This is a genomic window from Aneurinibacillus thermoaerophilus (assembly GCF_019603355.1).
GTDB classification, from domain to species: Bacteria; Bacillota; Bacilli; order Aneurinibacillales; family Aneurinibacillaceae; genus Aneurinibacillus; species Aneurinibacillus thermoaerophilus.
Window position 1 is genome coordinate 1430177 of sequence record NZ_CP080764.1, and the last position, 115343, is coordinate 1545519.

A 115343-nucleotide genomic window follows, 5' to 3' on the forward strand; every position below is an offset into this window, starting at 1 on the left:
CAAGCGGTAAGCCTAATGCAGTCGTACCGGCGGTTTGTTCCCTCCGGTGGAGCATTATATCCAAACGAATTATACGTGTATTTGAATCTGGAAGATTTGCCTGCCGGGGTGTACCATTATGATGTGGCACACCACCGCTTGGTGTTGTTGCGAGAAGGCGATTTTGATTCATATCTAGCCCGGGCTCTTGGCAATCGCTGTGACATGTCTGCTTGTTTTGGTACTGTTTTTGTGTCGACGATGTTTTGGAAAAATTTCTTTAAATACAATAACTTTGCCTATCGTCTGCAAGGACTGGATGCTGGCGTGCTGATCGGGCAGCTGCTGGAAGTGGCAAAACGGTTTGGCTTCGCATCGGGAGTATACTTCCAATTTCTTGATCGGGCCATCAACCATCTGCTTGGGCTATCTGAACAGGAGGAGAGTGTATATGCGGTTATTCCACTGTCGATGGAGCCGGCGATCACTTGGTTTTCTAATAGGAATAGCATAGACGGGATTGTCTCTGCCACCGAATTGTGCCGAGAGTTGACAGCGGTTCAGCATGATCACTATGTCAGGTCACGAAGGATCACGGAGTATCCGATGCTGATCAAGATGAACGAAGCGTCCCTGATGGAATCATCGCGAATGTTTCGGCAGATCGAGGGGAAGAAGAACGTTATTTGTGAGGGCCAGGCGGTGGCGCTGCCCCATGTGAAGCGGTTGTCGTATGATCTGGCGTCGGTCTGCCGAAAGCGATATTCACCGGATATAGATTTTGTTTTGGGCAAGGTAAGTCAACCGCAGTTAGCCGCTCTGCTGCAAGAGGCGGTGGCTTCCTTTTCGTATCGAAATGATTTGGATGGAGTACATGAGGGACTTAAGTCCCGTGTCTCACTGTATGGTTGTTTGTATAGCGTTGAAGGTATTTCGGATGGTGCATATTATTATGACAGTGCTGCCCATGCGCTACAGCGGGTACGTCTCGGAGATCATCGGTTCTGGCTACAGCACGGAATGGCTGCGGACAATGTAAATCTGTTTCAAGTACCGCTCTGCCTACACGTGGCAGGAGACAAGGATCACCTCAAAACGGTACTGGGATACAGAGGATATCGTATCCAACAAATGGAAGCGGGCATGCTCGTGCAGCGATTACTGTTGGCGGCGTCCGCCATTGGGATGGGAGGACACCCGCTCCTCGGATTTGATGCGAATTTGTGTGATGAGATCTACAAGATGGATTCACAAGGAAAAACCAGCCTGATTCAAATTCCGGTCGGTCCCTATCGTCATCGTCCCAGGTTGGCGGGAAGTTTGCATGGCTAAGGGAGGCAAGAGTGAGATGTTGGAATCAAAAAAATAACGATAAATATTATTTTCCTATCATTGTTTATATAATTAAGAAGGATAGAGGTTTATGTAATGAACAACATTCAAAGTGAACAGGATATAATTGAATTAATTAAAAACGACCAATTGATGATGGAGATTCTTACCCTTGTTAAGGATTTACGTTTGCCTGACTGTTGGGTTTGTGCAGGATTTATCCGTTCAAAAGTTTGGGACGTTCTGCATGGATTTAAAGTAGCGACTCCATTAGAAGATGTTGATGTCGTTTATTTCGATTCAAAGAACATAGATAGTAGTACAGAAAAGAAATTTGAAGAAAAACTTAGGCATATGAATCCGAATATTAATTGGTCAGTAAAGAACCAGGCAAGGATGAATATAAGAAATAACGACAGCCCTTATAAATCTTCAGAAGACGCTATTTCTAAATTTCCAGAAACAGCAACAGCGGTTGGTGTTCAATTAGACAGTGAAAATAATGTTATTTTGACTTGTCCATGTGGCATAGAAGACCTTATTAACTTGATTGTTAGACCTACTGAACATTTTATTCGAAACGCTGATACTAAAGCTGAGATTTATGAAGAACGATTACAAAAAAAGAACTGGCAAGAGAAATGGTATAAGTTAAATATCATTCACATGCTTTAGTTACATAATGAAAGATGGTGTTGAAAAACTCTATTTCAGCGATTATTAGTTTTGCAACACCATCTAAAGAATTTGCAACCTTATATCAAGTTTTGCGTATAAAGAAGACGAAGACAATGGTAACCATAACGTTTTACTGTATGGTTTAATTATATTTTCACTGGGGTGAAATGGTTCTGAATAAGGTAGAAACAAAAGAGTATTTGATGCAAGAGCTAAAACAAGTGGAGACGTGGGAAAATGAGCAGAAGGATTTGTGGTTCTGGGAAAAGTTAGGTCGACTTCCTTTTGTTCTTTTGGATAAGATTACCCCAAAGTTGATTCGGGACAAAATTGGACAGGCCATTGATGAAGTGGGAAGTTATATTCAAACAGGTGGGCAATATTTAATTAGCGAAAAGCAAACGCTGGAGCGATTGCAAACATTCGCTTCACAGGATTTCGATGCTCTTTTAACAATTTCGGGTGTAGCTCATTATCCGTTAGAGGTTATGGACAAGGCTGCCGAGGAGATTGGCAAATCGCGTACGAACATGGCGATAGTACAGGGAGCTACCACGGGAATTGGCGGTCTGTTTACCCTGGCAATTGATATCCCGGCTTTGCTTGGCCTTTCGCTGAAAGTGTTACAGGAGATCGCCATTTGCTATGGCTATGACCCGAAAGAGAAACAAGAACGCATTTTTATCATTAAGTGTATGCAGTTTGTTTCCTCAGATATTGTAGGAAAGAAGGCCATCATTGAAGAGTTAGGTGCGTTTGGTCAAGAAGGAAAGGACAGAGAAGTTATTGCTCAGCTTCAGGGATGGCAAGAAACGGCCATGAATTATATTGATAATTTTGGCTGGAAAAAACTTTTTCAATTGATTCCAATCGTTGGCGTAGTGTTTGGCGCTTATATCAACAAGAGTACGGTTGAAGAAGTCGCGGAAGCCGGAAGAATGCTGTATCGAAAGCGGCGAATTGTAGAGAAGCTTAAACAGGTTACAGAAAATTCTGTCTTATAAAACGCGATTTCATTTGAATAATTTTTTACGAAAAATAAGGAAAAAGGGAAGGCCCGAAGTTTTTGCTAGAAACGGCATACTCGGGTCTGTTTTTATGAGAGAGGATATCTGTCGTGGAAGGTATATGTGCCTAAATTTAAATAAAGGTTCTTCACAGTTTCTTCACACCTGTTCTTTATATTTATAAACAAGTGAAGAGAAACAATAGAAAGGGAAGAGGCAAAATGAAAAAGACATTACTTTTTGCTGGTATTGCCACAGGTGCCTTTCTTCTGACCGCCTGCGGCCAGATGGAGAAAAACTCAGCAACCGAGCCACCAGTGAAAGCAGAGAATAAAGAAACGAAACAATCAGCAACCCAAATTGCAAATCAGGCGAATCGGGTGATTGTAGATTTAGTAGCAAAAGAGTCGCGACAAGAAATGAAGCCGGGGATTACATTGCCGGTTTGGACATACGGAGGGAAGGTTCCAGGTCAGGAAATTCGGGTAAAGCAGGGGCAAGAAGTAGTCGTTAACTTGAAAAATGAGTTGTCCGAAAATGTAACCATTCACTGGCATGGCTATCCGGTACCTTTTGAAATGGATGGTGTGCCGGGGATGTCGCAAAATTCCATTAAACCTGGAGAGTCCTTTACGTACAAGTTTACGGCAACTGTTCCGGGAACGTATTGGTATCATTCTCATAAAAATAGCGCAGAACAGGTGGATAGAGGATTGTATGGTGCGTTTATTGTAGAAAAGAAAGATGAACTGAAGACGGATAAAGATTATACGCTGATTCTTGATGAATGGGAAACAGCAGCGGCAAACCAAAAAAGTTCTAAACAAGGAATGGACCATTCTAACATGAATATAGACAGTATGTCCGGTCAAAATAATAGCAATGGCAACAATCAATGGATGCATGGAATGGATCATTCGAAAATGGGTACTATGAATATGTCCGATAACATGAAAAACAGCAAGGGCCAATCCATGCATATGATGGATCACATGGCTTCTTATGACTTATTTACAGTTAATGGAAAGTCTAGTTCGTTTATTGAACCGTTGGTCGCAAAAACAGGAGAAGTGGTGCGGCTACGTTTTATTAATGCCGGATACCAGCTTCGTTTGATGGATTTCGGTAATGTTCCATATCGAATCGTAACAACCGATGGACAAGATATTCAACAGCCTCTAGAAGTGAAAGGTAAGTTGCTCCCAATTGGACCAGGTGAGAGATATGATGTGGTACTGACTATTCCATCTTCCAGCTTTGAAATTTTAGATTGTACCAAGCGTCCGGCAGCAAAAGATGTAAAAATCATGGTACAAAATCAAGATAACAAGAGCGTTGCGCAAACCGGCAAGGTAACAACGGAGCTGCTTGATATTACAACGTACGGTAAAGCGACAGCTAAAACAGAGCGAAGAAAATATGATAAAGAATTTAAAATGGTTTTTGAGGATGTTATGGATCATAGCTCTGATATGGGAATGAAATATACAATCAATGGCAAGTCTTTCCCGGATACGGAAAAATTAATTGTGAAAAAAGGCGAATATGTGAAAGTGACGTATGAAAATAAAGGGCAAGCGAACCATCCAATGCATTTGCATGGCCACTTCGTCAGAGTGCTGTCCAAGAACGGGAAACCGGTAAGCGGCTCGCCGCTGATAAAAGATACGTTAAACGTCAAACCTGGTGAGACGTATGAAGTAGAATTTGTGGCTGACAATCCGGGGAATTGGATGTTTCATTGCCACGACCTGCACCATGCAAGCACGGGCATGATGACAACGGTTGAGTATGAAGGATATAAGAATCCTGTAAAAGTAGATCGTAACGATCTGTCAGAATAAGCTGATGGTAGCGAAGGAGATGTCGGTGTCTCCTTCGTTCTTTGTTTATATTTTTTAGGTTAAGATAGCTAAAAGGCTGTATGGAGTCTTTGGCGGAAGGAAAAAGTTCAATTGAGCATGCCATTCATATTGCCGGAGAGCGGTTTGCTAAAGGTGAGATTTCGGAAAAAGAATATGAACGAATTCTGAACAGGCTCAGAGAGGATGAGAAGTAGGATGAAAGAAGAAAAAGTTATTTTAATTGTTGACGACGAACAACCGATGCGTCGGCTTCTCTCGCTGTATTTACGCCAATCAGGCTATGCGACTCACGAAGTATCCTCAGGAGAAGAGGCGCTAGCTGCCGTTCGGAGCAATAGATACGGGCTTATTCTGCTTGATATCATGATGCCCGGTATGTCAGGGTGGGAGGTGTGCGAAAGCGTGAGGGAAATCTCGAATGTTCCTGTTATTATGTTGACCGCGCGAGATGAAACGAGAGATAAAGTGAAAGGGTTGGGTTTAGGTGCAGATGACTATATTACAAAGCCTTTTGAAAAAGAAGAATTGTTAGCAAGAGTACAGGCTTTGTTACGGCGAAGTGAAAGATATCATCCTGAAGATGGGAATTATCGAAATAAAAACCTGCTGATTCATGGTGGTATTACGTTGGACAGTGAAAAGCGTGAAGTATGGTATAACCAACAAATGCTTTCATTAACCAGAAAAGAGTACGAATTACTCTACATATTGATGAAACACCCGGGTCAAGTATTTAGCAGGGAACATTTACTTGCTCTCATATGGACAAATCAAGATGTCGAGGATTATCGTACAGTAGATACTCATGTGAAAAATTTGCGGGAGAAGTTGCGGGCAGCGGGAGCGCCTGCCCATGATATTATCAAAACAGTATGGGGAATCGGGTACAAAGCGCAATGAACATGCAAGCACTAGTACAATTTATTCGTAATCGTGTATCAATTAAGCTTGGCCTTTTATTATTGTTTGTTTTTTTGCTTATTCTTTTTTCGTTGGGCAACATTTTATATTCTCTTTTCCTAACTTTCTATCTTTCGCATGTAAATGAGGAATTAGTACAACGTGCGAACAGTCATGCGAATGTATTAAGCGATCATTTCGAACCAACCACAATTCAGCATGTTGTTCGTATGGAGAAGGGTTCAAGAAACATGGTTGTCATTCTTGATCAAAAAAAACAGGTTATCGCCAGCTCAAGTCCAATTACTTCTTTGCATCGGGAGTATCTTAAGGCCAGTGAAAATAAGCAAGAAGGAGAAACATCGATAGAAAAAGATTGGAATACAAAACCTTTTCTTGTTTCTTATTCACCTGTTTTACAGAATAGGGAAGTGGCTGGAACTGTTGTTATGTTTAGTCCCACAGCGCCGATTCGTGAAGCAGTCAATATTTTGCAGCAAATGCTAGTGATTAGCGGCATCATTACCGTTTTTGTCGTTGCGGGAATTTTATTTATCATTTCTCGTATGCTCGTTCGTCCCCTCTTGGAAATGAAAAAAGCAACAGGTGAAATTGCGCAGGGGAACTATGCTACCAGATTGCCTGTTAGAGGTGGTGATGAAGTCGCACAATTGGCTGCATCCATTAATCATATGTCAGATCGCGTTCGCTTTTATCAAAAGCAGCGTAATGAGTTTTTAGCGGATGTTAGCCATGAATTGCGCACTCCGCTTACATATCTTAAAGGGTATTCGGAAATCCTGGCTCATTCACAACGAGAGGGAGAGAATGCCGAATATGCAAAAATTATTTATGAACAAAGCAACCGATTGCAGCGGCTTGTCCAAGATTTATTCGATTTGGCACGGATGGAACAAGGTGATTTTTCCTTCCGCATGGAGCGTTTCTCGCTTGAAGATGCAGTTACAGACGCTTTGTCATTAGTCGAAGTTTCCGTAGAGGAGAAGGGGCTTCGACTTGAGTACCGACCTTTCAGCACTTCTTTGTATGTAGAAGGAGATAGGCAGCGAATCGGTCAAGTCTTGCTGAATGTATTAGAAAACGCACGAAGATATACACCTTCGGGAGGTATCATTTTTGTTAGAATGAAGTGTAATGAACATTACGGAATTGTAGAGATTGAAGATACTGGGCCTGGTATTCCAGAAGAAGATATACCGTATATAATGGAAAGATTATACAGGGTGGAAAAATCTCGTTCTCAAGTGACAGGTGGAGCCGGTTTGGGACTAGCTATCAGTAAAGAAATTATCGAAAAGCATAAAGGAACATTGCAGGTTAAAAGCGTCGAAGGAGAAGGCACGACCTTTGTTATTAAGCTACCATTGTATAATTGACACTCCACACGGTTTCTAAGCCATCACATGAAGGGATTACCGAGCAACACCGTCCTTCATCCCACGATGAAAACCGCAGGAAAAGAGAAGAGCGACAAAATAGGGGCCAAACCAAGCTCTTTTTTCCTTTTCCCGGCAACGTTTCAGACAAAACGGGATACGGTATCAACTGTCTCCCTCACTGAATGGCCCAGATGTTTTTCTGCCGCGTTCTGTCTGAAGCAGAGAGTGGCATTTTTTTGGTTGCCACGAGGAAAAGACGAGGTGCAAGGTTTGGCCCTTATTTTGGCTCGAACGATTATCTTCTTTTCGTGCGTATTTGTTCAAGACTTTTAAATTCATACCCTTTTTTTCGTACGTCATCGATAATTTTTTCCAGAGCTTCTGCATTATCCTTAGAAACCGAATGAAGCAAAATGACCGCACCCGGATGAAGTTGAGCCATGAAATTATCGTATGCGTATTTCCAGCCCCTTTGCGCCTTGGTATCCCAATCTTTATAGGCAAGAGACCAAAAGACATTTGTGTACCCGAGCTGTTTGCTTACTGCCAGCGTCCGTTCGCTAAAAATCCCTCTCGGCGGACGCAAAAAGGAAACCTCTTTTTGTCCGGTCATTCGGATTACCTCTTCTTTTACTTTTTCCAGTTCTTCTTTCATCCTGCTGTTTGAAATTTTGGTCATATCCGGATGACTCCAGGAATGATTCCCGATGATATGCCCTTCCTTCACCATTCGTTGTAATAATTCGGGCTGGCTTTTGACATAATGTCCAGTAACAAAAAAAGTCGCCGGGACTTTTTTCTCCTTCAGCGTATCTAAAATTTGCGCTGTGTAGCCATTCTCATAACCATTGTCAAAGGTGAGGTAAAGCTCTTTTTTGGTCGTATCCCCCAAAAAGATAGCTTCATGCTTTGCCAAAAGTTCCTTAAACCCCTCTTCGTCAATGGAGGGAAGCTGACCGTTTTTACTTTTTTTAAAGCCGAAGTGATACGGAGTATCCTGATAACTTCCTGTTGCATAAAGCGGTAATAAGGAAACGAACAGGACGAAAACAGTAAGGATGGTTAAACGCTTCATTGATGCACTCACTCCTCGGTATGCGTAGCTTTTTATAAAGATATTTTCCCAACAAGACGGAAACATTATGTACATTTGTTTGGAAACCTTTTGCAACTCGTATCATTTCTTCATTTTTCTCTGTAGTCACTCATGATATTCTTTTCTACGCTTCAGCCGTGCGGAGTGTCAATTTCTTGTAGCTAGGTGTAAAGCAATAAGGCCGGAAATGTGGGGAGCAGCCATTGAAGTTCCATCTAGTGTCTTGAATTGCTTACCGAGCCAGGTAGAAAGAAGATTGGCGCCCCCCGCCATTACCGACCGATGCTACCATGATAATTCCTTTTTAACCGACGAGATGTTCATGAATTGGATTGGATTCGTTTGTTTCAACTTCATCATCATCAAATATTGCTTTTGGCAGGCTAGTATACGTTCCCCAATAGTAAGAGATTAAAGAAAGTGTGGCAACGAAAATGATATCCCAAGGATGTTTAAGGACACCGATACCTCCGAATAATCCGAGATAGGAAGCAATCATCATCGTTGCGTAATAAAATACGAGCCACCATGAGGATTTTATTTGTTGTGTGAAACTTACTTTCTCAGTAGGAACCCATTTTTTAAAGAATAAATAAACGATAAACATAACGATTTGAGAACCGAGTAACCAGGAAATCGTTTTCCAACCAGACCAGTATACGATTAATGAAGCAATAATAAATGAAAGTGGACATAAAATAGCCATTCCTTTTAATCGAAATGGACGGGGCAGATCCGGTGCGTTGTGTCGGAAAGCTGCCGCAGAGATTGGAGCAAATGCATAGCTTAATACTAACGCCGCTGAAACAACACTGATTAAAGACTCCCATGACGGAAAGGGAAGAGTCCAGAAGACTGATAAAATAAATGATAACCAAACAGCAGGACGAGGAATTCCTGATTTTTGTTCGACTTTTGTAAATACTTTGAATAATGTTCCGCTACGGGCCCATCCATATACAACACGTGGAGTTGTAGACATATAGATATTACCCGTTCCACTCGGGGAGATGATCGCATCAGAAACGATAAAAAATACGAGCCAATTTAGTCCAAGAACCGCAGCAATATCTTTAAATGGGAGACTAAACTGTTTGTCAATTCCTGCCCATCCATTTTCCAGCATATTCGTTGGTATGCTTCCGAGAAATGCTACCTGTAAGAGAACATATACAATTGTGGACAGAACGACGGACAATATTAAGGCGATTGGAATCGTTCGCTGCGGATTTTTAGCTTCACTTGCAACCGAAACAATGGGTGTTAACCCTAGATATGCAAAAATAACCCCACCTACAGAAATAGCAGATTCTATTCCGAATATTCCGGATGGTGCAAATCCACCTACAGAAAAATTAGCTGGTTTTAAGTGAGATAATAAAACAATGATAGTTATCGTTGGTACGAAGAATTTAAAAATGGTTATAATTGTGTTCGACTGAGCAAAAGTACGTATACTCCAATAATTCAAGATGAAAAAAAGACAAAGTAAACAAAATTGAAATAACCATCCAGATAACGTTGGCAGCGTAGATTCTTCTTGAGTTAAGCTTGGCCACCATGCGGTAGCATATTGGCGAGCTGCTTCTACCTCAATGGCAATAAGACTTGAATAAGCAATTAATGTTATAGAGCCAAGGAGATATCCCATAAGTGGACCATGGGAATAAACAGGATAACGAACGACACCTCCTGCACGTGGGACGGAAGCGCCGAGTTCACAGTAAACGAATCCTAATAGCAGAACGGCTATACCTCCCATAACCCATGATAATATACCAGCTGGTCCTGCAATGGCAGAAACGTGGCTAGCAGCAAAGAGCCACCCTGAACCAAATATAGCTCCAAATCCTATCCAAGTAAGATCAGACAGTGAAAGTTCTCTCTTAAACTTCCCTTGATTTGACATGTAACCTCACCCCTCTGTTTAATAAACATAGTTACTATCGTTGTGATTGTTTTTCATCAGCTGGATGGAATGTTTAAATCCAGCTGATGTGGAAAAGTAGATAGATTGGCAGGAATGGTAAAAAGGATTAATGATTGATTGGCATAGGTGGTATGAGTAAAAATCCTTCCTTTAGCGGGTCATCTTCGTTGTAGATGAATGTATGCATCCCTGTTATCCAAGCTGAGCCAGTAATTTCAGGTATGACTGCTTCAAATTCTTTTACTTTTGTAATATCGACTATCTTCGCTTTGAAAAGGCTTCCAATAATGCTTTCATGAACAAAGAGCTCGTTCTTTTTGATTTCGTTTCGTGCATACAATGTAGCAAGTTTTGCCGAGGTACCTGTTCCGCAAGGAGAGCGATCAATTCCTCCCGGCGGTACAACGACTGTATTTTTGCAATGTGCTTCTTCCTTGGTAGGATCCGTATAGAACTCAATATGTGTTAATCCTTTAATAAACGAGTGCTCGGGGTGGACGACGTCAGTTATTTGATTGATTGTGTCGCGAATTTTAACAGCGGTATCGATAATTTTTGCAGCATTGCTTGCTACAAGTTCTAATCCAATTTTTCGTGCATCGACAATACCATAAAAATTTCCTCCATAGGCGATATCGCAGTAAACCTCTCCAATGTTTTCTACATTAACATGTATGCTTTTTAACAGAAAAGATGGGATATTATGGAATGTTACTTCTTTCGCTTGACCATGTTCTACTTTAATCTTGACTTTTACCAGACCAGCTGGCGTATCTAAACTTAGATCGGTATAAGGTTCCTTAACTGGTATCAGACCAGCTTCAACTAGTGCTGTACAAAAACCAATGGTATCATGCCCGCACATCGGCAAATAGCCGCCTGTTTCGATATAGATTACACCTACATCCGCTTTAGGATGGCAGGGTTCCATAAGCAAAGCACCTGACATTACGTCATGCCCCCTTGGTTCAAACATAAGGAACTTTCGAATCCAATCATATTCTTCTTTCATGTGCAGCATTTTCTCAGCCATTGTTTTTCCTTCTAATTTTGGAAGACCACTAATAACTGTTCTTGTAGGATTTCCTCCGGTATGAGTATCAATAGTATGGAAGATTTTTTGGAATTTCATGAATGTACAACTCCTTTGACTTTAAAGCGATCGTATCTTAATGGTTCGATAGGAATTGTTGTATGTGATTTCTCTTTGATTAGTTCATCAATTAGTTTTCCCGTAATAGCGGCTAAACTGATTCCATCGCCTTCATGGCCAGCAGCAATATAAAATCCAGGAACCTCGTCAACGTGAGAAATAATAGGTAGATGATCGTTTGTCCATGGGCGCAGACCAGCATACGTTCGAATGACTAACATGTCCGCCATTTTAGGATAGAACCGAATGGCACGGCGTGCTATGCATTTAATAACATCAATATTTACAGTTGTATTCATTCCCACAAATTCTCTACTACTTCCAATCAAAAAATTTTGGCTCTCTGTTGGTTCAAATACTAAAGCCACGCCATATTTTTCAGTTGGCGGATCTACTTTTCTTTGGCCTCCAAACTTAGATATAAGATAACCGAATTCCATAACTTTTCTAAGGCCAACAGGTTGTTGCCTTGATGCAACAATAATATGACCTTTTCTGGGTTTAATTGGAATAGGAATGTCGAGCATCTTTCCAATCATGGGAGCCCATATCCCAGCAGCATTCACGACTTTTTTTGCTGTAAATAATTCGCTGGATGTTTCGATTTTAAAATCCCCCGTAGTTGATTTTTTAATGGAATGAACCTCAGTATGGGTGTAAATGTTAGCTCCCTTTTTCTTTGCTCCCTCTGCTAATGCAAATGAAAACAGGTAAGGGTTAACGGTTGAATCTGTTTCGCATTCCAGCCCTCCTAATAAATCATCAGCAAAAAAAGGGGATTCCTGTCTAATATCACTGCGATCTAACATTTTAAAGGGAAGCCCCGCTTCTTTTTGGCGTGCTACCCATTTTTCTGCAGCAATCATTTCCTCTTCAGTTTCACATACTAAAATACTGCCCGGTGCCCTATATTCAAAGTGATGTTCCAATTCTTTGCTTAATTCATTCACTAATTTCTGACTAGCTAGAGACATTTGACTATCGAATCCCGGGTCTTTATCGATCGCTAGTATGTTTCCATCACATCTGGACGATGTTCCGCTTGCTAATTCGTTTTTTTCTAATACCGCCACACTCATTCCTGATTTCGATACATAATAAGCGATAGCACTTCCAATAATCCCTCCTCCTATAATGATTACGTCAAAGTTTTTTTTCAATATGTTCCCTCCTTTCCGATGTTTCTAGTAATATTTTAGTAAGCAATAATCATGCCAATAACAAACGCTTTTAATTGATTCTGAATTGACAAAATATTTTTACATGAATAATATAATTATGTAAAATTTTTTAGAATGTGTAAAAAATATTATACGTTATGTAGGAGGGATACACATGAATTTTAAATTTCCTAGTTTAAAGGAAATCACGAATAAACACGTTATTGTTTTTAAATCTGAAACTGAAATTTCAAGGTCTTTTAATGCTGATGCAGCTTTTCTTATAGATAAGGATATCTTTTATATCACTGATTTTGAGCCTTTAAAGTTATCGAAGAGCAGGATGGTGGATTGTGATACACCCATTGAAGAGGTGATAAAGTATGTGAAAAAATACCGGTATTTATTAGTGAAAAATAAAGAGGGAGAACCGATTGGTTTTGTTGATTCTGTAATCATGTGTGAGTGTTTATTAAATTCGTATAAGTACTTGCATGCTTTTTTTGAAACGGTACTAGAAACGATGGATGCGTCGTGTACGGTGATCGATAAAAATGAAATAGTATGTGCCTGGACAGAAGAAGCGGAGAAAATTTTTTCTGTTTCGAGGAAAGATATCATCGGTAAGCCTATTACAGATTTCTTTGAACCTAATATGCTAGAAATATTAAAAACGTTAAAGCAAGGAAGAAAACTTCATCGTCATCGACATCAACCAAGGCCTGATTTGTTTGTGCTGATTAATTCCAATCCTGTTTATTTAGAGGGAAAGATAATAGGTGCAGTAGTATCTGAAACAGATATTACAAGTCAAGTACGTCTAAACCAGGAATTATTTAATATTTCCGCGGAGGTTCATCGGTTAGAGCAGGAGGTTGCGAGGTTAAGACCTTCAAAGGATTCATTTAGCCTTATAAAAGGGAGAAGTAGAACCATTCGAAAAACGATTGAAATGGCGAAAAAGATTAGTTCAGCTAAATCAACTGTTTTGATATTAGGGGAAAGCGGCGTTGGAAAGGAGTTATTCTCCAAAGCAATTCACGATGCTCGTGAAGCACCAGACGCCCCATTTATCCCTATAAATTGTGGAGCCATTCCAGCATCCTTGTTTGAAAGTGAGCTATTTGGTTATGAAAAGGGGGCTTTTTCAGGGGCAGATCAAAGAGGAAAAAAGGGGAAAATAGAATTAGCAAAAGGCGGAACCTTATTTTTAGATGAAATTGGTGAAATGCCTATCGAAATGCAAGTTAAGCTTTTACGCGTGTTGCAGGAAAAGAAATTCTATCGAATAGGTGGGACAAAGGAAATAGATGCAGATTTCAGAGTCATTGCTGCTACAAATAAAAACCTGGAGGAGATGATTAAAGAAGGAAAATTTAGAGAAGATTTGTTTTATCGTTTAAACGTTATAAGTATTCATATTCCGCCTTTGAGGGAAAGAAAAGAAGACATCATTGAACTGATTCATTATTTTTTGTATGAGTTCTCCATTAGATATAACAGGCCCATTCATGGTATCTCCCAAGATGTAATGAATGAATTATTCAACTATAGCTGGCCTGGGAATATACGTGAACTTAGAAATGTTATTGAACGTTTAGTAGTGCTTGCGACAGACGGAATTATAAAAAAAGACGATTTGCCTTTTGTACATCAAGTTGATACTCGCAGTACAAATATTGATAACTTGTTTGAAGTTCCCCATGCTGATACTGATAAAATTTTATCGCTGAAAGAAGAATTAGAGATTTGTGAGAAAAAAATTATTGAACGGGTGCTCCAAATGGAAAATGGAAATAAGCAAGCGTGCGCGAAGAGGCTGGGTGTTACGCGAGCGACATTATACAATCGAATGAAGAAACTTGGCATTACACTGTAATTCTCCTCGTTTGTTGGCATGTTTTTTGCTCGTTATGTAAATAGAAAAACCTATAACCATTGAATGAGGAGGAAAGACATGAAGACCTCAACAGATTTTATTGTATGTCGATGTGAGGAAGTAACTTATCAAAGTATAGTTGAAACAATAAAAAAATATAAATGCTCATCAAGAGAATTAAAATTGAGAACCCGTGCAGGTATGGGATTTTGCGGGGGAAGAACATGTCGCTATTTTATCGATAGGATTGTTGCTGATTATGGAGAAAATGCGGTCACTCACAATATGCCACTGAAATATCAGGCTCCGGTAAGACCTGTTACATTTGGACTGTTAGGTGATTTAAAATGAACAATCGTATTATTGATCACCCAGTTTTAGGTGAAATGAAGATCGGCAAGAAAGTGCCATTTCATTTCAATGGTCAGTATTATGAGGCATACGAAGGAGAAACGATTGCAGCTGCGCTTTTGGCCAACAATATTCGGACGTTGCGTGTGCATGAAGAAAGTGGTACAGCTAGAGGGATTTATTGTAATATTGGGCATTGCTTTGAGTGCCGAGTGACTGTAAATGGTTGTCATCATGTAAGGGCTTGCATAACTATAGTGGAAGAAAACATGGATATTCATAGCGGAAAAACACAACCAACTCCAATTAAAGATTTATTTAAAGGAGAAAATAACGTATGAGTGAATTAGTCATTATTGGAGCTGGGCCGGCAGGACTGGCTGCGTCAATTGCTGCAAGGGAATGTGGTCTTAAGGTAACATTAATTGATGAATTTATAAAACCCGGGGGAAGATTATTAGGGCAGCTATATCAGGAAAGGGATGGAACATGGTGGAACGGTATTAAAGAAACGGATAAATTAGTTGCTCAAGCAGAAAAGCTCGGAGTAGAAATTACATGTGGGATTTCTGTTTATCATTTGAATAAACATGAACACGGGTGGCTTGTTCACACCAATCATGGAAGTATGCAAGCCCCATATGTTTTGCTAGCAACAGGTGCAGCAGAATATCATGTCCCAATGCCAGGATGGACTTTGCCTGGAGTCATGTCAGTAGGAGCCGCACAAGTAATGACGAATGTTCATCGTGTAAAAGTCGGAAAGAAGGGAATGATTATTGGAGCGAATATTCTTTCCTTTGCGATTATGCATGAATTGCAACTTGCTGATCTTAATATTGCGTGTATGGTGTTACCACCAAAGAATGAGATATCAAAGAGCGCTGCAAAGCCAATGGAAGTCATGAAGAGTTTATTGAGAGCATCCCACTTAGCTCCATCACCTATATTAAGATTCGGAAGTCGCTTACTGATAAATGAATCATTGTGTAAGCTAGCCCTTCGTTTTCTTCCGAAAAAAGGAATGAGTGTATGGGGAATACCGATTCATTTACGGAAGGCAGCTATTGAAATAGTCGGCAATCAGCAAGTAGAAGGAGTAAAAGTAGTTGATATTACGATGGATGGAGAACCCATCAAGGGAACGGAAGAAATAGTACAGGTGGATTTTGTTTGCATATCTGGTGGATTATATCCATTAGCTGAATTGGCTGCAGTAGCGGGATGTCCATTTCACTATATTCCTGAACTTGGAGGACATATCCCACAACATAATGAACGAATGGAAACACCTCTAAAAGGCCTTTATGTTGCAGGGAATATTACAGGAATCGAGGGAGCCAAAGTTGCAATAGCACAGGGATTTGTAGCTGGTTATTCGATAGCAGAGCACACCGGGGCATCGAGAGAAACTGCAAAACGTAAATTGGAAGAAGCAATGAAAAACGTAAAAGACATTCGTGAAAAAGCAATCATCCAGTTCTATCCTAATGTCAAAGAAAATAGAGACAAATTGTACGGTGCATATCAATGTATTTAGTTGAAAAAATGGATGACATCACATGATGAGTTTTGTGAGTCATCCATTATTTTATTGTAATTAAAAATCACCCAATGATGTAATGTCACTGGGTGATTTATATATACGTTTAAAAATGATATTTAATGGCGCAAGTTTTGATTTGGGAGTAAAAATCAAGCGCTGATTGACCTTGCTCTCTTGAATGAGAACTGGATTGTTTCATTCCGCCGAATGGTGCTTGATATTCCACACCAGCTGTTTCTTGGTTTACTCTTACCATTCCAGCTTCCGCTTCTTCTAGGAAACGATGAGCTTTTGATAAATCAGTGGTAAAAATAGAAGCGCTTAATCCATACACAGTTTCGTTGCACAACTGAATCGCTTCATCGTAGTTTTTAGCTACTAGCACCGTTGTTACGGGACCGAATATTTCTTCTTGTACTAACTTATGTTGTGTATCTACTCCTGCCACTACCAATGGTTGAATAAAATAACCTTCATTATCACTTTCGATCGATCCTTGTGCGATAATTTCTGCTTCCTCCTCAGCCATTTTTACGTAAGAAGAGACCGTTTCATATTGATGTTTAGATGCAACAGGGCCGAGATATGAATCTGGAAGCAACGGATCTTTAGCTTTTAATAAAGATACTGCTTCATTGAATGATTTCATAAAGATCGGATAAACACTTTCCTCAACAATGATACGGCTGGTTGCTGTACATTTTTGTCCGGCTGAACGGAAGGCACCACTTAATATCATAGGAATCGTTTTTTCGATATTGGCATCATGAAGGATAACAGCAGCATTTTTACCGCCCATTTCTGTCTGATATTTAATGTTTCGTTTAGCACAAATGGAAGCGACTTGCTTTCCAATCGTGGATGAACCGGTAAAACTAACAGCGTGAATATCTGTAGTTTCGAGAAGGGTGTTTCCCACTTCTTTTCCTTTTCCAACGATAAGATTTAAAACTCCGCTTGGAAGGTTTGCCTGCTGGAATATCTCTGTTAACTTAATAGCAGATAGTGTAGCATTCTCCGCTGGTTTCCATATCACTGAATTTCCACAAATAAGTGCAGGGGCGATTTTCCAAATAGGAATAGCTACTGGAAAGTTCCATGGTGTAATAATTCCCACTACTCCTAACGGAACACGTTTTGAAAATTGTATAACATGTTTATCGCTTGAAGGGATTATATCGCCATTTGAGCGTGTACCTTCTGCGGCATAATAACGCAACAAGTGAATGCCACGTACGACCTCACCTCGCATTTCACCAATTGGTTTTCCCATTTCCCTACTTGCGAGTACTGCTAGTTCTTCAAGGCTATTTTCTAATGCCTCTGCCATCTTGTATAGATAATTCCCTCGCTCAATTCCTGTCATCTTAGACCATATTTTGAATCCTTCTTTTGCTGACTTTTCCGCTTCAAGTAAATGTTTGGCGGAAGAATAGCAAAGGATGCCAACTTCTTCTTGGAGGTTCGAAGGGCTATATACGATCGTTTCCTTTCCGTCAATAGATACCCATTCTCCACCTATAAAGTTTTTGGATTCAATTAATGATTTTGTTTTCATAACCGTACCTCCCGCTCAATGTTTGTATGCATTCCTATTGTTATTTACGACAATTTTAATTTTTTAGAAATCGGAAAGGATAAGGAAGACTCCTTACCCTTTCTCTTACAATTAATGTTTAATTTTTTCTACTGCTCTCTCAAAGTCTCTCCTTACATTTTCATATTCTTCTTGATGTAAAGGAAGTCTAGGTGGGCGTGCAGGACCAACGGGTTGTTCAGCTAACTCCATCATATACTTAATGTATTGAACCAATTGGGGACTAGCGTCATAATGAAATAGAGGAAGAAGACGACGATAAAGTTTCAATGCTTCGTCTATTTTTCCATTTTTGGCTAAATTGAATAATTGAACTCCCTCTTTAGGTAATGCGTTAGGAACACCGGCAATCCACCCTGTTGCTCCTATCATTGGACCTTCTAACGATAAATCATCGACGCCTACCATGACTTCCAAATCTGTTCTATCTAGAATATCATGCATGCGACGGATATCACCTGAAAACTCTTTTACAGCAACCACATTTTCAAATTTGGCAATCTCTTCGAGCAAATCAGGGGTTAAATCTGTTGGGTAATCTCTAGGATTGTTATAAGCAACAATAGGCATACCGACTTTATTAATAGCTTCATAATGGGCGATAATCTCGTTTCGTAAAGGTTTATAGTTAATAGGTGGAAGCACCATAACACCTTCAGCTCCAGAGTCTTTTGCATATTCAACCCATTTTATGACTTGTTGCGTAGATGGAGCAGCGGAACCAACAACAACCGGTACACGTCCCCGAGAAGCTTCAATGACAGTTTGTACTACTTTTGCTCTTTCTTCAGGAGTAAACGTAGCATATTCACCGAGTGATCCTGTAGGAACCAGTCCTTGTACGCCTTCTTGTATGAGCCAATCACATAGCTCATACAATTTTTTATAATCGACTTCAAAATCAGTAGTAAATGGAGTGACAAGAGCAACATAAACTCCTTCAAATCTTGCCATTTGAAATTCCCCTTTCCATTTAATTTTTTATTCATTATCTTGTTATCGCAAAATCCATACCAATGTTTTTTGATAATTATGTAAATTTTTTTATACATAATGCGTTTTTGTATGTATAAAAAAGTTTACAATGTATAAAATTTTATAAGTTGGCTGTTACCACATATTCTGAGGAAACACCCGAGCCAACCAAAACCATTCCCAAAGCGATTTTTCTCATTGCTCTAGTAGATGGAGTTATTTTCGGCTCTTACTTCACACAACCTGTCTTTCCTGATGTGTCTTTCTTTAAAAATCCCGATGCGACTGTGTCGGAAATTGCCTTGTTCGCTGGTAGAAAGGTATTTCAGCGCAAAATGAGCAAGTGCCAGAAAGTATGGGTAACAATGCGACCATTATCCGGATCGAGCCACCTGCAGTTATTTTGTACGAGCAAATTGATATCGTTCTTAACGCGATTGAGAAAAGTCTCGGTATGATAGCTCAAGAAAAAGTAACGTTTTGTCAATAAAGTGAAAATCCCCGAATTCGGGGATTTTCAGTTTGTAGACAAAGTCTAACTTCGTTGTCGATGAGTGTACTATCATGAATGCTATCGAAATTCCTTTATTCTAAATTAAGAACAAAAGCGATAGTGTTCTCCGTATGGTTCATAGTAATGCTACTACCAAGGCAAATACTGATGACCTTTCTACTCAGGATATTTATTCTTGCTGCTCACGATGCCATTGCTGTCCATGATGCCACTGCTGTCCATGATGCCACTGCTGTCCAGGGTGCCATTGCTGTCCAGGATGCCATTGCTGTCCAGGATGCCATTGCTGTCCAGGATGCCATTGCTGTCCAGGATGCCATTGCTGTCCAGGATGCCACTGCTGTCCAGGGTGCCACTGCTGTCCAGGGTGCCATTGCTGTCCATGATGCCACTGCTGTCCAGGGTGCCATTGCTGTCCATGATGCCATTGCTGTCCAGGGTGCCATTGCTGTCCATGATGCCACTGCTGTCCATGATGCCATTGCTGCTGTCTATCTTCAGTCATATTCTTCCCTCCAAGGTATTAGTCTATTTCCTGTATTTAAGATATGTGGTCTGAAAGGAAGAGTGAGAAGAATAAAAGCCCAAAATGCAGTCTCGGAAATTTGGATATGACTTCATATTCGTGAAGAGTGAGAAGAATAAAAGCCCAAAATATCCCCCGTTTGTACCTGTTAAATGAATTGGAAAAATTTGTTTCTATAACCGAGATTATAGGACATAGCAAAGCGAAAGAAATTCACATTTTTGCTACTAACCGGATATCAATAATGAGTCTAGCAGAGCCAAAAGAAAAGAGAGAGAACTAAAATAAAACCATAAAAATATTATGTATACTAAAAGTGCGGATATCCATTTTTGGAGTTGAGTCCATATAATTGTGTAAAAACAGTCTCTTTAAAATTAAGAGAGCCATTTCAAATACCCTCGGTTAGAATGAAGTTGACCAGAAAACATTCCAGGAGAGGGGATTTTGAAAATGGCTCAATACCAGATTACTGTAGATTCGCAGCTTTTGCAGCAACTTTTTCTCGGAAATTCGCAGGATTCGGGGGTGGCCAAGCTGCTGGAATCGGTATTGAATCAGGTGTTGCAAGCCCAGGCTACGGAACAACTGTCTGCGGAACCGTACGAACGTACAGATGAACGCCAAGGTTATCGAAACGGTACATATCCTCATCAACTGACGACGCGGGTGGGAACGATCACCCTTCGGGTGCCACGGATTCGAAATGGAAAGTTCTCGACAGAAATGTTTGCCCGCTATCAGCGAAGTGAACAAGCCTTGGTTTTAGCCCTCATGGAGATGGTGGTGAATGGGGTATCAACTCGAAAAATTGCCCAAATCACGGAGGAACTGTGTGGAACCGAGTTCTCTAAGTCAACTGTTTCCGAACTGTGTATTCGAACCCATTTTCAAGGGGTGACGTGGCAACGGTGTCAGACTCATTTTATGCGAAATATCCTCGATGCCACGCCCAAGCAGCTGCAAGAGGAGTTGTATCCCCGTGTTCGTGCGATTTTGGATGCTCCTGATCTTGAGACCGCACGGTTGTTGTTGCAACAAACGGTGGAAACGTATGAGGCCAAAGCTTCAAAGGCGATTTCCGTTTTAGAGAATGGTTTTGATGATGCCACAGCCGTTCTTCTACTCCCTGAAAAGTACCGCAAACGACTTCGGACAACAAATGGCATGGAGCGACTCAACGAAGAAATTCGCCGACGGGAGTGTCATTCGCATTTTTCCTAACCGTGAATCTGTTATTCGCCTGATCGGGGCTTTGCTTATGGAGATAGACGAAAAATGGGCAAGCGGCAAAAAATATCTCGATATGGCAGAGTATTTGGAATGGCGAGAAACTCAGGCAACAAAAGCGATGTCTAAAGTGACTCGCATTGGCTAATTTATTTCTCTAACCGAGGGGAATTTACACACAAATCTGGACTTGATCAACATATGTCTGTGAATCATGCAACCGACAATTAGTAGGGACTACAACACATCTCTTAACAATGAACGTGGAGGATTAGAAATCCTGGATTTTGCATAAAACACAGTACCCTCGGACAGAGGGAAAAGAAACGCCTGTGAAGATCGTTGGTTGCGAGGTCGATGAAACAGGAATCCACGGGGCTTGCCCAGTGTGAGATTACCAACCAAGAAAATGAACCTAATAAAAGGATTGAATTTATTGCCTTTTGCTTTGAGGGGGAATACGGTTTGAGCCTTAGTGTAAGCCTGATAATGGTGAAGTGTGACATTCGCCCAATGATTCCGAACTGTTTGCCATTTTATTGGGTTACTCATAATGAACAAGAGGCAACATGGGATGAGTTTCAGTTTGTGAGAAGAATCTCACATTCAAAGCTGTCGCCCATTATATGAACTGGACAGTGATCTACGATCCGGAAATGGTTCTGTTTGCTTCCGATGAGGAAAGTGCGTACATTTCTGAGAGTTACGATGTATGTTCAATAATTATCCAGGGCACATCTGGTACGTATGACTTTCATAACTGCTCAGAATGGACAAAGACTCGTAACTTTTTATCAGTTGATGGTGCGATTGTAGAGGACATGGGAGAATGTCTAACTGTGGAAAATTACATCACCCCTGTGACCTTTCCGAGGAGGCACTATTATCTATATTGCAGGGACTGGGAGTTGATTTTGATAAGCTCATACGGGAGCAGAGATTCATCCTCAAGGAGATGGCCTAACTGCACATAGATGATCAAGCACCCGTAAACTCTAACCGTCACCTGTTCAAGAAAAATAAAGTATTAGCCCCCCTTTAAGGAAGGAGAAGGGGGGCTAAAGAAAAAGGTGTGGAACGCGGATTGTTTCTGCATTTTTTTTACAAAAATCCGATTATTTATACAATTACCCAAGAAAAGTGTCGAAATAAAATTATTTTCAAACCATCTATATATTGGTATATTTTGTAGTAGATCGAAAAACAAGGAAATTAATTAGTATTTTGTGTCGTTGTCATGATTTTTGTGTTAGTGGTAGTAGAGTATTCTTCGGCTATTTTTATTGGGGAAGCGCTGACTCATTTATGCATGTTATTCGTTTTTGTATCAGGAAGAATTGTAACAAAAAGTACGACCCAAGACCCTTTCTATTGGAGGGATCTAACGTGGTCTAGGTGTAAACGAAGAAGATCATTGAGTAATTCTTAGTTTCTTCATTGGTGGTAAAGTCGTATATTCAGCGTACGTTGGCTCATACCATTTTGTTTCATTCAAACAAATAGCTTCTTATTACCACTCATGCAGCACGTTAGTAGTGTCGGAAGAGCTGAATTAAAAAGTCATCATTACGGTCGCACACAATTAATCGATTCTTGTCGTACCCGTATCTAAAAGGAGCGCTGATAACAATAATATTTATTGCTTTTAATGTTTTCTGTACAAGTTCATAAAAGTTCTGCAGATCTTCCTTCATGATGAGCAGGTAGGGCTACTGTCACACAAAAATCCATATTTAGTAAAATGTAAGGATATATTACATATTTGTATTTCTCCATATTGTATGTTTCGAACTAATTAACATAAGTCATTCAATATTTAGAGTCTTAATATCTAGTATTTGTCAAGGCCGGCTATAACTTCCCCAAAATCGCCGTTTTAAAATTCCCCAGAAGGGCTCCTCACGAACCCTTCTGTTTTCGTGATGCAGCCTTCTTTTCCCGTAATCTGTAGCTTTCACCTTTCATGTTAAAGATACGAGAATGATGCAGAAGTCGATCCAACATCGCTGTCGCAATAACTGGATCTCCCAATACTTCTCCCCATTCACCAAATGACTTGTTGGAGGTCATGATGATAGAACCACGTTCATAGCGGCGAGAGATGACTTGAAAAAGATAGTGGGCACTTCCGTGCTCTAGATGCATATAACCCATCTCATCCACAATGAGTAAACTTGGCTTTACGAATGTGCGAAGCTTTTTCTCCAACTTTCCTTCTTGGTCCGCTTTTCGTAACTGGGAGATTAGCTCCTGTGCTGTAATGAAATATACCTTATGCCCTTGTCCAATTGCCTCAAGAGCGATGGAAACGGCAAGATGTGTTTTCCCAATGCCGGGAGGACCAAGAAAGATGAGGTTCTCTTTGTGTTTCAAGAATGAAAGGGTCATCAATTCTCGAATACGCCGTTCATCTACAGAAGTCTGCACAGAGAAGTCAAACTCGTCCAACGTTTTGCGAAACGGTAGTTTCGCCAACTTGAGTAACGTTTCCGTTGTACGTTGATGCTTCTGCGCAATTTCTGCTTCTAGAAGGCTGAATAAAAACGCAGAGTATGGTACATTATTCTTGGCAGCTTGTTCTGCTGCTTCCGACCACATATCGCATATGGTCGGTAAATTTAATCTTTGACAGTACTCTTCGATTTTCTCCATCATGACATCTCACCTCCGGTGAGCTCGTCATATTCAGAAAGCGAACGAGTATGTACCTCAAAATGAGAAGCGGGTTGAGAGCGGCCAACTCCAATGTCCTGTTTCTCATTTTGCTTTTGCGGAAGGAAAATCACGTTCTCGTGAAGCTGTTTGCACGAGATGCGCACTCCTTGATAGTAGGCTGTCACTTGTCCATCTAGGGACTCTTTGACCAGTATCTCTTTTTGTGAGTACTCTGGATCCACAATCCATTTCACGCCACGATAGGAGAACGTCCCGTCGAAATGCGTCTTGCGATAGGAACGATAACTTGTGTCATAGTCCGCTTTCTGGAGAATCGGCTGAAGCTTTTCTTCTGCCCAACGCTCTTGCGGAGAAACCCCTGTCGTATCGTTTTTCTTGCGGTTTCCAACGCGATCCAGCCATCGAAGAAGCTGTTGGTTCAGATCCTCTACCGAATCGTAAGATGTCCCTACATAGAATGAATTTATAATGTACTGAATGGCTCGCTCTACTTTGCCCTTTGTTTGAGCCCTGTAGGGCTTACAAGCCTTCGGAGTGAAGGAGTAGTAAGAGGCAAACTCCGCAAATCGTTCATTCCACTTCACCACACCTTGTTCCCGTCCATCTGTCACAGTCTTCATGTTGTCAAACAAGATATGTTGCGGAACACCGCCAAAATACTTGAAACTATGAATGAGACACTGCATCAAGTGCTCCTGGTCTTGAGACGTTGTCACTTCTGCATACTTCATTCTGGAGTATCCTAATACGGCAACGAACATTGTCAGCTTGACTGGTTCGCCATGTAGGATCACGGTGCCAATTTCTTTCCAGTCTACCTGCATCTGTTCTCCAGGCAACGTTTCATACCGTACGGTATACTTCGCTCTATGCGTATCCCGAAAGGGCTTGATGTAGTCTTTCAGGATCGTTCTTCCCCCTGTATAACCAAGGCTCTGGATTTCTCCATACAGTTTCTCGCTGTTAAACACACCATCTTCTATCATGCGTTTATGCAAGTAGTCTTTATAGCGGTCTAGTTTACTTCCTCGGCTCGTTCGTTTCTTTTTCAAAGGCGGGGAGTTTTCCCCAAGATACTTACGAACTGTTTTTCGATCAATCCCCAACTGCCGGGCAATGTCAGAGATAGACATTCCTTTCCGGTATAACTCCTTGATCATAAAAAATTCCCCTCTCGTAATCATGAACCATAGCTCCTCTCAGATGTCTATGGTTCTTATTGTAGGTTGGGGAATTTTATTCCGGCTATATTGGGGATTTTATCATCGGCTTTAACAGTATTTTAAGGATTTGATCAAATATGTTAGGAACGAGCGGCATTCAATACGATATGAAAATACCCATGGTTGAAATTTTTCAAACAGTTGAAGGGGAGGGAACTAGAGCAGGATTCCCCACGACATTTGTAAGAGTATTTAATTGTAATCTTAGATGTACCTGGTGTGACACAAAGTATAGTTATGCACCTTACAAACCTGAATTTACAGCTACGATAGGAGAAATCGTAGAGCAAGTTAAAAGATTTCCGAATAAACATATTTGTTTAACGGGTGGAGAACCTCTGATACATGGGGAAAGATCGTTGATGCTTTTAAAAGCATTAGCGGAGATCGATTATATAGAGGATATTCACATTGAGACAAATGGCGCGATTAACATTAGTGAGGTTTGTAGATTTCGAGAAAGTCACCCAAATTTCAAGAAGAAGATACGCTTCATCTTAGATTACAAACTACCAAGTAGTGGTGAAATGAAAAAGATGATTTTAGAAAACTTTGATTATTCGCAAGATAATGACGAGGTTAAATTTGTAATTAGCGATTCTAATGATTTTGAGGTGGCTACAAGGATTTTAAAGAAGTTGTATAAAAAAGGAACAGTTCTATTTAGCCCTGTATGGGAAACTATGCCACCTGATAAATTGGTAAATCTCGTGTTATCAAATCAATTGGTAAATGTTAAGGTTAGTCTTCAACTACACAAAATTATTTGGGACCCTAATAAAAGAGGGGTATAGGAGGTATGAAAATGAAGAAAGCAGTTGTTATATTAAGCGGTGGGTTGGATAGTGCAACCTGTATGGGAATTGCAAAAGATGAAGGGTACGAATTGTATCCAATTACTTTCCATTACGGTCAAAGACATTCACGTGAGGTTGAAAGTGCTATTAAAATGTCTGAATATTATGATACAAGGAGTCATAAAGTAATTAATTTAGATTGGTTAAGGCAAATAGGGGGAAGTTCCTTGACAGATATAAGCTTGGATGTTCCAACTTCAGGGTTAACAGACGAAATTCCAAATACTTATGTCCCTGCACGTAATTTGATTTTCATAGCATTGGCAACAGCATATGCGGAAGTAATTTCAGCATCAGCTTTATTTCTCGGTGTCAATTCATTAGATTACAGCGGTTATCCGGATTGTCGTCCAGAATTTATTCAATCGATGTCAAAAACAATCAATCTAGCGACCAAAAATGGAGTAACTGGAATGAATATCAAAATAGAAACTCCATTAATTAATATGACAAAAGCTGAGATTATCAAAAAAGGACTTGAGTTGGGCGTTCCTTACCATCTAACAACATCTTGTTATCAAGGTAAAGAACTAGCTTGTGCGAGATGTGATAGCTGTCGTTTACGTATTAAAGGATTCCAAGAAAATAAGATCATAGATCCCATTGACTATGAAAAATCTATTGTTTGGAATTAAAGGAGAAATTTCATGAAACAAAAATACCATCTCGTTAAACATTTCTGGATTGCTTGTGCACATCGTGTACCAAATGCTGGTAAGTGTGATAGAATTCACGGACATAATTATAAAGTTACTTTTTGTATCGAAGGATCAAAGTTAGATGATAAAGGAATGTTAATAGATTTTCGTGATGTTAAGCACTCGATTGAGGATAAATACGATCATTATTTATTAAATGATTTCCCAGAATTCGATGTTGACCAAGGTGGATCTGCACCGTCTACTGAAAAAGTTGCAGAAGTATTTTATTCAATCATAAAAGATCTCTGTTTAATGAAAATAAATCAACCCAAAGTAAAGTGGGTTGAAGTACAGGAAACCAATGAAGTCTTTGTAAGATACAGCGAGGAGTTGGAAAATTAAAATGAACCACACAGTACTCAATGTAGATTTAGAAGAAAATATTAAATTAATTCTTCAATACATTGGAGAAATTCCAGAAAGAGAGGGCTTAATTGAAACTCCTAAAAGAGTCATAAAGATGTATGATGAAATTTTTAAAGGTTATAAAGAAGATCCTAGTTCGTATTTGCGAAAAACGTTTAAAGAGGATCACAGGGAGTTAGTATTGGTAAAAGATATTTCATTTTACTCTCATTGTGAGCATCACATGGTACCTTTTTTTGGGGTTGCTCATATTGCCTACATACCTAACGGTTTTGTGGTTGGATTAAGTAAAATTGCAAGGATGCTGGAAGCTTATGACAGGAGGCTTCAATTACAAGAAAGGTTAACATTTCAAGTTGCTAAAACCATGTTTGAGGTGCTTAATCCTTTAGGAGTTATGGTAGTGATAGAAGCAGAACATTTTTGTATGACTATAAGAGGAGTTCAGAAACCAGGTGCAAAAAACGTAACAACGGAGACTCTTGGTATTTTTACTGAAGATAATGAGTTAGTTCATAAGGTCTTAGACCTTATAAAAACTAAATAATGTTTTATGAAAAGGAGTGATTAAATTGCGAGATATTCACACTGAAACAGAAATCACGCTATTGGGAAATCAAAACGTCGAATATCCAAGTAATTATTGCCCTGATTTGTTGGAGAGTTTTGAAAATCTTCACCCAGATGTTGACTATTTCGTCAAATTTAACTGTCCAGAATTCACCAGTCTTTGCCCAATAACTAAGCAACCAGTCTTTGCCCAATAACTAAGCAACCAGACTTTGCAACGATTCATATTAGTTATGTACCAGATAAAAGGCTAGTAGAAAGTAAGTCTTTAAAGTTGTATTTATTTAGTTTTCGAAATCATGGGGACTTTCATGAAGATTGTGTTAATAAAATAATGAAAGATCTCATTAATCTGTTGGAACCAAAATATATTGAAGTCTGGGGTAAATTCCTTCCTCGTGGCGGGATAAGTATTGACCCTTATGTAAACTGGGGTAAAGAAGGTACTCGTTGGAAACAAGTAGCGGAACATAGACTGTTTAATCATGATTTAAATCCAGAAAAAATTACAAATCGATAAATTAACGGAGGTTGAGTTCGATGAATGTAAACACTGTATCTAATGCCTATCTTATACTTGAAAACGAAATTGCAAAAATGTTTGATGAACAAGTCATAAATGGACCTTTCTATTCTGCATTTAGTCAACGTAAACTGACCGATGAACAGATTGCAAAGTTTAGTATTCAATATGGTCATCACAGATGTTATTTCCATCAACTATTGGGTGCAACAATAGCATGTGCTCCTCCATGCGATAAATGGTGGGCACCAATTGTTGAAAATTTATATGATGAATGCGGCAGGGGTGTAGCAGGTATGGGTCATGGTGAACTCTATAATACTTATTTGAAGAGTGTGATCCCTGATGTTGAGTTAACCGCATTTGGTACACCTGCTATACCAGCTGAGGATTTTATTTTTGAATACAACCGTTTGGCTTTAGACTTTTATAAGAATGCAACTTACCTTGAAGCCTTCGGATATATGGGGCCAGGTAACGAATTATTAACCATTCCCATGTATAAAAGTATTTTAATAGGTCTTGAAGAAAGAGGATATGACTTAAATTTCTGGAAGATCCATATTGAGGAAGTCGAAGAAGAGCATTATGGTTCTATTAGAAATCTTTTAAGTTCTTATGAAGATGAAGAAAGTTTGAAACAAATTGAAAATGGCGCAAAAACTTCTATAGAACATATGAAATGGTTCTATAACGAATTCTATGACTATCTGTTTCTAAAATAGTTTCAACTGTTTTTTTAGGCTAAATTCAAGTAAAGTACATTAATTAAATTACCAGGTAGAAGGAGCTAATCATGACATATCTCGTTCTTAGTTATGCTCATCAAGCGGAGATGCCATACCATGAATGGCTTCCGGAGATAAAAGACCAACTCATTCTATTTGTGAATGGTGAAATTTCAAATTCGTTTAATCGACAACAATATTCATCAATTTTTTCTTTTAAAAATTATAGCAATAATGGGAATGTCGAAAGAGAAGCTATTCTTTTAAACGAGAGACACCATATCAAGCGAATACTGGCTCTTGACGAATTGGATTTGATTCGAGCGGCACAGCTTCGTGAACTCTTTGGTATTGAGGGACAGAGTGTAGAGAGCGCCGTTACTTATCGAGATAAATTAATTATGAAACAGTATATGAGAAAAAAAGGAATACCTGTTCCGGATTTTAGGTTAATAAATTCACCGCTCGACTTATTGTCATTTGTCAAGGAACATAACTATCCCGTTATCGTAAAACCTCGTGATCTTGTCGCTTCAATCGGAGTTTCAATAATCCGTGATTCTACTGAATTAGAGGAATGGCTTACACATCATTTTCGACCTAATATGTTGGCTGAGAAATATATTGAGGGAAAATTATATCACATTGATGGATTGGTAAACGATGGAGAAATAAAACTTTGTTGGCCATCCACTTACCACACACTTAATCGATATTGGTTAGATACCGACTTTCATTCGAGTCATATGTTGGAGCAAGAAAACCCAGTTTTTCAACGATTGGTAAATCTCACAAGTAAGGTTATTGGATTGATGCCTTCTCCAAAGACGTTTACTTTCCATTTAGAAGTATTTGAAAAGCCAAATGGCGAATTGCTCATCTGTGAAATAGCAAGTCGTACCGGATGGGCACGTGTTAATAAGACAATTGAATACACTTTAGGAGTAAATTTAAATTGCTCTGTTTTACGTCTACAATGTGACCTTCCTGCTAATACACAACCGTCTTTACGTAAGCTTGGAGGGTGGATCTTATGTAAACCTCAAGCTGGTGAATTGGTATATGTTCCATCTGAAGTACCTTTTGATTTTGTAGTTGAGTACCAAGTCACAGGAAAGCCTGGAATGGTTTACAACGGAGCTAAAAGCTGTGTTGATTCCATTGCCAACATGATTGTTATGGCGAATACAGAAGTAGAGTTACGTGACAATATAAGTAAAGCCCAGCAGTGGTTTGTTGAAAATACAAAATGGAGGTACCTAGATGAGATCTAACACAAATCATGGGCTGCCTGTTATTAAAACAACAATTCCTGGGCCCAAATCGCAACAACTCCTTAGCAAACTTCGGGAATTAGAAGCACCCAACTTGACAAATACAGATAATGAAATAACGATTGTTTGGGAAAGAACAACAGGCGCGAACATAATTGATGTAGATGGAAATCAATACATTGACATGGCTGCCGGTTTGAATGTTGCAAACATCGGACATACTCATCCCGCTGTTCAGGCTGCTGTTAGCAAGCAGATTGAGGAAATGTTGCAAGGAATGGGTGATTTCCATGCAAACATAAGAAAAATCGAGTTTATGGAATTTATTCAAAAAATTATACCTATTCCAAATGCTAAAATGATCGTGTCGGTTAATGGATCGGATGCAGTTGACAGTGCCCTAAAAACCGCAAATCTAGCAACAGGAAAGAGTGGTTATATTGCGTTTTATGGAGCGTATCACGGGATGGGGGCAAAAAGTATTGAAGTAACAGCACGTCATCATTTCCGAAGACCTTTTAAAAATGAAACAAAGAAATCGACTGCATTTGCACCCTATCCTTACTGTTATCGGTGTCCTTATGGTGAACAAGTTGATACCTGCAAGCTTACTTGTTTAAAAACAGTTCAGGATATGATTGAAAATACTGCCTCAGGAGTAGAAGATGTGGCGGCCGTTATTATTGAACCAATTCAGGGACGAGGAGGAGTGGTAGTTGCTTCACAGAAGTTTCTTCAAGGTTTGCGTGAAATCTGTGATCGTAACAATGTGTTATTAATTTTTGATGAGATACTAACAGGCTTCGGACGTACAGGTAAGATGTTCTCCTTCCTTCATAGCGGAGTGATACCAGACATTATGACCATCGGGAAAGGGCTTTCTTCTGGTTATCCAATATCCGTTTGTGCAGCTAAACAGGAAGTAATGGACAAAGCGTGGGGACAGTATAATGGAGAGCCCATTCATACTAGTACGTTCCAAGGAAACCCGTTGGGATCAGTAATTGCCATGGCATCCATAAAAGAGTTGCTAAATTCAAACTTAGTTGAAAAGAGTCACTATGATGGATTGTATCTACAAAAGGAGTTAAGAAATCGAATCGGTGCTCACCCTAATGTCGGTGATATACGTGGAAATGGCTTGATGGTAGGGATTGAGCTAGTCAAGGATCGAGATACCAAAGAAGCAGCACCAGAACTCTGCTGGGAAATTATACGCAGGGCTATGAAAAAGGGTGTACTTCTATTGAATGGTGGTCACCAAGTCAATGTATTGTGCTTAACTCCTCCACTTTGCATTACGAATGAGCAGTTAAATTTTGTTATTAATACACTTGAGACGATACTCAATGAATTGAAAGTCGAGCTTTATCAACAAAATTAGGAGGCTCTTTATGGATTTTGTTTTTTTTAGCAAGAGACCTTTTGCTTGGGCTGAAAACAAACTTGTTGAGGAAATATCAAAGCTAGGATACAAGGCAGAGGTCTGGGATTGGGATCAAGTTGAAGTAGTAGCAGCTCCTTTCGAATTTTTTTATCAAGGAATTAAGAGAGAACTTCCTAAGGTGGCTATGTTTGAATCAAGAATTCGTTCAAGATATACATTAGGAGATCGGTTATATCTGTTTGATGCACTTGAATTACTAGAACAGCAAGGAATGACAATTTTAAACTCACCACAGGCGGTACGAAAAGCGAGTAACAAGGTATATGCGGCAAACGTACTTCAACGGGCCGGCATCCGTGTTCCTTCAACACGGATGGTCAGTTCGGTAGACCAAGTCGGTAGTTGTTTAAAAGAGTGGAAAGATATTATCCTTAAACCCCTTTCCGGACATGCATCGATTGATATCAAGCGCTTAATTTTAAACGAATTTCGGTACGGGGATGAAATTGCTGATGTTTTAAGTATTTTTCAAGAGATTGAGGTATGGCATCTTATCCAAAACTATAAAGTTCTATGCGCACAGCAATATGTTTCTAATCCTGGATATGACCTACGCATTAATGTAGTTGGAGACAAAGTAGTTTCCATTTGGGCCCTCGATTGTTTTCCAAATACTTGGCGAACTAAGGATATAAATGAAGGTAAGAAATTACGGAAATATGAATTAACAAAAGAACTAGAAGATATTGCATTAAGTGCGGTTAGTGCGTTAGGTCTCGATTATGCTCCAATTGATTTGATTGAGGGACCTGATGGGCCTATAATCATTGAAGTTAATTCTGCTCTGTCAATCTGGCCAGGGCATGAAAAAAGTGGATTCACCATCGATCCAGAGGGTAGTGTGAAATATTATGTTCAAATGATTGAGGATCGGATTAAATCATGAACACGCTTGTTATCGTAGCACCTCCTGTTTACCAAAAATACGTTAACGCAGCTGCACTTTTATGTCCTGAAATAATCTGGATTGGACCTGACGTAATCGAATTAGATAATAAGCGAGAAAATGTTATTTGTTTTGAAGCTAATGCCCGTGTATATGAGGAATTACATCAGGTTTTCAGACAGGTAATTGAACAATATCCAGTTGAACAGATCGAAACGCCCTATGAGTTTTATATAGAAAATGTGGCTTACCTTCGTGAAGTATTCCAGATTCCTGGATCAACGGTTGCTCAAATTGTTCCCACTCGTTACAAAGACGTAATGAAAGACTGCTTTGTACAACATGATGTACCATGCGCCAAACACAAGAAAATTAGCAACCTTGTCGATCTTACGGAGTTTGTTCAATTACATGGGTATCCGATGATTTTCAAACCTTTAAATAATGCTGGCTCTCGAAATGTCTTTCGGATAACCTCAGAAGAAGAAGCGGTTGAAAAAGCAAAATATTTTCTCGATGTTTTAGAAGAGCCATTCCTTGCTGAAGAGTTTATTGATATCCAGCAAGAAGGAAGCTATGACGTAGTAATCGTTGGAGGAAAGGTTGTTTTTGGAACCATTTCTGTTTACGAACCACTTGTTTTGGAAACAGCTGCTCGCCCGGGAGGTCAACGGATCTATATTCGTCATGACTTGCCAAAGGAATTGGATCAGGCGATCAGAATATATGGTCAAAAAGCAATTGAGGCCCTGAACATTACCCACTCTTTCGCTCATATTGAGTACATGATTGATCGCAAAGGACGCTTATTAATTGGAGAAGTGGGAGCGCGTATACCCGGTGCTCAAATTCCCTTACTAATGGGATTATCACAGGGTATATCTATGGAACAAGTATGGGCTGAACATCTTATCTACCGAAGCTGTCAGCATGAATTGAACAGAACATGGCATACTGGAATTCTTTTTATAAATGCTGAAACAGATCAACCGATCCAAAAATTAGAAAACCTCGATCTGATATTACAACTTTACGGTGAGGCTATCGTATACCAGCAGTTACCTTCTATTGGTCAATTACCAAAATTGCACAGACTCAATATGGATGACACTGACGCGTTTATAATAGTAAAAGATAGAAGTTCTAAACGAGTAAAGGAAATCTTAGATGATATTTCTCAGTTATTAAAAATAACTTAAAAAAATTTTTGTTAAAATTCCAGCCGTAATATTTTCAAGTATCAAATAATGACAAGTTGAATGGGAGTTCGTAATAGAAAGATTTTGTGACAAACATCGCAAAGTAAGGGGACTACACAAGAGAAAATACCATGGAATTAATTTGAATGTATTCTTGTCAATACTTTAGAATCAAAAAGCCTATTGGGGAGCGAGTGTCCGTTCGCCCCCTATCATTTTCTATCCGGATCCATATGATTCCAAAAATGGTGGTTTTGACATTGTTAAGTTGTTTCATGAATATTTATGATTTTTATATTGATTTTACAAACAAAAACTGACTGCTAAGTTTAGGATTCCGCATCGCTTATTTTAGAGAAGCAGTTGCTAAATTAACTTGAGAAAGGAATGTAGCAAAGTTGAAACCTCGTTCACTCTTCACCAATCCAACCTTCTTAGCTCTTTGGATTGGCCAGGCAGTTTCTGAATTAGGAGGGGCTTTAGGGGCGTTTTGTAACTCCCTAATTCTATATAATCTCACGGGCTCGAAAATAGAGATGGGTACGCTCTGGCTTATTTACTTTATTCCTTCACTCCTGATACAACTTGTAATTGGACCTTTTATAGATATCTGGAGTAGGAAAAAAATTATGGTTTTCTCTCAGTTGTCTCGTGGCCTTGTGTTTTTGGTTCCGATTTTCATGTTGTTATTCGACGAGATCCATGTTTGGAATCTCTTTGTTGTTCAATTTGTTCTCGGAATTATTCAACCTCTTTATGTGCCAGCAAGTTTAGCAATCTCACCTACCCTATTTAAAAAAAATGAATTAACTAATGTAAATGCATATATAGATGGTACCGTACGACTAATGAGTATTCTTGCACCAACTCTAGGTGGTATCATCTCCGTTGTGATCGGTGTTACAAATACACTCTATATCGTTTGTTTATGCTTTTTATTGAGTGCTACTTCTTTACTTTGGGTGCATGAGAAAAGTTCGGAAAACATACAAGTGAGATTAGCCTGGTTTAAAGAGTTAAAAGGCGGTATTTCCTATTTTCTCAATCAAAAGCATCTAGTTTGGCTAGGATTTTTTGCAGCATTCATTCAATTTGCTGTAGGCGTTACGATGGTTTTGAATGTTCCTTTTGTTACGGATGATTTAGCCGGGAGCTCTTTCGAATTAGGATTATTTCTGTCCGGTTTTCCAGCAGGGTATCTAGTAGGTAGTTTCTTTGTTCCGCGTATAAAAATATCAGAAAATAGACGCCGCTTTATGTTGGGAGCTATTGCTATTGGTGGACTTTCTTTTGTTCTACTTAGTTTTGTTTATGAAATATGGCAAGCTGTTGTACTTGAGATTATTGCTGGAATGTCAACTCCATTTTTTAACGTACATAGTACAAGCATATATCAGCGCAGTGTTCCGAATGAGATGCTTGGGAAGGTTTTTTCAGTTCGATTATTAATAATCCGAAGTGTAATGCCATTAGGAGTATATTTTGGAGGGCATTTTTCTGAGGGATATAGTGTTCGATTAAGTTACTTATCAATTGGCTGCTTGGTGTTTATTGCTGCCGTTATCGGCATTCTTCTCCCATATTTCAAATTTCTTGAGGAAGATACAGTAAACACTACTCTAGATGAAAAATTCGGTTGAATCATGAATTATTCGAAGATGTTGTCCTTAAAATTAATCTCTAAGCTAAGAGGACAATTCGGGATTTAAAAATCCTGTTAATACCTAACATCTGTTCTATAACAATCGCTTTTTAGCGTTCTTCGAGATGGAAAGATGTATTTTCAATTACAAAGAAAGTTTTTTATAGAATAGACGTGTCACTTTAATTTTAAATTTATACTCATAAAAAAGTTTTAGTAGAAATTAATTCACTTATAAAATATTTAGGCAGGTGAATACCATGGATGTTAAAGTTCTTAATACTTCTGCTAATGAGCAAAAGCTTTGGAAACAACTTGCTCGTTTAAAAGAAATCTCTCCTTCTTTGGCTAATTGTGTAGATCTAGAACGAATCAAACGAGTTGCGACAGATATCCACTTTTATGCAGAGAACAATTCCGATTTTGAATCTCAAAAGGAAGGAGGACGTGGAGATGTGTATCGATTAGCGCAGCGTATCCCGGTTGTACGAGCGATTGGTATTCTTAATTTATTTCGTTTAGTTGCTTCAGAAGAAAACCTTGAGAATTTATTACCCAACGATCTTATACTGGATGCTCTTGGTGGGGATGGTGTTTTAGTAAGAGCTTTAAAGCAATTACTTCCTGAATCGTCTATCCCTAATATATTGACGAGCGATTTGTCTGAAGAAATGATAAGAGGTGCAGTAGAGTACGGGATTCCTGCATTATGGCAACCAGCTCAACAATTACTTTTAAAGGACAGAAGCATGGATGGTGTTATTTTAGCATATGGTACGCATCATATTCCTAGAGCCCAGCGATTGATAGTTTGCAAGGAAGGGTTCCGAGTATTAAAGTATGGTGGACGTTTTGTTCTTCATGATTTTGAAGAAGGTTCTCCAGTAGCAAGATGGTTTAAAGAGATAGTTGACCGATATTCTTACACTGGACACGATGTACCGCATTTTACTAGGGAAGAGATTGCAAGTTATCTTATTGAAGCTGAATTTAGATCAGTTAATGTCCACTATGTTTATGACCCATTCATAATAAGCGGTAAATCTGAACCCGAGTTACGAAAAAATCTATCGAGATATCTTATGGAAATGTATGGGCTTTATCGCCTAAAAGAGCAAATGAATGAGGAAAATGCCCTAAATTTTATCTACGAACGAGCTAAAGAAATTTTTCAATATGATTACGAAAAGGTAGGACTTGATAAAGATTTTGGGGTTTCTAAAATTGCAGTATACGAACAGTCTGGAAAATTGAAAATAGAAATGCCGCGTTTAGCGATTGTTGGGGTTGGAATAAAACTATCTACTTAGATTTACTTCTTTAATATTTATGCTTTCTGTTATTTGTAGACAATTTTTAAATAGTGAAGGTAAGAATAAACTTTTTAGTAACGAGAATTGTGATGACAAGACATCAAGGACAGCCTCACCTGTATTGGTTGACTATCTTACGAGCCTCTACTTGGTTGGAACTTGCATAAATTGTGTTATCAATAAATAGCAGAGGATTTAAAGTGATTGTATAATTTTGGAAGATATTAAAGTGTAGGGGATTAAATATTAACTATGGTATCTTGAGATGAGTTATTAAAAAAACTTCAAATGGAGGATCCCCCATGAATATCTATGAAATTGTAGACATGTTACGTGAGTGTGAGAGTAATAAGTACAAGACAATAAATCTAGTACCGAGTGAAAATGAAGCAACTACGCTTTCTAGGTTGCCACTCCTGTTAGATCTTTATAATCGCTATTTTTTTAATGACAAACAAAAATGGAACGAGTGGTTTTTTCGAGGAGCTCAAGAGGTTCATCGACTTGAAACAGAAGTAGCAATCCCATTATTGCAGGAACTAGGAAAAGCACAGTATGTAAATCTTCGTCCTCTATCCGGTTTAAATTGCGGCTTAATTGTATTGAAAGCACTAGGTGGTGGCATTGGAGCAAATATTTTAACTGTCTCGCCAGAACAAGGTGGGCACTTTGCAACTAAAGATCTTGCGGAAAGTCTAGGCTTAAAAGTGAATTTTATGACTGGACCGGATGAACACAGTATTGACTTTGATTTATTAAAAACTCAATTACTGGAAAGAGATGTCCATCTTGTATATGTGGATCAATCAAACTGCCTCTTTCCAATTGATCTAGAAAAACTCGTGCAGTCAGTAAAGGAGACATCTCCCAAAACAATCATTCATGTCGATGTAAGCCATTGGCTTGGTTTGATTTTTGGTAATGTAATGAAAAACCCCCTAGTACTGGGGATTGACTCTTTCGGAGGGTCTACTCATAAAACTTTTCCAGGTCCTCAAAAGGCAGTATTTTTTACAAATAATTTAGAAATTGAGCAAAAGTTCAAAGAGGTTCAATCTTATATAGTAAGTAGCCATCATTTTGGAGCTGTAGCAAGTTTAGCTATCTCTTTGCTAGAATTTAAAAATTGTGGTGGTTTTGATTACGCACACCGAATTGTAGGTAACGCAAAGACTTTGGCTAATGAGTTATATCATCTTGGATACGATGTTAAGGGAAAAGAACGTGGTTACACTATCGGACATCAAATATGGCTGAGTACTGATAATACTGGCATTTCTTCTTATGAGGCTAGTGAAAGACTTTACAAAGTTGGGATACGAGTAAATGTATATAATTCCCTTCCAAGCTTCCGTGGTAAATTAGCTTTACGACTTGGAGTTAACGAAATAACGCGTCATGGTGCACATGCTGAAGATATGGTTGAACTAGCTTCTGTTATGGATGATGCAATTCGTGAGCGATTATCTGTTAGCGAGTTACAAAGAAGAGTGAAAAATATTCGTACAAGGTATATAAATAGCTACGGATATTCAATGGATGACAGAAAGTTGCGTGAATTATGTATACAAACGTTTTTATCAAGTATAGAAGGAGTCAATTGTGCCGAACATTCAACGTGGTGAAATCCTCCACATGACGTTCTTATAAAGCCCAATAATTGTTTTTTGAGTAATTACCCCTTATCTTGTTAAGCTGGTATCAGAAGAACAGAGGGGGGGATTTTTTTCTAAGGCAGTCAAATTGACATGCAGGATTTTCCTTTCCTCGAGGATTTTTTTGTCACCTATTGATACCGGAGAAAACCTCTTATTTCCGATCAGAAATCCAAGTGTGCCCACATTGTCATACGAAACTGAACCGAATTCACATCGCATGGAAAAAGAAAATCTATACCCTATCCGCTGGAGAAAGAGCTGACACTAGTCGCTGTTTACCTGCCTGACGGCAAAACGTTGACAAGTACCGTGAGATCCAATCGAAAGCCCAAAAATCTGATGTTGGCATTGGGTCGATCGAAAACTATGCCCAAGAAGATGGTTTCCATGCTGAAGTTGTGAAGAAAAACGAGCCGGGATCGGGTAAAAGTACGACATCGACACCTAAACCGAAACTGCAGCTACAACCACAACAAACAAATCGAGCAGACGGTTGAGCAGAACATGAACGATGTTTTCTATCCGAACTGTAGTAAAGTGCAGCACCATCGTATAGAGGGGAGCCCGGATAGGGCGGAAGCGATCCGGTACCGGGCGTTGGATCGCGAGGTGATGGGATGAGGAGTTTGCGGAGGTTTACGGTAGGGAACGTAAATCGGACCAAGATCATATCGGCTACTTCCGGGGGAGCAAGCATGCCGGCGACGAGAAAGAGTGGGTGGACGAGCGGCAGCGCTAAGCCAATGCCGGATAAACGGGGCAAGTGGCAGCCGGATTGAGATTGAACGGAAAAACCGTTCTGACGCCGTTTCCCGGATATACTGGAGGCTGAGGACGGGATCGCTCCCTCTAAAATGGCTTGATCGCGTCTGAGCCGCAGCGGTTAATTATTAACAGGTTCGCGGCGCAGGCGGCAGCTGGTTATTTGAATGAACGGTTTGGGGAGAGAGCCTTGTCTATACACGTAAGGTTCTTCAACGCGAAGAACATGTATATGCGTGGAGAAAGGATTCAAGAAGGACGAGAGTGTCCAGACATGGGCACTCTTCTTTTATGTTTTTGTAAGGAAAACGTAGTACTATTTGGTTACTGTTTCGGTTCACCTGACTGTAACTCGTCGGTGCCGATGTTTGGCTGTAGGGGTAAGAATTGCACAAAAAAATATTGGCGATATCAAATTACCAATCAAGATGACTCGATTCATATCTTCTCCTTTCAGCCGATTTCTCATCCCATGCTACTGATATGCCCGGACGCAGGACAAAATAAAAAAAGACTTCCTAATCTTAGAGGTTGAAAAATCTTGGTTTCCTGTGCCTAATGAAATACTCATGACAGGCTGTATTTACTTACAAATTCCTTCAGGGTCAAAAGCTCAATCTTTTGGATGAGTCATTTCCCCTCTTCATCTGTGACGTACTCATGGAGTTTTGTCAAACTTCGGTCATTGGATATGACTACTTTTGCACCTCCGCATATCACATATTCGATGAACATAGCATCGTCTGAGTCAAAAACACCATGAGAGCTAACAACGGGTTCAATCTCTTCGGTTCTAAGTAAATGAAAGGCTGCAAACCCGATTATACGAAAACCAGGAAGGACGATAGGTATACATGACAGAGGTTGTGGCGGACGGTGTTTGTTTCCTTGAAAAAGCAGAGGATACTCGTACGGGCAAGCAGCAACCAAGCCATTGCCCCTAGAGATCCATTTGCCGATCCGTTTACTTGCTCAAGAAAACTGATCGATATTACAACTGACAATTTGCCGTTCTAGTGAATTGGTCATCGCAGAGAAAGGAGATTCCATGAATAACTATCTGGACTGAAGGTTCCATCTTTACCTAAATCCGGTAAAGAATACGTTTCACTGCTTTCGCTGCCAGGAAAAAGGGGGCGTGGCCAAATTCATCGGTCTTCTGGAGGGAAAAGGCGAACAACAAGTGATCGATGAATACAAGGCCAAAACACGAAGCCGCCCGAAGGAAAAAGCGGAAGAAAAAGACATGGGAAGATCATCCTGCGATGAAGCTTTCCGCACACCAATGGAAACTGATGGGCTTTCTCGGGAAGATCGACGGGAAAATGTTTCACACCAACCCGAATTATGCACGCGCGGTTCTTCAGTGGGCATGGCGGGAGTGGCAACTATTCACGTCTGAGAAATCGAAGGAAGCGTTCCATGTCCTTCTGATTGGCAAATACCTGGCGAATGAAAAAGCAGCGGAGGATTTCGTCAGGAAAACCGAGAAAGATACCGGCATTGAAAGTCTTTGGGAGCGCGCCGTGAAGATGCATCAGCTCCCCAAGGATTTGTGGGCGGAATGGGCCAAACGAGCTGATGTCATCGTTCGCGAACTTGTAGAAGCAATTCGGAACGAAGAGAAAGCGGCGGATTTGGAAGGGACCATTCAGCGAGAGTTGCAAAAGATGAAGGAGAGAACGGCGTGACCTGGAAATGGAGTTATATCCGACTCTTCAAATATGACACCTGCCCCCACGCGTACTATTTCCGGCATGAATGCGACGTCCCCCCCAGCCGCGGGGAGCGCCCCATGTACTGCGATAGCTGTAATTGTAGTGGAGAGGCACAGGAAATGCGCTGCCTGTCAGATTCAGTCGCTGATGATGCTGGAAAAGAGCTGCCAGCTCTGAAATAATTTCCACGTTTTTTTCGCGTGAATAGTAATGCCAGAGTCCGATCCGAATATCATCTTCAGTATAGCCGAATCCACTGAGGTAGCTGGCCATCGTATATACGACGTCTAAATCGTTTGCTGCATCGGCTTTGCCGACTCTGTTCCCGTCTTTGCCTATTCCGCCAAAAAAAGCAATGCTTGATGGATTAGTGTCTTCAGAATTGGGGTTTAGCAATCCGTTCCATATCTCCGGCGCAAATACAATACCGGTTTTATGCGACGAAGTATGGGAAAAGGATGTGTCTGCTTTTTTCTTTGAATTTTTGTGGATGTTCCGCTCATATTGATCAATAGCCGCCATAAAGTATCATGGAATTCCGGTGATGGCCTGCATATGTTCAAACAACAATTGTCTTTCCCGGGCTGATGCTTCTGTCTCCGATGCTCCGGGAGACGCAGCCTGGACGGAGAAAGGGGGGCAGAGAAGGCTCAGGATAAGGATGAGAAACAGTACTTTGTATGATATGGCATCCTCCCGTCATAAATAGTCTTGGCTTTAGTGTGTGTAGCGAAGCAGATTTTATAATAACACTCAGTGTCAGGGGACAGGTGGGTTCTTTACTCCGGGCAAGATGTGGGTCACATCAGAGCGGCGTTATGACTCCGCTTTTCCTCTTACGAATACCTGGGCTACGCTGTGCATGATCCCAAGCTAATCTTTACGAAGCTTACAAACCTTCACTTTCGGTCACCGCAAGCTGTACCGTAAGGTACAGCCTTACCCATCTTCTCCTAGCAGTATTCCGGATGATGCACTCATCCTCTGTTTCCGCATTTCCCTTATGCAACCAACCCCTCCATTGCTAGAGACGCTGTTTCGGGCAGAGATAGCCTTTGCGACTAGGCTAGCAGCATACCAGCAAATGAGACCGGTGTTGCACTGTATATAAGAAAGCGACTTGCTTGTCGCACCATAACGGAGATTATAGAACACAAAAAAGCAGCTACCTGGACAAAACCCGATCAGCTGTTTTAATTTACATTTACATTAGTTAGGATCTGCATAAGGACAGCCCGTTTGGAAAAGGAACGGCTGCTTTTGCTTATACCGCAGCTCTAAAACTTATCATTCAATAATGCCTAAGTACAGCAAATCGGTCTCATGAATTTGTTTCGTTACAGGCAAGTTACTCTGTTTTTGAAATTGAGTCACGGCTTGTTCTGTACTCCGATCAAAAATGCCGTGACATGTACCATGATAAAAGCCGGCAGCCCGAAGATGATTCTGGACAAGTTGAACTAGCGTGCCACGCGAACCGCGTACCAGGACGTGATAGGTCAAATCTTTATGACCGGTAATCGGCCCTTCTACGATCACTATTGTTCCGACCGGCACCTTTTCATACAGTTCCTCGATATCCCGATTTCGCATACGAAAACAGCCATGGCTTACATTTTGACCGATCAGATGAGGTTTGTTCGTGCCATGTATTCCATATTTTCCTCATGGTACGTTTAATCCGAGCCAGCAGCTTCCAAACCCGCCGCCCCATCCCGTACTCTTTGAAACAATACGAAAGGTCCCTACGGGGGAAGGTGTATCTCGGGTACCGGGAGCCACTTTGAACATCTTGATTGCTTTCCCCCCTTCAAGAAGCTGAAGATCCTGGTGCCACAGGTTGATACGGATTTCGTAAGAGGCTTTCTGTTCATTTGAAGAATAAGCGGTTAGGGTACATAGAATGAGAACAAAAACAGAAACAACAATCCAGATGATTCCCAGTTTTATAAATTTATGCAAAAAAACTCTTAACATTTTCATAAAACCTACCTCTTTTCATGCTGAAATCACATGCATGCTACCCGATTGTTTTCGTCGATAATTAAATTTTTTTCAATAAAGGCGTGAATAAAGCCGAGCATTCCATGCAGTGAACGGTTTTTTTCTTATCGTTTTCCCATCATGCGTGCTGTATTCGTACTAAAATCGTTAAACTCCCATCTTAAACTAATCGGTTCCTGTCGCCTATCATAGCCAGGAATTAATTTTGTTTGTCATAAGGCCATTTTTTTGACTCTTCTTAATAAACAACATTTCTGATGGCCAGGGCAAAGGGCTACTGCTTTTCTTATCGTATAAGAAAGTATATGTTGCTTTAAAGTGGAAAAGTGGGACCGGAAGGTCCCTTTCTTTTTGGATTCATTGTAAGATGAAGGTATGGAGACAAATATTTTGAAACGTATTTTTTTTGATGAGCGTCAACACTGGAAGCGATTTGTTGAAAAGTATGGAAATCGTATACGTCCAAATGTGATTAAAGAAATTGAAAAATTTCGTACATGTGGTACATCTGAGAATGGCTTTAAACTCTTTGTATGTGAAGGGTGTCATCATGTTCGGAAAATGACTTTTCGTTGCAAGGGAAGATTTTGTACAAGTTGCTCCAATGGGGAAACCGAGGAGTGGGGACGCTTATTGGCAGAAGATATGTTTCAAGTATGTCATCGACATGTTATTTTTACGATAGATGAAGGATTACGGAATATCTTTTTACAGCATCGTGAGATGCTAAAACCTTTCATGGATGAAGCAGTTAAACTGGTGCAGGGCTGGTTTAAAAAGAAGTTTAGAGTAACACCTGGTATTATTGCTGGCTTACATACGTTTGGTTCCCGCCTTAATTTTAATCCCCATGTGCATATGCTCGTTACCATGAGAGGTATGAAAGAAAATGGAGAATGGAAGGTATATAATTATATTCCGTTTTCCATGTTGAGAAAGCAGTGGCAAGTGGTTGTCTTAAAACTTATTCGCCGTACAGTAAGTGAGATAGAAAAGAAAAAGATTCAACCTTTGCTACAAAAAGCGTATTCGGCAAATGCCGAGGGTTTTTATGTATATGCTCCTAAACAGAAAGGAAATGTAAAGGAGCAGTTGAAGTATATCGGACGTTATATTCGTCGTCCTGCGATTGCTTTACATCGTATTGAGGAGTATGACGGCGAATTTGTTACCTTTCGGTATTATGACAAAAAAGAGCAGAAAGAAAAGCGGGAAACGATTTCTGTTGAGGAGTTTATTTCCCGTTTAATTCGTCATATTCCAGATGAACAGTTTAAGGTTATCCGTCATTACGGTGTATATTCCCGGAAACTAAAAGCAATGTGCAAGAGACTTGTATCTGTATGGCAAAAAGAAGTACGAAAATGGATTGTAAATGTGCGAAAGATTCTCCGAAGGAGAACATGGAGAGAGCGGATTAAAGAAGGAACAGGGAAAGATCCAATGATATGCCCTCGATGCCAATGTTATTATGAATACAAGGGAGAAGTATGGCTGCATGGCGGCGAATTAAAAGTAAGATACGCTGTCGATGACATGGCAAGGAGATATCTAACGAGGGAGATTGAACATGGCAAAGTCAAAGAAGAAAAAACACAAGAAGCAAGGCGTAATCACCGTATCTCGATTTCTTCGAGCGAAAAACAAGGTCAATTACGTCTGTTTGGTGTGCAATGAAACAGAAGGAATTCCGTATGATACGGTCCGCTCTTTTGATGCGATGGATGATGGGGACCTTACGGTCCCTCCCCAGTTTAGTTGTGAAAAGTGTGGGGGGGAAATGTACCCTGAATATTACGAGGGAGTACATGGTCAAATTTATAGGCTTGAAGATGTTAAGAAGTAAAAAGGACCGGGCGCATGCCCGGTTTTTCTCATTAACGTAAGCGAAATTATTGAAAATAGATAATCAATCATGGCGAAAATTTTTAATTTTTATAACGGATAATCTATAATGAAAGTTTTTGAAATGATATTTTATTCTACACTTATGATTACTTAATTACATTAGGCACCAGACTTTTTAGCATGTTCAAGTTATCTTGCTTTCTTTTTATCGTTTCATCGCGGAGTTCTATACCATTTTCAGGGATAGGATCAGGGAAGAAGGACTGAAGATCATCTATATTTAAATTAAGCTTGGAATTCTTATTAAATCATCACAATGTAAAAATTGTTTCTCCTATTGCGGTTTATTATTCTTCTGACGACAGTGAAAATGATGTAAATATTGAAGTTGCAGTGCCTGTTATGGGTAATCTGCCTGAATCAGAAAGAATCAAGATCAGGAAATTAAAAGCGGTCAAGAGGATGGCTTGTGTTATCCATAAAGGTAATAATGATAAATTAGCTGATGCTTACACGGCTATTCAGAAGTGGATGGAAATGAACGGATATGAAATTGCAGGACCTAGTAGAGAAGTACACCTTGAGGGATACTGGTCAACGTCTAATGAAGATAAACACGTTACTGAAATCCAAATTCCTGTTGTAAAATCATAATACTAAGCGTAATATTTATTTTTAATACGTCCGATAATACGTAAAATGTAAAACTAAAGCAGCTGATCCGGTTCATCCAGATCAACTGTTTTGCTGTGTCCGATAACTTGGTTTATGTAAGAAGAGCGTTTTGCAAATCGCTCGATAGTAGTAATTCTTACAATTAAATGAAAAATTTTGATAAGATTATATTTAGAAAAAATGTTGTTGAAAGGATAATAAAGATGCTGATTGGGGAAATTAAAGAAATTATTCGCCATCCCGTGAAGTCATTTCGGGGGGAAAGCGTACGGAAGACAACGATCCAGCCTTATGGGTTGTATGGGGATCGCAGTCATGCTTTTTTGGATGGAACGAGACCCGGCCAATTTTTGACAGCCACGCAGCTTCCGGCGATGATTGGCTATCAGGCGGAATTTATCGGGCAAGAGAGTCTGGAGAAGTTTCCACAGGTTAAGATTACATCGCCCAGCGGAAAAACGTATTTTTGGGGAGATGAAGCATTAACGAAAGAATTGGAGGAGAAGTCAGGCAGAAGCATTTCAACGATACAGTATTCTCCAGACCATATTCCATTGGGAGCGATTGAAGAAGAGAATGTTTTGCTTGCTACGGACGCTTCGCTTGCCAAACTTGAGGAATTATGGGGAGATAAAGTGGATCACAGACGTTTTCGACCTAATATTCTTATCGCCATGTACGAAAATATTCCATTTGCAGAAGACCATTGGTTCGGGAAGCGAATGATGATGGGGGAAGCGGAGCTGGAAATAAAGCGGCATTGTGAACGGTGCATGATGATCACGATTAACCCCGATACGTGCGCGTTTGATCCTTCTCTGTTAAAAACGGTAGTTCGGGAGCGGAACAATTATTTCGGAGTCTACGCTTCTGTGATTAAGACGGGTGAAATCAAGGTCGGAGATAAGATTTATTTATGGCAATCATATTAGCAGTAGAGTCAGGAACGATATGAATAGCGGATGGAGCATAGAGAACATCGAGAAATAAGTAGACAGATGCATTTTGTATATCAATATCGTTATATATGCTGGAAAGGGTGAATGTAGGAAAGTGAGAATGTCGAAAGTTTTGTTTGGTTTTATGCTTTTGTTAATTGTATGGGGGGGAATCGGGTGTGGCCAGAATAGCACGCCAGAGGAAAGGCAGAAGCCGGTACCAGTAGAGGTTTCGCTTACGATTATGCCCGAAAGCGTGAAAGAAAAACAACCGGTGAAGATTTCCGCTCGAATCACGCAGAAGCAACGACCGGTCAATGATGCGGAAGATGTTAAATTTGAAATCGGACAAGAAAATCAAGAAAAGAAACAGATGATTGCCGCCAAGAAAACGGGAGACGGGGTCTACTCGATTACATATACGTTTGATAAAGCAGGACAATACTACATTATGTATCATGTCAATGCTGGAGGCATGCACAATATGAATAAAGTGCCGGTGAATGTACAACCGATGTCCGGTGCTGTACAGCGCTAATCAAACTAAATGTATAGTTTTTCAACAATTGAAATAAGTGAATGCATGAATATAAAAAAGTCTTTAAAGGAGCGGGGGTTTAGCCTCTTTCTTTCCTTCAAAAGACTTTTTTTGTTTTTAGGGCCATGAAATGTATGAATACCCACTCATAAGTTGCCCATCGAAGCCCGTTGTTTGTAGCAAATGGCTCATTCGTGTAGCGCAATGCGAGTACAATGACAGAAGAAAATAAGGATACAAAAGAAGAGATCAACCACAGCCAGGGAGTCGCGCTTTTCTTTCGTATCCGCTGCGAACGACCTACAGCTTGGTGTTATTATCTATTATGTGGGTAAGTCCTGTGCTTGTAAATATTTATTAAATATTTGTTCCTTTGACATCAGAAGGAACTTAGGAACTGGATTTTTTTGTCTAAAAACTCCTTTTTTATCCGGATGGCATAAAATAAACATTGGCTTCATATATAATTGCTTCATATTTCGATAATAGCGGTTTTGAATATCCTTTACCTCGAATCCTAGGCGACTTACCCCGCGGGATAGCATGGTAATGCCAATGATGCCTTTAATGTTGTCTCTCTGTGGGTGTTTAAAAATAAAATGGGCCAGCTCGGGCAGCGAGGATTGCACACGATGATAAACATACAGGGCTCGTTTTGTGTCGTTTAGAATGTTTTTCATCTCGTCCATAAGCAAACAATTATGGAGATGTATTTTCAGAAGAAGATCGTTGGGACATATACGTGTTCCATCCGAAAGAGTGAGATGTTGCCCGTGATAACGAATAAGCTTGACGCGGAAAATGTTTTTTTCTTTTCTGTTTACATATTCTAATTGAGAACACGAAAAATAAAATTTGTCTATAAATGACCAGAGTTGAATCCACGTTCCCAATGCAGATGCCTCCTTTCATGCTGGTGTAACAGATGATGAGACAATTTTTTTCTTATTAATGCGTAGCAACGAGAGTAAGTATGCATCACAATTTTTTCCCAATGAATATAAAGGAGTCTGATACTAAGCATGAAAAAAGTTCTTTTTTTTCCATTATTGCAACTTCCTTCAGGTCACCATCAAGTCGCCGATGCCCTTATGCGCTCATTGGAAAAAAGAGCGGAGGGAATCTCGTGCCGAAAAATCGATTTTTTGTGGTATGCGAACAGACACTTAGAAAAAATAGTGACCGGTATATATATGAGGTGGATTTATTACGCGCCGCAGACGTATAAATGGACGTATCAGCATTGCGCCTGTTCGGCAAGCGGCATAAAAAATTACCAATTAGCATGGTATGAAAGACTATTTCAGGACAAAATGGAACAATTGCTTCGTGAAGAAAAACCGGATTTGTTGGTTTGTACCCATGCTTTTCCTTCTTTTTTAATAAGCAGGCTGAAAGAACAGGGGAAAATCTTTACGCCTGCCATTAATGTGTATACTGACTTTTTTATTAACGAAATTTGGGGACGTCGAGGAATTGACTTCCATTTTGTCCCTGCTAGTTCACTAAAGAACGAACTCATGGGAAAGTACAATATACCTGAGGAACGAATTCACATAACCGGTATTCCAGTAGATGAGCAGTTTCACACGACCGATAGGAAATTTCCTGTATCTCCGCCTTACAAAATATTGATATCAGGAGGAAGTAACGGACTGGGCGACATTCTTTCTCTATTGCAAAAAATGAAGCATGCTACCGAGTTTCGCTATTTTATTCTTTGTGGCCATAATAAAGAGCTTTTCCATGAGATTGCTTCTTGGAAAATGGAACATATTCAACCGCTTTCCTTTATTTCATCGAGAAAGCAGATGAATGATTGGTACGAACAAGTGGACGCTATCATTACCAAGCCAGGAGGCGTAACGATAAGCGAAGCTTTGTGGAAGAAACTTCCCATCTTCGTCCATTCCGTTTTGCCCGGTCAGGAAGAAGTGAACCTGCATTACCTGGAATCACAAAAATTGGTATACAGACTTTTATCCCATTCGCCGTATGAAACACAAATACTAAACGTTTTGCAGAACGAAGAAGAACGAAGCAATTGGATGAAAATAATTGAACGCTATCATCAAGATAAGGAAGGAATGGCCTGGGAGAAAATAAAGGAACTAGTGGAATAAAAAGAAGTCCCCAAACGATTCACACGTTTAGAGACTTTTAGCTGGCACGTGTTATTTTTTCGCTTTCTTTTCCTTTAAGCGTATGGAGCGTAATTTCCGGACGGCAACCTGTACGAATATTCACCCCGGTTTGCCCTAATCCTTCGCTGATGTAGTAAGGTTTCCCGTTTCGGTAATGCAGGCCCTTGATAATCTTCATTCTAGCCAACTTCCCCATTTTTACCAAGTGGTAAGGTTTCGGCCAGTGGATTTGGCCGCCATGGAAATGGCCGGAGAGAAGGTAATCGTAAGGCACATCATCCATATGAAGCACGACATTCGGATCATGGGTTAATACAAGATTGATGCCTGTTTTAACCCCTTCATACGATTTGGCAATGTTGCTTCGACGGGTGCTGAAATCATCAATGCCGATGATGTTAAGCACAGTATCACCCAGTTGTAGGACTCTGTTTTCATTCTGCAGAACAATGCAACCATGGCTCTCCAGCGTTTTGCGGAAGAGTTCAAGATGGTGCTTGTGCAGCAGATAGTCATGGTTGCCAAAGACAACGTAAATGCCGAGAGGCGCATTGAGTTGTTTCAGCACCTTAATGTATTCCATGAACGGCTGGATATTTTTCTGACGCTCAAGCTGATCCCCGGTCAGGGCAATAAGATCTATATTTAAATCTTTTACTTTTTCATACAGAGTTTGAGGTGTGATCGAAAGATTTTCAAGATGCATGTCGGAAAGGTGCAGAATATTTATTTCTTTATTCTGCGGCAAGTCCAGTGGAATCTCTACTTTTTGCACTTGTACATCGAATGTGTTGCGGTATGCACGGCGGATTCCAAAAAACAAGCCTAGTAAGAGGATAAAGGTAATGATAAGCATGATAATCCTCCTTTCTCGTTTTTCAATCACGTAATTTATATAATAAAGGGAATCGACCCGAATGAAAATGATGAAATATTGGATAAAGACCCTATAGCTAGCATTGAACATGAGGAACGAGCGGCCGCTTGAAAGAATTTTCAAGCGGGCTTTGTCGATTTTATTGTTGAAATTGTTTGATGTTTTTGAATGGAAGGGATAAACTATTTTTAGAAGCGAACCCCCCTTTTTTCCATCATACATAGGAAAGGATGAGAGAGATGTATAAAGAATTAAATCCGCCAAGCCGTATTTTAATGGGGCCGGGGCCGAGCGATGTTCATCCGCGCGTACTGAAGGCGATGGCAATGCCGCTTGTCGGTCATTTGGACCCGTCTTTTCTACAAATTATGAACGAAACGATGGAGCTAATCAGAATGGTTTTTGAAACAAAGAATGAGCTTACGCTCTCGATGTCGGGCACTGGTAGCGCTGGGATGGAGACGGTGTTTGTAAATATACTGGAGCCGGGCGATAAGGTTATCATCGGTGTCAATGGCCTTTTTGGCGAGCGGATGACGGATGTAGCGGAACGTTGTGGTGCTGAAGTCATCAGAGTGGAGGCACCGTGGGGCGAGATCATCCAGCCAGAGCAAATAAAAGCAGCGCTTGAAAAGCATGCTGGTGTTAAGGCAGTAGCGGTCGTGCATGCCGAGACATCGACCGGCGCCCTTCAGCCATTGTTCGAAATTTCGCGACTTGTGCACGAACACGATGCCCTCTTTATTGTGGACGCGGTAACGTCGCTCGGTGGAATCAAAGTGGGGATAGATGAAAACGAAGTAGACGCGTGCTACAGCGGAACGCAAAAATGCTTAAGCGCGCCGCCGGGCCTTTCACCGGTAACGTTCAGCAAACGGGCGCAGGAAGCGCTGGCGAAACGTACGTCCAAGGTGCAAAGCTGGTATCTTGATCTATCCATGCTTCAAAATTACTGGGGACAGGAGCGTTTCTACCATCATACAGCTCCGATTAGCATGAATTACGCCCTGCGCGAAGCGCTGCGTTTGGTAGCGGAGGAAGGGCTGGAACAGACGTGGGAGCGACATTGGAAATTCGGGAAGGCGCTTCAGGCCGGTTTAGAAGCGATGGGATTGTCGTTGCATGTGGCAGAAGAATACCGCTTGCCGCAGCTTACGTCTGTGCGCATCCCGGAAGGTATTGATGAAGCGGCAGTGCGTAAGCAGTTGCTGGAACAGTTCGGCATTGAGATTGGCGGCGGATTGGGAGCACTCAAAGGAAAAGTATGGCGCATCGGTTTGATGGGCTATTCTTGTCAGCCGCGCAATGTTCTTCTCTTCCTATCGGCACTTGCACAAGTGTTGGAGCAGCACGGGTACAAAACCAGTTCGAACGAAAGTTGTGCGGCCATGCTCGAAACGATATACGGCTGAGAACAAACCTCCGCTATGTTGGCGGAGGTTTGTTTTTTTATTAGCCAGCATTTCGCTTTCGTTCATGCTTACTGTACGGAATGCACATCGGCGTTCCGTAAATTGGGTCTTTAATAATGCGGCAGTCAAGATTAAAGACCGCCCGTACCAAATCTTCCGTCATCACCGACTCAGGAGCACCCTCGGCGTATACGGTCTGGTTTTGCACTGCGACGATATGGTCAGCATACCGGCAGGCAAGGTTTAAATCGTGAAGCACCATAACAACTGTCCGTTTTTCGTTCCGGTTTAATTCAGCAAGAATATCAAGCACTTCTAGTTGGTGCGTCATATCAAGATATGTGGTCGGCTCGTCAAGCAGCAGTGTATGCGTTCCTTGAGCAAGCACCATCGCGATCCATGCCCGCTGACGCTGGCCGCCGGAAAGGGAATCTACCGGCTGTTCGGCGAGCTCGCTCATTTGTGTTGCATCTAACGCCCAGGTTACCATTTTTTCGTCTTCTTCTGACCACTGGCGCAGCCAGCTTTGGTACGGATATCGGCCTTGTTTCACCAATTGCAGGACAGTGAGTCCTTCGGGAGCTGCCGTTGATTGCGGCAAAATGGCAAGACGCCGTGCTACTTCCTTTGTGGATAAACGGGAAATGCTGTGGCCGTCCAGCAATACAGACCCGGATTTCGGTTTCAATAAGCGCGCCAGAGAGCGGAGCAGGGTGGATTTTCCACAGCCGTTGCTTCCGATAAATACCGTCACTTTTCCTTCTGGTATCGTCATGTTTAATTCATTAATAATAATCCGTTCCCCGTATGCGAGCGTCAGATTTTCCGTTTCCAGCGTTTTCATTATCATACCATCCCCTTTTTCAGTGATTCCGGTATTTATAAAGCAAATATATGAAAAACGGAGTGCCGATGGCCGATGTAAAAATACCGACCGGCAAATCGAGCGGCGAGAATGCGGTACGGGCGATTAAATCGGCGCCTGTAACCATGAACGCTCCCACCGATGCAGCCACAGGAAGCAGCCCGCCGAAAGAAGAGCCGACCAGTTTACGGGCAATATGCGGGGCAAGTAGCGCGACAAATCCGATCGCCCCACCGATGGCGATCGCCGCGCCTGCCAGCGTCGCACAAACGGCCAGCAGGATGAAGCGGTCTCGCTCTAGCCTTTGTCCTACTCCGGTGGCAATGTCGTCGCCAAGCTGCTGTACGTTCACGCTTCTGCTCAAGAAGAAAGCGCACGGAATGAGAACGATCGCCCATGGCAAAAGGCTAAGCACATCTTTCCAGTTTGAGCCATACACGCTTCCCGCAAGCCAGACCATTGCTTCACTTGTCAAATAGATCGGACTAATGACAAGTAACAGCTTAGTGCAAGCGGCCATCGCCGCCTGAATGCCGACACCGATGAGTACCAGCCGGAACGGACTGATACCTTTGCGCCAAGCCAGCATATAAATCAAAAGCGTCATGACTATCGCGCCCACCATTGCGGAGAGCGGAAGCCATGCGATGCTTGCTGTTGGAAACAGAATAATAAAACTAACCGCTGTAACGGAAGCGCCGCCCGTAATCCCCACCAAGTCAGGGGAGGCCAGCGGATTGCGTACAATACCTTGGAGGATAGCCCCGGAAACGGCGAGGCAAGCTCCAACCAGAACCGACGCTAATGCTCGTGGTAGACGAAACGTTTGAATAATAAGCGCATGTTCGCTCGAACCAATGCCCAACAGCGTTTTTACCACATCAGCAGGTGGAATGAAAAAATCTCCCATGCCAACGCTTAGAAGGAGCACCACAAGCGTAAGCAGGAAAAATAAAAGACTAAAGAAAAGTGAGCGCTTGTCAAGCAAAAAAGAAACAGGAAACTTTTGACCACGGATAGGAACATAATTTTTCATACGCGAACCCCCTTTCGGGCCACATAAATGAAGAATGGCACGCCCAGGAGAGCTGTAATGACTCCGATGGGAAGTTCTTTAGGTATGGCAACGAACCGTGCCAGAATATCCGCAATCAGCAGCAAAATCGCGCCCAACTGCGCGCTGTACAGCACCATCCAGCGCGTATCGATTCCGACGAGAAAGCGGGCGATGTGTGGAATAATCAGGCCGACAAAACTGATAGGCCCGGCTGCGGCAATGGAACTTCCAGCCAGCATGACAAGCAGAATTCCCATTATAGCCTTAACGAGCGCTGTCCGCTGTCCGACCCCTTTTGCCACATCTTCGCCGAGCATGAGTGTATTGATAGGTTTCGCGATAAGCAGCGAACCGATGATTGCTACTATCATATACGGCAACACGGAAACAAGCACATCGAGTTTGCGCCCGGCTACCGAACCTTCCAACCAGAACAGCACTTCTTCGATTGCCGATTCTCGAAATAGTAGAACGCCTTGCGTAAGCGAAGAACAGAGTGCGTATATAGCGGCGCCTGCGAGGGTCAATTTCAGGGGCGTAGCGCCGTCCCGGCCGAGAGATCCAAGAAAATATACGAACAGTCCGCTTGCCGCGGCTCCAAAAAAGCCGACCCATGTAAGAGAGGCAAGCGTACTGAAAGAAAAGAATGCCACAGCGATTACAATAAACAAAGAAGCGCCGGCGTTAATGCCGAGAATTCCCACGTCTGCGAGCGGATTACGCGTCAAAGCTTGGATTAGCACCCCGGAGATGCCAAGGCAAGTGCCAACCGCCAGCGCGATAAAGGCGCGGGGAACTCGCACTTCCTTAATTACAATATGTTCGTTTGTTCCATTAAAATGGGTATAGGCATCGACCACCGTTTTCCAATTTGTATCGATCACTCCAAACACAATGCTTGTATACATAGCCATGACTATGCAGACAAACCCGATGATTAGCCCGAAAATTTTTAGTGGGGGAGTTGTTAGTATTCCTTTCATGTTGCCATCCTACTTTCCTTCCGATTGCATAGAGCCAGGAAAACTTGCAAAGCTGTGCACCGCCCGCAGCGACGCAAAGCGTCCGTTTTTGCTACATCAGCAGCAAAAGGACAAGCGGGTACAGCACGCGAGTTTTTCTATCTGCGATAAAGTTTACGAAGATTCTATATCTATGTCAATGATTTTGAAATTCATTATCAAAATTAATGATTGACACAGAAAGAGAAAATGGATATGATTATAGCCGTTAATGATAATCATTTTCATAAATCTTGTACAACGCGGTAGAGAAAGAGGGAGTTGTTGGTGAGCATGTTTAAGGGAAAAAGGAAGGGCTTTTCATTCATTCTCTTGCTCGTTTTCATGCTGGTAGTTGCCGGCTGTGGCGGACAGCAAACCGCTTCAGAGAAAACGGATGAGGCGGGCAAAAAACAAAACACGCGCACGGTAAAACACGCGATGGGAGAAACGCAAGTTCCGGAGAAGCCGGAAAGGGTTGTTGTGTTGACGAATGAAGGAACGGAAGCTGTGCTTGCGCTCGGTATGAAACCGGTGGGCGCGGTGAAGTCTTGGACAGGTGATCCATTCTACAAACATATTGCAAAAGAAATGGAAGGCGTGACTGTGCTCGGCGAAGAAAAGCAGCCGAACTTGGAGAAAATCGCGGCGCTGAAGCCGGATATTATTCTCGGAAACAAGATGCGTCACGAAAAAATTTATCAACAATTATCCGCGATTGCACCTACCGTATTTTCGGAAACGTTGCGCGGAGAGTGGAAGGACAACTTTAAGCTATACGCGGATGCGTTGAACAAAAAAGCGGAAGGCGATAAAGTATTAGCGGATTGGGAGAAGCGCATTGCCGATTTCAAACAAAAAGCGGGCGATAAATTATCGACCAAGGTTTCCCTGGTTCGTTTCATGCCGGGAAAAATCCGTATCTACTATAAGGACACGTTTGCTGGAATTATCTTGCAGGAACTGGGTGTTGCCCGTCCAGCTTCCCAGGATAAAGATGCTTTTGCAGATGATGTAACGAAAGAACGCATCCCGGACATGGACGGGGATATCATGTTCTACTACACGTATGAGACAGGGAACGGAGAAGCTTCAAAAGCCGAAAAAGAATGGACAAACGATCCGCTGTGGAAAAATTTGAGCGTTGTGAAAAAACACAAAGCGTACAAAGTGGACGACGTCATTTGGAATACAGCTGGAGGCGTAAAAGCAGCCAACTTAATGCTGGATGATTTGGAAAAATATTTTGGTATAAAATAAAAAATAGAAAAGTCCTTTGAAGTCGCTTGACTTTAAAGGACTTTTTTGTTTTTTCTCCATATCGGGCCTAATAAGGATTGTGATGTTCGCTGGATAGGAACGGCTCATGTACGAGGCTATACGTTTTTTCTTTTCTTCCTTCCTCCCCCTTTTCAACAGGCTTGGCAAAATTAATATATGCCATGAGAAAAGCAACGATGATAGCAACAATGGCCCACCACATATATGTCACCTCGCTTCTTCCTTTCTTATTTATCAGTTTACTGTCATTTTAAAATAAAATGAATAAAAACTCAGTCTGTGCCTCCTGCTCTTTTTCTTTATCTGCTGCATACATTGTGTTGAATAGGTTCGTAGCATAGGAAAAGGAGGAGGTTTTCTTGCCCAAAACATTAATATTGACTAAGCCGATCATTGCGGTGACCGGCAGTGCGGGGAAAACGACGACGAAAGAAATGATCGCGTCCGTATTGAGACGCAGGTGGCGTATTTTTGCGTCATACCGCAGCTTTAACCAGCATACGTGTTCCGCGCGCAACGCGAAGCGCATTCGCCCGTTTCACCGGGCGGCCGTTTTGGAGTTTGGCATGGGCGCACGCGGCCAAATCAAAAAACATTGCAAGTTTATTCAACCAAATATGGGAGTGATTACGAATGTGGGCACGGCGCATATCGGGAATGTGGGCGGTAACGTGGAGGGGATTGCGAAAGCGAAATCGGAATTAATTAAGCATATGAAGCAGACCGGCTACCTGGTACTCAATGCGGACGACCCGAATTCAAAGCTGCTGGAGACAGAGGGGTTCCAGGGGACGATTGTGAGGATAGGCATAAAGAATGAAGCCGATTTTCGGGCGAAAAATGTTGGCTATGAAACTGATGGAATGAGCTTTGACGTTTTGCTGGACGGCCAGGTGCATACGTTTTATATTCCGATTTACGGTGAGCACAACGTATACAACGCGCTGAATGCGATTGCTATTGCAAGTCGTCTCGGTTTTACACCCGAGGAGATGAAAACGGGCCTCCGTTATTATAAGCGGACGCCACGAAGGTTAAATATTTTTCGTTATACGGGCAACATTACGCTCATTGACGACTCGTGCAGCGCAAATCCAAATGCCGTCCGGGCGGCCCTTGATGTGCTGAAAAAAGTAAGCGGAGAGACGAAAGTTGCCGTATTGGGTACGATGCTCGCGATGGGGAAATATTCGACGAAAGCGCATATGGAGGTTGGGCGCTATGTTGCCAGCACAGGCGTGGATTATTTGTATACGTACGGAAAAAGAGCACGCCATATTGCTTTGGCCGCGATTCAGGCCGGGTTCTCCAAAGAGCGGGTGAAAATGTTCGAGTCTGAACAATTGCTGCGCAAAAGCATTGTTGCCTGCCTTAAACCGAACACAACGATTCTTATCAAAGCTTCCCACAAGATCGGCTTGGAGAAAACGGTTGATTATATTAAGAAACAGGCCCGGCTTAAGGGGTTGAAGCAACTGTCATGGAAAGGTCGTTGAAAGACGCGTTTTTCCTTACTGCCAAAGCCGCCTGCCTGTTGGACGCGAGAACAGGTCGGATCTTGTTGCAGAAAAATGCCTATGAATCGCTTCCACCTGCCAGCATGACAAAAATGATGACGGCGTTGCTTGTGCTGGAAGAGGTGAAGAAAGGCCGCATTTCTTTGAAGGATCAGGTGAAGATTAGCCGCAGGGCAGCCAGTATGCGAGGCTCTTCCATGCGTTTATGTGCCGGAGAGAAGATGGCGGTGCGGATGCTGTTGGCAGGGCTTATGGTCGCTTCAGGCAATGATGCGGCAGTGGCGCTTGCAGAATATACGTTCGGAAGCGTGCCGGCGTTTGTCAGGCGGATGAACGAGCGGGCGGCGGAGCTTGGCCTTGAAAACACCTATTTTGTTAATCCACATGGGTTGTCCGCTTCCGGGCATTGTGCAAGCGCTTATGATATGTGTCTGATTGCGCGGGAGCTGGTGCAATATGAAGAAATTTTTCGCTACACATCCCGCAAGCGTATTGTGGTGAGAAGGAAGAACAAAGGCAACATTTTGTTGCGTAATACCAATACGCTGGTTGGCGCTTATCCCGGGGTTGACGGGCTGAAAACAGGATACACACCAAGGGCGAAATATTGTTTGTGCGCAACGTTCGTATCCGGAGGAAAACGGTATATCGCTGTCGTCATGGGTCTTTTAACAAAACGCAAACGAAACGAAGAAGCTGCCCGTTTGCTTGCGTATGCGGCTGCCATTGTTTCCGCTTAATAAACCCAGATGTTTTGCGGACAGATGCTGTATTATTGCAAAAAGTTAATGAAAAGCACAGAAAGAAGAGACGGATTCGTCAATGATCTGAGCAGGCATACGTCCGCAAGTTCTTTCATACGTTTAATCGCGCAGCGTAAAACCCATGCCGTACTTCCGCATCCGGTATTGCAAGCTTTGTCGGCTGATTCCGAGTTCTTTGGCGGCGCGGGAAATGTTATTGTTGTTTTTTTGGATAACGGCACGGATATATTTTTTTTCGAAGGCCGCAAGTTGGCTTTTCAAATCTGACGGCACATCAGGAAAGATGTTGTGCGGATGGTCTGCCGGTTTTGGCGCCAGCGGATGCGTGGACATATGCTCACCCGGCTCTGGACGGGCCGTATCTTCGCGCGTGATATGCAATAATTTGCGCCGGATGTGGTGCGGCAGATGCTCCATTGTAATTTCGTGTTCATCCGTAATAAAATTCATCGTTCCTTCGATGGCGTGTTCAAGCTCACGTACATTGCCCGGCCAACCGTACTCCTGAAACGCCTGCAAAACTTCCGGATGGACGCGCTCGACGTTCATATCGAACAAACGGTTGTATTTCTGGATAAAATGGCGCGTTAAAATTTCAATGTCTTGTTTTCGGTCGCGTAGCGGCGGAATGAACAGCGTTACGACGCCAAGGCGGTAATATAAGTCTTTGCGTAGGCGATTCCCTGCGATCGCATCGATCGGATCTTCATTCATTGTGGCGATAATGCGCACATCAATTTCCGTATCTTTTGTGTCGCCGATCCGGCGGATTTTTTTCTCTTGCAGTGCGCGTAGAAGCTTCGCCTGCAAAGGAGGGCTCATTGAGTTGATTTCATCAAGCAAAATGGTTCCGCCTCGCGCCTGTTCGAACAACCCGGGCCGTTCAATGGCGCCTGTGAACGCACCGCGCCTCGTACCGAACAGAAGGCCTTCGATAAGATGCTCCGGCAGGGCGGCGCAGTTTTGCGAAATAAACGGGCCAGATGCGCGGGCGCTGTCGTTATGCAAGCTTTGGGCGAACAGTTCTTTCCCGGTTCCTGTTTCACCGACGATAAGTACCGATGAAGAAGTGCGCGCCGCGCGTCGGGCCACCTCGATGACTTCTTGAATGGCCTCGCTTTCCCCGATGATGTTTTCGAAAACATAACGCGTATCTTTCTCTTTCAAGAAGTTCTCTCGCAGCATATGCTCTACGCGGGTAATGTCGTTAGCTACTTCAAGCGCGGCGATAGTACGTCCGTTTTCGGTAATAGGAAATGTATTGTTAATAGTCGTAATTTGTTTACCTTTAGCGTTAAAGTACGTTTGTTTAACGTTTTGTGTTGTTTCGCCCTGATGCAGCGCCCGCAGCAGCGTGCTTTCCTGTTCTTCGGTGAAGGTGAATATGTCAAGCAGGCGTTTGCCTAACACCGTCTCTTTATTCATCGCCTCGATTTCGGACATTTTTTCATTGTAAATGATTGAGATGCCGTCTTCATCAATAACATGAATACCTTCATTGAGCCGGTTTAAAATGAATTCGTAAATTTTAATTTTTTGTTCCAGTTTTTCCTTTTCCGACAACGCTCCCATGATTGCACTCCATTTTTCGTTAATTTTTTACTTGCCATAAAATTAATCATGAACATGCAAAAAAATCAAGCACTTCTGAATCAGAAATGAAGCATTTACCTTTTATGTTTTTTCCATTTTCTGTGCCTTGTTTCCCCGGCTTGTTCTTTTTTCTTTTTCTCTGGCACAGGATCGATACCTCCGGGATGGAACGGATGACATTTCACCAACCGTTTGATTGTCAGCCAGCCCCCTTTGAGCGCACCAAAGCGTTGAATGGCTTCAAGCCCATAATGGGAACATGAAGGATAGAAGCGGCAGGAAGGGGGAAGCAGTGGAGAAATGAAACGCTGGTATGCCCGGATGAGCAAAATAAGAACGGTTTTCATACAATCATCCTGTTCATTCATAATGATGGTTGTTGCACGGTCGCTTCCAGGCATATTTCTTTCCACTTCTGCCGCATTTCTTCCATCGGCAGGTCAATGCCGATAAGTATGAGATAGCATTCGCCTGTATTCTCTACCGCTTCCCATTCCGTTCGCTTCGCCGCATACTGCATCAGATATATACCCGTTTTGCTTTCGACGGTCAGATACCCTTTGGCCCGCAGTAGGCGGGGGTGATACGATTTTAGGAAACGTTCCAGCTTTTTCTGCTGAACCGTCCCGGTAGCTGGCAGTGTGAATGTTTGCACACGGGAGTACGAGCCGTTTGCATCTTCTTGTTCATGGCGATGAGCGTGGAGATGGACATGTGCATGTTCGCTGTGTTTCTGCCCTTTTTCATAATGATGTCCGGATTCATGTGCGGCGACTTCGAGGTCTGCTAGGTCTTGGACAGACAAATCCGCTGTGTTTATTGGCTCTTGCCTTTCAATTATGTCAAACACAGGAGCGAGATCGATATCGCTGTATGTTGTAAACAAAATGGGAGAGCAGTCGTTTTGTTTGCGCAGCGCTTTTAGCAATTTGTTTTTATGATTTTCTTTCATACCTTCCGTCTTGTTGACAATAATCATATCCGCGACTTTCACTTGGCGTTTGACCGTACGGACAAGCTGGCGGTCAATTTCGAAGATGCTTGTGTATTCCAGGTAATAATAGGAATCGATTGTAGTTAGAATCGAGTGAAAACGAACTTTTTCTTTCAATTGCGGTTCTACAAGCAGATCCACTACTTCTTCTGGATTAGCCACGCCGGTCAGTTCGACAAAAATAACATCTGGCCGCTTGTGCAGCAGTTTTTCCATACTTTCTACCACTTCGCTTTTTTTGCTACAGCAGATACAGCCGTCAAGCAGTTTTTCGAGCACCTGATTTTCTTGCATAGTAGCGTTGATTAGGCGTCCATCTACATCAATTGTGCCGAGTTCGTTCATCAGTACGGCAGGTTGCAGATTCCGTCCGGTTGCTTCATGTAGCAGACGAAGCAACAGCGTTGTTTTTCCGCTGCCCAGAAATCCGCTTAATATGATGACAGGAATGCGGGTCATATACTTCCTCCTTGATATGAATGTTTCGCCGCGGGTTTGACCGATACATTTAGGTGATGATACTAATTTGATGATAGCATGTTTTTTTAAAAAGGGGATTCATCTCCCGTCTTTATTGCTTTGAACCGGTGGCTCGCTTTGTAACAGGAGAAACCAGCAAGGTCGATGTATTTATCATAGGCAATGAAAAAAACGACGTTCCTCCTTTTTACGTGAAGGGGAGAAACGTCGTAATTTATCATTATCATAGCTATCTCTATCGAGCAGCTGAATTACATTACGTTCGCATCTTGTTTTGCTTTGCTATCTGTTTCGCTTTCCGGCCAGCATTCTACGTTTTTTAATCCGCCAATACTACTGGTATAGAACACCGGATTTTGGCCCTGCTTTTTTTGTTTCGTATAATCCTGCAACGCGGCAAACGCAATCTTACCCAGCAGAGCAATTGCAATGAGGTTCGTTATTGCCATAAGCGCCATGAACAGGTCAGCCATATCCCATACAACAGCTACTCTCTCTACGGAACCATACATCACCATCGCCACAACAGCGAGGCGGTAAATCAATAGCCAGGTTTTATTTGTATCAATAAACTCAATATTCGTTTGTCCATAATAATAGTTACCGACAATTGAGCTAAACGCAAACAGGAATACTGCAATCGCAATAAAGCTTCCTGCCCAGGAACCAATGTGGGAGCTAAGCGCAGTCTGAACGATCGCGATTCCTTCGAGCCCTTCTTGCTTATAGGCATCAGACAGCAATACGATAAAGGCACTTGAACTACAAACCAATAATGTATCGACAAATACACCAAGCGCTTGAATCAGACCTTGTTTAACCGGGTGTGTTACGTCAGCCGTTGCCGCAGCGTTCGGCGCACTACCCATACCCGCTTCGTTAGAGAACAAGCCGCGCTTAATTCCCTGCATGAGGGCGGCCCCCATTCCTCCACCTGCTACCTGCTCCAGGCCAAATGCCCCTTTGAAAATTGTCATAAATACGTCAGGCATAACAGGAAGATTTGTGATTACAATGTATAAAGCCAATAATACATAACCGCCAGCCATCACTGGAACCATCCATTCAGCTACTTTAACAATCCGTTTGAGACCACCAAAGATAATAAATGCTGTAAGCGCTGAAAGTGCAAGACCCATCATCGTGCGATCCAGCCCATACGCGGTTTGGAGGGAAAGCGTAATTGTATTTGCCTGAACGGAGTTAAATACAAGGCCAAAACATAATGTAATCAGAATCGCAAACAAAACACCCATCCAGCGTTGATTAAGCGCCTTTTCCATATAATATGCCGGGCCACCGCGGAACCCGTTTTTGTCCTTTACTTTGTAAATTTGTGCCAGTGTTGCCTCAACGAAAGCAGAAGCAGAACCGATAAGTGCAATCAGCCACATCCAAAATACTGCCCCAGGTCCCCCGATAGAGATTGCGAGTGCAACCCCGGCAAGGTTACCTGTTCCTACGCGCGAGGCGGTGCTGATGCAGAAGGCGCCAAAGGAAGATACAGAGTCCTTCTTTTTGGAATCACCTACTCCATCACCAAGCAAGCGAATCATTTCACCAACCATTCTAAACTGCACAAATTTCGTTCTAAAAGTAAAATAAAGGCCAAGAACAATCAGCATAGCAATTAAAACATAAGACCATAAAATATTATTACTTATTGCAATAAAATTCTCTAAGATAGTCATTATTTCAAACACTCCTTTCTATGTTGTTATAACTTTATTTATTTTACAGCACAACGATAACGCTTACAAAAGAACTATTTTGGCAATGCTCGCTACTCTTCTTCTATTTCGCTTTTCACCAACATATCGTCCGAGATAGGGGTCTCCATCATTCGTTTTACTTCTGTTAAATCGTTTGTCTTTCCAAGCACCCACATTAACTTCGGAACAATAGCTTCCGTGTTCATATCATGAGAATGAATAATCATATTTTGGGCAACCTTTCGTCCTACTTCATACAACGTAAGGTGCTCCCCTTCTTCTATGCATTGAGTGGTAATTACAACCGCTATTCCTGCATCAATCAGCTCTTTAATTTTAGGAAGAAGATTACGCTCTTGGTGCGGAATTCCCCCATTTCCGAAACTCTCTATAATAATTCCTTTATAAAGATGCTTAATCGCATCAAATAATTCCGGCTGCATCCCAGGATACAACTTTAAAAGCAACACATCCGGACATAATGATGTATCAATGGTGAAAGGACGTTTTGATACGGCAGATACATTCATGTTATATGTAATATCAGTATCGTTAATGTAAGCAACGTAAGGGAAATTAATACTTTCGAACGCATCATAGCTTTGCGTTCTCATTTTTACAGCGCGTGTTCCTTTAATGACTCTACCATCAAAAACGACAAATACTCCAGCAACGTCTTCGCAGGCAAAACGAACCGCATCGATAAAGTTTTTCTTCGCATCCGTTTTCTTAAAATAAATTGGCACTTGTGAGCCTGTAAGAACCACTGGTTTCCCCAAATTTTGCAGCATATAGGAAAGCGCAGCGGCCGTATAGCCCATCGTATCTGTTCCATGAGTAATTACGAAGCCATCATAATCTGCATAATGTTCATGGATAGCTTCGGCAATTTTTGCCCAATATTCAGGCTGCATGTTTGTGCTATCAATGTTCATTACTGTTTTGCTTTCGAGGTGATAGCCGCCTTGTTCCTCGGGTAAATAGCGCAAAAGTTCATCAGCTGAAATACCGGGAGTTAACCCCTCTTTCCCCTCCACTGAAGCAATGGTTCCTCCTGTGGCAAGAAGTAGCAATTTTTTCAAGTACAGCACCTCTCTTTTATGCAAATGTAGTCAGTAGCAAGAAATAAGAGCTTTTTTTACGCGATTTCTATTGTTCTCGTAACACCGTCATGATAGTACGCGTATCGAGAATAATACATTTTAATTATAATAATTTTCATAAATGTGACAAGCATTTTTACGCGAATCGCGTACATTTATTTATAATAAATATTGTTACCGCTTTCTTAAATTGTAATTAATGAAAGACAAAGAGAAGGGAAAAGGGGAAACATCGATGAATTTATACCGACTCTATGAACTCAGAAAAAGAAAAAAGTGGTCGCTGCAATATATAGCGGATCAGCTCGGAATCGCGAAAAGCACGTACGCCGGATATGAATCAGGATACCGCCAGCCTTCATTGGATGCCATTAAGAAGATCGCGGACGTAATGGAGACGTCTGTGGACTATTTGCTGAACCGAATCGATAACCCGGACTTTCAGGCAGTTAAAAAGAGAAAAGAAACAGAAAAGTGGATTGAGTTAACGGATGAACGGATGGCATCGGAAGTGAAATTGACGATAGATGGCCGGACGCTTTCAGATGAAGAAAAAAAGCAGTTTATTGCTTTTGTTCGGGCCAGACGGCAGATGGAAAATGAATACAGGTGAGCAGTAAAAAATGGTTGGGCATGCTTGTCTTTTTTACGATAGGGAAGACGGGACGGTTTTTCTTAAGAGAAAATGGAGAAAGTAAAGACATAAAGCAAACGGCGTGCTGTGAAGGAGGAAACATGCAGGCAATACGACTGGTCAATACGAACGAGCTGTCACACCGGGAATGGCTCGCTTGGCGCAGGCGGGGAATTACAGGCAGCGATGTCGGAGCGATTTGTGGCGTAGACCCTTACAGATCGGCCCTTGCTGTATATTTGGAAAAAACAGGGCAGATGGCCGAAAGCGAGGATACGGAAGCCATGCATTTCGGACGTATGATGGAAGAGGTCGTCGCGGAGGAATTCTCCCGCAGGACAGGCTATAAGTTGCAGCGGCGCAATGCAATTCTTCAGCATCCGGAGAAGGAGTGGGTTATCGGCAATATTGATCGCTTGATTATTGACGCGGAACGCGGCAACGGCGTGCTGGAAATCAAAACGGCTTCCGAATACGCACGCAAAGAGTGGGAGGACGGTAATGTGCCGGAAGCGTACCAGCTACAGCTTCAGTGGTATTTATATATTACCGGTCTTACATGGGGGGCGTTTGCAGTACTTATCGGCGGCAATACTTTCCGGCATCAAGTTGTGGCGCGCGATGATGAACTGATTGCGCTCAGCTTCCGAATTTGTGAACATTTCTGGCATCATCACGTGCTGGCAGGTGTTCCACCGCTTTCGGACGGAAGCGAAGCGACCGCTGCATTGCTTGCCAATATATACCCGGAAGGTGAGGTAGACAGCACGCTTATACTTCCGGATGAAGCGGAAGAGCTTATTGCCCAGTGGGAAAAAGCGGAGCGTGATATACAGGAAGCCGCACAGCGCAAACAAGAGGCCGAGAACCGGCTAAAGGCGCTTATCGGTCGCCATGAAACCGGCCTCACATCCGCGCATCGTGTTACATGGAAGAATGTGTCCCGCCGCACGCTTGATATAAAGGCGCTGAAAGAGCAACGCCCAGACATTTATGAACAATTCGCCCGGCCAGCCGTATCCCGGCGCTTCATTATTACATAGATGAAGGAACAGGAGGAGTTTGAGATGGCAGACGATTTAAAAAGCAAACTGGAAGCAAAGGCGAGAGAAACCGGAAGTTCTCCGCCGACACCGGCGCAAACGATCGGCGCGTATTTGAAAAAGATGGAACCAGAAGTGAAACGTGTGCTTCCGAAACATATGGATGTAGATAGATTGTTACGAATTGCCCTGACGACGATCCGCACAAACCCACAGCTTTTGGAATGCACCATTCCATCGCTTCTTGGAGCTGTAATGCAGGCGGCTCAGCTTGGCCTGGAACCAGGGCTTTTGGGTCAGTGCTATATCGTTCCGTACGGGCGCGAAGCAACATTTATTATCGGATATAAGGGAATGATTGACCTTGCACGTCGCTCAGGTAACATTAAGAACATTTATGCTCACGAAGTGTATGAAAACGACGAGTTTGAATACGAATACGGCCTCTATCCATCATTAAAGCATAAACCGGCAATGAACAGTCGCGGGGAATTTATCGGCGTGTATGCGGTTGTTCATTTTACGGACGGCGGATACCAATTTGAATTTATGTCTAAGGAAGAAATCGACAAACGCAGGTTACGTTCCCGTTCCTATAAAAGCGGGCCGTGGGTAACCGATTATGAAGAAATGGCGAAAAAAACCGTAATTCGTCATATGTTCAAATATTTGCCGCTAAGTGTGGAAATTATGCGTGGGGCGGCACAGGATGAAACGGTTCGTTCGGATATCACCGAAGAACCGGTGAGCGTGTACAGCCGGCCGTTTGAGGCACAAGTTGTATCCGCGGAAGATCTTCCATCAGAGTCAGCGGAGGAAGAGGAGGAACGAAGCGGAAACGAGAAAGAAATAGAAGAAGGGAATCAGAAACAGGAGAAGTAGCAGGAGAGTGAGAATAAAGAATGTAAATATGAAAAGGAAGGAGGGGAAGAAATGCGGTGGCTTTGGCACTGGGTGCTTTCGGCTGTTTCGCTTTTGATCGTGGCGTGGTTATTTGACGCGATCTGGTTCGATAGTGTCGGTTCCGCGTTTGTTGCTGCGATCGTGCTCGGTTTAGTCAATGCGATTTTACGGCCGATTTTGCAATTGTTGGCGTTGCCAGTGACGGTTCTTACGCTCGGTTTATTTGCGCTTGTTATTAACGCGCTGTTGTTCATATTGACTAGCAAGCTTGTCCCCGGATTTCATGTGGAGAGCTTTTTTTCCGCATTCTTTGGCTCGATTGTATTGGCGATTGTCAGCAGCATTATGTATGGATTGTTCGAGAAAAAGTAACAAAGAAAACGCCCTACCGGGAACAGGCAGGGCGTTTTGTATTTTAGGCGACCAGAATGCTGAGCGCTTTAATAATTTGTTCGCTTTCTTCTTTCGTTAATTCTGCGCCGTTGTATTTTACTTGTCCGCTGTGCAACAGTTCTAGCAGGTTGAAAGAAGGATCCCACTCAAACTGATCGTCGAATAGCTCGGTTAATTCGATCGTCTTACCAGCTTTCAGCGCTTCTTGCACCGTTTTCATGATATTGCTTCACTTCCTGTTTTCCGTTTTTCTTCAAGCACACGATTTATATAATATGCGAACAAAAAAGATTTGTCCACTTATTCGTAACGATTTTCTTGTGCGCGTGCTTCGTCCTGGATTTCGTTCCGCATTCCTTCAATGCTTGCTCTACGGCGTTCGTTTTTCTCGCGGATTTGTTGTCGTTGTTCTTCTGTCAAATGCGTGTTGCTCATCGTTTCTTCCGCAGCCTCGATGTTGCCGATTGTATTTTGTATCATTTCTTGCAGCTTTCGCACATTATCTTTACGATTGTCAGGTTTTGCCATGCAAACGACTCCTCCTCAAATAGTAAGTGGATGAATGCAGCTGCATTCCAAAACGTATTGTGTGATAAAAATAGCATTTTTATTCGGTGGAATAAGAAAGGCTTTGCATGGAAGCTGGCCAATGACGTCTGCGGTTGGTTCATGGTACAATTTATATAAATGGAGCAGTAAGCGTGCAATAGCTAAAAACGGCGTGAAGGCGGGAGCATGACACGTATGAATAAAAAAGTAACGCCATTTAAGAAATGGCGTAGGCAAAACAAACCGCAAAATCGCACATGGCTTACGTTTATCCAAGTGGTAGGGCTGGCTTCCGCGCTGGTGCTGCTTTATAATGGGGCCGCGAGCCTTATTCGATTGAATGTCTCCTATTTGGAAAATACGTTGATCCCTTCGCAAAAAATCAGCACGATCGGCACTCCTCAGGCGAAAGCGTTTGCCATAGACTTTAGCAGGAAATGGTTGCTTGCTTCCGATATGAATGAGGAAATGCACAAGAAGTTTGCGCCTTCCCTTGTAGGAAAGAAAATGACGTGGCCGCATGCGGAACGCGTAGAACAGCTTCAAGTTACGCGTGTTGCGCCTACAGGCCAATATGAGGGAAGAGTAGAAGTGAGGGCTATTGCTATTTTTGCCGGAACGCGGGAGCGGATTGTCATTGAACTGCCGATCCGGTATGACATCCATGAAAAGCTATATCAAGTAACCGCTTATCCCGTACTAAAAAGACAGCCCGGAGCCTTGTCAGGAAAAGAATAAGGCTCCGGGTTGCATTAGTTTGTACGGATCTTTACATGAAGTTTTGCTGTTTTTTCAATCATTTGCTTCGCTTTAACATCAAGCGCATGCATTTCTTTTTCCGCTTCTTTAAGAAGGGATGCGTTCTTTGTACGCAGACCTTTCTCCGCTTTTTTCATCACAGGAACGTATCGGCTCATGGCGCTATACATTTCTTGATGGAAATCCTGTATTTCTTGATACGCGGGAACTTGCATCTCTTGCAAATCCTTGAGTTTTGCTTCATAAGCCGAAATGGCCGAGTGAACTTTGGCCCGTGTTTGTTGTTCCGTAAGTTTCTGTTCGCTGAGCGCAGCGAAAGCCTTGAGCAAAGCGGCGCGCTCTGCATGAAGCTGTTCGGTGTGGGAAGCGAGGGACGCGAAGTAGCGGTCCAGTTCTTCTTTAGTGTTTGTGATTTTTTCTTTTCGCTTTTGCTCTTGCTTTTCCGCGATTTTAGCCGATAACTCGTTGTCGGTAGGTAGATTTTCCTTAGTTGTACAGCCTGTTAGCAAAAGAAGGGCTGCCGTTGCGACAAGTCCTGCACTTCGGACAAATCGTTCTCCCTTTTTTTGTTTTTCCATGCCATTCCCCCTTTATTAGCTAAAGAAACGGGAAGCTTTTTTCTTTTTGCATATACTGATCAGCACATACAGAACAAGGCATGCAGCTGCGATCCAGATAATGGGTTCGATGAATGGTTTGGCGGCTTCATTTATGTCCTCCCAGCGTGCGCCCAATTGCATCCCTAAATATATAAAAAGGATAGACCACGGAATAACTGCCAGCGTGGTATATAGTGTAAATTTCGCAAGCGGCATTCGCGCAATGCCCGCGGGAATGGAGATCGCATGCCGGACAACCGGAATAAAGCGCGCCGTAAAAATCACACCTACACCATAGCGATTGAACCACTCCTCCGCTTTATCGATTTCTTTTTCGCGGATTAACAAATATTTCCCGTACTTTTTAAGAAACGGACGTCCGCCGTAATAGCCCATCCAGTATAAAAAAAGCTGAGCAATGGTTCCGCCGATGGTACCAGCGATGACTGCTCCCCAGAATGTAATTTTTTCTTGCGAGACGAGAAACCCGCCATAAGAAAGTACGATTTCGCTTGGAATGACTTCCAGCATTAAGCCAATCGCAATCCCGAAATAGCCCAAATCGCTAAGAAAGATTAATATTGACCGAATAAACTCTTCCATGACTCCTCCTATCTTTTGGTCAGCTTACCGTTTTCCTCTTTACCATTGTACAGGCAAGGCTGCTCCCTTCACAAGGCAAAGCTTGCTGCATGGCGAATGATTCCGTAAAAAGAACCATTTTTAATTCGTGGAAAGCTTTCATGCATGCTTTCTTTTATCACAATTCATACTATGGATACCAAGGAACAAGGAGGAAGAAGACGTGCGAGAGCAAATGAACGAGTTACAACCACAGCCGCTTCCGGAAAAACCGAAGGAAGCTCCTGCCGCTCCCCCACCGGTAGATCCACGCAAAGCAACAACCGAACTGATTCAGCAATTCGGACAGACGAATGTGCCTTCCGTGCCGGATAGCAACATTTATTGTCTGCCGATTATTGGGCAAATTGAAGGGCATATTCAATTGCCGCCGCAGAACAAGACAACAAAATATGAACATCTCATTCCACAGCTGGTGGCCGCAGAGCAAAATCCGAATATTGAAGGAGTGTTAGTCATTTTAAATACTGTAGGGGGAGACGTGGAAGCAGGACTTGCGATTGCGGAGATGATCGCGTCGATGTCCAAGCCGACCGTATCGCTTGTACTTGGCGGCGGACATAGCATCGGTGTGCCGATCGCTGTTGCGACCGATTATTCGTTTATCGCGGAGACAGCTACGATGACGATTCATCCTGTACGTTTAACCGGGCTTGTAATAGGAGTCGCGGAAAGTTTTGAATATCTTGAAAGAATGCAAGATCGCGTCGTGAAATTTGTTGTGCATCATTCTAATATCAAGGAAGAGAAATTTCGTGAGTTAATGCTCAAAGTTGGTGAATTAAGCCGCGATGTCGGCACAAATGTAGTTGGTACAAAAGCGGTGGAATTCGGCTTGATCGATGAAATTGGCGGCCTGGGCGATGCGATGCGGGAACTGAAAAGGCGCATTGAAGAGCGCCGTTCGGCCGAGACGAAAACGGAGCAGGTGATGCAATGATTATTTACTCGGCTTTGCCTCTCGAATTGATTTTTCAAAATGAAGATAACGTCGCGTATGAGAATATGGAAATTCAGGTGAACGGTGTAACGATGCTTGTACAGCCGTGTGGAATAAACGAAGCGCGTATCGTACGACTTATCAGTCCTAATCCTTACGACTACATGAACCCGGCGTATGCGCCCGGGCAAAAAATTTATTTTCGCCCAGAGTTTTCAAACCGTGAATAAAAGCCTTGATATTACTGCATTTAAGTCTTAAGTCATGGAAACGTATTTTTTGCACTCCAGCATGCTCGCATGCTCTTTTAACATGACACGTGAGAAGCCCCCTTCCTCCACGCCTCTGGTGTAGGTGGGGGATGGCTCACGCTTCCTTCTCCTTACTTAAGCTAAAGATCAACATTGAGCTTTAACGGAGACATGAATAAAAGAGTTTGTCAGGAAAAGTATTATGTCAGTGACTTAAAGCATCCTTACTTCCATCTACCCATATAGAACTAAATTCGTTGTGACTTATTAGCCCCTAAGTCAATTCCCCCTTGTAATTCTTCTTCATCTAGCACACAAATGGTCTCAGTTCTACATACTAAGCAAACAAATGCATCTTTATTTGATTCTATATCTTTCTTTATGGCATAGCTCATTCAGGTCAAATTTAAAATTCCATAGAGGCGTATTTTTAGAACGATATTTTATAAATGATGATGTTGCAAAACTTACATTGAGCATGGTCGAACATACAAGCAAAAGGATTCATCTTACATTTAATATTATAAGTACGATAAACAAAGTTTTACATTGCCTTTCAACATAGTTGTTAATGGGGTGAGAGTGAGTATGATGACAGCAGAAAACCACGATTACGCTCCTTCCTATTATCATAGAGCTCTACAGCAAAATCAGCCTGTTGCTATTTTAGTAGTGGCCTACAATAGACCGGAATATTTTAAAAAAAGTGATTGAATCACTTGAAAGAAATCCAGAATCATGTATGCTGCCCTTCTATTTTTTTTAGATGGTGGGCCGGGGGCCAAGCAAGAAGAAAACATGATGATCATCAACAACTCTAAGATTAAAAATAAAGAAATTATCACCAGAAAAAGAAACTATGGTTGTGCAAAAAATTTGATCGATGCCAGACGATTTATGTTTGATTGGTGTAAATATGAAAAGATTATCGTGATCGAAGATGACATCATCGTCAGTCCCCACTATATTCGAACTCTTCTTGCTTTACATCAATGGGCAAAACAAAATTATAGCAACATCGGAGTTGTCCAATGTTGGTCCTATTGTTTTTTAAACAGTGAAGAAAAGAGGAAGAAGTTACACTTTGTTCAAAATGGCGAAACGTATTGGTGGAGCTTTGTAAGTTATTGTTTAGATCAAGAAGTGTGGCATGCATTACGGCCAATCCTTTATGAATATGAGACACGCTTTGTTGATAAAATTCCCTGGACAGAAGATTTTTTTAAAGAAAGGTCAAAGCCAGGCTTATCCAGCGTAGGCCCTGATATACGTGCATGGGTAAAACATTTAATCGATACACAGGGGCCAAAACGAGTTAAAGAAGGTCCATGCTTTAAAACGAATATTGATTTACGAGCCATATTTGCTTCGATTAACTATGATATCACGAGTCAAGATTTAATGACTGGATTCGTCTTATGGATGGCTGGATACGTTAAGATTGAAACTGTCGTGAATCGGGCAAGACATATCGGAAAATATGGTATTACCGTGGATGAAAAGCTGTTTAAACTTTTACAACATGACAAAATCACCCTTGATTACTATGAGGAAGATGCCACATTAACTGACTTTAGAGAGATACCACAGTAATTCTTCAATATGAATTGTTATATTTCAGGAGGTAAAACAATTGGCTTCTAAGCTCCCCTCTGTTTCACAGACTCCCGTAGCGGTAGCTTACACTCCAAATTCTATATTGAATCTTAGTAAACCACCTCTACCACTCATTCCTATAATGAATAGGCCTAAAATGAATAGAGAGCGTTATGGTACTTGTACCGCTGTTGGATGGTTTAACAACAACCACTATCTAGCTACTTTAAATTTGGCGACTGAAACGCTTCATACTTATGCATTTCATCCACAAGATCATTCGCTCACTCTTTTACAAACTTTGAATAACCAAAATGGTATGCAATTGCACTGGCCAGACGCATTGGCATTTTCACCGGACGGATTATATCTTGTCATCACTAATACCAAACAAAATATGTGTTCAATAAATATGTATCACATTGATCCTCAAACACACTTGATTGATCCAGTTCCCTTTCAAGTGATACGACATCCCCATGCTGTTTTTCATGGAGTACGGTTTTCACCAAATTCCAAATACATGGTTAGTACTACCACGGATAGTTCTGGACTGATTCTTATTTATAAACTTGATTATGAAGCAAATGGTGCTCCCAAGATTACCCTTTCACAAGTTGTGCAAAACCGCTACCAACTATCTCCATTACCATTCAAGCCTAAAGCGATTGATTTTTCTAGTGATGGCTCACTTATAATCATTTGTTATGGAGTTACTGCAGGCACACAGTCTTATCCAAGTTATGGTGCGTTAGCTATTCATACTTGGGACAACGATACTGGAACCACCGGTACTCAATCTCTGTGTGAACTGACAGGAAAGCCTGAGTTATCTTGTCCTGACGATGTTGCCTTTTCCCATGATGCATTGTCCTCATTCATTGTTGTTCAATCTCAGTCAAATGATACAGTTGTTTTTTATTCTTTTGATAAAATGACCAATCAGATTGATCCACAATTCTTTGCTCTTACCAATCCCAAAGCACAACTTAGTTTCCCACATGGTTTTTCTCTTTCATCTGACGACAAGTATCTTGCTGTTTCCAATTATGGAGATGATAAAGTTACTGTTTATTCCTTGAAAAGTTAAATACACGGAATTAACAAATGAAATGAGTGTTTTGTATAATTTTCGCTCTTAGAGCCGCAAGGCTCTTTTGATGACAAAAAAGGACTTTCCCCCAATTTGTAGAAGATACAGGTGTCGAATCCATACCATACAAGGAAGGGGAAAGTCCGTTATGTATATTCTACAAGAAACGCTATTTTCCACGGTAAATCAACTTCATGTCCGTAGTATTCAAAAAGTAAAAGCACAAGTTTTTTTAAAGCGCTGTATTGTACTGGCTTCAACCCTGGCTATGTCCAAAGCGTCTGTACGTCAACGTTGTGCATAAAAATGTAGAACGAAACATTCTGCTACAACCGTCTGGATCATGTCGTGTAAACCATCGGTCGATGTGCTCTGGAAGCAATTCGTGGTAGCGTGACCGGGTACGAGATTCGTGTTAATGCAGATTATTGAACGTAGAAAAGGGAATGTAAAATATGTTTGACATCAAATCTCCTATATTTTATATTTATAAATGTCAAAAACGTTTTACATTTAGGGGAGTGAAAAATGTCATGATGGCTCTTAAAATTTTATTTTTAGCAGTAGGATTTTCTTTGCTCATATGGGTAAACTCGAAGATAAAAGCAGAAAATAATGGAGATGAACGTATAAAACATATTGTGCAACTGGCTGGATTAGGTGCATGGAATCTGATTATGCTAACGGCGGGGTTAAAAACATTACTTTCTATTTTTGATATCCATTTGTCTTTTATCAGTACTGATGCGACCTTAACTTTTCCTGTGCTGTTTGTTTTCTCACTTGTTTGCTACGGTATCAGTTTTTTGTTTCATTATGTATCAAAGACGTAAGGAAGAAAAAGTATGGAAAATAGAATCAAAGAGTTAAGAAAAGTACTACAGTTGTCGCAAGAAGAACTCGCTAAGGCGGCCAATGTCTCAAGGCAAACTATCAACGCCATTGAAAACAATAAATATGATCCCAGTCTTGAACTGGCCTTTAGGCTGGCACATATACTGGGATGCAAAGTAGACGATTTATTCATTTATCTTCCGGATATATGATTGTGCAAGCAGGCGCTAAGAAACGAGGAATGAAAATGAAAATTGAGGTTCAGGTGGAGAATAAAACGATTGAGCTAAAAAGCATAATAAAAGCACTTGCTATAGGAATAAGCTGGAGTATTTTATTTATTATTGCTGCAGCGTTCTCTTTTTCGTTGTATGAAATGAGAGGAAAAGATTTGATTATCTTTTCTGTTGCTCTTTCTATTCCTGTGTGCCTTATTTTGATATTATGCGTTAAAAAGTACGTGCTTACAGAAAAACAACTGTTATGGTCGAGCCTTGGATTTCAACGTATGAAAAACATACACATTATGAAATATGCTTTACATATTATGTCACTATGGCTTTTAATCATTATCACTCAAATTATAGTGCTAGCTGTTTTCCCGCCTGAGGCAACGAGTTCTTCTCAACTTGTAACATCGCAATTAACCCAAATGAGTTCAGCAGAATTCTGGTTGCTTTATATTGTTGTAGCTATTCTTGTTCCGATAACCGAAGAAATAATTTTTCGCGGCTTGATTTACAAGTATCTTTGCAGAAAGTATGGGTTTGGAATAGCAACGATAGGTTCAGCTCTTATTTTTACAATGGCTCATTTTTTTGTACCGATGCTCTGGGCGGCGTTATTTATAATGGGCTGTTGTCTAGCTTATCTTTTTAAAACGTATCAAAGTATATTCGCTCCATTGTCACTTCATATACTTACAAATAGCATCAATATCATTGCTTTATCCTGGATATTATTTTAAAAGCCGTTCCGGGTTATGGAACGGCTTCTTTCGTTTACATTTTGATTATTATCGGACATTCAAATAAAAACAGGGGAATAGTGGAAAACTTTACTTTAGTTTTTCGTTAATGATTCAAGTGCATTGATAATAGCTGACTGCTTTTGTTTTTGTAGATTCATTCAATCGTTCAGTAAAGAAATTCTTTCCTCCCTTGCGGATGTCAAACGAGCCGGAGCGTTTCCGAAACCTCATGCGCACATCCTTATAGCTTGATAGATAACCCGAGAAGAAAAGTCCCAAACTAAGCCAGAACGCTAGTGTATCAGTTTGCTTTCCTTTGCCTTTTCGACAAACCTCGCGGAGGAACGGTTGAGGAAGTCTTTCAAAGCGACCCCTATGACAAGCGCGATAGCGACATAAACCGCCATCATCAGTAAGTCCTTCCCGATAATATCCCAGAGGATTCCACCTACAGCCTCCCTCATCATGCTGATCGCGTATGTAAACGGCAGATAAGGATGGATCGCCTGGAAAAACGGCGGGGTTACCTGAATCGGGAACGTACCGCCAGAGCCAGCAAGCTGAAGGACCAAAAGCACGATTGCCATTGCTTTGCCGACGTTGCCAAATACGGATACAAGCGTATACACGATCAACATGAAAACAGAGCTGAGCAGCATACCGAACAGGACAAACCAAAGCTTATCCACCACATAGGTTCCAAGCAGAAAGATATCTCCCAGTGTGACCATGAGAGATTGCAAGACAGCCAACGTCATAAATGTAAGATAGCGACCAAAATAGATCTGGTAGCTTTTGTAATTGGCATCATGGTGATGCACTTCCACCGTTAGCAGGGAGACTAACAGTAGCGCACCGACCCAGAGCGATAGGGTTGTAAAAAACGGTGACATGGCCGAACCATAGTTGGGAATCGGGAATAGCTTGTTTTCCTTCAGCACGACCGGTTCGGCAAAAAACTCACTCGTTTTTTTCGCATTATTTATGAGTAGGTTAATAAGTTGGTCCAGTGTGCCTTCCTTTTCCATGGTGCGTATCCAATCTGCCAGGCCTTTGATCCTGGCCTCGATTGCAGGGAGATTTTTTTGTATCGCTGACAGCTCCTGGTTGCCGATGGTCAAGCCTTGTGCCGCGTCATGCAGGAGTCGCTGCACATCCGGAATGCTTTTGTTTGCCTCCACCAGCACAGCATAAGCACGCTGGGTGGCTTTTTTCGTGTTTTCCACCGCCTGAAGGATACGTGATTGTATTTCGCTGTCGTACCGCTGTAGAATATCATCAAGGATGACGGAGGTCTTCCTGGAAAGCTGATCCAAATGGTTGATTAGCTGGGCCGCAGGTTTTTCTCCCTGGTCAATGGCTGATGTGATTGTGTTTACCGTTGCCAATTGCTGCTGGAGGTGGTTACGAATCTGCTTCAGCTTTCCGGTAAAGATGGAAAGGCGATTTCCGCCCGCAAGGTTATCCAGCCGGTCGAATAGCGCGATGATATGCTCCGTGACAGCGATGCCGGTCGACAGGCGTCGGGAAGCTTGATTCAGGGCTGCTTTCACCACGGCAGGCTCGATCTTGGTATCTTGTAGAATATCGGTCAACTGTTCCATAGCCATGGCCGTTTGCTGGAGTAGGAAGAGATCTTGCTTGATCGTCGGGGAGAGCGCATCGAGAGCCTCTGTTGTCCGGTCGAGAAGTTTCTTAAATTTTTGGGTGACATCCATGCCGTCCTGAGTCAACTCTGCCACAATAGGCAGATTGGTTTGGGCTTTTCGGACGATACCGTTTGCCTTGTTAATGTCTTCCAGAGCGATATTCACCGTTTGATTGATTGTGGGAAACATGGCCTCCATCTTGAAGATCAGATTTCTCATTTTTTCGATCATGGGCCGCTGTACTTCCAATTCGAGGCCAATTTCATTAAAGATTCGGAAGATGGTACCGTTTGCCGTTTTGATAAAATTGCGGCTGATTTCATCGACGATTCCGCTGGCGCCTTTGGCGGTAATCTTCGGGGCGATCGCATTGATTTTCTCGTTGACACTGTAGACCAGCTCCGCCTTTTGCGGGTTGTCTGTCAAGACGGTGCCAATCTTCGCAGAGAAGTCGGCGGGAATGACGATGCTGGCATAATAATCGCCGTGTAGAACTCCCCGCATGGCCTCCTGTTCGTTTACAAATGTCCAGCCGATTTTGTGGTTTTCCTTCAACGAGGCGATGACTTCATTCCCGATGTTGATGGGGGTGCCGCGCAGGATTGTTCCTTTGTCATTATTGGTGACGGCTACCGTGAGACCGCCTGTCTGCGAATAGGGATCCCAGGAAGCCTTAATATTGAACCAGGCGTACAGGGAGGGTAAAAAAACGAGCCCAAGTATGATGATGGTGGCGACCCAATTGCTCACGATATTTTTGATGTCGCGGAAATAAAGCAATCCGATCTGTTTCATAGCCAGCTCCTGTTGTTTTTTTTAGTATTGCATCGTTTCGCTTTGGCATACGGAAGCTATTTATCCTGAAATTCTTTAGTTCCCCTTATTCAATGAAAGCAATAACTTGATTTAGCTTTTCCAAAGCGTTCGGGCTAATTTTCAATGTTGAATGCGGTTCTCCCGTTCCTCCGTAAATAAATGGATAACGAAAAAGCTTACTATCTACTATACAGGGTAAAGACAGGCCTACTAACGGAAGGCTGCCAACAGTGTATCCAGTGATCTGTTGGACTTCTTTTGGGTGTGCCAGTTTTAGTTGATTACATTCCAGAATTTCTGACACTTTTTCCAAGTTTACATGCCCGCGATCTCCTGAGATTATCATCGCAAAATACCCTTTTTCTGACTTGAGAACCAATGTAGGTGCAGTCTGACCTATTTCAATTCTGAAATAATCAGCACCTTCTTGTGCTGTATGAATGGGGTTTTCATGATGAATGATTTCAAATTGAACGCCATTTTCTTGTAAAATCGTTTTTAAATGCTCCATGCTTCCTCTAAACTCCTTACGTTTACTTATATGGATATATTTGGATTATAAAAAATATAATGGAACCTGTACGGATAAATCCTTTTTTTAGCCTGCCTGCCCTTCTGAATATCATGAAGCTTGATGATTCATAGTTTATTGGAGGGGAGACCCTAAACATCCTTAGAAGCTTATCTTAGCATATAGCAAAAATTATAAAATTAAGAAAGAAATTTTGCAAAAAAATGAATAAGGTTGTTTGTGTCCAGGCAATAAGGGGGAATCCGGTCGCAACTTTATTATAAGAGAGACTATCTTACTTGGCGTGTTTTAAAACAACGGTAAATTGCACCAACGAAGATGATGGTAAGTGCCAAAATATAGGCATAAAAAATTGGATAAGGGAGTGGAATGGTAATTTCGCTCCAATTCACTGTTCGTTGACTATCAAATATGTTTTCAACTCTCATGAATTCGGTCATGGATGCATTTTTTATGATCCAGATAATGGAAAAATGTGAGATGTTCCGGATGAAAAAGGGGGTAGCAAAAACTACACCCGCAACAAAAAATACAACCAAATATGATCGATTGATTACAGAAAGCCAGAGAACAAAGAGGCCAAATGCCACACATCCCAGCCAGTTTGTCGCAATCTGAATCATGCAGTATTGCCAGATACTTATAGCGTACGGTGACGATGAGTATTTCTGCAGACTCTGAATGGGCAAATTCCATCCTATGTCTCCGACCATGAGGATGTTAAAGGTTATGTTCAAAATCCAAAATCCAAGTACCAATACCGTGATGAATGATAGGGAGGCGAGGATTTTGGCTGTTACCAATTTGTTCCTTCCATATTTGGAACTCAGGATGATGGAATCAGTTTTCAATTGGTACTCTTGCGAAAAGGAAGTGGATAACGCAAGTAAAATGAGTATTCCCTCAAAGATCGACCCTGAAGAGTAAGAGAAATCAGCAATTCGATCCCACGCCATCATCGAGTGCCATGTATAATAAGTATGAGTGGTGAACAGATATATGCTGGCGAATAATCCGATCATCAGCCATACGATTTTATTGTTCCATATCTTGTATAATTCTTGCCAGATCAGTATACCCAATTTATATCACCTGCCGCTTTTTGATGCTGAACATAAGGAGAAGTAAAGAAATAAATCCATAAGTCAGCATGATGATTAAGAGGTACCAACCATACTGTAAAGGAAATCCGAAAAAGTTAAGAAAATGATAGTTGTCGAGATGGTTAAGCTTGATGAAGTCCGTGAAACGGAGAATGTCAAGCAAGAGTTTTACCGGCATAACCAGTGGAATGTTTGCCATTTCGATGACGACGGGAAATATCAGCACAACACCGCCAATAAAAGCCGGTACAATTGATAATTTTGTCCGTGAAGATAATAGTAAGACAAATATTCCTAAAATAATACAACCTAACGTTGCATAAAGCTGTTGCTTGAGATAAAATGCCCAAATTGGCCCATCAAAACCGGTTGAACTAAATAAATCTAACAATGTAACCAAAGGTTGATTCCAGCCACTTAACCCGTAACAATACCCGTTAAGGGAGAAAACCACACATGCTAACAAGGCATTGATTACAGTACAAAACACTGCCGCCGCCGCAATTTTGGCCAACACAATTTTCCTGCGGCCATATCGACTGCTGAAAATCAGGCTGTCCATTCTGGTGGAATACTCATGACTAAATACATTGGACAATCCTAAAATCGTGAGCGCCCCGACAAAAAAGTAGCCGACCTCATTCATATATTGAATGATGTTTTTCCAGCCATTAAGGTAATAGACGGATTTAGGGTATTCTACTTTTTTCCACACTTCGATTTCTTTAAGCTCCGCCTTTTGTAAGGCACTTACGTTCTCTTTTCCCTTCAGCCTTTCTACTTTTTTCGCTGATTCTTTTAGGAACTGTTCATATTGCTCTTTCAGATTCACAGCGTTAACAATATCCGTAGCAACAGAATTTTGAGCGATCAAATCTTCATTCATGGGCTGCTTCCTTGGCGGGGCCTCCAGAACCTGACGGGCCCAGGCTATTTTTTCTTCAGTTATGTTTCCACCGAATTGTTCATAAAACAGTTTCTTTTTCTTCTCGAGCGCAACATTAAGAGCGCCGAAAAAGTGCAAGCAGTAAAATAATATGAACACGCTCAAAGCAATATAGACTACTTTTTGAGAAAAGATTTTGTATAGTTCATATTTGATCAATTGCATAGATTAGTCCTCCGTGTCGCCTGATATTTCCCCGAAATAGCACAGATAGATATCTTCGAGTCTGGGTGTTTGCAAAACAGCAGTGGGCGCAGGTGCTGTATCGGAGATGACCCTGGCCTCTATCTCCTGCCCTTTTCGTAGGACATTCCCCACGGTGTAATGTTGCTCAAGTTTATGGAGCTCGATTGCAGGTACGGTGACATGCCAAACTTTCCCATTTAGTTCATTTAGAATACTCTGCGGGCTTTCCTGTTTTAGCAACTGCCCGTTTTTTAAAATCAGCACTTCTTTCGCGATGTACTCGATGTCAGAAATAATGTGTGTGGAAAGAAGGACAATACGGTCGCCGGATATTTCCGATAAAAGGTTACGGAATCGCACTCGTTCCTTTGGATCAAGCCCTGCGGTAGGTTCGTCCAAAATTAAGAATTTTGGATCGTTGAGCAGAGCCTGAGCGATTCCTAGCCTTCTTTTCATGCCACCTGAAAACGTACCGATTTTTTTGTGCTTCTCCTTGGTGAGATTGACCAAATGCAGGAGTTCGTCGATTTTTCGATCCGCATCATGACGGTTCAATCCTTTGAGTGCAGCGACATACTGCAAGAGGCGATAGGCTGTGAAATAGCTGTAAAACCCGCAATCTTGAGGAAGATAGCCGATTAACGCTCGGTATAAGTCATCCAACTGTTTAATATCTTCACCATCAGCCATTATGCGCCCGCTCGAAGGTTTCAACACATCAGCCAGCATCCGCATCAGTGTGGTTTTGCCGGCTCCGTTAGGGCCGATTAGACCGTAAACGCCTGAGGTTAATTCGGCAGAAACGTCGTTGATCGCGACTTTATCTTTGTACATTTTACTTACGTGGTCAATTGTGACTTTCAAGCAAAACATTCCTTTCAAAATACATATTGGTCGTTGTAAGCAGTTTTTTGATTTGAATCGCAGTACATGCTGTGCCGATGACAATCAGCATAAGATAAAAAAACGTATCAAGCACCAGCAATTTGTCAATGAGAGCAGGTGACAAGAGAAAAACCATACACAGGCTCACCCAAATTGACACCATTGCCATAACGGAGGTGCCCCCTCTCAAACGGATCGCGATCATCAGCGAAAGCCCGCAAACGAGGGTAAAGGGAGTAAGCCAAAAAAGGGTAATTTTATACATCTGAACCGAATCTGACATCAAGGAAAACAAGATCGAGCATACAAAGTTGATAAAAATGTTATAGACACCGATAACAAAAAGCTTGGATAGAATGACGCTAATCGCGTTATACCGACAAGACATTTCCAACTCCAGCATTCGCTCATCCCGTCCTCTAAAGACTTCGATTAGTCCGAGCATGAAAGGTGTAGGTGAGAGGGCAAGTAGCATCATGTAGGGATTCGACATCGCACTCAACCATGTGAATAATGCCCCCGCTACATATAAGGCAATGCTAGTGAGCCAATAAATCGGACGGATAACCGAGATTTCAGAGAAAGCGAACCAAATGATTCGGCTGAATCGGCACAAGAACCCCGACTTTTTCCGCGCCCGAATACGCATCTGGGTTCTGGCTGTCTCTATTGTTGAATTGATTTCGTTTTGATCTGGGAATTTAACTTCAAATTTGTTTAAATTAGCTATGATTTGCTGCAGATCAGCATGTGACACATCCTCAGGAAATTCAGTATTGGCTTTGCTTTTTTTCATCGTTTTTGTCCCTTTCCAAAATCGATTTTAGTTTGGATAATCCCTGCATGATCCGGGATTTTACGGTAGATTCACTGCTGGACGTAATGCTCGCAATATCTTTGATTTTTAGATCATGATAAAATCTGAGCACAATCGCTTCTCGCTGATAGGCAGGAAGTTTCATTACGGCGTTACGGATATATTCACTTTCCACTTTGTGCTGGATCAAATCGATAACGTGTTCATTTTTCTCGGAGATCTTATCTGTCCAGGTGAATGAAGCTTGTCCCAGTTTATACCCCTGGCTTTTGTAATGGTCCCGGCACGTGTTTAGAGCGATTTTAATCAGCCAGTGTTTAAAACTTCCCTCCGTAGAAAAGGTGTCTATGTTTTTGATCATTTTAATAAATGTTTCTTGCGTTAAATCATAGCAGAGATGATATTCGCCTACATTTCGATAGATATAAGCAAAGACCATTTTGTAATATCGATTTATAAGCACTTCCATCGAGCTCTCGATGCCCTTGCGTATTTCCATGATGAGTTGCTCATCGCTTTGCAATCGTCTCACCTCACTTCATTTAATATAACGAAAGAAATAGAAAAAAAGATTTAAAGACATAATTTTTTGAGCTTGGACTTGGAGGCCGTCATGAGAATAGCGACGTTATGAATCAGTAACTTCCGGGGGATGAGGCTGCGGCAAAAATCGCTCTTTTTCCCTATATATCGACAGAATACCCATCATGACCGCTCGTATGTTCTTGTGTTATAATGACCATACGAACGCAAGGGCAGGCAAAAAGGCAACCGCAGCCAGGGGTTGGTTCGGCTGCCTTTTTGCCTGTGTGGCTGATACATAATTCCGAGGTGGTGAAGCCGGTGGCGAAGAAAAAGAAAAGCGCGAAAGAAGCTGGAGGTAGGAAGCGAGATACGCGGACGTTTCTCCGCTACGAATTATATGGGCTTGTTATAATTGCCTTCTCGCTTTTGGCGCTGCTTACATTCTCCAACACGAGCTGGTTTGGACGTTATTTTGCTTGGATTTTTCGCATTGTGGCCGGTTCCTGGGATTTTATGCTGCCGCTTATGGGCATCGGTATCGGCGTGTATGTAATGGCGAAGCAAAAATGGCCCTATTTGCTGGCTCAACGTTGGATTGGCGTATTTCTTCTGTTTTTTTCCCTTCTTGTCTGGAATCATATGCTTTTATTTGACGAGTTGACCGCCGGAGGAAAATTTGCGGGACAGTCCGTTTTATCGGTGACGTGGGAACAGCTGCTGCAGGAAAAAAGACAGGTGGAAGCAGGGAAACCGTCCACAACTGATGTAGGTGGAGGATTGCTTGGCGCTATTGGCTATGCCTTCTTTTCAGCGGCGGCTGGTTCGGCAGGTACTTCTCTTATTGTTGTTTTCATGGTGCTTATCGGCATGATGCTGGCTTTTCAAATTTCGTATGTGCGTTTATTTCAGGCGGTGCGTCGTATGCTTGTCGCGGGAGGAGCGCGGATGAAAGCTGCGGGCCAGGATGCTCTTGTGCTGTTGAGCGAGCGGAGGGAGCAGCGGCTGCGGGAGCAGGCGGAGCGTAAGGCATATGAAGAAAGTCTAACGGAAGAAGACATGCAGACCGAGGAAAAGGCGGAAAGGAAACCGAGTTTTATCGCTCGTTGGTTCGGAAACCGGAACATTGCTTTAACGTCGGATGAGACGGGTGGCGAAGAGTTGCGGCACCATATGGCGGAAAGAGCAGCGGCGGTTCCAAAGGCGGGCGTTTTTTTGAGTGATGCGCCGGAGCCGAAGCAGGCAGAAGAAATCGTCGTTCATGATTTTGCTGAAAACGTGTATCGGCAGGAAGAACATGCGCTGGAGCCTGAATCTGAAGTGAAAACAGAGGGCGCACAAATCAAAGTAAAATTGCACGGGCGCCAAAAAAGAGAGAGCAAGGAGCTGCTGGAAGCTCCTTCGGATTTGCCGCTCGCTTTTGAAGGGGAAGACGATCACCCATCATACCGGTTGCCGACGCCCGAGTTGCTGGATCGTCCGAAAGGGGCAAAGCCCGGCGGAGTGACAAAGAACGTGCAGAGCAATGTACACAAGCTCATCACAACGCTTGAAAGCTTTGGCGTTCAGGCGAAAGTGCTGGAAGTTCAGCGTGGGCCGACAGTTACGCGTTACGAAATCCAGCCAGCCATTGGGGTTAAAGTAAGTAAAATTGTCGGGCTGGCAGACGACATTGCCCTAGCGCTTGCTGCGCGCGGAATCCGGATGGAAGCGCCTATTCCCGGAAAGTCTGCCATCGGTATCGAGGTGCCGAATGATGAAGTGGCACTTGTTACGTTGCGTGAAGTGCTGGAGAGCCGTGAGTACCAAGAATCTCTAGATAAGCTAAGCATTGCGCTCGGGCGTGATATTTCCGGACAGCCGATCATTGCCAATTTGGCGCGCATGCCGCACTTGCTTGTGGCCGGCGCGACAGGCAGCGGGAAATCGGTTTGCATTAACGGAATCATTATGAGTATTTTATGCAAAGCAAAACCGAGCGAAGTGAAATTAATGATGATTGACCCAAAAATGGTAGAATTAAATGTATACAATGGAATTCCGCATTTATTATCACCGGTTGTCACCGATCCGCGTCGCGCTTCGATGGCGCTGAAAAAAGTTGTACAGGAGATGGAGCGGCGGTATGAATTGTTTGCTAAGTCAGGCACACGTGATTTGGAGCGGTACAACGAGTTAGCGCGGCAGGAAGGGGTGGCACCGCTTCCGCTTATCGTAGTTATCGTGGACGAGCTGGCGGACTTGATGATGGTGGCGCCGGGAGACGTGGAAGACGCGATTTGTCGCCTGGCGCAAATGGCCCGTGCGGCCGGTATTCACTTGATTATTGCTACTCAACGGCCGTCCGTTGATGTGATTACTGGAGTCATTAAAGCAAATATTCCGTCGCGCATCGCGTTCGGTGTGTCTTCAATGGCCGATTCCCGAACGATTTTGGATATGGGAGGAGCAGAAAAGCTGCTTGGACGCGGTGATATGCTGTATTTGCCGATGGGCGCATCCAAGCCGGTGCGTATTCAAGGAGCATTTGTTAGCGATCATGAAGTAGAGAAAGTCGTCACGTTTGTCAAAAGTCAACAGGAGGCGCGCTATCATCCGGAGATGATGCCAGGTGAAGAGGAAACAGCAGCCGTGGGGAAACCGGAAGATGAACTGTATGAGCAGGCGGTAGAACTTGTGCGCGAAGCGCAGACGGCTTCCGTCTCGCTTTTACAGCGCAGGCTTCGCATCGGTTATACGCGTGCAGCGCGGCTTGTCGATATGATGGAAGCGCGCGGCATTGTTGGTCCTTATGAGGGTAGCAAACCGCGCGAAGTGTTAATTTCGCGGAACGATTCCCAAATTTCCTGAGAAAAAGGTCAAAAACGGTAGGAAGAAACGGATAGGATAGTGGCCCGAGCGGTTTGCGCCGCTCGGCGCGCACGTCCCGTGTGGAATGGGCGGCGCAGACATATGGGAACTATATGTATAGAAAACGTTTTCATGATAGAATTAGAATATAAAGTAATTTTCATGATAAGAAAGCGGTGGATGTATGGGGAAAATGGTAAAAAGCGTATCGTTGGATATCGCGATTAAAGATTTGATGATTCCAGGTAATAAAGTAGCGATTGTACAGGAAGGCAACACGTTGGAGCACGCCCTGCTCGTTTTGACAAAATCGGGTTATTCTGCCATTCCAGTATTGGATCGGGAGTATAAGCTTAAAGGACTTATCAGCATGTCACTTATTCTGGATTCCATTCTTGGGATTGAAAAGATTGAATATGATAAACTGGGCGAGCGGAAAGTGGAAGAAGTCATGAACAAAAAAGTGGCGTGGATGAAGGAGGATGGCAGCTTTTTCCGCGGCTTGGAACTCTCTATTAATCATCCGTTCTTGTGCATTGTTGATGAGGACGGGGTGTTTGTTGGAATTTTAACCCGCAAATCAATTTTGGCCCATGTTCATAAGTATTTAAAATACGGTATAAAATGAGACAGGCTACGTAAATGCCTGTCTTTTTAAGTGGATAAGAAACATAATGATTGACTATTCAATTTGGTTTCGTTCGCTGAAAAGTAACATAAGTACAGGAAGAGGTGGTTACAAATGCCGAAACGTCAAAAATGATATTAGTTAAGTATGTATGATAATTTGATGGAAAGTTGCCCGTTTTCGATCCCAATATATTCGAGTTTTTCAAATGTAGCGTTAGGGTAAGAGTGTTGCAAGGTTTTCATCGTTTGGCACATTTCATCCGCAGAATTAACCAAAATTTCAATACGGTTCATGAATCGTCACCTCGTTCTTTTTCTTTGTCATATGTATTCGTGCAATATTTGCGGTTTTAAGGGGGGGACTAAAATTTTTTTGCTAAAACAAAAAAGCTTCCGCCGTACAGCGAAAGCTTTCTTTGTGTTTTATTGTTTATATAAAACTGAATGGCTCCATATTACTCGCCGCTTTGTATCACCGGACGAAGACGGCTGTAAATTGGATACGCGATGACCGCTTCTGCTATCCCTTTAATCAGGTTAAACGGTAAGATCGCGTAAACGATAAGCGTCCAGAGGCTGGTAATGCTGCTGTTCGCCTGTTGTGACCAGCCGATAATGTCGGAAACTGACATGCCCATCACGTAGGCAAAGGCCGGAATAAAAATAAAATAGTTGGCAACCGACATAATAAACGCCATCGCCATCGTACCCGCGGTCATCCCCAACCAGAAATTTACTTTGCTCTGCCGTAGCATGCGCATTAGCCACACAGAAACAACAACGAATGTGCTACCGGCAATGAAGTTGGACAATTCGCCGACTGCCATGCCGCCTTGAGTTGTCAAGAGAAAATGCAACACATTCTTAATAAATTCGACCGCCATTCCGGCGAGTGGGCCAAATAGAATGGCACCGATAAGCGCGGGAATTTCGCTTACACCGATCTTGAGAAAAGCTGGAAACATCGGCAGCGGGACTTCCACAAACATTAGTAGAAATCCGATGGTGGACAGCAATGACAAAAACGCTGTCTTTCGTACTTTTCTTTTCATTATTCAATTCTCCCTTCTCCCATCCAGACTATACTGTCGGTCACGGAATTTCACCGGGTCAGCCGGATGCTCGCCATTTTGCATCCGGGTCGCGGACTGAGGAGAATTGGCTCCATCACCGCCGGTCGGGAATTTCACCCTGTCCTGAAGGTTTGTTTGTGTTACAAACTTCACAATCTATTTAGAAATATGTCACGAAAATATATGGAAGTCAATATCCATTGTTTTTCATGAGGAGAAATAATAAATAACAAACAATTGTGACTGCTTATAACGTCCTGCCTTTCATCTTTTACTTCGAAACCATGTCATAAAATTAAAGCGCTTTTATATAGCGCAATTTGCTGTACAATATAGGCAAGAAGAATTCAACTTAAGCGAATGAAAGAAGAAGTGAGGAAAAGGGGAGAAAAAGATGATTTTTGGGATTTCATATGCGGAATGGATCGGCTATATTGTTGTGGTTGTGCTTGTAATTGTATTCGGTTTGCCAAATGCGTGGGTAAAACGCTTGGAAAAATACTATTCCAGTGACCATTTGCATCGTGCTGTTTCGCCCGATGAGGTAAATGCTGTCATTTTGCGCGATTCGGATGGGAATGAAAGAGCGCTAGAAAGTGGAGAACGGGAGCGGATTATTGATTTATTTAATGCTGCTAAACCGGTACAAAAAATAGAGTCGCTGGCGAATACCCAACAAGGGCCTTTGCTGCGCATGGTGCGGACGGATGGAAATTCGCTTGTCATTGCGCCGTATCGCAATGATTTTGTTGTTAGCTGTTTTGACGCAAAAAAAAATGACCGACCGATTACATATTGGGCAAAGCAGGATGCGCTTACGGAATTCTTACATAGGGGGGCGGGAAATGATTGAAAATACAAATGAACAAGCGTTTGCTGAAGGAGTAAAGCGTCTGGCGGAAAAAGACCCGATTATCGGCCGTTTAATCGATGCATATGGCCGGTACCCATGGAAAACGCGGACTGACTATTTTGCGATACTGTGTGAATCTATTGTATCACAGCAGCTTTCCGTCAAAGCGGCGGCGGCTATTGCAGCGAAAGTTCGCGCGTATTTTAGCGGGGAGTGGGCGCCGCAACCCATCCTTGCTGCGGGTGAAGAAGAGTTACGCGCCTGCGGTCTATCTTATTTAAAAATTAGATATTTAAAGGATTTAGCTGCGTTTTTTGCTGACGGAAGATTGAAAGAAGAAGAATTCCCCACTTTGTCGAACGAGGAAGTTGTTCGTCGCCTTGTCCAAGTGAAAGGGATTGGTGTGTGGACGGCGCAAATGTTTTTGCTTTTTGGGCTCGGGCGTCTTAATGTGTTTCCGGTAGATGACTTGGGAATTAAAAAAGCCATCCAGTTCAACTACGACCTTCCCGCGCTGCCTGATAAAAAACAAATGATTGAAATCGGAGCCAAGTGGACGCCGTATGAATCGATCGCTTGCCTTTATTTGTGGCGCAGCCTGAATAACAAGCCGGAATTATAGCCAGACAACGAATAATTCAGCATTTCACTACTCTATAGTAGTAATGGCGTTGTCCCTAAACGTTAACCTTTATGTTTTGATGCTTGCAAGCGGAAAGTACGCACCCTCCTTTTTGCTATCTCATATTTTATAGAGGAAGGCAGACAAGGAGGCTCATGATGAAAGTTTCGTATGTAGGCATATTGCTTAATCAAACGATATACAGAGGTATTCTGAGCGGGCGGACGCAAACTGAAGTGCTCGCCTTTTATGAAGAGGGCGCTCGCATGCATGGCCTGAAACCTTGCTATATTCACCTTGGAGATTTGTACCCGGATCGGTCGACCGTTCCTGCGTACATAGAGCGAGAAGGAAAATATCAGCGTGTCGTTGTGCCTGTACCGCGCGTCATTCACAACCGGGCGCTTTTGTTTTCGGCATATGCCAGACGTAAATTGAGCCGGTTGATGGAAAACGGGATATTTGTATTTAATCGTTGGAATCGCTATAGCAAATTGTATATCCATTCGTTGCTATGGACCGATCCTTCCATACGCCCACATTTGGCGCATACGATCAGCGGAACGCCGAAAAATTTACGCCATATGATGCAGAGGTACGATGCGCTGTTCGTTAAGCCAAACAGCGGCAGCATTGGAGCGGGCATTATGCAGATTGTGCGAAAAAAGAATAGATTCTGCTTATCGTATGTCATGCGGAAAGATGGCCGAAAGGTATGGCGTCATACATTTTTTTCTAAGAAGTTGCCGACCGTACTGATACGACGGATTCAAGCACGCGGATTTCATATTCAGGAACAGTTGCCGTTGGCTACGTTTCAGGGCCGGCCGTTTGATTTGCGCGTTTCTGTCCAAAAAGATGTGTCTGGGGACTGGCAGGTCACGGGAATGGTTGGTAAAGTAGCGCCGCCTGGCCATTTTTTAAGCAATGTAGGGCAAGGAGGTAAGGTATATCGGCTCCCGGTTTTGCTTTCGGCATATCCAGCGCTGGATACACAAATAATAGAGCAGGAAGTATCGGAGTTTGCGCTTCGCGTGGTACGCCGGCTGGAAGAAGCGATTCCGGGCCTTGCCGATGTGGGGCTTGATATTGGCATTACGAAGGAAGGAAAGCCTCTGTTTATTGAATGCAATGGTCGGGATCAGCGCTATGCGTTTCGCAATGCGCGAATGATAAAAGAATGGAAGGCGACGTATGCCAATCCGATGGGATACGCGAAGTATGTGCTTGAAAAAATAAAAAACGAAAAATGAAAAAGGCAGCACCATATGGTACTGCCTTTTCCTGTGAAGCAAAAGCCAGAAGTTGCCTTACTTCATTTCTTTTAGTTGGTCAAGGTTCAATGGCTCAATCGGTGTTGTCGTATCCATATGACCAAGTATGGTTTCCACTTCTTTACCGTCGATGAGCACTTTCATGTTTTTATAGCCGAACTGGCTGAGGATGGTAGCCATCTCTTCCAGCAAGAATTGTTCGCCGCTGGAACCAAGATTAGCCTGTTTAATTTCCTGGGAAAGACTAACGACTGCTGTATCTCCTTCCTTTTTCAGGGACTGGATTTTTACGTTTTTAGGCATGAGCGTTACAAGATTTTTATTTTGCGGACCATTTTGCCACGCTTTTAGGGCAATGGTCGGCAAGTTTGTTTCTTTTTTATATTTGATGACGCGAGGTTCTTTGTATTGCTCCATTAGATTGGCGTCGCTAAACACCAACATCACTTCTTTTTCTTTAATCTCTTCGTCATTTTTTTTATCCATATCATTGTTTTGCGAAGCAGATTGCTCGTTTGACTGCCCAACGGATGGAGATGGCTGGTTGTCGCTGTTATTCTTATGTTGTTGTCCAGCTGGAGAATTTGGGTTGTTTGGATTCTGGGAAGCCCCGTTGCTTGGTGCAGAAGAGGTACATCCCGTAAGGCCTAGTATAACAATAAATATGATGAAAAAAAGTGTGCGAGGTAGACGCATATATATCCTTCCCTTCTGTCTAAAAATAATTTAGTTTTTATTCTTACATAAATAGGTTACCATATAAAACCTGCGTAAGTCCTAATCTCTCTTTTTTATAGCTAAACTTTCCTTTGTTTCTATGAAGAAATATACACCCAAAGTGTTGACAAAGGCATTAGTTTTTAACAGGGTTTGCCTTATATAAGTTAGACGTATGACAGGTGAAAACGATGCGTTTCTTTATTCATTTTTATGCTAAAATAAGCATCGAATGAGAGTGTGGGAGATGACAGAATGGAAACCTCAGCGATGCTTTCGATTGTCAAGGCAATCAGCGACGTGTTTCCGAAGGAAGCGTCCATTGCAATTGCTGACACATCTAAATTTATTTATTATCAGCCCAGCAGGGCGATCGATTTGAAAATTAAACCAGGTGATGAAGTGAAGGAAGGAACGCTGACGCGCAAAGCGCTGATGCGGAAGAAAAAAATCGAGCAGTATCTTGAAAACAGCGTGTTTGGTGTTCCGTATTACGCGATGAGCACCCCGATTTTGAAAGAAGGGGATGCGGAAGGATGTATCACGGCGATTTTCCCGCCGGGAGCCGGGCTGGTGCAAGCGAAGTGGCCGCGTTATCACTTTCTTATCGGTAAAGGAGAAGATCGTTGGGTGCCGATTCCTCTCTATGATATTCATTTTATCGAATCTGAAAAAGGCAAGACGTATTTATATACGGAACGTGGCATGTATCTTAATAAGCATAGTCTGGTCGAGCTAGAGCATATGTTGCCGCAGGATCGTTTTGTGCGTTGCCATCGCGCGTATATGGTTAACGTATATTCGATCGATGAAATTCATCCAGATTTTCACTCTACATTCATGCTTATTATGAATGATCCGGCACGTACTCGCGTTCCGGTTAGCCAGAAATACGCAAGTTCGTTCCGGCGCTTGCTCGGATTTTAGAGAAGAGACCGTCTCTTCTCTTTTTTTTTTGCGCAAAATATAAAACGTTTTCAAAAAGCAAGATTATGAAAGGGTTTTATCCTTTTATTTTCTGTTTTATCGTTAAAATTTCTTCTTTATCACCTTTATAAGGTGAGGAAAGACAATACGTGCTATTGTTTAAATTATAAATTGTTAAAATAATAACGTTTTCATAAAGGGGCGGTAATCATGCTGGAAAAACGTTTACGCAATAAAACACTGCAACAACGCTTGGTCACCCCACAGGAAGCGGCAACCTGGATTCAAAACGGAATGACCGTAGGACTTAGCGGATTTACGCAGGCGGGCGATGCGAAAGCCGTCCCGCGCGCGCTTGTAGAACGGGTAAAGAAAAGTGGCGAATCCTTTAAAATTAATGTATATACCGGCGCTTCCATCGGTTCGGAAGTAGATGGTGTTATGGCTGAGGCTGGTATTATTCATCGCCGTCTTCCGTTTCAGGCTGAGAAGCGAATGAGAAGCAAAATCAATAGTGGAGAGTTGCTATATATTGATCAGCACTTATCCCATACGGCGGAACAGGTGCGCGCGGGCGCGCTGGGCGCTATCGATATCGCAATTGTGGAAGCGGTTGCGGTGACAGAGGAAGGGTATATTGTGCCTACGACTTCTGTCGGCAATTCCTGTATTTTTGTGGAGAAGGCGAAGGAAGTGATTGTTGAATTGAATCTGGCGCAGCCACTGGCCCTTGAGGGTGTTCATGATTTGTATGATGTCGGGCCGCAGGGCAAGCGCCAGCCGATTCCGCTGACCGGTGTTGACCAGCGCCTTGGCACGCAGGCAATACCGGTGCCGCTGGAAAAAATCAGGGGAATTGTTATTACAGACGAGCTGGATACAACTTCGCCTATTGTGCAGCCGGATGAAGAGACTGCCGTTATGGCGGAACACCTTATCGCATTTTTGCGGGGTGAAGTGAAAGCAGGCCGTCTTCCAAAGACACTGGCGCCGTTGCAATCTGGTATTGGTTCCGTGGCAAATGCGGTATTTCATGGATTCCTTACTTCCGAATTTACGGATTTGGAGGTATATTCGGAAGTATTGCAGGATGCGGTATTTGATCTGCTGGACGCAGGAAAAATTCGCTTTGCGTCTGGCTGTTCGATTACGCTTTCGCCGCAGAAAACGAAGCAGGTGTTGCCTAATTTTGAAAAATACAAAGAGCGTCTAGTGCTGCGTCCGCAGGAAATTTCCAACCATCCGGAGATTATTCGCCGTCTCGGTCTGATTGCGATTAATACGGCACTGGAAGTGGATATCTATGGAAATGTGAATTCAACTCATGTGATGGGGACGAATATGATGAACGGTATCGGTGGTTCAGGAGATTTTGCGCGCAATGCCCGCCTTGGCATTTTTGTCACAAAATCGGTGGCAAAAGGTGGCACTATTTCAAGTATCGTGCCGTTTGTATCTCACGTTGACCACACGGAGCACGATGTCGATATTATCGTAACCGAGCAGGGGATCGCCGATCTGCGCGGACTTTCCCCGCGCGAACGCGCACGTCTCATTATTGAAAACTGTGCGCATCCTGATTATCGTCCCCAGCTTCGTGCCTATTTTGAAGAAGCGTGCCAGCGTGGGGGACAAACGCCGCATGTACTGGAAAAAGCCTTCTCTTGGCATATCCGCTATCAGAAAGAAGGCACGATGCTGGAGGAGAAAAGTGAAGAAACAGCGGTGGAAGTTGGCATAAAATAAAAAATATACAAAAAATGTTAAAAACGGAGTGGAGAGTTTACGATATAAAGAAGAGCAACCTTGGGCTGAAATGACCCCTGTCAAGCAGACAGGGGTCATTTCAGCCCAAGGTTGCTCTTTATTTAGTATTTGTACGTCTGAATAGCTGTCTCATGTATACGTAGATATGGGAACAGAGTTTCCAAAGCGTCGAACAACGCACAGGAACCATTATGTGAGGTTTTTCTTTTTTCTCGATGTCCATCTCTCCTTTATCTAAAATTTGCGAAATCTTTATTGCTTGTTTCTTTGACATTTCCTCCTATTCCATTCCCTTATGCGGTAAGTATGTCACATGAAGGAAGCGCTTTCTTTATTATTTTATAAAGATATAGAAGCTACTTGGTATTTATCGCCTTTTTACAGTTTCATTATTTTTGGGTTTTTTCTTTTCTTTTTGCTTTGATTTCCTGTATAGTGGAAAAGGAGTTACGCATAATGGGAGTTTGATTTATATTATGAATCAACAAGATGAGATGTGTGAGATGGGGAACCTGCCCCGTGGGATAAGTGCGGCCTGCGCCATCCCGCAGGCAGAGACGACAGATGGACTGACCTCTGAACAAGTGGTTGCGGACGGGGAGCCAGATGCGTTTTTTTTTCGTGCGCTTGAAAGAATCGGCATCCGGCTCAATGAACCACAGATTCAGGCAGTTCGCGCCGTAGATGGGCCAGTGCTGATTAATGCGGGTGCCGGAAGCGGAAAAACGACCGTGCTGACATGTCGTACCGCCTATTTGTTGCTTGTCAAGCGAGTTCCACCGCAAAACATTGTGCTTGTCACGTTTACCCGCCATGCTGCCCGGCAGATGAAGGAACGGCTTGCGACGATTCCGGGCGTAACCCTGGCAATGGTGAAGCAGATGATTACCGGCACTTTCCACTCGCTGGCACGAACAATTTACTTCCATAAACTGGATGTTCCACCCCGCATCATGAGTGAGAAACAGAAAGAATTTCTCATCGAACAGATTACGAAAGAGTTGGCTACGGGCGAGCAGTATGAACCGGAGACGTTGCTTGCTTTATTGGCGTATTTAAAAAACAATTTGTTGTTGGTAGGCGGTACATGGGCGGTGGAAGAAGTGGAAGGACTTAAGGATGACGCACGTCGCGTGCTTGAGCGTTATGAAGCATACAAGCGTGATAACCATCTGATTGATTATGAAGATTTAATCACTGGCTGCATTGAAACGTTGCGTGCCCATCCGAATTATTTAACCGCATTGCGCCGCCGCATGGCGTATATCATGGTAGATGAATATCAGGATACGAATATTGCACAATATGAAATGATTCGCATGTTGGCGAAGCAGTCCAATTTGTGCGTTGTCGGCGACCCGGATCAGGCCATTTATGGTTTTCGCGGCGCTGAGCCATCCATTATTTTGCGTTTCCCGGACGAATATTCGGATTGTACGCGTATCACGCTTGATATTAATTATCGTTCTCCCGCAGGCGTGGTTGGCCTTGGCAATGAAATTATTCGTCACAACAGGCGCCGCTTTGAGAAACAATTGAAAGTGTTGCCTACCGGGACAGGCCTGCCGATTTATTTTGCCGCGCGTTCGGTGGAAAAGGAAGCGGAGCAGGTGCTTATGCTGATTGAAAAGCTTGTTTCGTCTGGGGAGTATGAATACAGTGATATTGCCGTGCTATATCGTACGAATAGCACAGCGCGTACACTGTATGAAAAGTTGCTTTTAAGCAACATTCCATTTACGACGTATCGGGACGATCCAACGTTTTATGAGTTGTCTACCATTCGGCCTGTGCTTGATTTTATGCGCCTTTCGCTTGATCCGTACAATGAGACAGCACTTGAGGGCATTTTGCCTTGTCTTTATATTAGCAAGGCACGTTATATGAAAGAGATTCAGGTCATTGCAATCCAGCGCGGCGTGTCTTATCTTGAAGCGTTGCGGTACCTTGAAGCGCTTCCTTTGTTCCAGCGCAGGCGGTTAAATGAACAGGTGGACTGGTTGAAAAGTATCGCCAAGTTGAATCCATTGCAAGCAGTGCGGGAAGTTCGCAGCGAAGCCGGAGGAGGATACGACAAATTTCTTGGGAGTGAGCAGAACGGCGCGATTACATATCATAAAGAACTGTTGCGCGACGATCTGTATGAATTGGAGGAAGCAGTTAAACCGTTTGCGACGGTAGCAGATTTTCTCGCCTATGTGGATACGGTGATCGCGCGTAAGGAAACGCGGCGCCAACAAAGTGAATCCGGGTTGGGGCTTACGCTGCAAACGATTCATGCCGCCAAGGGGCTGGAATATCCGGTTGTGATTTTGCTTGGAGCCATCGACGGAGTGCTTCCACACAGCATTGCGGTCGATCCGGATGAGAAGCCGGATTTTTGGCTGCATAAGAAAAACGGGGAAAGAACAGAAGAAGCGATGGAAGAAGAAAGGCGGCTGATGTATGTGGCTGTGACGCGAGCAAAGCGAGAACTGTATATTAGTTCACCACGGTATTTTCGCGGCAAACCTGCCACGCTTTCGCCTTTTCTGCTGGAGGCGTTTCGAGCGGCGTCAAAGGCTGTGGTCACATACGTAACAGATGAAGGAGGAAACAAACAGTGAAAGTGGAAGCGGGAACGATTGTTACAGCAAGAGTGGAACGACGGGCATCGTTCGGCTATTTTTTATCAGTGGATGGACAAGATGTGCTGCTTCACGAGAGGGAAGCGGAGAAGGAATGGGAAGTTGGAGCCGAGGTGGAGGTGTTCTTGTACCATGACCATCAAGATCGGTTAGCGGCAACCCGGTGCAAACCGTATATAGTGCTTGGCGAATTTGGTTGGCTGGAAGTAAAAGATGCTTCCCGGATCGGCGTATTTTTGGATAACGGGATACAGAAAGAATTGCTTTTGCCGGCGGATCAACTTCCGGTGGCAAAAAGCAGATGGCCTCGCCCTGGCGACCGGGTGTATGTTCAATTAGAACATGACAGACAGGGGAGGATGTTGGCCGTACTGGGCCGGGAAGAAGACCTAGCGCAAGTTGCCGAACCGGCGACCAGAGACTTAGCAAATAAAGATATTACCGGTTACATATATAAAACGATTGCGATTGGCGCATTTTTGTTGACGGAAGGTCAGCATCTAGCATTTATCCATAAGGATGAAGCAGATGAACCGCTGCGCCTTGGCCAGCGGGTGAGCGGACGCGTTGCAAAAGTGCGGGATGATGGCCGCCTGAACATAACGACGAGGCGACGCAAGGAAGTAAGCTATAGCCAAGATGCGGAGATGATTTACGGCTATTTAAAAGAACGAGGAGGACGGATGCCGTATACGGATAAAACCGCCCCGGATGTTATTAAGATGAAATTCGGCATTAGCAAAGCCGCTTTTAAACGTGCGCTTGGTAAGCTCATGAAGGAAAGGCGTGCGTACCAGGAGGACGGGTGGACAATTTTAACGGAGCAAAAGTAAGAGATAGCACCGGACGCGAAAAGGGTCCGGTGTATTTTTTCTTATTTTTACGCACATTTTTACAAAATTGGTTTTAAAATTGGGTGTTCAGGGTATAATATATAAATTATTACTATTTATTTGTAAATGTAAAACATAAAGGAGAGTGGGTTTATGTACTACGTGGTATATGAGACGATTTCTTTGTTTGGTTCCGCGAATGTCAAGCATGCGGAAGCATTTAAAACGCTAGAAGAAGCGCGTATATTTGCAAAAGAAATCGCCCAAAAAGGCTCTCCGGGAGTGCGCATTGCGCAAGAAATGAATACAGAGGAAAAGTGGGCAAACTAGCGGACTTGTGTGCCGGGCGAAACGGGCGAAACGATCTCGCTCAGATCTTCGTAAGCAGAATAAAGCATGTTGTTGTTTGCTGTTAATTGCAAGAGTCGGGATAAGGCAGAGAAAAAAATGGGCGAAAAATCCCCACCACGCAGGCGGGGGTTTTTATTTTTGTGGTTAAAAATAAATAATTTAGATAATTTATAATTGTTTTTCTTTGTTTTATTTTCTTTTCCTTTAGGATAAGAGTTAGTAAAATAATAAGATATGGTCAGTATTTGAAGTAGAGTAGGGGTGATTCTTATTCGTACATACAAAGAGATGACCAGCGGAGAAAAGCGCAGCCTCACGCTCTCGATGAAAAAGTACGCCGACGTTTTCCTTGATAAACATAAAGGTGATTTTTCTGGCTTTACGAGCGAAGCAGACGTGATTGATACATTTTATAGTGAATGGCTGAAAGATTCATTGGAATCGCACTATGCGTGGTGCTCGGAAAAGAACGAGAACGCCGCTGGGTATACATCAAAAGGATATCATGAACAAGAAGGATTTGCTGATGAAGCGAAAGCGAAAATTCGCGACATTCTGGCGGAAAAAGTCGATGTAGCAAACATGGATAAAAACTTGCAGGCAGTGAAGATGAAGCCGGAACCGCCAGCCACAGCACAAGCGCAGAGGGGAAAGGCGGAGTTTGCCACAGAGCAAAAAGCGGCACCGCGCAAAAGCAAGCGCAAAAAAACGACGAAGTTAGGGCGCAATGATTTGTGTCCATGCGGTAGCGGCAAGAAATACAAGAAATGCTGTCTTGAAAAAGGAATTGAATATACGTATATCAAAGGAAAATTCGTTACAGTTTCGTAAGGCTACGGAGCGTAAAATAGAAAAACTCGCCCTGCGCGTTTGGGCGAGTTTTTCTTATTTCTAGAACAATAGGCTGAATTTCTTGTTATTGTCTTAGATTTTGTGAATTAGGTACGCTCTTTTTGTCTTTGTTTCAAAAAGGCGTTTCCTATAAGCAACACAATCGTCCAGACGAACGTGGCAAGTAAGGAAGTAGCGATCCAGCTTGGCGTACCGAGCGCATAATACATTGCCAGATGAGCTGCAAAAATTACGACGATCCAAACAAACAGATTCACAGGCCGCACCTCTCTTTCCAAAGTTTCAGTCCTATTGTTTCCAGAAGGGTACAAAAAAAAACTCTTTTCCGTTCGCACATATACAAATTTGGAACGAGCATATGAGCCGAAAGTATTTCGCCATGTTTTGTGCCGTTTGCGTCCTGTCTGTGGGTTTGCATGAATACACAAAAGAGTCTCCATAGCCATCAAGGTAAGAACATAATGGCTATGGAGACAGCCCTTTTTTTATTATTTCTTGCTTTGTTTATGCCGGCAACAGGGTCGGTTCAAGATAATAGAGCACAACGGTAACAACGGCGAGCACAAGTCCCCACACGGTCAGGCTGAATTGGCGCTGGTTGCCTTTTTCCGGTTGAGGCAGAAGGCCGAGAATAATAAGAATAAAGGACATAAGAGCCGCGATCGACAAAAATAGGATAAGAACATGTCCGGTCATGCTTGAACTCCTTTCACGCTTTTTATAGTAGCTACTATATTAACTATACCGGGAGCGCGGCTTATCTGTCAAAAATATACTATCGAAAAAGAATGTATTTTTTGAAAAAAATAGGGTGGAATTTTTTTGAATCGTATACTACAATAATAATCAGAAGATTTATTATTAATATAATCTTTTTATTTCTGGATATATGAATGAATATTCATTCAATACATAACGAAAAGGGAGGCTATACGATGGAAAGGAGCATTCAAAAAGCCGCAGTGCTTGGAGCAGGTGTCATGGGTGCTGCGATCGCCGCACACTTGGCGAATGCAGGTATTCAAACCTATCTGTTGGATATTGTGCCAACCAAGCTTACAGATCAGGAAGAGAAGAAAGGGCTTACGCTGGAACATCCTGCGGTGCGTAATCGGATTGCGATTGAAGCCAAAGAACGATTGCTGAAAGCGAAGCCTGCTCCGTTGTTTGTTAAGCGGAATGGCGAATGGATAATTCCAGGCAATTTGGAAGATGACCTGTTCCGCCTAAAAGAGATGGATTGGATTGTCGAAGCGGTTGTAGAGAATCTTGATATTAAGCAAAAGCTGTGGGAAAAGGTCGAGCAAAACTGGACAGAGGGGACAATTGTCAGTTCGAATACATCAGGCGTATCCATTAATAAGATGATCGAAGGACGGAGCGAAGCGTTCCGCCGTCATTTTCTAGGTACGCATTTCTTTAACCCGCCGCGCTATATGAAGCTCTTGGAAATCATTCCGGGCAACGATACGGATGAGAATGTGCTCTCTTTCATGAAACGTTTCGGGGAGCGTGTGCTCGGCAAGGGCGTTGTGGTGGCGAAAGACACGCCGAACTTTATTGCCAATCGCATCGGTACGTATGGCCTTTTGATCACGTTTGAAGAGATGAAAAAGGAAGGTTTTAGTGTGGAAGAGGTGGACGCGATGACCGGTACGGTAATTGGACGTCCGAAGAGCGCTACCTTTCGCACGCTTGATATGGTCGGGATTGACACATTTGTTCATGTAGCGGCCAACGTGCATAAGAATGTAGCGGATGAACAGGAAAAAGCGGCATTTGTCGTGCCGGAGACCATGAGCAAAATGGTGGAAAAACGCTGGCTGGGCGACAAGACAGGTCAGGGCTTCTACCAGAAGAAAAAAACGGAGTCTGGTCGTGAAATATTGTCTCTTAATTACCGTGAGTTTACTTATACGCCGATGAAGAAGGTCAAGCTTGCCGCCATTGAGCAGGCGAAAGCGGCGGGCGGGCTGGAGAAGCGTTTGAAAACGCTTGTATATAGCCCTTCCAAAGAAGGTCGGTTTGTCTGGAACGTGCTGAAAAAAGTGCTGCTTTATTCCGCAGCGAAACTTCCGGAAATCGCGGACGATATCGTCAGCGTGGATCGCGCGATGAGGTGGGGATTTAACTGGGAACTTGGCCCGTTTGAGACATGGGACGCCATCGGAGTTCAAGAATCGGTGGCGCGGATGAAGCAAGAAGGTGAAATCATCCCGCACTGGGTAGAAGAGATGCTCGCCAAAGGAAAGACTTCGTTCTATGAGAAAGAAAATGGTGTGGCGTATTACCATACGCTGACTGGTGAGTTGAAAGAAGAAGAACGGGCGCGCGAATGGCTGAGGCTTGTTGAATACAAGAAAAAAGCGAAACCGATTCTGTCGAATCCGGGAGCGAGTCTCATCGATATTGGAGATGAAGTAGCCTGCCTCGAATTTCATTCGCCGAACAACGCCATCGGTTTTGACATCATCGAGATGTTGTATAAATCGTTGGCTGAGGTTGAAAAAAATTACCGCGGGATGGTCATCGGTAATGAAGCGAAAAATTTTTGCGTCGGCGCGAACCTGATGATGGTGTTGATGGAAGCGCAGGATGATAACTGGGATGACATTAATTATCTTATTCACCGCTTTCAGCAGGCATCGCTGGCGATCAAGTATTCCAGGAAGCCGATCGTGGCGGCTCCGTTCGGCATGACGCTGGGCGGTGGTGTCGAAGTGTGCTTGCCGGCTGACAAAATTCAGGCAGCAGCGGAAGTTTATATGGGGCTCGTCGAAGTCGGAGTTGGCCTTATTCCGGGCGGCGGAGGCACAAAGGAAACGCTGATACGTGCTACGAAAGCGGCGGAGGAGGTTGATCCGAAAGCCGATTTGCAGCCGTTTGTCAACAAAGCGTTTGAAACGATCGCGCTGGCGAAGGTGTCTACCAGCGCGGAAGAAGCGCGTGAGCTCGGTTTCCTGCGCCGTGGCGATGCCGTTTCCATGAATCGCGATCATCTGTTGTATGATGCCAAACAAGCCGTGCTGGCGCTTGATATGGCAGGATACACGCCACCGCGCCAGGAAAAGATTCGCGTCGTCGGTGCCGATGGAAAGGCGGTGCTTGAGCTTGCCGCTTACACGATGCGCCAGGGTGGCTATATCAGCGACCACGATATGAAAATTGCGAGTAAACTGGCGCATGTGCTAGCGGGTGGCGACGTGAATCGGAATACGTACGTGACGGAGCAATATTTGCTCGATCTTGAGCGCGAAGCATTTTTAAGCCTGTGCGGTGAGCCGAAAAGCCAGGAAAGAATGCACCATATGCTTGTAAAGGGAAAACCACTGCGCAATTAGGGAGGGGGAAAGAAAAAATGAGAGAAGCGGTCATTGTATCAGCTGTGCGGACGGCCGTCGGCAAAGCGCCGAAGGGAACGCTTAAAAACACGCGTCCGGAAGACTTAGGTGCGGCGGTGATAAAAGAGGCGGTACGTCGCGCCCCCGGTCTCGAACCGGGGATGATTGACGACGTAGTTATTGGTTGCGCGATGCCGGAAGGGGAGCAGGGCTTAAATATCGCTCGCATTATTTCCGTGTATGCTGGTTTGCCGACCACGGTTCCGGCGTTCACGATTAATCGTTTTTGCTCTTCCGGTCTGCAATCGATTGCTATCGCGGCAGAGAAAATTATGTGTGGCTTTGCCGATGTGGTGATTGCAGGCGGGGTGGAAAGCATGAGTCACGTTCCGATGACAGGCTACAAGTTGGCGCCGCACCCGGAAATCGTGGAGAAATATCCGGAGATTTACATCAGCATGGGCCATACGGCGGAAAATGTGGCCGAGCGGTTCGGCATTAGCCGTGAAGAGCAGGATCGGTTCGCAGTAGCAAGCCACGCCAAGGCCGCAGCTGCGATTAGAGAAGGTAAGTTTAAAGATGAAATCATTCCTTTAACGGTAAGGGAAAAGCAATTGGATGCCAAAGGTAAACTTCAATTGCGCGAGTTCATTTTTGACACGGACGAGGGCGTGCGGCCGGATACGAATATGGAAGCGCTAGCCCGCTTGCGCTCCCCGTTCCGCATCGGTGGCAGCGTCACGGCAGGGAACGCATCTCAGACGAGCGACGGTGCGGCGGCGGTGATCGTCATGTCGAGGGAGAAAGCGGAAGAACTTGAGCTTAAGCCGATGGCGGTTTTCCGTTCTTTTGCTGTTGGTGGTGTAGATCCGGAAATTATGGGCGTCGGTCCGATCACCGCGATTCCGAAAGCATTGAAGCTGGCTGGTATTACGCAGGATCAGGTTGATTTGTTTGAAATCAACGAAGCGTTTGCGTCCCAAGCAATCCAGGTCATCCGCCATTTAAACATTGATGAGAGCAAAGTGAATGTGAACGGTGGCGCTATCGCGCTCGGTCATCCGCTGGGATGCTCGGGCACGAAATTAACTGTGACTATGCTTTATGAAGCTGCGCGTAGAAATGCGAAGTATGGCGTTGTTTCGATGTGCATCGGCGGAGGTATGGGTGCGGCTGGCGTTTTTGAATTTGTGAAGCAATAGAAGTTGAATAGATCAAATCAGATTTATATAGATTTATATTGGGAGGTTTTAGATATGAGCATACAGGAAACGATGCCGAAAGGCGGGCAGTTTATTCTGGAAGAAGCAGATTTTCAAACGATATTTACGCCGGAGGATTTCAATGAAGAACAGCGAATGATTGCGCGCATGACGCGCGATTTTATCGAGGGTGAAGTGGTGCCAAAAGCGGAAGAAATCGAAAAGTTGAATTATGAGCTAACGGTAAAGTTGCTGCGTCAGGCTGGAGAGCTTGGCTTGCTCGGCGCGGACATTCCGGAAGTGTATGGCGGGGCCGCGCTTGATAAAATCAGCTCTAGCCTGATTGGCGAAAACATGGTGCGCGGCGGCTCGTTCTCGCTGAGTCACGGCGCTCATGTCGGCATCGGTACGTTGCCGATCGTATTCTTCGGTACGCCCGAGCAAAAAGCGAAATATTTGCCATCGCTCGCGACAGGAGAAAAAATCGCGGCCTATTGCTTGACTGAGCCGTCCTCTGGTTCCGATGCGCTTTCCGCCAAGACAACGGCGGTGCTTAATCAAGCGGGCACTCATTACATTTTGAACGGAACGAAGCAGTTTATTACGAATGCTGGTTTTGCGGATATTTTTATCGTTTATGCGAAAGTGGACGGCGAGAAATTTACCGCATTTATTGTGGAAAAAGATTTTCTCGGCGTCAGCACCGGTCCGGAAGAGAAAAAAATGGGCATCAAAGGCTCATCTACTCGTCCCCTTATTCTTGATAATGTAGAAGTGCCGATAGAGAACGTGCTTGGCGAAATCGGTAAGGGACACAAAATTGCGTTTAATATTCTCAATATTGGCCGCTATAAGCTCGGCATTGGTGCGGTTGGCGCATCCAAATGGGCGATTGAGCTTGCGGCTCAGTATGCGAAGGAACGCAAGCAGTTTAAAACGGAGCTTGCGAACTTCCCGCTTATTCAAAACAAGCTGGCCGATATGGCCATTCGCACATATGTAAATGAAAGCATCACGTACCGAACCGGCGGCTATCTGGAGGCAGCCACTCAGTATTTGAATCTTGAAAACTATATTTTTGACGAAGCGGCCAAAGCGATTGAGGAACACGCCATCGAATACTCTATCGTTAAAGTATTCGGTTCTGAAGCGCTCGATTTCGTGGCGGACGAAGGTGTGCAAATTCACGGCGGATATGGTTATATTTCTGAATACAAAATTGAGCAAATTTACCGTGATTCCCGCATTAATCGCATTTTTGAAGGAACGAACGAAGTCAATCGCCTGCTTATTCCGGGAACTCTCTTAAAACGTGCGATGCAGGGCCGTTTACCGCTTATGGAAAAATTGCAGACGCTGCAAAAAGAACTGACTGGATACATTCCATCGATGGATCTTTCCGAGTCAACGGAACTTTTAGAAACAGAAAGCAAAATGCTGGAGTCCGTAAAAAAGCTGTTTTTGATGGTGGGTGGCGCCGCCGTGCAAAAATATATGCAAAAAATCGAACAGGAACAAGAAATTCTTGAAAACTTGTCCAACATGATGATTACGATTTATGCGCTCGAGTCAGCGCTCTTGCGCGCGAAGAAGACGGCCGCACGTAAAGGAGAAGCTGCTGCGCAAATGCAGATTGACATGACACGTGCCTATTTTCAGGAAGTGTGGGGCGATCTTGATAAATGGGCCAAAGAAGCGCTGGCGGCGATAAGCGAAGGCGATACGCTCCGCACGCAGCTTTCCATTGTCAAAAAGTTAATGCGTATGCAACCGATGAATACCTTCGCATTAAAACGTAGCATTGCTAAACGCATTCTGGAAGCAGGTCAATATACCACAGGTGTAAAGTAAGAAACAGGGCTGGTTGATAGATTCCATTATTCCCCATAAAAAGTAGGGGGAAAGCTGGAGGCTGGAAACGGAAAGAAAAAGGTGTACACCTTTTTCTTTCTCCTGCTCCTGCTTTTTCTCTCTTATTTTTCTATTTGGTCTTGCGGTTGGAAGGACGTGTTGGTTCTTGGTAGAAATTAAGGGATAAGGGGTGTACAGAAATGACGTTGGTGGACAATATTGAACGCAGCGCGCGGGAACATGCAAACCGGACGGCATATATGTTTCAGGGAATGCAGGCAACTTACGACGAACTGTATCGGCAAGCTAGGAACGTGGCAGGTTATCTTTCAAAAAAAGGAGTGGGGAAAGGCGATCATGTGGCATTGCTTTTAGGAAATTCTCCTCACTTTTTAATTTCTTATTACGGTATATTGCTGACGGGTGCAGCGGTTGTGCCGATCAATCCGATTTATACCTGGAAAGAAATTTTGTATATTTTGCATGACAGTCGGGCCAAGGTAGCGATAGCGATTGCGTCTTTATTGCCCACGTTTGAGAAGGTGAAACAGACGCTACCGAATTTGCAGGAAGTTGTGTTAGTAGGCGGCGAATCGGAGCACGAGTGGACGTCTGCATTTGAAAAAATGATAGCGCATTCAAGTGAAGGATGGCGACGGCCGGACATTACGGAAGACGATCTTGCGGTTATTCTTTATACGTCAGGCACGACCGGCCAACCGAAGGGAGCCATGCTTACGCAGCGCAACATGGCATCCAATGCTGATTCGCTCGCCAAGTATCTTGGTGTGACGGCGAATGACCGATTTGTAACGGTGCTGCCGATGTTTCACGTGTTTTGCATGACGGTGTGCATGAATGGGCCGGTGGCGCTTGGCGCGACAATGATAATTTTGCCGAAATTCAGTCCGGTAGAGGTCGCCGCAACCATCCGGGAACAGCAGGCTACTGTTTTTGCTGGCGTTCCAACGATGTATAATTTTATTATGCAGACGCCTTCCATTGTTCCAGACGATCTAGCGTCGCTCCGCTTCTGCATTTCCGGAGGCGCGTCGCTGCCTGTGGCGTTGCTGCACAGTTTTGAGAAGAAATTCAACAAGGTAATTTCTGAAGGATACGGGTTATCGGAAGCGGCGCCAGCGACGGCGTTTAATCCGGTACACGGCGTGCGTAAGCCCGGTTCTATTGGCGTGAATATTCCAGGCGTAGAAAACAAAATCGTCGATGCGGAAGGTGTAGAAGTGGAGCGTGGCCAGGTGGGTGAATTGATTGTTCGTGGACCGAATGTAATGAAGGGGTATTTGAATATGCCGGAAGAAACAGCGCGTACCATTAGAGACGGTTGGCTGTACACCGGAGATATAGCATATATGGATGAAGACGGCTACATTTTTATTGTCGATCGGAAAAAAGACATGATTATTGTGGGCGGCTACAATGTATATCCACGGGAAGTGGAAGAAGTGCTGTACGAACATCCGAAAGTGGTGGAAGCTGCGGTCATTGGCGTGCCGGACGAAAAGCTCGGTGAAACGCCACAAGCCTATGTAGTGGTAAGAGATGGTTCGCTAACTGAAGAAGAGCTTAAGACACATTGTCGCAAGTTCCTTGCCAAATACAAAATACCGGACAAAATCATCTTCATTGACGAACTTCCAAAGAATACAACAGGTAAAATTTTGCGCCGCGCATTGCGCGACAAAGTATTGAACCAATAAAGCTCAACACTAAAGCATGTTCTTAACAGGATGCATCACATCGTACGTGTTGATAAATCAAAATGCAGGATAAAACATCCGTCTTTTCTTCCAGTGCTTACGTTATTTTTCTGCCAAAGAGGGTCTTCTATCTGCACCTTTTCACCGAAAGCGGGATTTGCAAAGCATTTGAGTAAAGTCAATGGTAGAGACAGTCTAAGGTCGCTGTTTCGCTTTTGTGCGTTTCAGTATCGGGCAGAAAGATAAAAAAGGTGCGATGGAAGAAATGGCGGATGCTTCCCCTCCTTTTTCCCTGGCAAGCACAGAGCTTGGTGTAGACCCAGCAAACAAGGTCGTCTGTATTATATGTCTTTGAGTTTGGCGATAATGTCTGCGGCGTTTTTGTATTTATCGGGTGTAAAGTGCTTTTCAGCCCAGTCGATAAGTTCAGGACGGCCATTAAGCACGTATGTATCTTCGCCCCATTCTGTGGAAATTTCCCGCACAACAATTCGTGCGCCCTCCACTTCCGCTGTAATCATATTCCACTTGTCCTCTTTATAAACCACGTGCTTTTTTGTCATTTCCGTCTCATACCTTTCTTCATTTTACGTATACTCATTTCAGTGTATCCATTGACTGGACAAATTGCAACTGCTACCCTAGTGTCGTACAAATTTTATGTAAAAGGTGAATGCTGTTGATTACGAAAACTCAAATGCGTCGCATTCTTGACACATTTGCTGAGATGTTTCCAGACGCTCATTGCGAATTAAACCACACAAATCCGTTTGAATTGACGATTGCCGTCGTTTTGTCGGCACAGTGCACAGATGCGCTTGTTAATAAAGTCACGCCTCACTTGTTCGCGAAATACAAAACGCCGGAAGACTATTTGTCTGTGCCGCTTGAAGAGTTGGAACAGGACATTCGCAGCATCGGATTATACCGCAACAAAGCGAAAAACATTCAAAAGCTGTGTCGCATGCTGATAGAAGAGTATGATTGTGAAGTGCCGCAAGATCGTGACGAACTGATGAAATTGCCGGGAGTTGGCCGGAAAACCGCGAACGTGGTTGCTTCCACTGCGTTCGGTGTGCCGGCAATTGCGGTCGATACGCATGTGGAGCGTGTTTCAAAGCGGCTTGGCATTGCGCGCTGGAAAGATACTCCGTTGCAGGTGGAAGAAGCGCTAATGAAAAAAGTACCGCGCGAGGAATGGTCTATCACCCATCACCGGATGATTTTCTTTGGAAGATATCATTGCAAGGCTGTTAATCCGCAGTGTGAAATTTGTCCGCTGCTGGATATATGCAGGGAAGGAAAGAAAAGGATGAAAACAAAATTGTGAAATTAATTAAAAAATATTGATAATTGAGTGGCAGTGGGATATAATTTAAATATAATTAACCCGGTGTCGCTCAGTGAAAGTTTGCCCTTTCACCTACAGTGATGCTATACTCTTACACATTTTTTAAAAACTGAGGGATCGACTGAACCCTGGGCATGAACCAGGGAGGACAAAGCGAGACCGGCCAGTTATATCGCAGCTGATTTTACGCTTACGATATGACTGGCCTTTTTGTTATCTGCCTTGTTTTCTCATTAAATAATGATTCAAATAACACTATGTAAGAAAGGGGAATGTCTGATGCATTTCATGGATGTATGTATTTCTTGCGGTAGAGAGCTGGCTTCCTGGGAGAAAAATCGTGTCGAATGTTTGGATTGCCGGGAAATTGCTTGTGAGACATATAGCGATGATCATAGCATAGACGGAAACATCGAAGATTACACTGCCTGATTTTCCGTAAGGAAGAGCGGCCGGTTGCGACAGACCGGCCGCTTCGTCGTTTAGGCGCGGTGAATAACTCCGAAGACTAACATATATACAAATATGGTAAAGTATAATAAGAAGCAGGAATTCTTTTCCCACCATACGAAATGATAAAAAGAAGAAGGAATATAAGCCAACGAAAGGGGGAAGCGGTTGTTGCCGCACCAGACAATGGAACAAACTTCACAAAAAACGATCCCGAAGCGTTCAGAAATAAAGCCTGAATTTAAGTGGAAATTGGAAAGCATTTTTCCGACAGATGAGGCTTGGGAACAAGAGTATAAAAAAGTCCAGGAACTGATTGAAAAAATTGAAACGTACCAGGGAAAGCTCTCCGAAGCTCCCAGTGTAATCGCTGAATGCATGAAAACGTACGAAGAGCTTGGACTTGCCATGGAACGGGTCTATGTATATGCGCGCATGCGCCGTGATGAAGACAATACGAACACGAAATATCAGGCCCTGACCGATCGCGCATCTTCACTCAGCATTCGTGTTTCAAGCGCTGTGTCATTCCTCGTGCCAGAAATTTTAAGCATGCCGGACGAAAAATTGGACAGCTACATAGCAGATGAGCGGCTTTCAAAATACCGTTTTTATCTGAATGAAATCAAACGGCAAAAGGAGCATGTTTTAAGCGCGCAGGAAGAACAAGTCATCGCCCAAGTTGGCGAGCTTGCGCAGGCGCCGCAAACGATTTTCGGCATGATTAACAATGCTGACATGGTGTTTCCAAACATTAAGAATGAGAACGGGGAAGAGGTGCAACTTACGCATGGGCGCTATATTCATTTTATAGAGAGTTACGATCGCCGCGTGCGGCAAGATGCCTTCAAAGCGATGTACGATACGTACCGTAAGCAGAAAAACACGCTCGCCGCAACATTGAATGCTAGCGTCAAAAAAGACGTGTTTTATGCGCGCATTCGCAAATATCCATCAGCGCTGGCGGCTGCGCTTGATAGCGATAACATCCCGGTAGAAGTGTATACCAATCTGATTCAGGCGGTGCGCGACAATCTGCCGGCCATGCATCGATACGTTTCGTTGCGCAAGAAATTGCTTGGTGTTGACGAACTGCATATGTATGACTTGTATGTGCCGATGGTGAAAGAAGTGAAGATGAACATTCCGTATGAAGAAGCGGTTCGCCTTGTCAAAGAAGGGTTGGCGCCGCTCGGCGACGATTACCGTCGTGTGCTGGACGAAGCGTTCTCCTCTGGGTGGATTGATGTATACGAAAACGAAGGAAAAACGAGTGGCGCATATTCGTGGGGCGCGTATGGCACGCACCCGTTTGTGCTTATGAATTATCAGAACAACGTCAACAATTTGTTTACGTTGGCGCATGAAATGGGTCATGCTCTTCATAGTTATTACAGTGATAAACATCAGCCCTATCTGGATGCGCAGTACAAAATTTTTGTGGCGGAAGTCGCATCTACGCTTAATGAATCGTTGCTTATGGATTATATGTTGAAAACTACGGAAGACCCACGCCAAAAAATGTATCTTGTAAATTATTATCTTGAACAGTTTCGTGGAACCGTGTACCGCCAGACAATGTTTGCTGAATTCGAGAAAACGATTCACGAAAGGGTGGAAGCAGGAGAGCCGCTAACGCCGGACACGTTGTGTGGCCTCTATTACGACTTGAACGTTGATTACTATGGCCCGGATATGGTTGTAGATGAGGACATTAATATGGAATGGGCACGTATTCCGCATTTCTACAACGAGTTCTATGTATACCAGTACGCGACCGGATTTTCGGCGGCCACGGCGCTGTCACAGCAAATTTTGCATGAAGGAGCGCCGGCGGTAGAAAGGTATCTTACATTCTTGAAGAGCGGCGGCTCCGATTATCCGATTGAATTGCTGCGTAAGGCGGGAGTCGATATGGCGTCGCCGAAACCTGTTGTTGAGGCGCTTAAAGTATTTGCGCGCCTGCTAGACGAGATGGAAGAATTAGCTACATACGTGTAAGCCTGCATCCCCGCAGATTGCGGGGATATTTTTTTGAAAAGCGCAGGATACAAGATAACGCCTCGTTCCCTTGTAATAATTGGTTAGCTATGAAAAATGGTCCTATTGTAGGAAAACCATTCATGTTTTTTTGCGTCTAAACTATTGGCTGAGCTTGTTCCAAGAAAAGTGCGGACGTTCCATCGGAAAGGAGATGTGTCACTGGCAACTTAGAGAAGGTAAGGGAGCGAGAAAGAATGAGAAAAATAAGATGGCTGCTTTGGATATTTTTATTGTTGGCTGGCTGGGTGGTGCCCGCGGCAGTGCAGGCAGCTTCGGCGATGACGCTTGTCGTCAATGGAAAAGAGGTCAAGCCTGACGTTCCTCCGCAAATCATCAACAAACGTACGATGGTTCCGATTTATTTTGCGGGGGAGGCGTACGGTGCCAAGGTAGAGTGGGACAGACAAACAGGTACGGTAACGATTGATAATCGGGCTGGAAAAGTAATTAGGATGCAACCTGGCAAAAAAACCGCCTACGTAAATGGGAAGGCAATGACACTTGAAGTAGCGCCTATGATTGTCAAAGACCGCGCCTTTTTGCCGCTGCGCCAGATCGGTGAGTGGCTAGGAGCGACCGTTGGGTGGGACGCCGCGTCCAATACGGTGATTATCAATAACAAGAAAACGATCGCCGTAAACGGCAATCCCTTGACGCAGGCGCCTGTTTACCAACTGCCTTACGGTCACTTTGTCAAGGTAAATGATGTGGCGAAGCCGCTTGGTTACGAGGTAAAAACAGAGGCAAAGAAAGTGATTCTTGAGCAAGGAGCAGAGAAGTACACGATCGGGCAGGCTTCGGCTGCACAGTCGAACGGATACCGCCTGATTGACGGTACCTTTGCTGTTACTCCAGAATTTCTTTCACAAGTAATTGGAGCAAAAGCCGATTGGAACGAAGAAAAAACCGCATGCACATTGGACAAGCTACAATACATTACGGGTATTTCCCGGACGGATGATGGCATCAGCATCGAATCAGAAGGGAAGATGACGTACAGCCATTTTACGTTGTCCAATCCGTACCGTATTGTCATCGACTTTAATCATGCGCGGCTAAAGGAAGGGTTTGATGCGTTTGTAACTTCAGCGAAAGTGGAAAGCGTACGCTATAGCCAGTATAGCCTGTCTCCGGACAGGGTGCGCGTTGTTGTACAGTTGTTCGAGCCGCATAACTATGAGATTATCGCAAGCGAAGGCGTAACGAAAGTTGTGCTGAAAGAAGCCAAGCCGACGCCGCCTCCTACGCCTGCTCCGCAGCCGGACAAACCGGACGCAGCGAAACCGTTTGTCATTGTGCTGGATCCGGGACATGGTGGGAAAGATTCCGGTGCCATAGGAACAGCGGGAAATCCGGAAAAGTCGCTCGTACTGTCAATCGCCAAGGCAACGGAAGCGAGCTTGAAGCAGCACAAAAATTTTAAAGTTGTGATGACACGTTCTGGCGATACGTATCCAACGTTGCAGGAGCGCGTTCAGCTAGCAAATAACCTGAAAGCGGATGTATTTCTATCGTTCCACGCGAATTCGGCTACCTCGAGCGCAAATGGAACAGAAACGTATTACAGAACGCCGCAGAGCAAAGAATTTGCTTCGATTGTTCACAAGCATTTGATCGAAGCAACGGAATTTTATAATCGCGGGTTGCGTACGGCAAACTTTTATGTTATCAAGAATACAAACATGCCGTCCGCGCTCGTTGAAGTTGGGTTTTTGACCAATGCCGCGGAAAACAAAAAAATGCTTGAGCCCGAGTTTCAGAAGCGCGTAGGGGAAGCATTGGCAGCCGCTATTATCGAGTATTACAACAAGCATCATTAAAATATTATAAAAAGAAAGGCTTTTTTCAAGATAAAGAAGGGCCTTTCTTTTTTTTGTCTAATTTTCTAAGATGAGAAAAAACACATGTGGAAGGAGCAATGGACATAGATGGTATGGCAGCGTATTCGCTCTTTTTTATTTATCGCGTTAGGAAGCTTTTTATATTCCATTGCAGTAAATTTGTTTTTTGTTACTAACAAGCTGGCGCAGGGCGGTGTAACGGGGATTTCCCTGTTATTACACTACACAGTTCATACGCCTGTTGGTTTGTTGATCATTTTAATCAATATTCCTATCTTCATTCTTGGGTACATTGTGCTTGGCAAAGGTTTTTTGCTGCGGAGTGCATATGGGATGCTTATGACCTCCATTTTAATTGATGTGACATCGTCGTGGCAGGTGCCGCCGCTACAGAATGTGATTTTGGCACCGTTGTACGGGGGAATTATTGCGGGCACTGGGCTTGGGTTGATTTTCCGCGTGGGCGGTACGTCCGGCGGAGGCGATATTATTGCGCGCGTCCTACAGCATAAATTCAAGCGAATTGATTTAGGGAAATTTTTGTTTGGCATTGATTTTACGATTATTGCTATTTCCGGAGTCGTTGTTGGTGTTGAGCGGGCGATGTTGACCGTTGTGGCTGTATACGTCAGCGCGCGTGTGGTCGATCTGCTTTTGTCCGGCTTTCAGAAACAGCGCAGTGTCATTATTATTTCGAATAAGCCGGAAGAGATTACGCAAGAAATTCATAAACAGTTGGTGCGCGGGGTGACCATGTTGCATTCCATGGGCGGATACTCGCGCCGTGAAGGAGAAGTATTGCTGGTGGTTGTGCAGTTGTATGAGATGGACAAATTGCGCCAGATCATTGAAAAGATAGACAATCGCGCGTTTATCCTTGCGTTTGAGGCGAAAGAAGTACAGGGAGAAGGATTTAGCTTTCCCTCCCCTGCACGCAGGCATATCCAGACGCCAAACCAGTAGGCATAGAAAGCAGAAAGACAGACAAAAAAGAGCGGACGCGACGGTTTCACTCTTTTTTGTTTTTTATAATTGTTTTTCTCTTGGTTCCAGGGTGGAAGGTGTTTCGGTCGGAATATTTTTGGGTATTATTTCATCAGCTGACAAAATGTATCGACGGGCGCCAGGGATCCGGGATAAAAGCTTATGGGCGATAGCCATAATCGGCAGTTTCATTGTAAGCTTGCCAACAGCGATGCCGATAATGGCACCTACAATAATGTCGAGTGGATAATGCACTCCAACATATATCCGCGAATAGGACATAATGACTGCGCACGGTAGCGTCCAGACGATGGATTTCGGAAATAACCGGTACAGGATATACATCGAAACAAAAGAGGACACTGCGTGACCGGACGGAAACGAAGACGAAACCGGCAAATGGATGAGATGATTGATATGTTCCTCTGCCATCGGTGGCCTGGGCCGTGCGACTATAAATTTTATAATGTTTTCCACTACGCCGCCAATTCCAATTCCGGTAAATAGTGTGGCTGCCGGACGAATTCCGCCGACACGGCGGCGATTGAGCAACAGAATGAGAACAATAAGAAACCAGAAGAGCCCTTTGTCACTGATGCGGGTGGCGAAAATCATGAACCAGTCAAGCGAAGGAATATTCAACCGGACATTAATCCAGTAGAACAACTGCTGGTCAAGGGAAAGAATAGATTCCATATATACCACCTGTATTTTGGTAATAAGGTTTATGAAACATAACACATATCTAAAACGTTGTTGTTAATGGTAGTTATTTTATATGATGCTTGAATGCGATGCAAGCTTTTGCTTCTAGAACAGAGCGTATCCGCTTTAAAAAATAGAATTCAGTCAAAATTATATAGCCTAGGGCGCTTGTTTTTGCGTGAAAATGAGATAAGATATAGATTGGCAGACAGTATAATCATGGCAGAATATAAAGAGAGAAAGGGAGACGAAGCGTGTTATTTCCTACTCCAAAAAGGATGGAGCAAATGAACCAGAACGAAATGTCTGCGACCACAGTAGCACCACTATCTTTGAATGAGAAGCCGACGCGGCACTGGCTTCGTGCGGTGGCATGGGTGTTATGGATATTCTTTGCGATTCTCTCTCTCGCGCTTGGATGGTTTTACTTTACGCCGCAAGGCACAAAAGTACGGGAGATTGTCGCAGAAGCGGTATATACATCGAAACAGACAAAGTATACATGGCTGCTTGTAGGATCAAGCGGTGTGGAGAAGATTAAGGAAAATTTTCGTAGGCAGGCGGCAGCGAACCATCTTGTGAAGCAGGACATGAGTTTGGTAAAGGTAGCTCCCCCAAATCCTTCCCACCGGATCACGCCTTCTTCGCTTATCCATGTGGAAGATATCCGGGGGGAGACGTATGTTGGAAAAATTATGTATATTAAAGATCCGCGCTATATTCATGTTGTAGCCAGCCATAGTCCGGGAGGAGAGAAAGTCAGCAACATGGCGACGCGCGAGAACGCGCTGGCCGCGATCAATGGCGGCGGATTCTTTTTGACGGATCGGATGGAAGATATGACAGGGCCGGAGTTTGAAGGTGTAGAGAGAATTATGCACCCGCTTGGCATCGTGGTGAGCAAAGGTAAGAAAGTGATTGGTGATGAAAAAGCAAAACACGACATTGTTGGATTTACAAAAGATGGCGTGCTGATTAGCGGTCGTTACACGTATGATGAGATGAAAAAGCTGGGCGTGCAGGAAGCGGTGAGTTTTCTGCCGCGCCTGATTGTAAACGGAAAACCGATGATTACGGAAGGCGATGGTGGCTGGGGAGTGGCGCCCCGCACAGCAATCGCGCAGAAAGCGGACGGCACTGTCATGTTCCTCGTCATTGATGGGCGGGCGATTCACAGCTTTGGTGCAACATTGAAGGATGTGCAAGAAGAACTCCTGAAACGCGGTGCCGTTAACGCGGTGAATTTGGATGGCGGTTCCTCGTCCAGTATGTATTATCGGGGGAAAATTATTACTAACCCTTCCGGCATGGTTGGAGAAAAGCCGATGCCGAACGCGTTTATTGTATCTAACCCCGTGCTTGAGAATGGCGGAAGCGTGGCTTATCAAGCGCGAAAAGAAAAGTATTCGTAAGATAAAAGGTTGGAAAGCAATTATGATATAGGCACTGAAAAACTCGCGAGGGATTGGCCCGCGAGTTTTTCTTATGAAGGTCTTTACAACTTTCTAATCACAAACATATCTTCGAGCACCAGCCAGTTTTGCGGGAATTCGTTGCCGAGCACCCAATAGCTGACGCCGCGCAGGCCGAAGCGGCTTACAAGTTTATAGCGTGCTTGTATGCTGCGCGCGTCTTCGAACCAGACGATATGGTTTCTGCCGCGGGTATCACGGTAACGGAAGAATGGAGCTTGCGCTTTTTGGTCATACTGAATGGCGGCGTTGTTTGCGAGTGCGATTTCTAGCGCTTGTTGCGGGCTAACACTGCGCGCCCAGCCCCCTCCTGGCATATACGGTAGCGTCCAGTCGTAGCCATATAAATTCACGCCCATCATAATTTTTTTCGGTGGAATTTGCGATACGGCAAACCGGAGTACTTTTTCAACTTCGCCAATCGGTGAAACGGGAAGTGGCGGGCCTCTGCTCCATAACATAGGCATTTCTAGCTCTGTGTTAGGTGAACTATCCACCACTTAGTTATCGCTTGAAGTGGGGGCTTCTTGACTGTTCAGTTAAATTCCAGTTGCACAATCTGTACTTTCTTATTCTTGCGGTTTTTGCGCTGTTCATCGGGTAAGTCTACAACCATTCGCTTCACAAGTAAGTATACCATATGCTTTTTCTCTTCTGGACTGGCATATGGCCATAAGCGCCTGGTGTTCGTAATAATCTCAATCAATTCTTCCTGAGATAGTGACTTTTTTTGAACGGTGTAGGATTCAAATTTCTTCTTGATGTTGGATTCTTGCTCGCGTAGCTCCCCGATCCTCTCACGTAATTCTTCAATTTCGATTAATCCTTCAGAGAATGCAATTTGTAGTCGCTTACGTCGTTCATTCATTTTCTTTAATTCAGC

110 protein-coding genes, 4 pseudogenes and 1 riboswitch (2 of these 115 running past the window's edge) are annotated in these 115343 nt (G+C 43.2%); of the genes and pseudogenes, 70 read left to right on the forward strand and 44 right to left on the reverse strand.

The features are described from left to right. The 7 genes from K3F53_RS07575 to K3F53_RS07605 form a co-directional block, all read left to right on the forward strand. A protein-coding gene (locus K3F53_RS07575) for a SagB family peptide dehydrogenase (protein WP_057899131.1) crosses the window boundary here: on the forward strand, window positions 1–1311 show its 3' portion. 270 nt of this gene lie to the left of the window's left edge; 1311 of the gene's 1581 nt are visible here — the last part of the coding sequence; the start codon falls outside the window, past its left edge; it ends in the stop codon at window positions 1309–1311. A 96-nt stretch (window positions 1312–1407) separates the two neighbouring features. Then, window positions 1408–1986, forward strand: coding sequence for a nucleotidyltransferase family protein (locus K3F53_RS07580; protein WP_057899130.1), 579 nt, complete (start codon window positions 1408–1410; stop codon window positions 1984–1986). Window positions 1987–2156: 170 nt separating this feature from the next. Then, the gene (locus K3F53_RS07585) at window positions 2157–2993 is read left to right on the forward strand and encodes an EcsC family protein (RefSeq protein ID WP_057899129.1); all 837 of its coding nucleotides are present in this window, start codon (window positions 2157–2159) and stop codon (window positions 2991–2993) included. Window positions 2994–3217: 224 nt separating this feature from the next. Continuing rightward, window positions 3218–4840 (forward strand): multicopper oxidase family protein, encoded by a 1623-nt coding sequence (locus K3F53_RS07590; RefSeq protein WP_220560137.1) that lies wholly within the window; start codon window positions 3218–3220, stop codon window positions 4838–4840. A gap of 80 nt (window positions 4841–4920) precedes the next feature. Next, on the forward strand, window positions 4921–5055 hold the full coding sequence (locus tag K3F53_RS07595) for an SHOCT domain-containing protein (RefSeq protein ID WP_139184963.1): 135 nt from the start codon (window positions 4921–4923) through the stop codon (window positions 5053–5055). 1 nt (window position 5056) lies between these two features. Beyond that, window positions 5057–5761 carry a response regulator transcription factor gene (locus K3F53_RS07600; protein ID WP_057899128.1) on the forward strand — a complete coding sequence of 235 codons (705 nt, stop codon included), beginning with the start codon at window positions 5057–5059 and terminating at the stop codon, window positions 5759–5761. Then, a complete protein-coding gene (locus tag K3F53_RS07605) occupies window positions 5758–7158 on the forward strand; it encodes a sensor histidine kinase (RefSeq protein ID WP_220560144.1) in 1401 nt (466 codons plus the stop codon). The genes K3F53_RS07600 and K3F53_RS07605 overlap by 4 nt, the downstream gene beginning before the upstream one ends. A 298-nt stretch (window positions 7159–7456) precedes the next feature. Here K3F53_RS07605 and pdaA read toward each other — a convergent pair whose 3' ends face one another. The 5 genes from pdaA to K3F53_RS07630 form a co-directional block, all read right to left on the reverse strand. After that, window positions 7457–8236 (reverse strand): delta-lactam-biosynthetic de-N-acetylase, encoded by a 780-nt coding sequence (gene pdaA, locus K3F53_RS07610; RefSeq protein ID WP_091260687.1) that lies wholly within the window; start codon window positions 8234–8236, stop codon window positions 7457–7459. A gap of 168 nt (window positions 8237–8404) precedes the next feature. Continuing rightward, complete coding sequence (locus K3F53_RS07615; RefSeq protein WP_139184962.1) at window positions 8405–8530, reverse strand: S8 family serine peptidase; 126 nt, start codon at window positions 8528–8530, stop codon at window positions 8405–8407. Between the two features lie 31 nt (window positions 8531–8561). Next, window positions 8562–10166, reverse strand: coding sequence for an APC family permease (locus K3F53_RS07620; RefSeq protein WP_220560159.1), 1605 nt, complete (start codon window positions 10164–10166; stop codon window positions 8562–8564). Between the two features lie 127 nt (window positions 10167–10293). Further along, window positions 10294–11319, reverse strand: coding sequence for a 4-hydroxyproline epimerase (locus tag K3F53_RS07625; protein ID WP_057899124.1), 1026 nt, complete (start codon window positions 11317–11319; stop codon window positions 10294–10296). Then, window positions 11316–12500, reverse strand: coding sequence for an NAD(P)/FAD-dependent oxidoreductase (locus tag K3F53_RS07630; protein WP_220560168.1), 1185 nt, complete (start codon window positions 12498–12500; stop codon window positions 11316–11318). The genes K3F53_RS07625 and K3F53_RS07630 overlap by 4 nt, the downstream gene beginning before the upstream one ends. Before the next feature lie 175 nt (window positions 12501–12675). On the opposite strand from K3F53_RS07630, the gene K3F53_RS07635 reads away from it, so the two are divergent. From K3F53_RS07635 to K3F53_RS07650, 4 genes are all read left to right on the forward strand, one after another. Next, on the forward strand, window positions 12676–14379 hold the full coding sequence (locus K3F53_RS07635; RefSeq protein ID WP_057899122.1) for a sigma-54 interaction domain-containing protein: 1704 nt from the start codon (window positions 12676–12678) through the stop codon (window positions 14377–14379). A 78-nt stretch (window positions 14380–14457) separates the two neighbouring features. Further along, a complete protein-coding gene (locus tag K3F53_RS07640; protein WP_057899121.1) occupies window positions 14458–14730 on the forward strand; it encodes a (2Fe-2S)-binding protein in 273 nt (90 codons plus the stop codon). Next, window positions 14727–15071, forward strand: a complete 345-nt coding sequence (locus K3F53_RS07645) for a (2Fe-2S)-binding protein (protein WP_057899120.1) — start codon at window positions 14727–14729, stop codon at window positions 15069–15071. The genes K3F53_RS07640 and K3F53_RS07645 overlap by 4 nt, the downstream gene beginning before the upstream one ends. Beyond that, window positions 15068–16270: an FAD-dependent oxidoreductase gene (locus K3F53_RS07650; protein WP_057899119.1), complete on the forward strand. Its 1203-nt coding sequence runs from the start codon at window positions 15068–15070 to the stop codon at window positions 16268–16270. The genes K3F53_RS07645 and K3F53_RS07650 overlap by 4 nt, the downstream gene beginning before the upstream one ends. 109 nt (window positions 16271–16379) lie before the next feature. On the opposite strand, the gene K3F53_RS07655 is transcribed toward K3F53_RS07650, so the two are convergent. Beyond that, window positions 16380–17816: an aldehyde dehydrogenase family protein gene (locus K3F53_RS07655; RefSeq protein WP_057900353.1), complete on the reverse strand. Its 1437-nt coding sequence runs from the start codon at window positions 17814–17816 to the stop codon at window positions 16380–16382. A gap of 129 nt (window positions 17817–17945) precedes the next feature. Then, window positions 17946–18827: a dihydrodipicolinate synthase family protein gene (locus tag K3F53_RS07660; RefSeq protein WP_220560182.1), complete on the reverse strand. Its 882-nt coding sequence runs from the start codon at window positions 18825–18827 to the stop codon at window positions 17946–17948. Window positions 18828–19203: 376 nt separating this feature from the next. Between K3F53_RS07660 and K3F53_RS19645 the strand changes: the two genes are divergently transcribed. Then, window positions 19204–19338 carry a hypothetical protein gene (locus K3F53_RS19645; protein ID WP_281423727.1) on the forward strand — a complete coding sequence of 45 codons (135 nt, stop codon included), beginning with the start codon at window positions 19204–19206 and terminating at the stop codon, window positions 19336–19338. A gap of 180 nt (window positions 19339–19518) precedes the next feature. Here the strand turns inward: K3F53_RS19645 and K3F53_RS07665 are convergent, their stop codons facing one another. Beyond that, the gene (locus K3F53_RS07665) at window positions 19519–19836 is read right to left on the reverse strand and encodes a hypothetical protein (RefSeq protein ID WP_220560184.1); all 318 of its coding nucleotides are present in this window, start codon (window positions 19834–19836) and stop codon (window positions 19519–19521) included. A 505-nt stretch (window positions 19837–20341) separates the two neighbouring features. On the opposite strand from K3F53_RS07665, the pseudogene K3F53_RS07670 reads away from it, so the two are divergent. Then, window positions 20342–21266 (forward strand): annotated as a pseudogene (locus K3F53_RS07670) (transposase). Between the two features lie 1751 nt (window positions 21267–23017). On the opposite strand, the gene istB reads toward K3F53_RS07670, so the two are convergent. Both istB and istA read right to left on the reverse strand, forming a co-directional pair. Then, window positions 23018–23773: an IS21-like element helper ATPase IstB gene (gene istB / locus K3F53_RS07675; RefSeq protein WP_057897355.1), complete on the reverse strand. Its 756-nt coding sequence runs from the start codon at window positions 23771–23773 to the stop codon at window positions 23018–23020. Further along, window positions 23770–24978, reverse strand: coding sequence for an IS21 family transposase (gene istA, locus K3F53_RS07680; protein ID WP_057897356.1), 1209 nt, complete (start codon window positions 24976–24978; stop codon window positions 23770–23772). The genes istB and istA overlap by 4 nt, the downstream gene beginning before the upstream one ends. 116 nt (window positions 24979–25094) lie before the next feature. Here istA and K3F53_RS07685 point away from each other — a divergent pair, with 116 nt between their 5' ends. The 15 genes and pseudogenes from K3F53_RS07685 to K3F53_RS07755 all read left to right on the forward strand — a co-directional run bounded on the left by K3F53_RS07685 (window position 25095) and on the right by K3F53_RS07755 (window position 40634). Beyond that, window positions 25095–25811, forward strand: a complete 717-nt coding sequence (locus K3F53_RS07685) for a 7-carboxy-7-deazaguanine synthase QueE (protein WP_057899115.1) — start codon at window positions 25095–25097, stop codon at window positions 25809–25811. 11 nt (window positions 25812–25822) lie between these two features. After that, window positions 25823–26509, forward strand: a complete 687-nt coding sequence (gene queC / locus K3F53_RS07690; RefSeq protein ID WP_057899114.1) for a 7-cyano-7-deazaguanine synthase QueC — start codon at window positions 25823–25825, stop codon at window positions 26507–26509. 12 nt (window positions 26510–26521) lie between these two features. Next, complete coding sequence (locus tag K3F53_RS07695) at window positions 26522–26917, forward strand: 6-pyruvoyl trahydropterin synthase family protein (protein WP_057899113.1); 396 nt, start codon at window positions 26522–26524, stop codon at window positions 26915–26917. Window position 26918: 1 nt separating this feature from the next. Next, complete coding sequence (gene folE, locus K3F53_RS07700) at window positions 26919–27488, forward strand: GTP cyclohydrolase I FolE (protein ID WP_057899112.1); 570 nt, start codon at window positions 26919–26921, stop codon at window positions 27486–27488. Between the two features lie 34 nt (window positions 27489–27522). Then, a pseudogene (gene queF, locus K3F53_RS07705) lies at window positions 27523–28031 on the forward strand (preQ(1) synthase). Window positions 28032–28051: 20 nt separating this feature from the next. Then, window positions 28052–28759: an iron-containing redox enzyme family protein gene (locus K3F53_RS07710; protein ID WP_057899110.1), complete on the forward strand. Its 708-nt coding sequence runs from the start codon at window positions 28052–28054 to the stop codon at window positions 28757–28759. Window positions 28760–28830: 71 nt separating this feature from the next. Next, entirely contained in the window at window positions 28831–30036 is a 1206-nt protein-coding gene (locus K3F53_RS07715) for an ATP-grasp domain-containing protein (RefSeq protein ID WP_057899109.1), read from the forward strand. Beyond that, window positions 30026–31420: an aspartate aminotransferase family protein gene (locus tag K3F53_RS07720; RefSeq protein WP_057899108.1), complete on the forward strand. Its 1395-nt coding sequence runs from the start codon at window positions 30026–30028 to the stop codon at window positions 31418–31420. The genes K3F53_RS07715 and K3F53_RS07720 overlap by 11 nt, the downstream gene beginning before the upstream one ends. Window positions 31421–31430: 10 nt before the next feature. Further along, window positions 31431–32369, forward strand: coding sequence for an ATP-grasp domain-containing protein (locus K3F53_RS07725; RefSeq protein WP_057899107.1), 939 nt, complete (start codon window positions 31431–31433; stop codon window positions 32367–32369). Further along, complete coding sequence (locus K3F53_RS07730) at window positions 32366–33568, forward strand: ATP-grasp domain-containing protein (RefSeq protein ID WP_057899106.1); 1203 nt, start codon at window positions 32366–32368, stop codon at window positions 33566–33568. Before K3F53_RS07725 ends, K3F53_RS07730 begins: the two co-directional genes overlap by 4 nt. Window positions 33569–33966: 398 nt before the next feature. Beyond that, a complete protein-coding gene (locus tag K3F53_RS07735; RefSeq protein ID WP_057899105.1) occupies window positions 33967–35208 on the forward strand; it encodes an MFS transporter in 1242 nt (413 codons plus the stop codon). A gap of 262 nt (window positions 35209–35470) precedes the next feature. Next, window positions 35471–36520 carry a class I SAM-dependent methyltransferase gene (locus K3F53_RS07740; protein WP_057899104.1) on the forward strand — a complete coding sequence of 350 codons (1050 nt, stop codon included), beginning with the start codon at window positions 35471–35473 and terminating at the stop codon, window positions 36518–36520. Window positions 36521–36825: 305 nt separating this feature from the next. Then, complete coding sequence (locus K3F53_RS07745) at window positions 36826–38148, forward strand: PLP-dependent aminotransferase family protein (RefSeq protein WP_057899103.1); 1323 nt, start codon at window positions 36826–36828, stop codon at window positions 38146–38148. A 659-nt stretch (window positions 38149–38807) separates the two neighbouring features. Continuing rightward, complete coding sequence (locus K3F53_RS07750) at window positions 38808–38960, forward strand: hypothetical protein (RefSeq protein WP_156424065.1); 153 nt, start codon at window positions 38808–38810, stop codon at window positions 38958–38960. A 1173-nt stretch (window positions 38961–40133) separates the two neighbouring features. After that, window positions 40134–40634, forward strand: coding sequence for a hypothetical protein (locus K3F53_RS07755; RefSeq protein WP_057899100.1), 501 nt, complete (start codon window positions 40134–40136; stop codon window positions 40632–40634). A 27-nt stretch (window positions 40635–40661) separates the two neighbouring features. Here the strand turns inward: K3F53_RS07755 and K3F53_RS07760 are convergent, their stop codons facing one another. The 3 genes and pseudogenes from K3F53_RS07760 to K3F53_RS07770 form a co-directional block, all read right to left on the reverse strand. Next, window positions 40662–41183, reverse strand: a complete 522-nt coding sequence (locus tag K3F53_RS07760; protein ID WP_057899099.1) for a hypothetical protein — start codon at window positions 41181–41183, stop codon at window positions 40662–40664. A gap of 765 nt (window positions 41184–41948) precedes the next feature. Further along, window positions 41949–42218, reverse strand: a complete 270-nt coding sequence (locus tag K3F53_RS07765; protein ID WP_327851215.1) for a peptidoglycan-binding domain-containing protein — start codon at window positions 42216–42218, stop codon at window positions 41949–41951. Next, a pseudogene (locus K3F53_RS07770) lies at window positions 42204–42644 on the reverse strand (L,D-transpeptidase); the annotation flags it as partial. The pseudogene K3F53_RS07770 and the gene K3F53_RS07765, both read right to left, overlap by 15 nt. Window positions 42645–43040: 396 nt before the next feature. Between K3F53_RS07770 and K3F53_RS07775 the strand changes: the two are divergent. The 4 genes from K3F53_RS07775 (at window position 43041) to K3F53_RS07790 (ending at window position 46664) form a co-directional block, all read left to right on the forward strand. Further along, window positions 43041–44342, forward strand: coding sequence for an IS91 family transposase (locus K3F53_RS07775; RefSeq protein WP_091260666.1), 1302 nt, complete (start codon window positions 43041–43043; stop codon window positions 44340–44342). Between the two features lie 462 nt (window positions 44343–44804). After that, window positions 44805–45167, forward strand: coding sequence for a GyrI-like domain-containing protein (locus tag K3F53_RS07780; RefSeq protein ID WP_057899097.1), 363 nt, complete (start codon window positions 44805–44807; stop codon window positions 45165–45167). A gap of 224 nt (window positions 45168–45391) precedes the next feature. Further along, window positions 45392–46120 carry an MOSC domain-containing protein gene (locus K3F53_RS07785; RefSeq protein WP_057899096.1) on the forward strand — a complete coding sequence of 243 codons (729 nt, stop codon included), beginning with the start codon at window positions 45392–45394 and terminating at the stop codon, window positions 46118–46120. Window positions 46121–46247: 127 nt separating this feature from the next. Continuing rightward, entirely contained in the window at window positions 46248–46664 is a 417-nt protein-coding gene (locus K3F53_RS07790) for a FixH family protein (protein WP_057899095.1), read from the forward strand. A gap of 323 nt (window positions 46665–46987) precedes the next feature. Here the strand turns inward: K3F53_RS07790 and K3F53_RS19895 are convergent, their stop codons facing one another. After that, entirely contained in the window at window positions 46988–47557 is a 570-nt protein-coding gene (locus tag K3F53_RS19895) for a YkoP family protein (RefSeq protein WP_057899094.1), read from the reverse strand. A 129-nt stretch (window positions 47558–47686) separates the two neighbouring features. Here K3F53_RS19895 and K3F53_RS07795 point away from each other — a divergent pair, with 129 nt between their 5' ends. Then, on the forward strand, window positions 47687–48787 hold the full coding sequence (locus K3F53_RS07795) for an MGDG synthase family glycosyltransferase (RefSeq protein ID WP_091260664.1): 1101 nt from the start codon (window positions 47687–47689) through the stop codon (window positions 48785–48787). Between the two features lie 37 nt (window positions 48788–48824). On the opposite strand, the gene K3F53_RS07800 is transcribed toward K3F53_RS07795, so the two are convergent. Beyond that, complete coding sequence (locus K3F53_RS07800) at window positions 48825–49664, reverse strand: metallophosphoesterase (protein WP_091260662.1); 840 nt, start codon at window positions 49662–49664, stop codon at window positions 48825–48827. Between the two features lie 260 nt (window positions 49665–49924). Here K3F53_RS07800 and K3F53_RS07805 point away from each other — a divergent pair, with 260 nt between their 5' ends. After that, entirely contained in the window at window positions 49925–51097 is a 1173-nt protein-coding gene (locus tag K3F53_RS07805; protein WP_057899092.1) for a pyridoxal-phosphate-dependent aminotransferase family protein, read from the forward strand. A 40-nt stretch (window positions 51098–51137) separates the two neighbouring features. On the opposite strand, the gene K3F53_RS07810 is transcribed toward K3F53_RS07805, so the two are convergent. Genes K3F53_RS07810 through K3F53_RS07820 form a run of 3 tightly spaced genes read right to left on the reverse strand, consistent with a single transcriptional unit; the run spans window position 51138 to window position 54002 of the window. Beyond that, the gene (locus tag K3F53_RS07810; protein WP_057899091.1) at window positions 51138–51941 is read right to left on the reverse strand and encodes an ABC transporter ATP-binding protein; all 804 of its coding nucleotides are present in this window, start codon (window positions 51939–51941) and stop codon (window positions 51138–51140) included. Between the two features lie 19 nt (window positions 51942–51960). After that, window positions 51961–52998 carry a FecCD family ABC transporter permease gene (locus K3F53_RS07815; protein ID WP_057899090.1) on the reverse strand — a complete coding sequence of 346 codons (1038 nt, stop codon included), beginning with the start codon at window positions 52996–52998 and terminating at the stop codon, window positions 51961–51963. Further along, window positions 52995–54002: a FecCD family ABC transporter permease gene (locus K3F53_RS07820; RefSeq protein ID WP_220560200.1), complete on the reverse strand. Its 1008-nt coding sequence runs from the start codon at window positions 54000–54002 to the stop codon at window positions 52995–52997. Before K3F53_RS07820 ends, K3F53_RS07815 begins: the two co-directional genes overlap by 4 nt. A gap of 312 nt (window positions 54003–54314) precedes the next feature. On the opposite strand from K3F53_RS07820, the gene K3F53_RS07825 reads away from it, so the two are divergent. Further along, complete coding sequence (locus K3F53_RS07825; protein ID WP_057900351.1) at window positions 54315–55280, forward strand: ABC transporter substrate-binding protein; 966 nt, start codon at window positions 54315–54317, stop codon at window positions 55278–55280. A 67-nt stretch (window positions 55281–55347) separates the two neighbouring features. Here the strand turns inward: K3F53_RS07825 and K3F53_RS07830 are convergent, their stop codons facing one another. Then, entirely contained in the window at window positions 55348–55512 is a 165-nt protein-coding gene (locus tag K3F53_RS07830; protein WP_156424063.1) for a hypothetical protein, read from the reverse strand. 148 nt (window positions 55513–55660) lie between these two features. On the opposite strand from K3F53_RS07830, the gene K3F53_RS07835 reads away from it, so the two are divergent. Together K3F53_RS07835 and K3F53_RS07840 are read left to right on the forward strand one after the other, a co-directional pair. Next, on the forward strand, window positions 55661–56797 hold the full coding sequence (locus tag K3F53_RS07835) for a UDP-N-acetylmuramoyl-tripeptide--D-alanyl-D-alanine ligase (RefSeq protein WP_057899087.1): 1137 nt from the start codon (window positions 55661–55663) through the stop codon (window positions 56795–56797). Then, window positions 56782–57558: a D-alanyl-D-alanine carboxypeptidase family protein gene (locus tag K3F53_RS07840; protein WP_057899086.1), complete on the forward strand. Its 777-nt coding sequence runs from the start codon at window positions 56782–56784 to the stop codon at window positions 57556–57558. Before K3F53_RS07835 ends, K3F53_RS07840 begins: the two co-directional genes overlap by 16 nt. A gap of 123 nt (window positions 57559–57681) precedes the next feature. Here K3F53_RS07840 and K3F53_RS07845 read toward each other — a convergent pair whose 3' ends face one another. The 5 genes from K3F53_RS07845 to K3F53_RS07865 form a co-directional block, all read right to left on the reverse strand. Further along, entirely contained in the window at window positions 57682–59154 is a 1473-nt protein-coding gene (locus tag K3F53_RS07845) for a sigma-54 interaction domain-containing protein (protein WP_057899085.1), read from the reverse strand. A 95-nt stretch (window positions 59155–59249) separates the two neighbouring features. Beyond that, on the reverse strand, window positions 59250–59522 hold the full coding sequence (yidD, locus tag K3F53_RS07850) for a membrane protein insertion efficiency factor YidD (protein WP_057899084.1): 273 nt from the start codon (window positions 59520–59522) through the stop codon (window positions 59250–59252). A gap of 17 nt (window positions 59523–59539) precedes the next feature. Next, a complete protein-coding gene (locus K3F53_RS07855; RefSeq protein ID WP_057899083.1) occupies window positions 59540–60628 on the reverse strand; it encodes a CobW family GTP-binding protein in 1089 nt (362 codons plus the stop codon). A gap of 272 nt (window positions 60629–60900) precedes the next feature. Continuing rightward, window positions 60901–62340 carry an alanine/glycine:cation symporter family protein gene (locus K3F53_RS07860; RefSeq protein WP_057899082.1) on the reverse strand — a complete coding sequence of 480 codons (1440 nt, stop codon included), beginning with the start codon at window positions 62338–62340 and terminating at the stop codon, window positions 60901–60903. A gap of 92 nt (window positions 62341–62432) precedes the next feature. Then, window positions 62433–63443: an asparaginase gene (locus K3F53_RS07865; RefSeq protein ID WP_057899081.1), complete on the reverse strand. Its 1011-nt coding sequence runs from the start codon at window positions 63441–63443 to the stop codon at window positions 62433–62435. Window positions 63444–63699: 256 nt separating this feature from the next. Between K3F53_RS07865 and K3F53_RS07870 the strand changes: the two genes are divergently transcribed. From K3F53_RS07870 to K3F53_RS07885, 4 genes are all read left to right on the forward strand, one after another. Continuing rightward, entirely contained in the window at window positions 63700–64077 is a 378-nt protein-coding gene (locus K3F53_RS07870; protein WP_057899080.1) for a helix-turn-helix domain-containing protein, read from the forward strand. A gap of 122 nt (window positions 64078–64199) precedes the next feature. Further along, window positions 64200–65141, forward strand: coding sequence for a YqaJ viral recombinase family nuclease (locus K3F53_RS07875; RefSeq protein ID WP_057900350.1), 942 nt, complete (start codon window positions 64200–64202; stop codon window positions 65139–65141). 24 nt (window positions 65142–65165) lie between these two features. Continuing rightward, a complete protein-coding gene (recT, locus tag K3F53_RS07880) occupies window positions 65166–66023 on the forward strand; it encodes a recombination protein RecT (protein WP_057899079.1) in 858 nt (285 codons plus the stop codon). Window positions 66024–66074: 51 nt separating this feature from the next. Beyond that, on the forward strand, window positions 66075–66416 hold the full coding sequence (locus K3F53_RS07885) for a phage holin family protein (RefSeq protein ID WP_057899078.1): 342 nt from the start codon (window positions 66075–66077) through the stop codon (window positions 66414–66416). A gap of 43 nt (window positions 66417–66459) precedes the next feature. Here the strand turns inward: K3F53_RS07885 and K3F53_RS07890 are convergent, their stop codons facing one another. Further along, entirely contained in the window at window positions 66460–66657 is a 198-nt protein-coding gene (locus K3F53_RS07890) for a hypothetical protein (RefSeq protein ID WP_057899077.1), read from the reverse strand. Window positions 66658–66737: 80 nt separating this feature from the next. Next, on the reverse strand, window positions 66738–66965 hold the full coding sequence (gene tlp, locus K3F53_RS07895) for a small acid-soluble spore protein Tlp (RefSeq protein WP_057899076.1): 228 nt from the start codon (window positions 66963–66965) through the stop codon (window positions 66738–66740). 216 nt (window positions 66966–67181) lie between these two features. Between tlp and K3F53_RS07900 the strand changes: the two genes are divergently transcribed. After that, window positions 67182–67724, forward strand: a complete 543-nt coding sequence (locus K3F53_RS07900) for a hypothetical protein (RefSeq protein WP_057899075.1) — start codon at window positions 67182–67184, stop codon at window positions 67722–67724. Between the two features lie 14 nt (window positions 67725–67738). Here the strand turns inward: K3F53_RS07900 and K3F53_RS07905 are convergent, their stop codons facing one another. Both K3F53_RS07905 and K3F53_RS07910 read right to left on the reverse strand, forming a co-directional pair. Then, window positions 67739–68323 (reverse strand): hypothetical protein, encoded by a 585-nt coding sequence (locus tag K3F53_RS07905; RefSeq protein WP_220560202.1) that lies wholly within the window; start codon window positions 68321–68323, stop codon window positions 67739–67741. A 15-nt stretch (window positions 68324–68338) separates the two neighbouring features. Then, a complete protein-coding gene (locus tag K3F53_RS07910; protein ID WP_057899073.1) occupies window positions 68339–68947 on the reverse strand; it encodes an undecaprenyl phosphate transporter UptA in 609 nt (202 codons plus the stop codon). A gap of 214 nt (window positions 68948–69161) precedes the next feature. On the opposite strand from K3F53_RS07910, the gene K3F53_RS07915 reads away from it, so the two are divergent. From K3F53_RS07915 to K3F53_RS07945, 8 genes are all read left to right on the forward strand, one after another. Beyond that, the gene (locus tag K3F53_RS07915; protein ID WP_057900349.1) at window positions 69162–69926 is read left to right on the forward strand and encodes a ClpP family protease; all 765 of its coding nucleotides are present in this window, start codon (window positions 69162–69164) and stop codon (window positions 69924–69926) included. Further along, window positions 69923–70156 carry a YlzJ-like family protein gene (locus K3F53_RS07920; RefSeq protein WP_057899072.1) on the forward strand — a complete coding sequence of 78 codons (234 nt, stop codon included), beginning with the start codon at window positions 69923–69925 and terminating at the stop codon, window positions 70154–70156. The genes K3F53_RS07915 and K3F53_RS07920 overlap by 4 nt, the downstream gene beginning before the upstream one ends. A 609-nt stretch (window positions 70157–70765) precedes the next feature. Continuing rightward, entirely contained in the window at window positions 70766–70891 is a 126-nt protein-coding gene (locus tag K3F53_RS19650; protein WP_281423728.1) for a hypothetical protein, read from the forward strand. 24 nt (window positions 70892–70915) lie between these two features. Continuing rightward, the gene (locus K3F53_RS07925) at window positions 70916–71770 is read left to right on the forward strand and encodes a hypothetical protein (RefSeq protein WP_220560203.1); all 855 of its coding nucleotides are present in this window, start codon (window positions 70916–70918) and stop codon (window positions 71768–71770) included. Between the two features lie 40 nt (window positions 71771–71810). Beyond that, entirely contained in the window at window positions 71811–72863 is a 1053-nt protein-coding gene (locus tag K3F53_RS07930; RefSeq protein WP_220560212.1) for a lactonase family protein, read from the forward strand. A 536-nt stretch (window positions 72864–73399) separates the two neighbouring features. Then, window positions 73400–73699, forward strand: coding sequence for a hypothetical protein (locus K3F53_RS07935; RefSeq protein ID WP_220560214.1), 300 nt, complete (start codon window positions 73400–73402; stop codon window positions 73697–73699). Window positions 73700–73711: 12 nt separating this feature from the next. Further along, on the forward strand, window positions 73712–73912 hold the full coding sequence (locus tag K3F53_RS07940; RefSeq protein ID WP_220560244.1) for a helix-turn-helix transcriptional regulator: 201 nt from the start codon (window positions 73712–73714) through the stop codon (window positions 73910–73912). A gap of 2 nt (window positions 73913–73914) precedes the next feature. Further along, a complete protein-coding gene (locus tag K3F53_RS07945; protein ID WP_220560263.1) occupies window positions 73915–74667 on the forward strand; it encodes a CPBP family intramembrane glutamic endopeptidase in 753 nt (250 codons plus the stop codon). Window positions 74668–74963: 296 nt separating this feature from the next. On the opposite strand, the gene K3F53_RS07950 is transcribed toward K3F53_RS07945, so the two are convergent. The 7 genes from K3F53_RS07950 to K3F53_RS07980 form a co-directional block, all read right to left on the reverse strand. Continuing rightward, the gene (locus K3F53_RS07950) at window positions 74964–77114 is read right to left on the reverse strand and encodes a YhgE/Pip domain-containing protein (protein ID WP_220560273.1); all 2151 of its coding nucleotides are present in this window, start codon (window positions 77112–77114) and stop codon (window positions 74964–74966) included. Between the two features lie 85 nt (window positions 77115–77199). Beyond that, entirely contained in the window at window positions 77200–77646 is a 447-nt protein-coding gene (locus K3F53_RS07955; RefSeq protein ID WP_220560282.1) for an aminoacyl-tRNA deacylase, read from the reverse strand. Between the two features lie 290 nt (window positions 77647–77936). After that, window positions 77937–78749: an ABC transporter permease gene (locus K3F53_RS07960; protein WP_057899060.1), complete on the reverse strand. Its 813-nt coding sequence runs from the start codon at window positions 78747–78749 to the stop codon at window positions 77937–77939. Window position 78750: 1 nt separating this feature from the next. Continuing rightward, window positions 78751–79881: an ABC transporter permease gene (locus K3F53_RS07965; protein WP_057899059.1), complete on the reverse strand. Its 1131-nt coding sequence runs from the start codon at window positions 79879–79881 to the stop codon at window positions 78751–78753. A gap of 3 nt (window positions 79882–79884) precedes the next feature. Next, window positions 79885–80766: an ABC transporter ATP-binding protein gene (locus K3F53_RS07970; protein ID WP_057899058.1), complete on the reverse strand. Its 882-nt coding sequence runs from the start codon at window positions 80764–80766 to the stop codon at window positions 79885–79887. Beyond that, entirely contained in the window at window positions 80750–81583 is an 834-nt protein-coding gene (locus K3F53_RS07975) for a hypothetical protein (protein WP_220560284.1), read from the reverse strand. Before K3F53_RS07975 ends, K3F53_RS07970 begins: the two co-directional genes overlap by 17 nt. Further along, a complete protein-coding gene (locus tag K3F53_RS07980; RefSeq protein WP_091259926.1) occupies window positions 81558–82103 on the reverse strand; it encodes an RNA polymerase sigma factor in 546 nt (181 codons plus the stop codon). The genes K3F53_RS07975 and K3F53_RS07980 overlap by 26 nt, the downstream gene beginning before the upstream one ends. Window positions 82104–82447: 344 nt before the next feature. On the opposite strand from K3F53_RS07980, the gene K3F53_RS07985 reads away from it, so the two are divergent. Together K3F53_RS07985 and cbpB are read left to right on the forward strand one after the other, a co-directional pair. Continuing rightward, window positions 82448–84976 carry an FtsK/SpoIIIE family DNA translocase gene (locus K3F53_RS07985; protein WP_246615695.1) on the forward strand — a complete coding sequence of 843 codons (2529 nt, stop codon included), beginning with the start codon at window positions 82448–82450 and terminating at the stop codon, window positions 84974–84976. A gap of 184 nt (window positions 84977–85160) precedes the next feature. Further along, window positions 85161–85604, forward strand: coding sequence for a cyclic-di-AMP-binding protein CbpB (gene cbpB / locus K3F53_RS07990; protein WP_091259910.1), 444 nt, complete (start codon window positions 85161–85163; stop codon window positions 85602–85604). A 137-nt stretch (window positions 85605–85741) separates the two neighbouring features. Here the strand turns inward: cbpB and K3F53_RS07995 are convergent, their stop codons facing one another. Both K3F53_RS07995 and K3F53_RS08000 read right to left on the reverse strand, forming a co-directional pair. Beyond that, on the reverse strand, window positions 85742–85900 hold the full coding sequence (locus K3F53_RS07995; RefSeq protein ID WP_156424059.1) for a hypothetical protein: 159 nt from the start codon (window positions 85898–85900) through the stop codon (window positions 85742–85744). 161 nt (window positions 85901–86061) lie between these two features. Beyond that, on the reverse strand, window positions 86062–86658 hold the full coding sequence (locus K3F53_RS08000) for an ECF transporter S component (RefSeq protein ID WP_057899053.1): 597 nt from the start codon (window positions 86656–86658) through the stop codon (window positions 86062–86064). A 7-nt stretch (window positions 86659–86665) separates the two neighbouring features. After that, window positions 86666–86814, reverse strand: a riboswitch (FMN riboswitch). Window positions 86815–87073: 259 nt separating this feature from the next. Here K3F53_RS08000 and K3F53_RS08005 point away from each other — a divergent pair. The 3 genes from K3F53_RS08005 to K3F53_RS08015 all read left to right on the forward strand — a co-directional run bounded on the left by K3F53_RS08005 (window position 87074) and on the right by K3F53_RS08015 (window position 89407). Further along, window positions 87074–87532, forward strand: a complete 459-nt coding sequence (locus K3F53_RS08005) for a hypothetical protein (RefSeq protein ID WP_057899052.1) — start codon at window positions 87074–87076, stop codon at window positions 87530–87532. Beyond that, window positions 87525–88154, forward strand: a complete 630-nt coding sequence (locus K3F53_RS08010; RefSeq protein WP_057899051.1) for a DNA-3-methyladenine glycosylase family protein — start codon at window positions 87525–87527, stop codon at window positions 88152–88154. Before K3F53_RS08005 ends, K3F53_RS08010 begins: the two co-directional genes overlap by 8 nt. 155 nt (window positions 88155–88309) lie before the next feature. Continuing rightward, window positions 88310–89407: a YheC/YheD family endospore coat-associated protein gene (locus K3F53_RS08015; protein ID WP_082706013.1), complete on the forward strand. Its 1098-nt coding sequence runs from the start codon at window positions 88310–88312 to the stop codon at window positions 89405–89407. A gap of 57 nt (window positions 89408–89464) precedes the next feature. On the opposite strand, the gene K3F53_RS08020 is transcribed toward K3F53_RS08015, so the two are convergent. Beyond that, a complete protein-coding gene (locus K3F53_RS08020) occupies window positions 89465–90124 on the reverse strand; it encodes a GerMN domain-containing protein (RefSeq protein WP_057899049.1) in 660 nt (219 codons plus the stop codon). 276 nt (window positions 90125–90400) lie between these two features. Here K3F53_RS08020 and K3F53_RS08025 point away from each other — a divergent pair, with 276 nt between their 5' ends. From K3F53_RS08025 to K3F53_RS19390, 6 genes are all read left to right on the forward strand, one after another. After that, on the forward strand, window positions 90401–91072 hold the full coding sequence (locus K3F53_RS08025; protein WP_057899048.1) for a LytTR family DNA-binding domain-containing protein: 672 nt from the start codon (window positions 90401–90403) through the stop codon (window positions 91070–91072). A gap of 210 nt (window positions 91073–91282) precedes the next feature. Continuing rightward, the gene (locus K3F53_RS08030; protein WP_204244836.1) at window positions 91283–92818 is read left to right on the forward strand and encodes a succinyl-CoA:acetate CoA-transferase ScpC; all 1536 of its coding nucleotides are present in this window, start codon (window positions 91283–91285) and stop codon (window positions 92816–92818) included. 497 nt (window positions 92819–93315) lie between these two features. Next, the gene (locus K3F53_RS08035) at window positions 93316–95445 is read left to right on the forward strand and encodes an ATP-dependent helicase (RefSeq protein WP_057899047.1); all 2130 of its coding nucleotides are present in this window, start codon (window positions 93316–93318) and stop codon (window positions 95443–95445) included. After that, the gene (locus K3F53_RS08040) at window positions 95442–96299 is read left to right on the forward strand and encodes a CvfB family protein (protein WP_057899046.1); all 858 of its coding nucleotides are present in this window, start codon (window positions 95442–95444) and stop codon (window positions 96297–96299) included. Before K3F53_RS08035 ends, K3F53_RS08040 begins: the two co-directional genes overlap by 4 nt. A gap of 153 nt (window positions 96300–96452) precedes the next feature. Then, window positions 96453–96629 carry a hypothetical protein gene (locus K3F53_RS08045; RefSeq protein ID WP_156424058.1) on the forward strand — a complete coding sequence of 59 codons (177 nt, stop codon included), beginning with the start codon at window positions 96453–96455 and terminating at the stop codon, window positions 96627–96629. A gap of 282 nt (window positions 96630–96911) precedes the next feature. Further along, window positions 96912–97481, forward strand: a complete 570-nt coding sequence (locus tag K3F53_RS19390; protein WP_057899045.1) for an SEC-C metal-binding domain-containing protein — start codon at window positions 96912–96914, stop codon at window positions 97479–97481. 107 nt (window positions 97482–97588) lie between these two features. Here the strand turns inward: K3F53_RS19390 and K3F53_RS08055 are convergent, their stop codons facing one another. Then, window positions 97589–97759, reverse strand: coding sequence for a hypothetical protein (locus tag K3F53_RS08055; protein WP_236781863.1), 171 nt, complete (start codon window positions 97757–97759; stop codon window positions 97589–97591). A gap of 247 nt (window positions 97760–98006) precedes the next feature. Then, the gene (locus K3F53_RS08060; protein WP_057899044.1) at window positions 98007–98198 is read right to left on the reverse strand and encodes a hypothetical protein; all 192 of its coding nucleotides are present in this window, start codon (window positions 98196–98198) and stop codon (window positions 98007–98009) included. A gap of 239 nt (window positions 98199–98437) precedes the next feature. Between K3F53_RS08060 and K3F53_RS08065 the strand changes: the two genes are divergently transcribed. The 4 genes from K3F53_RS08065 to K3F53_RS08080 all read left to right on the forward strand — a co-directional run bounded on the left by K3F53_RS08065 (window position 98438) and on the right by K3F53_RS08080 (window position 105614). Beyond that, complete coding sequence (locus tag K3F53_RS08065) at window positions 98438–100843, forward strand: 3-hydroxyacyl-CoA dehydrogenase/enoyl-CoA hydratase family protein (protein ID WP_057899043.1); 2406 nt, start codon at window positions 98438–98440, stop codon at window positions 100841–100843. Between the two features lie 17 nt (window positions 100844–100860). Next, window positions 100861–102045 (forward strand): acetyl-CoA C-acetyltransferase, encoded by a 1185-nt coding sequence (locus tag K3F53_RS08070; RefSeq protein ID WP_057899042.1) that lies wholly within the window; start codon window positions 100861–100863, stop codon window positions 102043–102045. A 54-nt stretch (window positions 102046–102099) separates the two neighbouring features. Beyond that, the gene (locus K3F53_RS08075; protein WP_091259906.1) at window positions 102100–103896 is read left to right on the forward strand and encodes an acyl-CoA dehydrogenase family protein; all 1797 of its coding nucleotides are present in this window, start codon (window positions 102100–102102) and stop codon (window positions 103894–103896) included. Between the two features lie 200 nt (window positions 103897–104096). Further along, the gene (locus tag K3F53_RS08080; protein WP_220560313.1) at window positions 104097–105614 is read left to right on the forward strand and encodes a fatty acid--CoA ligase family protein; all 1518 of its coding nucleotides are present in this window, start codon (window positions 104097–104099) and stop codon (window positions 105612–105614) included. A gap of 341 nt (window positions 105615–105955) precedes the next feature. On the opposite strand, the gene K3F53_RS08085 is transcribed toward K3F53_RS08080, so the two are convergent. Next, the gene (locus K3F53_RS08085) at window positions 105956–106177 is read right to left on the reverse strand and encodes a hypothetical protein (protein ID WP_057899039.1); all 222 of its coding nucleotides are present in this window, start codon (window positions 106175–106177) and stop codon (window positions 105956–105958) included. Between the two features lie 116 nt (window positions 106178–106293). Here K3F53_RS08085 and nth point away from each other — a divergent pair, with 116 nt between their 5' ends. The 4 genes from nth to K3F53_RS08105 all read left to right on the forward strand — a co-directional run bounded on the left by nth (window position 106294) and on the right by K3F53_RS08105 (window position 112262). Next, entirely contained in the window at window positions 106294–106944 is a 651-nt protein-coding gene (nth, locus tag K3F53_RS08090) for an endonuclease III (protein WP_057899038.1), read from the forward strand. Between the two features lie 657 nt (window positions 106945–107601). Continuing rightward, complete coding sequence (gene pepF, locus K3F53_RS08095) at window positions 107602–109416, forward strand: oligoendopeptidase F (protein ID WP_220560839.1); 1815 nt, start codon at window positions 107602–107604, stop codon at window positions 109414–109416. 236 nt (window positions 109417–109652) lie between these two features. Further along, the gene (locus tag K3F53_RS08100; protein WP_057899037.1) at window positions 109653–111278 is read left to right on the forward strand and encodes an N-acetylmuramoyl-L-alanine amidase; all 1626 of its coding nucleotides are present in this window, start codon (window positions 109653–109655) and stop codon (window positions 111276–111278) included. 108 nt (window positions 111279–111386) lie between these two features. After that, window positions 111387–112262 (forward strand): YitT family protein, encoded by an 876-nt coding sequence (locus tag K3F53_RS08105; RefSeq protein WP_057899036.1) that lies wholly within the window; start codon window positions 111387–111389, stop codon window positions 112260–112262. 63 nt (window positions 112263–112325) lie between these two features. On the opposite strand, the gene K3F53_RS08110 is transcribed toward K3F53_RS08105, so the two are convergent. Continuing rightward, a complete protein-coding gene (locus K3F53_RS08110) occupies window positions 112326–112979 on the reverse strand; it encodes a phosphatase PAP2 family protein (RefSeq protein WP_057899035.1) in 654 nt (217 codons plus the stop codon). Window positions 112980–113275: 296 nt separating this feature from the next. Between K3F53_RS08110 and K3F53_RS08115 the strand changes: the two genes are divergently transcribed. Beyond that, on the forward strand, window positions 113276–114400 hold the full coding sequence (locus tag K3F53_RS08115) for a phosphodiester glycosidase family protein (RefSeq protein ID WP_220560321.1): 1125 nt from the start codon (window positions 113276–113278) through the stop codon (window positions 114398–114400). A gap of 83 nt (window positions 114401–114483) precedes the next feature. Here K3F53_RS08115 and K3F53_RS08120 read toward each other — a convergent pair. Both K3F53_RS08120 and K3F53_RS08125 read right to left on the reverse strand, forming a co-directional pair. Next, window positions 114484–114915: pseudogene (locus K3F53_RS08120) on the reverse strand (glycosyl hydrolase family 18 protein); the annotation flags it as partial. An 80-nt stretch (window positions 114916–114995) separates the two neighbouring features. Beyond that, window positions 114996–115343, reverse strand: partial view of a recombinase family protein gene (locus tag K3F53_RS08125; protein ID WP_057899032.1) — the final stretch only. Its footprint extends 1122 nt past the window's final position; only the last 348 of its 1470 coding nucleotides appear in the window; the start codon falls outside the window, past its right edge; the stop codon is at window positions 114996–114998.

Bases quoted from the DNA above. Each gene is read 5' to 3' on its own strand.
- K3F53_RS07580 (WP_057899130.1), top strand. From the start codon at position 1,408: ATGAACAACATTCAAAGTGAACAGGATATAATTGAATTAATTAAAAAC.
- K3F53_RS07585 (WP_057899129.1), top strand. From the start codon at position 2,157: ATGGTTCTGAATAAGGTAGAAACAAAAGAGTATTTGATGCAAGAGCTA.
- K3F53_RS07590 (WP_220560137.1), top strand. From the start codon at position 3,218: ATGAAAAAGACATTACTTTTTGCTGGTATTGCCACAGGTGCCTTTCTT.
- K3F53_RS07595 (WP_139184963.1), top strand. From the start codon at position 4,921: ATGGAGTCTTTGGCGGAAGGAAAAAGTTCAATTGAGCATGCCATTCAT.
- K3F53_RS07600 (WP_057899128.1), top strand. From the start codon at position 5,057: ATGAAAGAAGAAAAAGTTATTTTAATTGTTGACGACGAACAACCGATG.
- K3F53_RS07605 (WP_220560144.1), top strand. From the start codon at position 5,758: ATGAACATGCAAGCACTAGTACAATTTATTCGTAATCGTGTATCAATT.
- pdaA (WP_091260687.1), bottom strand. From the start codon at position 8,236: ATGAAGCGTTTAACCATCCTTACTGTTTTCGTCCTGTTCGTTTCCTTA.
- K3F53_RS07615 (WP_139184962.1), bottom strand. From the start codon at position 8,530: ATGGCGGGGGGCGCCAATCTTCTTTCTACCTGGCTCGGTAAGCAATTC.
- K3F53_RS07620 (WP_220560159.1), bottom strand. From the start codon at position 10,166: ATGTCAAATCAAGGGAAGTTTAAGAGAGAACTTTCACTGTCTGATCTT.
- K3F53_RS07625 (WP_057899124.1), bottom strand. From the start codon at position 11,319: ATGAAATTCCAAAAAATCTTCCATACTATTGATACTCATACCGGAGGA.
- K3F53_RS07635 (WP_057899122.1), top strand. From the start codon at position 12,676: ATGAATTTTAAATTTCCTAGTTTAAAGGAAATCACGAATAAACACGTT.
- K3F53_RS07640 (WP_057899121.1), top strand. From the start codon at position 14,458: ATGAAGACCTCAACAGATTTTATTGTATGTCGATGTGAGGAAGTAACT.
- K3F53_RS07645 (WP_057899120.1), top strand. From the start codon at position 14,727: ATGAACAATCGTATTATTGATCACCCAGTTTTAGGTGAAATGAAGATC.
- K3F53_RS07650 (WP_057899119.1), top strand. From the start codon at position 15,068: ATGAGTGAATTAGTCATTATTGGAGCTGGGCCGGCAGGACTGGCTGCG.
- K3F53_RS07660 (WP_220560182.1), bottom strand. From the start codon at position 18,827: ATGGCAAGATTTGAAGGAGTTTATGTTGCTCTTGTCACTCCATTTACT.
- K3F53_RS19645 (WP_281423727.1), top strand. From the start codon at position 19,204: ATGGGTAACAATGCGACCATTATCCGGATCGAGCCACCTGCAGTTATT.
- K3F53_RS07665 (WP_220560184.1), bottom strand. From the start codon at position 19,836: ATGGACAGCAGTGGCATCATGGACAGCAATGGCACCCTGGACAGCAAT.
- istB (WP_057897355.1), bottom strand. From the start codon at position 23,773: ATGATGGAGAAAATCGAAGAGTACTGTCAAAGATTAAATTTACCGACC.
- istA (WP_057897356.1), bottom strand. From the start codon at position 24,978: ATGATTACGAGAGGGGAATTTTTTATGATCAAGGAGTTATACCGGAAA.
- K3F53_RS07685 (WP_057899115.1), top strand. From the start codon at position 25,095: ATGTTAGGAACGAGCGGCATTCAATACGATATGAAAATACCCATGGTT.
- queC (WP_057899114.1), top strand. From the start codon at position 25,823: ATGAAGAAAGCAGTTGTTATATTAAGCGGTGGGTTGGATAGTGCAACC.
- K3F53_RS07695 (WP_057899113.1), top strand. From the start codon at position 26,522: ATGAAACAAAAATACCATCTCGTTAAACATTTCTGGATTGCTTGTGCA.
- folE (WP_057899112.1), top strand. From the start codon at position 26,919: ATGAACCACACAGTACTCAATGTAGATTTAGAAGAAAATATTAAATTA.
- K3F53_RS07710 (WP_057899110.1), top strand. From the start codon at position 28,052: ATGAATGTAAACACTGTATCTAATGCCTATCTTATACTTGAAAACGAA.
- K3F53_RS07715 (WP_057899109.1), top strand. From the start codon at position 28,831: ATGACATATCTCGTTCTTAGTTATGCTCATCAAGCGGAGATGCCATAC.
- K3F53_RS07720 (WP_057899108.1), top strand. From the start codon at position 30,026: ATGAGATCTAACACAAATCATGGGCTGCCTGTTATTAAAACAACAATT.
- K3F53_RS07725 (WP_057899107.1), top strand. From the start codon at position 31,431: ATGGATTTTGTTTTTTTTAGCAAGAGACCTTTTGCTTGGGCTGAAAAC.
- K3F53_RS07730 (WP_057899106.1), top strand. From the start codon at position 32,366: ATGAACACGCTTGTTATCGTAGCACCTCCTGTTTACCAAAAATACGTT.
- K3F53_RS07740 (WP_057899104.1), top strand. From the start codon at position 35,471: ATGGATGTTAAAGTTCTTAATACTTCTGCTAATGAGCAAAAGCTTTGG.
- K3F53_RS07745 (WP_057899103.1), top strand. From the start codon at position 36,826: ATGAATATCTATGAAATTGTAGACATGTTACGTGAGTGTGAGAGTAAT.
- K3F53_RS07755 (WP_057899100.1), top strand. From the start codon at position 40,134: ATGAATACAAGGCCAAAACACGAAGCCGCCCGAAGGAAAAAGCGGAAG.
- K3F53_RS07760 (WP_057899099.1), bottom strand. From the start codon at position 41,183: ATGGCGGCTATTGATCAATATGAGCGGAACATCCACAAAAATTCAAAG.
- K3F53_RS07775 (WP_091260666.1), top strand. From the start codon at position 43,041: ATGGAGACAAATATTTTGAAACGTATTTTTTTTGATGAGCGTCAACAC.
- K3F53_RS07785 (WP_057899096.1), top strand. From the start codon at position 45,392: ATGCTGATTGGGGAAATTAAAGAAATTATTCGCCATCCCGTGAAGTCA.
- K3F53_RS07790 (WP_057899095.1), top strand. From the start codon at position 46,248: ATGTCGAAAGTTTTGTTTGGTTTTATGCTTTTGTTAATTGTATGGGGG.
- K3F53_RS07795 (WP_091260664.1), top strand. From the start codon at position 47,687: ATGAAAAAAGTTCTTTTTTTTCCATTATTGCAACTTCCTTCAGGTCAC.
- K3F53_RS07800 (WP_091260662.1), bottom strand. From the start codon at position 49,664: ATGCTTATCATTACCTTTATCCTCTTACTAGGCTTGTTTTTTGGAATC.
- K3F53_RS07805 (WP_057899092.1), top strand. From the start codon at position 49,925: ATGTATAAAGAATTAAATCCGCCAAGCCGTATTTTAATGGGGCCGGGG.
- K3F53_RS07810 (WP_057899091.1), bottom strand. From the start codon at position 51,941: ATGAAAACGCTGGAAACGGAAAATCTGACGCTCGCATACGGGGAACGG.
- K3F53_RS07815 (WP_057899090.1), bottom strand. From the start codon at position 52,998: ATGAAAAATTATGTTCCTATCCGTGGTCAAAAGTTTCCTGTTTCTTTT.
- K3F53_RS07820 (WP_220560200.1), bottom strand. From the start codon at position 54,002: ATGAAAGGAATACTAACAACTCCCCCACTAAAAATTTTCGGGCTAATC.
- K3F53_RS07825 (WP_057900351.1), top strand. From the start codon at position 54,315: ATGTTTAAGGGAAAAAGGAAGGGCTTTTCATTCATTCTCTTGCTCGTT.
- K3F53_RS07840 (WP_057899086.1), top strand. From the start codon at position 56,782: ATGGAAAGGTCGTTGAAAGACGCGTTTTTCCTTACTGCCAAAGCCGCC.
- K3F53_RS07845 (WP_057899085.1), bottom strand. From the start codon at position 59,154: ATGGGAGCGTTGTCGGAAAAGGAAAAACTGGAACAAAAAATTAAAATT.
- yidD (WP_057899084.1), bottom strand. From the start codon at position 59,522: ATGAAAACCGTTCTTATTTTGCTCATCCGGGCATACCAGCGTTTCATT.
- K3F53_RS07855 (WP_057899083.1), bottom strand. From the start codon at position 60,628: ATGACCCGCATTCCTGTCATCATATTAAGCGGATTTCTGGGCAGCGGA.
- K3F53_RS07860 (WP_057899082.1), bottom strand. From the start codon at position 62,340: ATGACTATCTTAGAGAATTTTATTGCAATAAGTAATAATATTTTATGG.
- K3F53_RS07870 (WP_057899080.1), top strand. From the start codon at position 63,700: ATGAATTTATACCGACTCTATGAACTCAGAAAAAGAAAAAAGTGGTCG.
- K3F53_RS07875 (WP_057900350.1), top strand. From the start codon at position 64,200: ATGCAGGCAATACGACTGGTCAATACGAACGAGCTGTCACACCGGGAA.
- recT (WP_057899079.1), top strand. From the start codon at position 65,166: ATGGCAGACGATTTAAAAAGCAAACTGGAAGCAAAGGCGAGAGAAACC.
- K3F53_RS07885 (WP_057899078.1), top strand. From the start codon at position 66,075: ATGCGGTGGCTTTGGCACTGGGTGCTTTCGGCTGTTTCGCTTTTGATC.
- K3F53_RS07890 (WP_057899077.1), bottom strand. From the start codon at position 66,657: ATGAAAACGGTGCAAGAAGCGCTGAAAGCTGGTAAGACGATCGAATTA.
- tlp (WP_057899076.1), bottom strand. From the start codon at position 66,965: ATGGCAAAACCTGACAATCGTAAAGATAATGTGCGAAAGCTGCAAGAA.
- K3F53_RS07900 (WP_057899075.1), top strand. From the start codon at position 67,182: ATGAATAAAAAAGTAACGCCATTTAAGAAATGGCGTAGGCAAAACAAA.
- K3F53_RS07905 (WP_220560202.1), bottom strand. From the start codon at position 68,323: ATGGAAAAACAAAAAAAGGGAGAACGATTTGTCCGAAGTGCAGGACTT.
- K3F53_RS07910 (WP_057899073.1), bottom strand. From the start codon at position 68,947: ATGGAAGAGTTTATTCGGTCAATATTAATCTTTCTTAGCGATTTGGGC.
- K3F53_RS07915 (WP_057900349.1), top strand. From the start codon at position 69,162: ATGAACGAGTTACAACCACAGCCGCTTCCGGAAAAACCGAAGGAAGCT.
- K3F53_RS07920 (WP_057899072.1), top strand. From the start codon at position 69,923: ATGATTATTTACTCGGCTTTGCCTCTCGAATTGATTTTTCAAAATGAA.
- K3F53_RS19650 (WP_281423728.1), top strand. From the start codon at position 70,766: ATGATGACAGCAGAAAACCACGATTACGCTCCTTCCTATTATCATAGA.
- K3F53_RS07925 (WP_220560203.1), top strand. From the start codon at position 70,916: ATGTATGCTGCCCTTCTATTTTTTTTAGATGGTGGGCCGGGGGCCAAG.
- K3F53_RS07935 (WP_220560214.1), top strand. From the start codon at position 73,400: ATGATGGCTCTTAAAATTTTATTTTTAGCAGTAGGATTTTCTTTGCTC.
- K3F53_RS07940 (WP_220560244.1), top strand. From the start codon at position 73,712: ATGGAAAATAGAATCAAAGAGTTAAGAAAAGTACTACAGTTGTCGCAA.
- K3F53_RS07950 (WP_220560273.1), bottom strand. From the start codon at position 77,114: ATGAAACAGATCGGATTGCTTTATTTCCGCGACATCAAAAATATCGTG.
- K3F53_RS07955 (WP_220560282.1), bottom strand. From the start codon at position 77,646: ATGGAGCATTTAAAAACGATTTTACAAGAAAATGGCGTTCAATTTGAA.
- K3F53_RS07965 (WP_057899059.1), bottom strand. From the start codon at position 79,881: ATGCAATTGATCAAATATGAACTATACAAAATCTTTTCTCAAAAAGTA.
- K3F53_RS07975 (WP_220560284.1), bottom strand. From the start codon at position 81,583: ATGAAAAAAAGCAAAGCCAATACTGAATTTCCTGAGGATGTGTCACAT.
- K3F53_RS07980 (WP_091259926.1), bottom strand. From the start codon at position 82,103: ATGGAAATACGCAAGGGCATCGAGAGCTCGATGGAAGTGCTTATAAAT.
- cbpB (WP_091259910.1), top strand. From the start codon at position 85,161: ATGGGGAAAATGGTAAAAAGCGTATCGTTGGATATCGCGATTAAAGAT.
- K3F53_RS07995 (WP_156424059.1), bottom strand. From the start codon at position 85,900: ATGAACCGTATTGAAATTTTGGTTAATTCTGCGGATGAAATGTGCCAA.
- K3F53_RS08000 (WP_057899053.1), bottom strand. From the start codon at position 86,658: ATGAAAAGAAAAGTACGAAAGACAGCGTTTTTGTCATTGCTGTCCACC.
- K3F53_RS08005 (WP_057899052.1), top strand. From the start codon at position 87,074: ATGATTTTTGGGATTTCATATGCGGAATGGATCGGCTATATTGTTGTG.
- K3F53_RS08010 (WP_057899051.1), top strand. From the start codon at position 87,525: ATGATTGAAAATACAAATGAACAAGCGTTTGCTGAAGGAGTAAAGCGT.
- K3F53_RS08015 (WP_082706013.1), top strand. From the start codon at position 88,310: ATGATGAAAGTTTCGTATGTAGGCATATTGCTTAATCAAACGATATAC.
- K3F53_RS08020 (WP_057899049.1), bottom strand. From the start codon at position 90,124: ATGCGTCTACCTCGCACACTTTTTTTCATCATATTTATTGTTATACTA.
- K3F53_RS08025 (WP_057899048.1), top strand. From the start codon at position 90,401: ATGGAAACCTCAGCGATGCTTTCGATTGTCAAGGCAATCAGCGACGTG.
- K3F53_RS08030 (WP_204244836.1), top strand. From the start codon at position 91,283: ATGCTGGAAAAACGTTTACGCAATAAAACACTGCAACAACGCTTGGTC.
- K3F53_RS08035 (WP_057899047.1), top strand. From the start codon at position 93,316: ATGAATCAACAAGATGAGATGTGTGAGATGGGGAACCTGCCCCGTGGG.
- K3F53_RS08045 (WP_156424058.1), top strand. From the start codon at position 96,453: ATGTACTACGTGGTATATGAGACGATTTCTTTGTTTGGTTCCGCGAAT.
- K3F53_RS08060 (WP_057899044.1), bottom strand. From the start codon at position 98,198: ATGACCGGACATGTTCTTATCCTATTTTTGTCGATCGCGGCTCTTATG.
- K3F53_RS08065 (WP_057899043.1), top strand. From the start codon at position 98,438: ATGGAAAGGAGCATTCAAAAAGCCGCAGTGCTTGGAGCAGGTGTCATG.
- K3F53_RS08070 (WP_057899042.1), top strand. From the start codon at position 100,861: ATGAGAGAAGCGGTCATTGTATCAGCTGTGCGGACGGCCGTCGGCAAA.
- K3F53_RS08075 (WP_091259906.1), top strand. From the start codon at position 102,100: ATGAGCATACAGGAAACGATGCCGAAAGGCGGGCAGTTTATTCTGGAA.
- K3F53_RS08080 (WP_220560313.1), top strand. From the start codon at position 104,097: ATGACGTTGGTGGACAATATTGAACGCAGCGCGCGGGAACATGCAAAC.
- K3F53_RS08085 (WP_057899039.1), bottom strand. From the start codon at position 106,177: ATGACAAAAAAGCACGTGGTTTATAAAGAGGACAAGTGGAATATGATT.
- pepF (WP_220560839.1), top strand. From the start codon at position 107,602: ATGGAACAAACTTCACAAAAAACGATCCCGAAGCGTTCAGAAATAAAG.
- K3F53_RS08100 (WP_057899037.1), top strand. From the start codon at position 109,653: ATGAGAAAAATAAGATGGCTGCTTTGGATATTTTTATTGTTGGCTGGC.
- K3F53_RS08105 (WP_057899036.1), top strand. From the start codon at position 111,387: ATGGTATGGCAGCGTATTCGCTCTTTTTTATTTATCGCGTTAGGAAGC.
- K3F53_RS08110 (WP_057899035.1), bottom strand. From the start codon at position 112,979: ATGGAATCTATTCTTTCCCTTGACCAGCAGTTGTTCTACTGGATTAAT.
- K3F53_RS08115 (WP_220560321.1), top strand. From the start codon at position 113,276: ATGAACCAGAACGAAATGTCTGCGACCACAGTAGCACCACTATCTTTG.